This is a genomic window from Acidobacteriota bacterium (genome assembly GCA_018268895.1).
Classification (GTDB): Bacteria; Acidobacteriota; Terriglobia; order Terriglobales; family Acidobacteriaceae; genus Edaphobacter.
The window spans coordinates 286529-401871 of sequence record JAFDVP010000001.1; the positions used below are offsets into that span (position 1 = coordinate 286529).

At 59.8% G+C, this 115343-nt stretch carries 100 protein-coding genes and 2 tRNA genes (2 of these 102 running past the window's edge); 39 read left to right on the plus strand and 63 right to left on the minus strand.

Translation table 11 applies throughout. From position 1 onward, the window contains the following. The 3 genes from JSS95_01235 to JSS95_01245 all read right to left on the minus strand — a co-directional run. A protein-coding gene (locus JSS95_01235) for a 3-hydroxyacyl-CoA dehydrogenase (GenBank protein MBS1798427.1) crosses the window boundary here: on the minus strand, positions 1 to 187 show its start. It extends 767 nt beyond the left edge of the window; only the first 187 of its 954 coding nucleotides appear in the window; the start codon lies at positions 185 to 187; its stop codon lies beyond the left edge, outside the window. A gap of 129 nt (positions 188 to 316) precedes the next feature. After that, positions 317 to 3016: a pyruvate, phosphate dikinase gene (locus tag JSS95_01240; GenBank protein MBS1798428.1), complete on the minus strand. Its 2700-nt coding sequence runs from the start codon at positions 3014 to 3016 to the stop codon at positions 317 to 319. Then, entirely contained in the window at positions 3006 to 3638 is a 633-nt protein-coding gene (locus tag JSS95_01245; GenBank protein MBS1798429.1) for a hypothetical protein, read from the minus strand. The genes JSS95_01240 and JSS95_01245 overlap by 11 nt, the downstream gene beginning before the upstream one ends. Before the next feature lie 363 nt (positions 3639 to 4001). Between JSS95_01245 and JSS95_01250 the strand changes: the two genes are divergently transcribed. From JSS95_01250 to JSS95_01260, 3 genes are all read left to right on the plus strand, one after another. Continuing rightward, positions 4002 to 5570: a hypothetical protein gene (locus JSS95_01250; GenBank protein MBS1798430.1), complete on the plus strand. Its 1569-nt coding sequence runs from the start codon at positions 4002 to 4004 to the stop codon at positions 5568 to 5570. A gap of 606 nt (positions 5571 to 6176) precedes the next feature. After that, positions 6177 to 6287: a hypothetical protein gene (locus JSS95_01255; GenBank protein MBS1798431.1), complete on the plus strand. Its 111-nt coding sequence runs from the start codon at positions 6177 to 6179 to the stop codon at positions 6285 to 6287. 12 nt (positions 6288 to 6299) lie between these two features. Beyond that, positions 6300 to 6374, plus strand: a tRNA-Gly gene (locus tag JSS95_01260). Positions 6375 to 6386: 12 nt separating this feature from the next. Here JSS95_01260 and JSS95_01265 read toward each other — a convergent pair. Together JSS95_01265 and JSS95_01270 are read right to left on the minus strand one after the other, a co-directional pair. Beyond that, positions 6387 to 7178, minus strand: a complete 792-nt coding sequence (locus tag JSS95_01265) for a YbaY family lipoprotein (GenBank protein MBS1798432.1) — start codon at positions 7176 to 7178, stop codon at positions 6387 to 6389. A gap of 99 nt (positions 7179 to 7277) precedes the next feature. Next, positions 7278 to 8900 carry a S41 family peptidase gene (locus tag JSS95_01270; GenBank protein MBS1798433.1) on the minus strand — a complete coding sequence of 541 codons (1623 nt, stop codon included), beginning with the start codon at positions 8898 to 8900 and terminating at the stop codon, positions 7278 to 7280. A gap of 293 nt (positions 8901 to 9193) precedes the next feature. Between JSS95_01270 and JSS95_01275 the strand changes: the two genes are divergently transcribed. From JSS95_01275 to JSS95_01305, 7 genes are all read left to right on the plus strand, one after another. Next, complete coding sequence (locus JSS95_01275) at positions 9194 to 11128, plus strand: peptidylprolyl isomerase (GenBank protein MBS1798434.1); 1935 nt, start codon at positions 9194 to 9196, stop codon at positions 11126 to 11128. A gap of 231 nt (positions 11129 to 11359) precedes the next feature. After that, a complete protein-coding gene (locus JSS95_01280) occupies positions 11360 to 12388 on the plus strand; it encodes an HD domain-containing protein (GenBank protein MBS1798435.1) in 1029 nt (342 codons plus the stop codon). 71 nt (positions 12389 to 12459) lie between these two features. Then, the gene (locus tag JSS95_01285) at positions 12460 to 13611 is read left to right on the plus strand and encodes a DUF2961 domain-containing protein (GenBank protein ID MBS1798436.1); all 1152 of its coding nucleotides are present in this window, start codon (positions 12460 to 12462) and stop codon (positions 13609 to 13611) included. Positions 13612 to 13767: 156 nt separating this feature from the next. After that, positions 13768 to 14943, plus strand: coding sequence for a chorismate synthase (aroC, locus tag JSS95_01290; GenBank protein ID MBS1798437.1), 1176 nt, complete (start codon positions 13768 to 13770; stop codon positions 14941 to 14943). Between the two features lie 13 nt (positions 14944 to 14956). Continuing rightward, positions 14957 to 15469, plus strand: coding sequence for a peptide deformylase (gene def / locus JSS95_01295; protein ID MBS1798438.1), 513 nt, complete (start codon positions 14957 to 14959; stop codon positions 15467 to 15469). A 238-nt stretch (positions 15470 to 15707) separates the two neighbouring features. Continuing rightward, complete coding sequence (locus JSS95_01300; GenBank protein MBS1798439.1) at positions 15708 to 16643, plus strand: methionyl-tRNA formyltransferase; 936 nt, start codon at positions 15708 to 15710, stop codon at positions 16641 to 16643. Positions 16644 to 16646: 3 nt separating this feature from the next. Beyond that, on the plus strand, positions 16647 to 17921 hold the full coding sequence (locus JSS95_01305; protein ID MBS1798440.1) for a methyltransferase domain-containing protein: 1275 nt from the start codon (positions 16647 to 16649) through the stop codon (positions 17919 to 17921). A 98-nt stretch (positions 17922 to 18019) separates the two neighbouring features. Here JSS95_01305 and JSS95_01310 read toward each other — a convergent pair whose 3' ends face one another. From JSS95_01310 to aroB, 4 genes are all read right to left on the minus strand, one after another. After that, on the minus strand, positions 18020 to 18847 hold the full coding sequence (locus JSS95_01310; GenBank protein ID MBS1798441.1) for a PASTA domain-containing protein: 828 nt from the start codon (positions 18845 to 18847) through the stop codon (positions 18020 to 18022). Further along, positions 18844 to 20289: a cation diffusion facilitator family transporter gene (locus JSS95_01315; GenBank protein ID MBS1798442.1), complete on the minus strand. Its 1446-nt coding sequence runs from the start codon at positions 20287 to 20289 to the stop codon at positions 18844 to 18846. Before JSS95_01315 ends, JSS95_01310 begins: the two co-directional genes overlap by 4 nt. Positions 20290 to 20432: 143 nt before the next feature. Then, positions 20433 to 21212 carry a ubiquinone/menaquinone biosynthesis methyltransferase gene (locus JSS95_01320; GenBank protein MBS1798443.1) on the minus strand — a complete coding sequence of 260 codons (780 nt, stop codon included), beginning with the start codon at positions 21210 to 21212 and terminating at the stop codon, positions 20433 to 20435. Further along, complete coding sequence (gene aroB / locus JSS95_01325) at positions 21212 to 22354, minus strand: 3-dehydroquinate synthase (GenBank protein ID MBS1798444.1); 1143 nt, start codon at positions 22352 to 22354, stop codon at positions 21212 to 21214. The genes JSS95_01320 and aroB overlap by 1 nt, the downstream gene beginning before the upstream one ends. 77 nt (positions 22355 to 22431) lie before the next feature. On the opposite strand from aroB, the gene nadB reads away from it, so the two are divergent. Then, positions 22432 to 24021, plus strand: coding sequence for an L-aspartate oxidase (nadB, locus tag JSS95_01330; GenBank protein ID MBS1798445.1), 1590 nt, complete (start codon positions 22432 to 22434; stop codon positions 24019 to 24021). Here nadB and JSS95_01335 read toward each other — a convergent pair. Together JSS95_01335 and JSS95_01340 are read right to left on the minus strand one after the other, a co-directional pair. Continuing rightward, a complete protein-coding gene (locus tag JSS95_01335; GenBank protein MBS1798446.1) occupies positions 24012 to 24959 on the minus strand; it encodes a TerC/Alx family metal homeostasis membrane protein in 948 nt (315 codons plus the stop codon). The two genes, nadB and JSS95_01335, sit on opposite strands and share 10 nt — an antisense overlap. 432 nt (positions 24960 to 25391) lie before the next feature. Further along, complete coding sequence (locus JSS95_01340) at positions 25392 to 25607, minus strand: helix-turn-helix transcriptional regulator (GenBank protein MBS1798447.1); 216 nt, start codon at positions 25605 to 25607, stop codon at positions 25392 to 25394. 66 nt (positions 25608 to 25673) lie between these two features. Here JSS95_01340 and JSS95_01345 point away from each other — a divergent pair, with 66 nt between their 5' ends. Beyond that, positions 25674 to 26099 (plus strand): hypothetical protein, encoded by a 426-nt coding sequence (locus tag JSS95_01345; protein MBS1798448.1) that lies wholly within the window; start codon positions 25674 to 25676, stop codon positions 26097 to 26099. A gap of 7 nt (positions 26100 to 26106) precedes the next feature. Here JSS95_01345 and JSS95_01350 read toward each other — a convergent pair whose 3' ends face one another. The 4 genes from JSS95_01350 to JSS95_01365 all read right to left on the minus strand — a co-directional run bounded on the left by JSS95_01350 (position 26107) and on the right by JSS95_01365 (position 30047). Then, positions 26107 to 26364 (minus strand): hypothetical protein, encoded by a 258-nt coding sequence (locus JSS95_01350; GenBank protein MBS1798449.1) that lies wholly within the window; start codon positions 26362 to 26364, stop codon positions 26107 to 26109. A gap of 650 nt (positions 26365 to 27014) precedes the next feature. Next, on the minus strand, positions 27015 to 28166 hold the full coding sequence (locus JSS95_01355; GenBank protein MBS1798450.1) for a hypothetical protein: 1152 nt from the start codon (positions 28164 to 28166) through the stop codon (positions 27015 to 27017). A gap of 475 nt (positions 28167 to 28641) precedes the next feature. Then, positions 28642 to 29589, minus strand: a complete 948-nt coding sequence (locus JSS95_01360) for an IS1595 family transposase (GenBank protein MBS1798451.1) — start codon at positions 29587 to 29589, stop codon at positions 28642 to 28644. A gap of 257 nt (positions 29590 to 29846) precedes the next feature. Continuing rightward, the gene (locus JSS95_01365) at positions 29847 to 30047 is read right to left on the minus strand and encodes a hypothetical protein (GenBank protein MBS1798452.1); all 201 of its coding nucleotides are present in this window, start codon (positions 30045 to 30047) and stop codon (positions 29847 to 29849) included. Positions 30048 to 30346: 299 nt separating this feature from the next. On the opposite strand from JSS95_01365, the gene JSS95_01370 reads away from it, so the two are divergent. Further along, on the plus strand, positions 30347 to 30865 hold the full coding sequence (locus JSS95_01370; GenBank protein MBS1798453.1) for a DUF3761 domain-containing protein: 519 nt from the start codon (positions 30347 to 30349) through the stop codon (positions 30863 to 30865). 203 nt (positions 30866 to 31068) lie between these two features. On the opposite strand, the gene JSS95_01375 is transcribed toward JSS95_01370, so the two are convergent. From JSS95_01375 to JSS95_01390, 4 genes are all read right to left on the minus strand, one after another. Beyond that, entirely contained in the window at positions 31069 to 32220 is a 1152-nt protein-coding gene (locus JSS95_01375; protein MBS1798454.1) for a PLP-dependent transferase, read from the minus strand. A gap of 126 nt (positions 32221 to 32346) precedes the next feature. Further along, the gene (locus JSS95_01380) at positions 32347 to 33261 is read right to left on the minus strand and encodes a cysteine synthase family protein (protein MBS1798455.1); all 915 of its coding nucleotides are present in this window, start codon (positions 33259 to 33261) and stop codon (positions 32347 to 32349) included. A gap of 2 nt (positions 33262 to 33263) precedes the next feature. After that, positions 33264 to 34376 (minus strand): VWA domain-containing protein, encoded by a 1113-nt coding sequence (locus tag JSS95_01385; protein MBS1798456.1) that lies wholly within the window; start codon positions 34374 to 34376, stop codon positions 33264 to 33266. A 28-nt stretch (positions 34377 to 34404) separates the two neighbouring features. Further along, on the minus strand, positions 34405 to 35421 hold the full coding sequence (locus JSS95_01390; protein MBS1798457.1) for a VWA domain-containing protein: 1017 nt from the start codon (positions 35419 to 35421) through the stop codon (positions 34405 to 34407). A 369-nt stretch (positions 35422 to 35790) separates the two neighbouring features. Here JSS95_01390 and JSS95_01395 point away from each other — a divergent pair, with 369 nt between their 5' ends. The 5 genes from JSS95_01395 (at position 35791) to JSS95_01415 (ending at position 40004) form a co-directional block, all read left to right on the plus strand. Continuing rightward, positions 35791 to 37146 carry a DUF1015 domain-containing protein gene (locus JSS95_01395; GenBank protein ID MBS1798458.1) on the plus strand — a complete coding sequence of 452 codons (1356 nt, stop codon included), beginning with the start codon at positions 35791 to 35793 and terminating at the stop codon, positions 37144 to 37146. A 101-nt stretch (positions 37147 to 37247) separates the two neighbouring features. Next, positions 37248 to 38123 (plus strand): N-acetylmuramoyl-L-alanine amidase, encoded by an 876-nt coding sequence (locus JSS95_01400; GenBank protein ID MBS1798459.1) that lies wholly within the window; start codon positions 37248 to 37250, stop codon positions 38121 to 38123. Then, positions 38120 to 38749, plus strand: coding sequence for a GerMN domain-containing protein (locus JSS95_01405; GenBank protein ID MBS1798460.1), 630 nt, complete (start codon positions 38120 to 38122; stop codon positions 38747 to 38749). The genes JSS95_01400 and JSS95_01405 overlap by 4 nt, the downstream gene beginning before the upstream one ends. Next, on the plus strand, positions 38746 to 39564 hold the full coding sequence (gene murI / locus JSS95_01410; protein ID MBS1798461.1) for a glutamate racemase: 819 nt from the start codon (positions 38746 to 38748) through the stop codon (positions 39562 to 39564). Before JSS95_01405 ends, murI begins: the two co-directional genes overlap by 4 nt. Before the next feature lie 59 nt (positions 39565 to 39623). Next, positions 39624 to 40004, plus strand: coding sequence for an EVE domain-containing protein (locus JSS95_01415; protein MBS1798462.1), 381 nt, complete (start codon positions 39624 to 39626; stop codon positions 40002 to 40004). Positions 40005 to 40008: 4 nt separating this feature from the next. Here JSS95_01415 and JSS95_01420 read toward each other — a convergent pair whose 3' ends face one another. From JSS95_01420 to nadA, 3 genes are all read right to left on the minus strand, one after another. Further along, a complete protein-coding gene (locus JSS95_01420; protein MBS1798463.1) occupies positions 40009 to 40446 on the minus strand; it encodes a DUF2203 domain-containing protein in 438 nt (145 codons plus the stop codon). A 75-nt stretch (positions 40447 to 40521) separates the two neighbouring features. After that, a complete protein-coding gene (locus tag JSS95_01425) occupies positions 40522 to 41400 on the minus strand; it encodes an FkbM family methyltransferase (GenBank protein MBS1798464.1) in 879 nt (292 codons plus the stop codon). Positions 41401 to 41525: 125 nt separating this feature from the next. Next, positions 41526 to 42653 carry a quinolinate synthase NadA gene (nadA, locus tag JSS95_01430; protein MBS1798465.1) on the minus strand — a complete coding sequence of 376 codons (1128 nt, stop codon included), beginning with the start codon at positions 42651 to 42653 and terminating at the stop codon, positions 41526 to 41528. Between the two features lie 379 nt (positions 42654 to 43032). Between nadA and JSS95_01435 the strand changes: the two genes are divergently transcribed. The 3 genes from JSS95_01435 to JSS95_01445 are packed head-to-tail and all read left to right on the plus strand — an operon-like array spanning position 43033 to position 45291. Further along, on the plus strand, positions 43033 to 43572 hold the full coding sequence (locus JSS95_01435) for a twin-arginine translocase TatA/TatE family subunit (protein MBS1798466.1): 540 nt from the start codon (positions 43033 to 43035) through the stop codon (positions 43570 to 43572). Next, positions 43565 to 44347, plus strand: coding sequence for a twin-arginine translocase subunit TatC (gene tatC / locus JSS95_01440; protein MBS1798467.1), 783 nt, complete (start codon positions 43565 to 43567; stop codon positions 44345 to 44347). Before JSS95_01435 ends, tatC begins: the two co-directional genes overlap by 8 nt. Then, entirely contained in the window at positions 44344 to 45291 is a 948-nt protein-coding gene (locus JSS95_01445) for a M28 family peptidase (protein ID MBS1798468.1), read from the plus strand. Before tatC ends, JSS95_01445 begins: the two co-directional genes overlap by 4 nt. 69 nt (positions 45292 to 45360) lie before the next feature. On the opposite strand, the gene JSS95_01450 is transcribed toward JSS95_01445, so the two are convergent. From JSS95_01450 to JSS95_01460, 3 genes are read right to left on the minus strand one after another with little or no spacing between them, the layout of a single operon-like run. Next, the gene (locus JSS95_01450) at positions 45361 to 46050 is read right to left on the minus strand and encodes a heme exporter protein CcmB (protein MBS1798469.1); all 690 of its coding nucleotides are present in this window, start codon (positions 46048 to 46050) and stop codon (positions 45361 to 45363) included. Beyond that, the gene (ybaK, locus tag JSS95_01455) at positions 46047 to 46553 is read right to left on the minus strand and encodes a Cys-tRNA(Pro) deacylase (GenBank protein ID MBS1798470.1); all 507 of its coding nucleotides are present in this window, start codon (positions 46551 to 46553) and stop codon (positions 46047 to 46049) included. Before ybaK ends, JSS95_01450 begins: the two co-directional genes overlap by 4 nt. Further along, positions 46550 to 47248, minus strand: coding sequence for an ABC transporter ATP-binding protein (locus JSS95_01460; GenBank protein ID MBS1798471.1), 699 nt, complete (start codon positions 47246 to 47248; stop codon positions 46550 to 46552). The genes ybaK and JSS95_01460 overlap by 4 nt, the downstream gene beginning before the upstream one ends. Before the next feature lie 65 nt (positions 47249 to 47313). Between JSS95_01460 and JSS95_01465 the strand changes: the two genes are divergently transcribed. Continuing rightward, entirely contained in the window at positions 47314 to 48780 is a 1467-nt protein-coding gene (locus JSS95_01465; GenBank protein MBS1798472.1) for a M20/M25/M40 family metallo-hydrolase, read from the plus strand. A 3-nt stretch (positions 48781 to 48783) separates the two neighbouring features. Here the strand turns inward: JSS95_01465 and JSS95_01470 are convergent, their stop codons facing one another. Together JSS95_01470 and JSS95_01475 are read right to left on the minus strand one after the other, a co-directional pair. Continuing rightward, complete coding sequence (locus tag JSS95_01470) at positions 48784 to 49251, minus strand: cytochrome c maturation protein CcmE (GenBank protein MBS1798473.1); 468 nt, start codon at positions 49249 to 49251, stop codon at positions 48784 to 48786. Between the two features lie 98 nt (positions 49252 to 49349). Further along, on the minus strand, positions 49350 to 49574 hold the full coding sequence (locus JSS95_01475; protein ID MBS1798474.1) for a hypothetical protein: 225 nt from the start codon (positions 49572 to 49574) through the stop codon (positions 49350 to 49352). Between the two features lie 239 nt (positions 49575 to 49813). On the opposite strand from JSS95_01475, the gene JSS95_01480 reads away from it, so the two are divergent. The 3 genes from JSS95_01480 to thiC all read left to right on the plus strand — a co-directional run bounded on the left by JSS95_01480 (position 49814) and on the right by thiC (position 54382). Beyond that, positions 49814 to 50167, plus strand: a complete 354-nt coding sequence (locus JSS95_01480; protein ID MBS1798475.1) for a PadR family transcriptional regulator — start codon at positions 49814 to 49816, stop codon at positions 50165 to 50167. Between the two features lie 11 nt (positions 50168 to 50178). Then, positions 50179 to 52827 (plus strand): ABC transporter permease, encoded by a 2649-nt coding sequence (locus JSS95_01485; GenBank protein MBS1798476.1) that lies wholly within the window; start codon positions 50179 to 50181, stop codon positions 52825 to 52827. A gap of 85 nt (positions 52828 to 52912) precedes the next feature. Then, positions 52913 to 54382, plus strand: a complete 1470-nt coding sequence (thiC, locus tag JSS95_01490) for a phosphomethylpyrimidine synthase ThiC (protein ID MBS1798477.1) — start codon at positions 52913 to 52915, stop codon at positions 54380 to 54382. 352 nt (positions 54383 to 54734) lie between these two features. Here thiC and tadA read toward each other — a convergent pair whose 3' ends face one another. The 3 genes from tadA to JSS95_01505 form a co-directional block, all read right to left on the minus strand. Continuing rightward, positions 54735 to 55298 (minus strand): tRNA adenosine(34) deaminase TadA, encoded by a 564-nt coding sequence (tadA, locus tag JSS95_01495; GenBank protein ID MBS1798478.1) that lies wholly within the window; start codon positions 55296 to 55298, stop codon positions 54735 to 54737. Positions 55299 to 55315: 17 nt separating this feature from the next. Further along, complete coding sequence (locus JSS95_01500) at positions 55316 to 56671, minus strand: amidohydrolase family protein (GenBank protein ID MBS1798479.1); 1356 nt, start codon at positions 56669 to 56671, stop codon at positions 55316 to 55318. Between the two features lie 72 nt (positions 56672 to 56743). After that, positions 56744 to 57817, minus strand: a complete 1074-nt coding sequence (locus JSS95_01505; GenBank protein MBS1798480.1) for an agmatine deiminase family protein — start codon at positions 57815 to 57817, stop codon at positions 56744 to 56746. 277 nt (positions 57818 to 58094) lie between these two features. On the opposite strand from JSS95_01505, the gene JSS95_01510 reads away from it, so the two are divergent. Beyond that, the gene (locus JSS95_01510) at positions 58095 to 59417 is read left to right on the plus strand and encodes a sugar MFS transporter (protein ID MBS1798481.1); all 1323 of its coding nucleotides are present in this window, start codon (positions 58095 to 58097) and stop codon (positions 59415 to 59417) included. Between the two features lie 18 nt (positions 59418 to 59435). Here JSS95_01510 and JSS95_01515 read toward each other — a convergent pair whose 3' ends face one another. The 20 genes from JSS95_01515 to JSS95_01610 all read right to left on the minus strand — a co-directional run bounded on the left by JSS95_01515 (position 59436) and on the right by JSS95_01610 (position 81282). Continuing rightward, a complete protein-coding gene (locus tag JSS95_01515) occupies positions 59436 to 60260 on the minus strand; it encodes a fumarylacetoacetate hydrolase family protein (protein ID MBS1798482.1) in 825 nt (274 codons plus the stop codon). A 5-nt stretch (positions 60261 to 60265) separates the two neighbouring features. Beyond that, complete coding sequence (locus JSS95_01520; protein MBS1798483.1) at positions 60266 to 62269, minus strand: YjhG/YagF family D-xylonate dehydratase; 2004 nt, start codon at positions 62267 to 62269, stop codon at positions 60266 to 60268. Then, complete coding sequence (locus JSS95_01525; protein ID MBS1798484.1) at positions 62250 to 63593, minus strand: MFS transporter; 1344 nt, start codon at positions 63591 to 63593, stop codon at positions 62250 to 62252. Before JSS95_01525 ends, JSS95_01520 begins: the two co-directional genes overlap by 20 nt. 40 nt (positions 63594 to 63633) lie before the next feature. Next, entirely contained in the window at positions 63634 to 64371 is a 738-nt protein-coding gene (locus tag JSS95_01530; protein MBS1798485.1) for a 3-oxoacyl-ACP reductase FabG, read from the minus strand. 57 nt (positions 64372 to 64428) lie between these two features. Then, entirely contained in the window at positions 64429 to 65496 is a 1068-nt protein-coding gene (locus JSS95_01535) for an SMP-30/gluconolactonase/LRE family protein (protein MBS1798486.1), read from the minus strand. A 138-nt stretch (positions 65497 to 65634) separates the two neighbouring features. Beyond that, positions 65635 to 68688, minus strand: coding sequence for a translation initiation factor IF-2 (infB, locus tag JSS95_01540; protein ID MBS1798487.1), 3054 nt, complete (start codon positions 68686 to 68688; stop codon positions 65635 to 65637). 128 nt (positions 68689 to 68816) lie between these two features. Beyond that, entirely contained in the window at positions 68817 to 70397 is a 1581-nt protein-coding gene (gene nusA, locus JSS95_01545; protein ID MBS1798488.1) for a transcription termination/antitermination protein NusA, read from the minus strand. Between the two features lie 114 nt (positions 70398 to 70511). Then, entirely contained in the window at positions 70512 to 71102 is a 591-nt protein-coding gene (locus JSS95_01550) for a ribosome maturation factor RimP (GenBank protein MBS1798489.1), read from the minus strand. Between the two features lie 306 nt (positions 71103 to 71408). Beyond that, entirely contained in the window at positions 71409 to 72170 is a 762-nt protein-coding gene (sdhB, locus tag JSS95_01555) for a succinate dehydrogenase iron-sulfur subunit (GenBank protein MBS1798490.1), read from the minus strand. 23 nt (positions 72171 to 72193) lie between these two features. Then, a complete protein-coding gene (locus tag JSS95_01560) occupies positions 72194 to 73189 on the minus strand; it encodes an acyltransferase (GenBank protein MBS1798491.1) in 996 nt (331 codons plus the stop codon). A gap of 52 nt (positions 73190 to 73241) precedes the next feature. Next, the gene (locus JSS95_01565; protein ID MBS1798492.1) at positions 73242 to 73454 is read right to left on the minus strand and encodes a hypothetical protein; all 213 of its coding nucleotides are present in this window, start codon (positions 73452 to 73454) and stop codon (positions 73242 to 73244) included. A gap of 145 nt (positions 73455 to 73599) precedes the next feature. Continuing rightward, a complete protein-coding gene (gene sdhA / locus JSS95_01570) occupies positions 73600 to 75375 on the minus strand; it encodes a succinate dehydrogenase flavoprotein subunit (protein MBS1798493.1) in 1776 nt (591 codons plus the stop codon). Between the two features lie 37 nt (positions 75376 to 75412). Beyond that, a complete protein-coding gene (locus tag JSS95_01575; protein ID MBS1798494.1) occupies positions 75413 to 75706 on the minus strand; it encodes a hypothetical protein in 294 nt (97 codons plus the stop codon). A 101-nt stretch (positions 75707 to 75807) separates the two neighbouring features. After that, positions 75808 to 76617: a succinate dehydrogenase gene (locus tag JSS95_01580; GenBank protein ID MBS1798495.1), complete on the minus strand. Its 810-nt coding sequence runs from the start codon at positions 76615 to 76617 to the stop codon at positions 75808 to 75810. Positions 76618 to 76765: 148 nt separating this feature from the next. After that, positions 76766 to 77392: a non-canonical purine NTP pyrophosphatase gene (locus tag JSS95_01585; GenBank protein MBS1798496.1), complete on the minus strand. Its 627-nt coding sequence runs from the start codon at positions 77390 to 77392 to the stop codon at positions 76766 to 76768. A 106-nt stretch (positions 77393 to 77498) separates the two neighbouring features. Continuing rightward, on the minus strand, positions 77499 to 78767 hold the full coding sequence (locus JSS95_01590) for a hypothetical protein (GenBank protein MBS1798497.1): 1269 nt from the start codon (positions 78765 to 78767) through the stop codon (positions 77499 to 77501). A 238-nt stretch (positions 78768 to 79005) separates the two neighbouring features. After that, positions 79006 to 79374: a hypothetical protein gene (locus JSS95_01595; GenBank protein MBS1798498.1), complete on the minus strand. Its 369-nt coding sequence runs from the start codon at positions 79372 to 79374 to the stop codon at positions 79006 to 79008. A 64-nt stretch (positions 79375 to 79438) separates the two neighbouring features. After that, the gene (locus JSS95_01600) at positions 79439 to 80194 is read right to left on the minus strand and encodes an OmpA family protein (protein MBS1798499.1); all 756 of its coding nucleotides are present in this window, start codon (positions 80192 to 80194) and stop codon (positions 79439 to 79441) included. Continuing rightward, a complete protein-coding gene (locus tag JSS95_01605) occupies positions 80191 to 80970 on the minus strand; it encodes a flagellar motor protein (protein MBS1798500.1) in 780 nt (259 codons plus the stop codon). The genes JSS95_01600 and JSS95_01605 overlap by 4 nt, the downstream gene beginning before the upstream one ends. 33 nt (positions 80971 to 81003) lie before the next feature. Then, the gene (locus JSS95_01610) at positions 81004 to 81282 is read right to left on the minus strand and encodes a flagellar FlbD family protein (protein ID MBS1798501.1); all 279 of its coding nucleotides are present in this window, start codon (positions 81280 to 81282) and stop codon (positions 81004 to 81006) included. 241 nt (positions 81283 to 81523) lie between these two features. Here JSS95_01610 and JSS95_01615 point away from each other — a divergent pair, with 241 nt between their 5' ends. From JSS95_01615 to fliS, 3 genes are all read left to right on the plus strand, one after another. Further along, positions 81524 to 82372 carry a flagellin gene (locus JSS95_01615; GenBank protein MBS1798502.1) on the plus strand — a complete coding sequence of 283 codons (849 nt, stop codon included), beginning with the start codon at positions 81524 to 81526 and terminating at the stop codon, positions 82370 to 82372. A 162-nt stretch (positions 82373 to 82534) separates the two neighbouring features. Next, entirely contained in the window at positions 82535 to 83908 is a 1374-nt protein-coding gene (gene fliD, locus JSS95_01620) for a flagellar filament capping protein FliD (GenBank protein ID MBS1798503.1), read from the plus strand. 7 nt (positions 83909 to 83915) lie between these two features. Then, the gene (gene fliS, locus JSS95_01625) at positions 83916 to 84380 is read left to right on the plus strand and encodes a flagellar export chaperone FliS (protein ID MBS1798504.1); all 465 of its coding nucleotides are present in this window, start codon (positions 83916 to 83918) and stop codon (positions 84378 to 84380) included. Between the two features lie 6 nt (positions 84381 to 84386). Here the strand turns inward: fliS and JSS95_01630 are convergent, their stop codons facing one another. The 9 genes from JSS95_01630 to JSS95_01670 form a co-directional block, all read right to left on the minus strand. Beyond that, entirely contained in the window at positions 84387 to 86192 is a 1806-nt protein-coding gene (locus tag JSS95_01630; protein MBS1798505.1) for an ABC transporter ATP-binding protein, read from the minus strand. 90 nt (positions 86193 to 86282) lie between these two features. Further along, positions 86283 to 86966 carry an FKBP-type peptidyl-prolyl cis-trans isomerase gene (locus JSS95_01635; GenBank protein MBS1798506.1) on the minus strand — a complete coding sequence of 228 codons (684 nt, stop codon included), beginning with the start codon at positions 86964 to 86966 and terminating at the stop codon, positions 86283 to 86285. A 43-nt stretch (positions 86967 to 87009) separates the two neighbouring features. Further along, positions 87010 to 89379: an LPS export ABC transporter permease LptF gene (gene lptF, locus JSS95_01640; GenBank protein ID MBS1798507.1), complete on the minus strand. Its 2370-nt coding sequence runs from the start codon at positions 89377 to 89379 to the stop codon at positions 87010 to 87012. 72 nt (positions 89380 to 89451) lie between these two features. After that, the gene (locus JSS95_01645; GenBank protein ID MBS1798508.1) at positions 89452 to 92103 is read right to left on the minus strand and encodes an ABC transporter permease; all 2652 of its coding nucleotides are present in this window, start codon (positions 92101 to 92103) and stop codon (positions 89452 to 89454) included. Continuing rightward, positions 92100 to 92444 carry a PadR family transcriptional regulator gene (locus JSS95_01650; GenBank protein ID MBS1798509.1) on the minus strand — a complete coding sequence of 115 codons (345 nt, stop codon included), beginning with the start codon at positions 92442 to 92444 and terminating at the stop codon, positions 92100 to 92102. The genes JSS95_01645 and JSS95_01650 overlap by 4 nt, the downstream gene beginning before the upstream one ends. 88 nt (positions 92445 to 92532) lie before the next feature. Next, positions 92533 to 93267 (minus strand): response regulator transcription factor, encoded by a 735-nt coding sequence (locus tag JSS95_01655; GenBank protein MBS1798510.1) that lies wholly within the window; start codon positions 93265 to 93267, stop codon positions 92533 to 92535. Then, entirely contained in the window at positions 93264 to 94208 is a 945-nt protein-coding gene (locus tag JSS95_01660) for a HAMP domain-containing histidine kinase (protein ID MBS1798511.1), read from the minus strand. The genes JSS95_01655 and JSS95_01660 overlap by 4 nt, the downstream gene beginning before the upstream one ends. Before the next feature lie 143 nt (positions 94209 to 94351). Further along, positions 94352 to 95311, minus strand: a complete 960-nt coding sequence (locus JSS95_01665; GenBank protein MBS1798512.1) for a DUF3011 domain-containing protein — start codon at positions 95309 to 95311, stop codon at positions 94352 to 94354. Positions 95312 to 95531: 220 nt separating this feature from the next. Further along, on the minus strand, positions 95532 to 96527 hold the full coding sequence (locus JSS95_01670; GenBank protein ID MBS1798513.1) for a fatty acid desaturase: 996 nt from the start codon (positions 96525 to 96527) through the stop codon (positions 95532 to 95534). A gap of 714 nt (positions 96528 to 97241) precedes the next feature. On the opposite strand from JSS95_01670, the gene JSS95_01675 reads away from it, so the two are divergent. Both JSS95_01675 and JSS95_01680 read left to right on the plus strand, forming a co-directional pair. Next, positions 97242 to 100211 (plus strand): hypothetical protein, encoded by a 2970-nt coding sequence (locus tag JSS95_01675; protein MBS1798514.1) that lies wholly within the window; start codon positions 97242 to 97244, stop codon positions 100209 to 100211. Positions 100212 to 100228: 17 nt separating this feature from the next. Next, a complete protein-coding gene (locus tag JSS95_01680) occupies positions 100229 to 101269 on the plus strand; it encodes a VWA domain-containing protein (protein MBS1798515.1) in 1041 nt (346 codons plus the stop codon). Between the two features lie 13 nt (positions 101270 to 101282). Here JSS95_01680 and JSS95_01685 read toward each other — a convergent pair whose 3' ends face one another. Next, on the minus strand, positions 101283 to 101459 hold the full coding sequence (locus JSS95_01685) for a hypothetical protein (protein ID MBS1798516.1): 177 nt from the start codon (positions 101457 to 101459) through the stop codon (positions 101283 to 101285). Between the two features lie 480 nt (positions 101460 to 101939). On the opposite strand from JSS95_01685, the gene JSS95_01690 reads away from it, so the two are divergent. Then, positions 101940 to 102656: an alpha/beta hydrolase gene (locus JSS95_01690; GenBank protein ID MBS1798517.1), complete on the plus strand. Its 717-nt coding sequence runs from the start codon at positions 101940 to 101942 to the stop codon at positions 102654 to 102656. Here the strand turns inward: JSS95_01690 and JSS95_01695 are convergent. Beyond that, a complete protein-coding gene (locus JSS95_01695) occupies positions 102649 to 105201 on the minus strand; it encodes a glycoside hydrolase family 95 protein (GenBank protein ID MBS1798518.1) in 2553 nt (850 codons plus the stop codon). The genes JSS95_01690 and JSS95_01695 overlap by 8 nt on opposite strands. A 215-nt stretch (positions 105202 to 105416) precedes the next feature. Between JSS95_01695 and JSS95_01700 the strand changes: the two genes are divergently transcribed. Beyond that, positions 105417 to 105491, plus strand: a tRNA-Asn gene (locus JSS95_01700). A 42-nt stretch (positions 105492 to 105533) separates the two neighbouring features. Here JSS95_01700 and JSS95_01705 read toward each other — a convergent pair. Next, positions 105534 to 106415: a LysR family transcriptional regulator gene (locus JSS95_01705; protein ID MBS1798519.1), complete on the minus strand. Its 882-nt coding sequence runs from the start codon at positions 106413 to 106415 to the stop codon at positions 105534 to 105536. A gap of 136 nt (positions 106416 to 106551) precedes the next feature. Here JSS95_01705 and katG point away from each other — a divergent pair, with 136 nt between their 5' ends. Next, the gene (katG, locus tag JSS95_01710) at positions 106552 to 108750 is read left to right on the plus strand and encodes a catalase/peroxidase HPI (GenBank protein ID MBS1798520.1); all 2199 of its coding nucleotides are present in this window, start codon (positions 106552 to 106554) and stop codon (positions 108748 to 108750) included. Between the two features lie 121 nt (positions 108751 to 108871). Further along, positions 108872 to 110635, plus strand: coding sequence for a gamma-glutamyltransferase (gene ggt / locus JSS95_01715; GenBank protein ID MBS1798521.1), 1764 nt, complete (start codon positions 108872 to 108874; stop codon positions 110633 to 110635). Positions 110636 to 110654: 19 nt separating this feature from the next. Here the strand turns inward: ggt and JSS95_01720 are convergent, their stop codons facing one another. Continuing rightward, positions 110655 to 111632, minus strand: a complete 978-nt coding sequence (locus tag JSS95_01720; GenBank protein MBS1798522.1) for an oxidoreductase — start codon at positions 111630 to 111632, stop codon at positions 110655 to 110657. 138 nt (positions 111633 to 111770) lie between these two features. Here JSS95_01720 and JSS95_01725 point away from each other — a divergent pair, with 138 nt between their 5' ends. The 4 genes from JSS95_01725 to JSS95_01740 all read left to right on the plus strand — a co-directional run. Then, positions 111771 to 112133, plus strand: coding sequence for a hypothetical protein (locus JSS95_01725; GenBank protein ID MBS1798523.1), 363 nt, complete (start codon positions 111771 to 111773; stop codon positions 112131 to 112133). Positions 112134 to 112284: 151 nt separating this feature from the next. After that, positions 112285 to 112968, plus strand: coding sequence for an L-ribulose-5-phosphate 4-epimerase (locus tag JSS95_01730; GenBank protein MBS1798524.1), 684 nt, complete (start codon positions 112285 to 112287; stop codon positions 112966 to 112968). 12 nt (positions 112969 to 112980) lie between these two features. After that, entirely contained in the window at positions 112981 to 114567 is a 1587-nt protein-coding gene (locus JSS95_01735) for a ribulokinase (protein ID MBS1798525.1), read from the plus strand. A gap of 139 nt (positions 114568 to 114706) precedes the next feature. Then, positions 114707 to 115343 carry the 5' portion of an FAD-dependent oxidoreductase gene (locus JSS95_01740; GenBank protein ID MBS1798526.1) on the plus strand. 920 nt of this gene lie beyond the right edge of the window, so the window shows 637 of its 1557 coding nt (coding positions 1-637); the start codon lies at positions 114707 to 114709; the stop codon falls past the right edge of the window.

Sequence of the window (115343 nt, forward strand, 5' to 3'; positions counted from 1 at the left end):
CAAGCCCTATTTCCTCCAGTAACGTCCATGCGTTATCGATATACATACGCATCTTCTTCTCGGACTCTGTAACAGGATCGGTTGCATGTACAGCAAAACCTTTTGCGAGATAGTACGCCGCCCAACTCATCCCGATCAGCCCACAACCAACGATACCGATTGTTCTCACATTGAGATCATTTTTCATATTTCTTTGCCTGGAGGTACAAATGCACTTGCATTATTCAAATTAGCTCAACGGTAGGCTGTCAGCTTTGTGCACTGACTGCCAAATCATGTTGCAAATGTACATTGATTAGCGTGATCGATGGCAAGCTCAATTAGATCGGATCTGATGAAATCGTTCGGGCAGTGATAGCGGGTAGCCGCCATCACTGAGAGCGGTCTGAGCGACAGCAAGGCGCGCTGTTCGAATGCGAGCTGGTGAGCAAGAGACGTAGTCGATACCAAGTGTGGAGAAGAAATGTATAGATGCAGGATCTCCTCCGTGTTCTCCGCAAATGCCGATTTTGATCTCAGGATTTGCCTCGCGCAGCCCATTGATAGCGATACGGATAAGATTTCCAACACCTTCGCGATCGAGAGTGACGAAAGGATCGGATGGTAAGATGCCATGCTCAAGGTAGTGATTGAGGAAGACGCTGGAGTCGTCGCGGGAGAGGCCGAAGGTCATCTGCGTGAGATCATTTGTCCCGAAAGAAGCGAAGTCGACATACTGGGCGATGGTGTGAGCGCAGATGGCGGCCCGTGGCAGTTCAATCATGGTGCCGACAAGATAGGGAATAGAGATGCCTGCCTTAGCGAAGACTTCGGATGCAACATGGTCGATGCGCTTCCTAAGCCATGACATCTCTTCGGCACTGGCGATGAGGGGAACCATGATCTCTGGAACGGTTTGATAGCCTTCCTTGATCACGTTGATGGCTGCCTGCAGGATCGCCTTGACCTGCATCTCGAGTATCTCGGGATACGTGATGCTGAGGCGACATCCGCGGTGTCCCATCATCGGGTTTGTTTCGGTGAGCGCCTGAATGCGCTCGGTAAGTTGCTTGAACTTACGGACCTCCCGGTTAGTGATGGCCGCGTTCTCCAAATCTGCGCGAGCTTGATCTAGAGAAGGGAGGAATTCATGGAGTGGTGGGTCGAGGAGGCGGATGGTCACAGGCAACGGTGACATTTCACGGAAGAGCGCTTCGAAGTCGTGCTGCTGCATGGGGAGAAGTTGTTCAAGCGGAGCCTGACGATCTTCTTGATTGGATGCGAGAATCATGGCACGGACGTGCGGGAGCCGTTCGGGAGTGAAGAACATGTGCTCGGTCCTGCAAAGACCAATGCCACGCGCCCCTGCAACACGAGCCTGCACGGCGTCGAGTGGCGTATCGGCGTTTGCGCGAACGTCGAGTGCAGCAATGTTCTTCGTCCAGTCCAGCAGAGTTTGAAGGGATTCGTTTTTCTCGTCCGGTGCACGCAGAGGTAGTTGCCCGGAAAAGATGCGGCCTGTAGAGCCGTCGAGAGAGATCCAGTCACCTCTCTGGAGCGTTTGATCGCCGATGCGAAGTAGGGACGCAGCCTTGTCGGTGACGATCTCCTTTGCTCCAGTGATGCAGCATTTGCCCATTCCGCGCGCGACCACAGCGGCGTGGCTGGTTGCTCCGCCGTGCGCTGTAAGAAAGCCTGCGGCAAGTGCCATGCCGTGAATGTCGTCGGCCGTGGTTTCGTAGCTGATGAGGATGAGCGGATCGTGATCAGGCCGTTTTGCCATACGCACGACTTCGGCAGAAGAGAAGGCGATTCTTCCAACAGCAGATCCAGGTGATGCGGGTATTCCAGTTGTAAGCAGAGTTGGCGTTGAAGCGATGAAATCGAGCTGCGGCGCAAGAATCTCGCTGATGCTGGCAGGATCAACGCGTGCGATCGCTTCATCCCTGGTGATGAGGCCTTCGGCAACCATATCGACGGCGATACGAACAGCCGCGATCCCACTTCGTTTGGCCGAGCGTGTCTGCAGCAAGAAGAGCTTGCGATTCTCGACCGTGAATTCGAAGTCCTGTACATCGCGATAATGCTGTTCGAGTTCCATGACGATGGAGGAAAGTTCTTTATAAACGTCCGGCATACTGCGTTTGAGTGATGCGATGGACACAGGTGTGTGCGCACCGGAGACGATATCTTCTCCTTGTGCATTTACGAGAAACTCCCCGAAGATCTTCCTTTCTCCAGTGGAGGGGTCGCGAGTAAAGCCGACGCCCGTGCCGCTCTCTGTGCCGGCATTGCCCATCACCATGGCCTGCACGGTGACCGCAGTGCCGAGATCATCGGAGATGCCGTTAAGCCTGCGATAGAATCTGGCGCGCTCGTTACTCCATGACTCGATGACAGCCGTAATAGCAAGCTGCAGTTGTTGATTGCTGTTATCTGGGAACTCCCGGTCTGTAGAGCGCAAGACAATAGACTGAAGCTGATGAATTGCTTCGCGGAGAGAATCATCGGAGAGATGGTCGCTGCTGCTATGATCGGCGTAAACCGCAGTCATCACCTGATCAAGATCACTCTTCGGCACGCCGAGAACGACTGCGCTGAACATCTGAATAAGACGACGGTACGAGTCCAGAGCAAGTCGCATAGAGCCGCTCTGTGATGCGAATCCCTCAATGGACGCCTGCGAAAGGCCGACATTCAGAATTGTGTCCATCATGCCAGGCATGGAGACGACAGAGCCGGAGCGAACGCTGACCAGAAGGGGATTGCATGCGTTATTGAACTCGCGGCCCATCGTCTCTCCGAGCCAACGCATGGCTGCTTCGATCTCTTCAGCAAGAGACGGGGGAAGAGTTCCGTGCTTGAAATAGTAATGGCAGGCATTTGTGCCGATAACGAATCCTGGAGGCACCGGGATGGAGAGGCGCGACATCTGGACCAGGCCGGCACCTTTGTTGCCTAGAAGAGCGCGCATGGACGCATCGGCATCGGCAACGCCATTTCCGAAACGGTAGACATATCGTTCACTACGCACCATGATTCTGCTCCATGCCATTCTGGCTTTGAATTGAGTCGCTGAAGATGGCCCAGGTCCTCTCAGCGGGAAGATGCGGAAAGACGATGGAGCCAAATTGCGTGTAGAAATAATGGTCGAAACCTAGTAGCTTGACCTGACGCTCGCGTTCGGCATGGTCTGCTTCGCTGAATTGCTCGCCGAAGAGACGCGAAGAGTAGCAGAAGGCCAGCCGCTTTGTAGGGAACGCTGTACGAATTTCCATCGCAAATTTTCTAGCTTCAAGAGGGTTGAAGCCAGTGCTCTTGTAGCAGAGAACATCAGCAGTTGGTGCATACATTAGACACCGGGCGATTGCTGCATCGGTGCCTCCGCAGTATCCCTGGAGGTTCTCCTGCGTTGTGGCGCCGCTGAGATAGCGCTGGTCGCACGCGTCACCATTGCCATCGATCGCTACAGCTGTTTTGGCTTCCGTGCAGGCAAAGAGAGCGAGCTTGATGCCTAGAGAGGCCGCAGTTGCTTTTGCAGACTGTAGCTTCCGTAATACACACTCAATTGAGGTGAGCGCTGGACCAGATGGGCGCGACGGATGGCTCGTCTGGTGGCAATATTCCCCTAATCGTATCGCGATCGCACCTGCATTCATAAGGTGCTTTACAAGATGAAGAGAGTTGTCGAAATTAGGAGATCCTACGGGCCATGGTGTTGCCGTGGAGTGCAAGGTTGAGAGAGGCATTTGTTCGATCCTTTGTGTGATTCGAATGAGGGCCTGGCAAGGCAGCCCATTTCCTATGTCGCGACCATACAGATCGAGCGAGTATGGCATCAACCCTTGCTAGGACAAATCGGACGAGTGACCGGAAAGCTTTCCTGAATAGATGAATGGATATTTTTGCGATATGTATGAACTGTGCATATTGCTAATTAGATATGCGGTGGATGCGGTGGTCTGACCAGATAGACCGTAACGGAGCAAATCTACTAGACTCTGCGGATAATGGTTTTCTCAATGACAGTTCTCAACAAGCTCAACGATGCGCTCATTCATCGCAGAATTCAGGAGGGAAGCGAACTCCTCGAGAGAACTCATAAGAGCGCCAACAAGTTGTCTGCTTCAGACATGCATAGCGCAGCTTTTGCTTTCTGTGTGTCGCAGTGGATGGATATCGGATATGGAAGCCTGCAGGTGTTGGACGAGCTCCTGGCAAAGTTCACCAAGATCGATCGCGGTCGAATGAATTTTAAGGATTACATCCAGTTGAGGATGGCAGAGGCATACAGAGCGTTTGCAGTAGAGGATGCGCAAAAGACAATTGCAGATCTTGATTTTGTTCTGCAGATTGAGCCTGGTATCGTGGGGTTGCAGTTGATTGCACAAGCGCACTTCTGGAAGGGACGCGCCCACAGATCGCAGGGAGAATATGAACTGGCGTTGCTTCATATCTTGAAGGCGAAAGATGCAGCGTTGGAATTAAAGGCGCCTGAATTTGTTGCTTCGATGAAGATCCATGAAAGCTGGCTGCTGTTTCAAAAGGGCCAACGCCGAGATGCACTCAGATTGCTCGATGAAGCAGAGGTGGAACTCGCGACAACTGAGCACGATCTGGCTTTGGGCAATCTTGAATCTGCAAGAGGACGGTTTGTACGGCGGTCGGGAGAGTACGCGAAGGCGGTAGAGCATTTTGGGCGGTCGGTGGCGATCTACTCACGCCGTTTCTCCGATCATCCGAATCTGGCGCGTGCACTCGTCAATATGGCGTATGTCAAGCGAATGATCGCGCTCGATCTGCGCGAGAGGATTGGTGAAGCCCGTGCCACGGCTGCGCAGCACAATCGGTGCCGCGAAATATGCCAGGAAGGACTGGAGCTGTTGAAGTTGGCCGGTAGCATCTACTCACGGCGAAATCATATGACTGGGCAGGGATCGGTGTTTGTGAACGCCAGCTATCTCCACCTCGATTGCGGCGATATCGATCTGGCGGAAGACGAGGCAGAGAAGGCCTATCTATTAGGCGAGCAGAGGCAGGACCATATTCTCATGGCGCGAGCGCGGACGCTACAGTCGATTCTTCATCACGAACGTGCAGAAGAACAGATCGGCGACTCGACAGATACAGCAAAGCACGCAGCTCTTGCGAAGTCCTGCTCAGAGAACGCTATCGAGATCGCCAGGATGACGCAAAATAAGCGGCTTCTGGCTGGAGCTTATATCGCGCGCAGCAGAACGGCCGCGGGCGACTTTTTCCGGGACTGGGAGACGGCAAAACAGTTTGCGGCGCTAGCAGGCGAGTTGTTGAGCAAAGACGATCGAGACCATCTTTCAAAAGAGTTGAGTCATTTGAAGGGTGTGATTCTGCGGGCGACGGGAATACACGATCAGCTGCGCTCATGGTCTGAGGGGGTAATTCACGATAAGACCTTTCAACAGGTAGAGGAAGAGTTTGCGGAAATCGTAATTCCAAAGGTGTGGCAGCGCGAAGGCAGGAAGATCTCACGCGTCGCGCAGAAATTGTCGATCTCGCCTAAAAAGGTGAGGCGCGTGTTACGTAATGTCAACTTGCTTGAAGAGAGGGAGTAGAACTAAGTGCTATCGGTCTTGCGCGGCGAGATATCGTGTTTCTTGCGGATCTCGATCACAGAGGCTAACGCTTAGACAAACAGCTTAGACTCTTGATTGGATCGAACCGGAAAGCATGCTCGGCGGGCAGTTTTACTTTTCCAGGCACGTCGCGGCGCCCAACGAGGGGCCGGCTCGCCACTCTTCCGAAGTCCTAAACGTACAAGTCATCCGCTCAAAACTATTCCGTCATTCCGGCATTACCGTGGCCTTCAAGACCACGGTTGAGGTATTCACCAGGGCTGGCCCCGACAACTCGCTTGAACGTGCTGAGCCCCGGGCCGATCGCCACATCGAATCGCTAGTGGATGGCGCTTTATGGGATTAGATACAGTCCAACTAAATGGTCTTACCAGCGCTCTGAAGGGCATTGGATACAAGGAACCATCTTGGTCCGGGTTGCGAACGCAGTTCGCGGGTACCCTGAACGACCTAGGTTTGTTCAGTGATGAAGCGGCAGCTTTTCAATTTGCGGAAGCACGAGGGCTAGAGGTTCCGTTACACGCGCCGTTCGATGTCGTCGGGATCTTGGTTCACGATACAGCTGTCAGGTAGTGGTGCGCCACGATGACGGACGCGAGCGGCACGGCGAACTATACCTACGACAGTCTGGATCGGCTGACGGCGAAGGCGACTCCTGTCAACAGCCCCTTACCATGCCTCGCCAAGGCGTTATAATGGACAAAACGAGCGGGAGTAGCTCAATGGTAGAGTAGCGGCTTCCCAAGCCGTTGGTTGCGGGTTCGATCCCCGTCTCCCGCTCCATTTCTTCCAAAATTATTTCAGCGCGGTGGCCTCGAACTTTGCGAGCGTTCGTCCGCGCTTGCCATACATCTCCAGATGTTTTCCTGCGATCTTCCATGTCTTGACCCTGTTCAGGGCCACGACAAAAGCTTGTTCTGTATCCATGCCGTGCAGGCAGGCCATCATGGTGCTGGCGACACCGCTGAAGTGCATGGTGTTTCCTTCGACCGTATAGCCTCCCATCAGGCGATTGCAGCCGCCTGACCCCGAGACCCTTTTGTCCTCGGTGCGAAAAACGAGATGGGCCTCCTGTTGCCGATCGGCCGTGGCAACAGGTTTTCCGTTCAGTTCAATCAACTTCCAGTAAGTCTCGCGCAATGGCTCGTCGCCTGGCGCTGCCGTCTGCGCTGCATGTGCCGAGGTAGAGGACACTTGTTGCAGCAGCATCATGGAGATCTCACTGCCGTGGCCCTGCGTCAGCACTTGATAGCGTTGCGTGCTTGTAAATAGCAGTCGACCGTTTTCCGTGATGCGCGCTCTTACGGCGTAGGTGTGGCTGGTGATGATCTTCTCCGGTTCATAGGCGATGGAAAAGTGAAATGGCGGGTTGCCGGGGTTCTCGACTCGTGTTGTGCCAATGGCCTGTGCAGAGGCATCGGCGCGTGAGACGTCCTCCAGCGTCGCTTCGAAGACCGCGCCCGAGGGAAGCGCCATCCTTTCGCGATAGGTTGCGGTACCCGTAACCGTCAACGGAGCCTGGCCGAATGCCGTCAGCGTGAGGACCAGCAGGGAAACGGCGCCGATTGTTCCAAGTCTTCTCAACATCGCACCTCATCTGTACTACGATGCGTTATCTCTTGTGCAAAAGCGAAACGCCCGCGTTCTGTAGGACGAGGGCGTTTCGCTTTTCAGTCTCTACCGGACTCAGCGGCCGGCCGGGTTGTTCTTCTGCGCCAGCTTCAAGTGCTCCTGAAGCGTCTGGGCCTCAGGAATGAAGGTGATTGCCTTGGCAATCTGCGGGTCCCACTCGGCGCGGACCTTCAGGCCTTCCAGTTGGCCGAACTGCGAGGTAAACAGCTCGCTCTTGATGCTGGTCTTGATCCAGTCCTGGACGCCTGCGATGTCCTGGTCCGTATAGTCGATGTTCTGCGACTTCAGAAAGGCTTTGAACTCCTGCAACACGGCGTCGTCTACGACAAAGTCCTTCGGCACGGAGCCATGCGTCGCAAAGTAGTGCTTGCTGAAGTTGAAGAACGCATACTTGATCACCAGCGAGTCCTGAAAGCGGTTCGACTTCAGGTTGTCGATCTTCTCGTCGGGTGTGATGCCGCCGCCGCCGTAGACCGTGCGTCCGGAGTCGGTCAGCTTGACCTCGAGGTTGGACTTGTCCTTGGGCTGCGTCGCCGAATCGCGCACATAGTAGTAGTCGTACAGCGAAACGTTGTTGTAATTGCGCTGAATCAGACGGCCCGAGGGCGTGTAGTAGTGGTACGTCGTCAGGGCCAGGCCGGTGTTCTCGGTGATCTGGAAAACCGTCTGTACCAGTCCCTTGCCGAAGGTAGTCTCGCCGACGATCAGCGCGCGGTCATGGTCCTGCAATGCGCCGGAGACGATCTCCGCAGCCGAGGCCGTGTTACGGTTCACCAGTACCACGATCGGGTACTTCGTGTCGGAGCCATGCGACGCGCGATAGACCTGGTCGGGGAAGGCGCGTCCGCGCTGCGAGACGACGATCTGTCCCTTCTGCAAAAACTTGTCGGACATGTTGACGGCCTCGTTCAACAGGCCTCCCGGATTGCCACGGAGGTCGATCACCAATCCGTTGATGTCACCGAACTTCTCCAGCGCATCGCCCACTTCGCGGCTGGTCGTCTCCATAAAGCTCGAGACGTGCATGTAGCCGATGCCGGGCCTGATCAGGAAGGCCAGATCGACAGAGGGGCGCGAGACCTCGTCGCGCGTCAGGTCGAACTCCAGCGACTTCGCCGAACCTTCGCGGCCCATCGTCACCTGGACGTGCGTATTGCGGGGGCCTTTCAGCATCGATGCTACTGCGGCCGAATCCATGCCCTCAGTGCTCTTGCCGTCGACCGACAGGATCACATCGCCTGGCCGAACCCCAGCCTTGTAAGCGGGGGTCCCTTCAAACGGATACAGCACGACGATCTTGATTCCGCCCTTGGCCGTCGGGTCGGGTTGCGGTTGAATCGTCATGCCCACGCCGTAGTAGCGGCCATGCTGGTCCTCGCGCATCTGCGCATAGGCCTTGGGGTCGTAGAAGCTGGAGTGCGGATCGAGGACATGCAGCATCCCGGGAATCGCGCCGTCGTAGATGGCCTTGTCCGTCTTATCGGTGGTCATCTTGTCGGCGTAGTTCTGCTCGACCAGCGAGTACACATTGGTGAAGTTGTGAAGGCTGTCGCGCAGCGTCGATTCGTCGCTGGCCGACTGGGCCGCGACTCTCTGGTTGATGAAGGAGCCGGCAACGGCACAACTGGCCAGAAAGACGGTGACGGAGAAGAGTGCACGGCGTGTGCGGGGAGCCATCGATTCGCTTACCTCGAAGAAGCAGAACTGTAGCGCGTAAACCGCGCAGGACCGGCTGCGATCCGCGCCCTCTATTAACTATAGACGCGTCCTGCTTTTGGACGGAGTATAGCACCGGCAGGTAAGCCGGTTATCCGGGACCGAGGTGGGATTCGCATCCCGGCCTCAGGACATTTAGAATGTTGTGACGGATACCGTCCGCAGATGCGGCCGAGTCCAACCGGCAGGGTACGATTCAGGGTACGGCCCACGGCCGCCGGCAGCAGTGGAATCCTGTAAAGATACGAGTGACGATGACCTTTAGAATTTCGCAGTTCAGGGCAGTGCGCGGGCTTGGCCTGCTGGCATTGCCGGTAGCAGTTCTGGCGCAGGCCCCCCGGTACCAAAGCCCGCTGTCTGTCCCGAATGCCCCGCAGCAGCAACAAGTTAGCTTGCCTACACCGGCGGCGATCACGCCCAACGGGGTCGTGGTGGAAGACGTCATCGTGAGGGTCAACGATCAGATCATCAACCGCTCCGACCTCGAACGCTCGGTCCAGCAGCTTGCAGTGGAAAACCAGCAGAATCAGGCAACTCCGCAGGAGGCCGCGGATCGACAGAAGAACCTTCTGCGCGACATGATCGACCAGCAACTGCTGCTCTCGCGCGCCAAGGAGATGGGCCTGAATGGCGATGCGGAGGTGATCCGCCGCCTGGACGAGATTCGCAAGCAGAACCATCTCGAGTCGATGGAAGACCTCGAAAAGGCCGCCCGGCAGCAGGGCGTGTCGTTTGAAGACTTTAAAGCAAATATCAAAAACGGCATTCTGACGCAGCAGGTGGTGCGCGAAGAGGTTGGCCGCCATCTGCAACCAACCCGGGGGCAGGAGCAGGCATATTACGACGCGCACAAGCAGGAGTTCGCCCAACCCGAGCAGGTACATTTGAGCGAGATTCTTGTTCCCACTCCCGCCGACGCTACAGATGCAGTGGTTGCCCAGGCGCAGGCGAAGGCGGAAGATATCGCCGCCAAGCTCAAGGCCGGTGCAAAGTTCGACGATACGGCGAAGACCTATTCCGGCGGTCCGACGGCCTCGCAGGGTGGCGACCTCGGACTCTTCAAGCGCGGCGCTCTTGCCAAGGTTCTCGAAGACCAGACCTTCTCGCTCCCCGCCGGCGGAGTCACAGCGCCCATCCGCACCCGCCAGGGATTTGTCATCCTCAAGGTCACAGAGCATCAGGAGGCTGGCATTCCTGCTCTCAAGGACATCGAGCCGCAGATTCAGGAAGGTGTGTACATGCAGGCCATGCAGCCAGCTTTGCGCGCCTACCTGACCAAGCTGCGTGAAGAGGCTTACATCGACATCAAACCGGGGTATGTAGACTCGGGCGCAAGCCCACGTCAGACCAAACCGGTCTTCAGCGCCTATGCTCCTCCGACTCCGAAGAAGAAGGTTGTGCAGCAGAAGCAGCGCTTCGATCGTGGCGGCCGCTTCTCGTCCGTGAGCAAAAATGCCGGACCTGTGGCAGCCCCGGCAGCTTCAGCCGCGGCGCCTGCTGCTACAGCGGCCGCACCCGCTGACGTTGTATCGACGTCGCCGGCGGCTCAGACGGCGAAAAAGGTTTCTTCGTCGAAGCCGTCCAAACCGAAGAAGATCAAGCGTGAGAAGGTCCGCTTCGGACAGGCTCCGCGCAACGCGCTTCCTCCCGGCCCGCAGGAGACAGCCGTCGGCGCCGGTGCGGGCGAGGCATCTTCTACGCAGACCGCTATCGGCGACGCGGGCAGCGCCATCGCCCCCGGCACGGCGATGGCCCCGACGGAGAGCACGACGCAGGTTCTGGGAGCATCGATCGACGCCGATCCGCTGGCGCCCAAGCCCACCGTGACCGGCAAGACCCGCTTCAGCGATCGCGCGAAGACGATGGCAGCCGAGAAGACCGCGAAGAAGGAGGCCGTGGTCAAGCAGAAGGCCGCGTTCACGCCTGCTCCCGCCACGGCGCAGGAGAAGGCAGACCAGAGCGCCCAGGCTACGCCGCTCGGACTCAACGGCGACACGGCCACGAAGAAGAAGAAAAAGAGAGCGAAGGGCGCTCCCAAAGAGAGGCTGCAGGACAAACAGGCAGCTCCTCCCCCAGCCCCGGCTCCCGCTCCCGAGCCAACCGTAAACCCCTCGCTCGGCGCTACCCCGGCAGGCGTCACCCCCACGCCGATTCCTCCTTCACAAGCTCCCGCAGCGCAGCCGAAATAAGTAAGCAAGTTAGAGCGGTAACGAAGACGCGAGAGGAAAGTCTCTCGCGTCTTCGTTTTCCCTGAAGCTCAAGCCACCTAAAAACTCAATCACCACAGGCGTCATTCTTACCCTCGAGCGAAGCGAAGGGGAAGAATCCCCGTATTTGCATCCTCGTTCATAAATGCGGCGTGTTTTCATCGCCCGCAATGCGCCACGGTACGAACCCCCGCAGGAGTTATTCTTGTCCTGATGAAAGACTTCTTTATTGCGGATGCCGCGCGCTTCGACAACTGCGCCGTTACCTCGTACTTCGTTCTCTCCTCGTTCCAGCTACGCGAACGCCGTGACGGAGGCCAGTTCCTCAAGGCCGTACTCACCGACAAGACCGGCTCGCTGCCTGCCGTCATGTGGGAGGACTTCGCCGATTCGATCGCCTCATGCACCGAGGGCTGCTACGTCAAAGCGATGGGACAGGTCTCCCGCTACCAGAGCGGCTTCCAGATGTCGATCCAGAAGCTGCGACATGCCGCAGAGAGCGAGATCGATCCCGCCGACTATCTGCCAATAACCCACTTCGACATCGACGAGATGTGGGCCGAGCTGCGCGGCTACGTCTCGCGCTTTGCGAATGCCGATCTTCAGCGGCTCGTCTTCGCCTTTCTCGACGACCCCGGCATTGCCGCCGCCTACCGCGTCGCTCCCGCCGCCAAGATGCTGCACCACGCCTGGATCGGCGGTCTGCTGGAGCACGTCCTCACCCTCGTTCGCGTCTGCCTGGCCAACGCGCCGTTTTATCCCGAGGTAGACCCCGACCTGCTCGTTACGGGAGCGATCCTCCACGACATCGGCAAGATCCGCGAGCTGCACTGGAAGTCCAGCTTCGGTTACACGCTCGAAGGCCAACTCATCGGCCACATCTCAATTGCACAGGGCATGTTGACCGAGAAGGTCCGCACACTCGAGCCCTTCCCGGACAAACTGCGCATCCTGGTCGAGCACATGATCCTCTCGCACCACGGCAAGTACGAGTTCGGTTCGCCCAAGCTGCCCATGACGCCCGAGGCGCTGCTGCTCAACACGCTCGACGATCTTGAGGCCAAGATGCAGACCCTTCGCAACGCCTTCGCCGCTGCAGAGTCGCAGGGCAAAGGCCCCGGCGAGACTACCGACTGGGTCCGCTCGATGGAGCGCCCGCTCTTCAACTCGCGGGCCTACCTGAATGAGGGAAGCAGGGAAGAGGTCAAGCAGGAAGAGCCGCTCGACCTGTCGAGGTCATAGAGTTCTCCATTGCTATACTCCTCCGTGCAGTTTCAGGTGCAGTTCGTCACGAACTGGAAGAGGAGCGGCAAATGGAGATTCGGACCACCCTGGCAGTAGCATCGTTGTTGTTGAGCGCCGTCGTCGCGGGCGCGCAGATTCCCTCGTGGATGCCCGACCCGACCCAGCAGCAGACCTACACAATGCATCGCTCCTCGAGCCGCGAGTCCACCGGAGCCAACGCCGACTACCGCACGCTGACGCCCGGCCAGACGCTGCCCATCCTCGATGTCGACGGCCCCGGCTTGATCTCGCACATGTGGTTCACCATCAACGCTCCCGAGCCGTACCACCTCAAACGCATCGTCATGCGCATCTACTGGGACGGCGAGCAGTCTCCGAGCGTTGAAGCCCCCATCGGCGACTTCTTCGGCCTCGGCAACGGCGCGTACTTCGGCTGGCAGTCTGCGGTACTCAGCGCGGGGAACGACAGATCGCTCAACTGCTGGTTCCCCATGCCCTATGCGAAACACGCCCGCGTTACCATCACCAACGAAGGCAAGATGCCGGTCAACAGTCTCTACTGGAACATCGACTATCGCCAGGACACAAAGCCCCTGCCTGCGGGAACGCTCTACTTCCACGCCGACTACCGCCAGGCCTACCCCAACCACGGCTGGGCAAAGAACTTTTACTCCAACGGCGACCCCGAGGTGAACTACCGCCGCAACCTCGACGGCAAGGACAACTACGTCTGGTTCGAGGCCCAGGGCCACGGTCAGTTCGTCGGCGTCACCATGTCGGTCTTCCAGAACCAGGACGGATGGTGGGGCGAGGGCAACGACATGTTCTTCATCGACGGAGACACCGCGCCCACGACCGTCGGCACCGGCTCTGAGGACTACTTCCTCGGCGCGTGGGACTTCGGCGGTTCGGCCCAGTTCGCGCTGCACGGCTCGCCCGTCGTGGGGCAGGAGCTCGCCGGCTCGCGCTCCAGCGTCTACCGCTTCCACCTCGATTCGCCCATTCCCTTCAAGAAGTCCATGCGCGCCACCATCGAGCACGGTCACGCCAACTCGCGCTCCGACAACTATTCGTCCGTCGCCTACTGGTACCAGGTCGAGCCCCATCAGCCCTTCCCGGCGCTGCCCGAGATGAGCGACCGCATCCCTACACTCCAGTTCGTCGGCGGCCCCGGCAACTCCAAAGAACCCTACGTCCCCGGCGCCCCGCAGCCGCGTTAAGGCCCACCGGGGCGATCACCCCGTCATTCTGAGCCGTAGGCGAAGAATCCCTGTATTTTCTCGAAGCCGCACCGATCTTCGATCTCGGGAAGCGCTTCATCAAGGCAAAGCCATCATAGATGTGACCCGCGCTCAGGCATTAGAATTGAAAGAGACATGTTACGTTTTTCAACTGCAGGTGAGAGCCACGGCGAGAGCCTCGTCGCCCTGGTCAGCGGTCTTCCGGCCGGAGTTCCGGTCGATCAGGAGTTCATCAGCCGCGAGCTCTGGCGCCGCCAGAAGGGCTACGGCCGCGGCGGACGCATGCGCATCGAGCGCGACGCCGCGCACATCCTCTCCGGCGTGCGCCACGGCAAGACCATCGGCTCGCCCATTGCGATGACCATCGCCAACAACGACTGGAAGAACTGGACCGAGATCCTTCCCGTCGAAGAGGGCGACCCGGCCAAGCACAAGGCGGTCGCCTCGCCGCGCCCCGGCCACGCCGACCTTGCCGGGGCCCTGAAGTACAACTTCTCTGACGCGCGTTATGTGCTCGAAAGAGCCAGCGCCCGCGAGTCTGCGGCTCGCGTCGCCTCGGGTGCACTCGCGAAGTTGCTTCTCCGCGCCCTCGGCATCGAAGTTCTCTCGCACGTCATCCGCGTCGGCAAGGCCGAGCTCTCCCGTCCCGCGAAGTGGAATGAGATCGTCACCCTCGCGCAGAAGGACGAGGTCCTCCTCAACTGCGTCAACCCCGAGGACGAAGCCCGTATGAAGGCCGAGGTCGACGCCGTCCTGCGCACCGGCGACACCGTCGGCGGCGTCTTCGAGGTCGTCGTTCACGGCCTGCCTCCCGGCATCGGCACACACGTCAACTGGGACGAGCGCCTCGACGGCCTCCTCGCCCAGGCCGTCATGAGCCTCCAGGCGGTCAAGGCAGTCGAGATCGGCCGCGGAGTCACAGCCGCCGAATCCTTCGGCTCCACGGTTCACGATGCGATCGGCTACGAGGCGAGCGATGAGGCCTTCACGAAGTTCTCGCGCGAGCACAACAACGCCGGCGGCCTCGAGGGCGGCATCTCCAACGGTGAAGACGTTGTCGTTCGCGGCTACCTGAAGCCCATCTCGACCCTGCGCCGCCCGCTTGGCTCCGTCAGCTTCGAGACGCGCGAGCCGGTGAAGGCCGCCTACGAGCGCTCCGACGTCTGCGTGGTGCCCGCCGCAGGCGTTGCCGCAGAGGCGATGGTCGCGCTCTGCGTCGCACGTCTCGTGATCGAAAAGTTCGGCGGCGACTCGCTCACCGAACTCGAGCGCAACTACAAGGGCTATCTCGAACAGATAAGAGCATTCTGACGTGGCAAAGAAGATAAAGATTCATGAGATCGTGAAGTACCCCGACCCCGTGCTGGCAAAGCGCGGCGATCCGGTCACCGTCTTCGACGACAAGCTGAAGACGCTGGTCGAAGAGATGTTCGAGTCGATGTACGCGGCGCAGGGAATCGGCCTCGCCGCGCCGCAGATCGGCCTGTCGCAGCGCCTCACCGTCATCGACGTCAGCTTCAAGAAGAACCCCGAAGAGAAGATCGTCCTCATCAACCCGGAGGTCATCCACCGCGAAGGCGAGCAGTACGAAGAAGAGGGCTGCCTCTCGCTCCCCGACATTCGCGACAAGGTCAAACGCGCGGCCAGGGTCAGGGTCCGCGCGCAAAACGCCGACGGCGAGTGGTTCGAGATCGAAGGCGAAGAACTCCTCTCCCGCGCCTTTCAGCACGAGATCGACCACCTCGACGGAGTCCTTTTCATCGACCGCCTCAGCCGCCTCAAAAAAGACCTCACCATCCGCAAGATCAAAAAGCTGATCAAAAACGGTGAGTGGTAGACCCAAAACTCTTCCGGCGTCATTCCGGCCCTGAACGAAGCCGAAGAGGAAGAATCCCCGTATTTCACCAGTAGCGCCACAAATGTTCGGGTGTCCCATCCATGCCGCAGGCATGGGTGGGAATGAACCCCTGCACATAGCCGGGTGCCCATCTTCGCGACGGCCTTATCGTCGCAAAGGTGGGCGTTCGCGCGGAGGCGCGAACCCTCTTCCGGCAGACCGGCTACCATAAAGATGAATGAAACTTGTCTTCTGCGGAACTCCGCAATTCGCCGTCCCTACCCTCGATGCCGTCATCGCCGCCGGCCATCAGGTTGCGCTCGTGCTCACCCAGCCCGACCGCCCCGCCGGCCGTGATCAGAAGCTGCAAGCTCCTCCCGTGAAGCAGACCGCACTGGCGCACGCCATTCCAGTCATGCAGCCGGAGAAGATTAAGAACAACGCCGAGCTTCGCGCCGAGCTTGAGTCCATCGCGCCCGACGCCATCCTCGTCGTTGCCTACGGCCGCATCATCCCGCAGTGGATGCTCGACCTGCCGCGCCACGGCAACATCAACCTGCACGGCTCCCTTCTGCCGAAGTATCGCGGGGCCGCGCCCATCCAATGGGCGGTCGCCAATGGGGAGGCCATCACCGGCGTCACCACCATGCGCCTCGACGCCGGTCTCGACACCGGCCCCATGCTGCTCGCGCAAGTCGTTCCCGTTGGCGAAGAGGAGACCGCCGCCGACGTCTACGAGAACCTCGCCGAGGTTGGCGCGCCGCTGATGATCGAGACCCTTCGCCGCCTCGAAGCGGGCGAACTCTTCCCCGAGTCGCAGGACCACACCCTCGCCACCCACGCGCCCATCCTCACCCGCGACGACGGGCGTATCGACTTCGATCGCACCGCGCGCGAGATCCACAACCGCTGGCGTGGATTCCAGCCCTGGCCCGGAGCCTTCACCTCGCTGCGCGGCAAGAAGCTGATCGTCCACCGCCTGCATCCCGTCGAGCACCACGCGCCTCTCGCATCCGGCACAATCCATCTTCACGAAGGCCGCCTGCTCGTCGGTTGCGGCTCATCGAGCGTCATCGAACTCGACGAAGTGCAGCTTGAAGGCAAGCGCCGCATGTCGGTGGCGGAGTTGCTGCGCGGCTTCCAGATCAACTCCGGCGAGCGCCTAGGAGGCTAGACGATCTTGCCCAAGCCTGCTCACAAACCTGCTTCCACGGCAAAGCCAATCTCTCCCGCGCGCGTTGCCGCGTTCGAGATACTCACTCTCATCGCGGCCAACAAAGGCAACAGCGACGACCTGCTGCACTCAGCACATACCGCAAAGCTCTCCGCCGAAGACCGCAACCTCGCCACGACACTGGTGATGGGTGCGTTGCGCTGGCAGATCTCACTTGACGCCCGCATCCAGCCGCTTTTGCAGCGCCCCGACCAGCGCCTCGCCGAACCCGTCGCCATCGCGCTGCGTCTCGGCGCCTTCCAGCTTCTTCACCTCGACCGCATCCCCGCGCACGCTGCCCTCAACGAGAGCGTTGAGCTCACCCGCGCCAGCGGCAACCCCCACGCTGCCGGGATGGCCAACGCCATCCTTCGTAAGCTCTCTTCCGCGAAGCCACAAGGGAAACCGCTTCACGAATCGACGGCAGCCTTCGCGCAGCGCCTTGCTCATCCGCAGTGGCTCGTCGAGCGCTGGGTCGCGCACTACGGACGTTCCGTCGCAATCAAACTATGCGAAGCAGGCCAGGCCGAACCCGCCGCGCCGCCGCTCTTTACCGCAGAGTCTGCCGCATTGCCTCATATCGACGACGGCTCGCGCCTCGTCGCCGAGCTTGCCGTCGCTTCCTCTCCGCGCGCCGTCCGCGTTTGGGACGCCTGCGCCGCGCCCGGCGGCAAGACGCTCGTCCTCGCCCTCCGCCTCACCAACGCGCAGATTCTGGCAACCGACGTCAGTCCGCGTCGTCTCGCGGCCATGCAAGCGCGCTTCGAGCAGTCAGCCGCGAACATCCGTACCGAGCAGGCAGACGCCACGCAGCCTCCACCTGACCTCAACAATTTCGACCTCATCCTCTGCGACGTGCCCTGCACCGGAACCGGAACCCTTGCGCGCAATCCCGAGATCCGCCATCGCCTCACCCCCGCCGAGATCGCGCGCCAGGCCACTCGCCAGCAGAAGATCCTCCGCGCCGCACTCTCGCGTCTCGCCCCCGGAGGCCGCCTGCTCTACTCCACCTGCTCGCTTGAGCCTGAGGAGTGCGAACAGGTTGTCGAAGCCGTCGCCCCAAAGCACAAAGACATCCGCACGCTTCCTCTCGCGCCGCTCCTGAACGGACTCTACACCTCGGGCTTACTTACGCAGGCGCTGCCAAATGCAATCCGCGGCAACTATCTCCGCACACTGCCCGGCACACATCCCGGCGACGGATTCTTCGCCGCATTATTCGAACGACAGCGGAACTAACGGCACAGCGTCACAATCATGCCATCCTGAGTGAAGCGTAGCGAAGTCGAAGGACCTGTATTTCTGCGCGCGTCTCACAGGTGCATTCTGGGAGAAACTCAGTGCATCACGGAGAGCCGCACCTGGTCGCCGCGAAATACTTTGTGCCCCGCCAGCGGACTCTGCGCGGCCACAATGCCCGGGGTCAGTGGAGCCAATACGGCGGGCTTTGCGATTGAAGCAGGATTTGCTGCGGAAGCCGCGGCGGGCGCGGGCGATGCGGGCGTCGCTGCCGGAGTTACATCTTCCGCGCTCACAATCTTCAGGCCAGCCGCACCTGTGCGAGCAAACGCTCCAGCCACCGGCAAACCAACCAGCGACGGCATCACAAACGCCTCAGCCCCCGCGTCCTCCGGCTGGCTCAGCAACACGCTCACGCGCGGCCGGTCGATCCCCTGCGCATTCGGCGGAGGAGTCTGCGCAACCACAACGCCCGCCGGTCCCGGTGCCGCGATATGACCCACCGTGCCAAGCTCCAGCCCCAGTCGGCGCAGGTTGATCGCGACCGAGCGTTCGCCCTGTCCCGTCAGGTCGGGAATCGAAACCTGTTGCGCACCCAGGCTCTCCGTTATCCTCACAGGCCACTGCCTGCGAACCGTCGTGCCCGGAGCAGGGAACTGCGCCAGCACCTGTCCCGACGGCGTGTTGGGAGAGTAGAACTTGTTTTCGAGTTGCAACCGCAGACCCATCGAGCTTGCCTTGCGGCTGGCCTCCGAGATCGTCATGCGCGACAGATCGGGTACCTTCACCTCGCGCCCATGGATGGCCAGACGCATCGCAAGAAAAGCCGAGATCATCGCGACAGCGACCATCGCCATCGCTCCGAGCACCAGGTTGAAGAAGCGCCGCATCGCTCGCCACTTCACAATCCGTATACGTACCATCATCGCCTGTTGTCCGTCTCCGGCTCCGGATGGATCAGCAGGCGATCCACCTCCGGTGCTTCCAGCTTAAACGCTCCTTCGAGCGCCGTGATGACTTCGTGCACCTTCGCCATCGGCAGGTCGTCACGCATGGTGCAGTGGCAGCTTACCTTCAGGTGCGATCCAATGCGGGTTACCATCACATCGTGAGTATCGAGTATCTCCGGAAACGCCTCCGCAACCTTTCTCAGGCGAATCTCCAACTGACGGTCCTGTTCCTGCGACTCCGGCTCTTCGATCGTTCCCGGTTCGCTCTCGATATGCGTAAGAATCGACGCCACCTGCGGCACCTCGCGCTGAATCTCTCCCTCCAATCGCGTCGCCATCTCGTGCGCCTGCTTCAGGGGCATCGTCTCTTTCACCTCAAGATGCTGCTCCACATGCAGCCCCCCGCCAAACTGCTGCACGGTCACATCGTGAAGCGTCAGGTTCAGCCTTTGCGCTACCGCACGAATCTTGTCATGAATACTCTCGGTCATCGGAGCCATCGGCACCGAATGAATCACTACGTCAGCGCCGGGAAGGTGGCGCTTCACAATCGCCGTCGCCTCCGATGAGATCTGTTCTGTCCGTTGAAACGTCAGGTTGCGAGCCAGCCCAAGCGTCAGGTCGGCGAAGTAACTCGAACCCGATCGACGCGTACGCAGGCGGTTGACCGCAACAACTCCGTCGATCGTCGCCAGCTCGCGCATCAGCTCAATCCGTGTCGCCTCGCGTGTCTCCGCTGGCGAGGCGTCGAGCAGAGCGTCGATCGTCTTTCGACCCAGCCCCCACACCACCCTCAGGATGATCGCCGATACGACCAGTGCGGCAATAGGGTCGGCCAGCTCAAGTCCCTGGATACTCCAACGCTTGCCCGCATATGAGGCAGCCAGCCCCATAAACACCGCCAGCGACGACCATATGTCCGTGCTGAAGTGGATCGCATCGGCCTCCAGCGCAAGGCTGGCATGTTCCGCGGCGATGCGATGCAGCTTTCGCGAGCGCGTAAAATCGACCGCAATCGAAAGCAGCAGTACCGCAAACGGCCAGACTGAGTATGTGAGCGTCAGTCGTTCGCGGAACGCGATGCGCTCAATCGCTTCCGTGACGATCCACACGCACGAGCCCAGCATCAGCACAGCTTCGACAAACGCCGACAGACTCTCCACCTTGCCGTGGCCGTAGTTGTGCGTATCGTCCGCAGGCCGGTCCGAGACTTGCACGGAGAACAGCGTGATGGCCGCCGCTATCAGGTCGACCGTCGAATGCGCCGCCTCCGACAACATGCCCAGCGACCCCGTCAGGACGCCAGTAAGAAATTTGAGAGCCGTAATCCCCAACGCCGCCAGCATGGAAAACAACGCCGCCGAACGCTTTTCTGCATGCGTATGCGATGCACTCTCACTGGCGGCCGTATAGCTCATCGAGCCTCAATCCTACATGGTGGACATGGTCATTGCACCCCGCATTTTGCGTCAAGCACAGATGTAACAAGGGTCTCGCAAACCTCTAACATTGTGTCATTCCGACCGGAGCGAAGCGCAGTGGAGAATCTGCTTCTCTACCGCTATGGTTTCGTCGCACGATAAAGCCCGGCCGCACCAAACGTATAGTCAGTCCAGGTAGCGTCTTTAAACCCCGCCGCGCGAATCAGCTCCAGCATGCGTGGCGGGCGAGGGAAGCGCTCCACCGAGGCCGGCAGATAGCGATAAGCGTCAGCATCCCCCGAGATCATGCCGCCAATCTTCGGCAGCACCTTCTTGAAGTATAGGTTGTACATCGCGCCCCGCAGCCCGTCTGGCTGGTTGCACTCCAGTATTCCGATCTGGCCGCCGGGCCGAAGCACTCGGAACAACTCTGCCAGACCTTCTTCATAATTTGCCAGGTTGCGAAACCCGAAGGCCGACATCACCAGGTCGAGCGAGCCGTCGGCGATCGGCAGATGCAACGCATCGGCTTCGACGGCGACGATATTGTGCGGAGCAAACTTCCCGGCTCCACGCACCAGCATCTCGTGCGAAAAATCCACCGCCAGTAGTGGAGCCTCGCTTCCAGTCACGGGACGATACTTCATCAACGCCAGCGCCATATCGCCCGTGCCGCAGCACAGATCCAGCACGCAAGCCTCAGGGCGCAGAAGCACATCGCGAAAACTCCGTGCCGTGCGCGCCCACCACCAGCGGTCGAGGCCCACCGAAAGCAGATGATTCAGCAGGTCGTATTTCGGCGCAATCGAATCGAACATCTGCTGCACGTTCGCAGCGGCGCTCGCCTCGGTCGTCGCTCCCACCGGCCGCGCTCCCGTCGAGACCTCGTGCTCCCGCTGCTGTTCCTGCGCCACGGCCATCACGCTCTCTTTTTCTTCTTCGCAGGTCGAGCCGTCGAAGCCGCTTGCGACCGCATCATCGCCAGCATCCACTCCGCTGCCTGAAGCATCTCGTCCTTCGTCACGTCGCGAACGATCTCCACCACGCCGATCTTCTTTGCCAGCACAAAGCTCAACGACCCGCTGCGGTTCTTCTTGTCGTTCGCCGTCAGCGCAACCAGCTTCTCTGCCGTCGCGCGAAATCCGCTCAGCGGCCCATAACGCAGGATCAGCGTGACGATGCGCTCCGCCTCGCGCTCCGGGATCATTCCACGCATCCATCCCAGCCGTGTCGCCGCGATGCTTCCCCAGCCCACGGCTTCACCGTGCAGCAGTTGTTTGTAGCCGGTCGCAGCCTCGATTGCGTGGCCCAGCGTGTGTCCGTAGTTCAGAATCATCCGCAGCCCGGACTCGCGCTCGTCCTTCGCCACCACGTCGGCCTTGACGCGAACGCTCGCAGTCACCACATGCGTCAGCGCCTTCACGTCGCCCTTCAGCACGGCGTCCGCATTGCGCTCGAGATAGCTGAACAGCTTCGCGTCGTAGATCACGCCGGCCTTGATCGATTCCTGCAAGCCCGCGCGAAGCTCCGCCGCTGGCAGCGTCGCCAGAACATCCGAGTCCACCAGCACGGCCAGCGGATGATGAAAGCTCCCGATCAGGTTCTTTCCCGCCGCAAGGTTCGTCCCCGTCTTGCCGCCGATCGACGAGTCCACCTGCGCCAGCAGCGTCGTCGGCACCTGCACATACGGCACGCCGCGCATGTAGATCGCCGCCAGGAAGCCCGTCATGTCGCCGACCACGCCGCCGCCAAACGCCACCAGCAGAGCATCGCGGTCTGCGCCCGCCTCGGCAAGCTGTTCGGCCAGCGACTCGATCGTCCGCATCCGCTTGTACGACTCTCCTGCCGGAATGAAGAGCACGGTCGGCTGCTCGCCCTTGCCAAACGAGGCCAGCACCTGCTTCCCCCACAGCCCCCATATCTCCGGCGAGGTCACGATGAACGTGCGATAGGGCTTGCCGCCCTTGAGCTTCTTCAACCGTGGGGCGAGCGTCTTCAACAGTCCTGACGCGATTGTGATGTCGTAGCTGGCGCTGGGCGTCTTCAGAGGAATCACGGGCACAATACCTTCATCCTATCGTTAACAACCTCGTTCGCTCCCCGAACAGGTATCCTCAAGAGTGAGGAGTCGTTGTGCCGATAGCCGAAGCATCTCCAGATCATCACGCCAGTGATCCCACATCGCAGCAGGTTGATTTTCTTGTTATTGGCGCAGGAATCGCCGGTCTCAGCGCGGCCATCCGGCTCGCCCGCGCAGGCTCCGTGCTCGTCGTCACCAAGGAAGAGCTCGCCGAATCGAACACCGCCTACGCGCAGGGCGGCATCGCCGTCGCCATGGGCGGCGACGAAGACGTCGCGCTCCACTACGAAGACACCCTTGCCGCAGGCGACGGACTCGTCAATCCCGAGGCCGCACACATCCTCGTCGAGCAGGGCCCGAAGCGCGTCGAAGAGTTGCTGAGCTGGGGCACTGCCTTCGATCGCGAGCACGGGGAGCTGATGCTGACGCGCGAAGGAGCGCACTCGCGCTCGCGCATCCTGCACGCCAACGGCGACGCGACTGGCCGTGAGATTGCCGTCTCGCTCCTGCGCCACGTTCGAGCCATCCCCAGCATCCGCCTCATGGAGTGGGCCACAGGCATCGATCTCCTGCTGTCTGTGGGTCGCGTCACCGGCGCAACGCTGCTCGACGGCGAAGGCGGCATCCTCGCCATCCACGCGCGCGCCACGCTTCTCGCCAGCGGCGGAGCAGGCCAGGTCTACTCCGACACCACCAATCCCGCCGTCGCCACCGGAGACGGCATCGCCATGGCCTGGCGCGCCGGAGCTGCCATCTCCGACATGGAGTTCTACCAGTTCCACCCCACCGCCTTCTCACAACCCGGCGCTCCCCGCTTCCTCATGAGCGAGGCGCTGCGCGGCGAGGGCGCATACCTCGTCAATGCAACGGGCGAGCGCTTCATGCAGCGCTATCATCCTCTGCTCGAGCTTGCGCCGCGCGACGTCGTCGCCCGCGCCATCACCATGGAGAGCATCGACGGCCCCGTCTACCTCGACATGCGCCACGTCGCCAAGGACCTGCACGCGCGCTTTCCCGGCATCTCGCAGTTTCTGGCGAAGTATCGCCTCGAGCTCAATCGCGACCTCATCCCCGTGCGCCCCGCTGCGCACTACCTCATGGGAGGCATCCTCACCGACGTTCACGGCCGCACCACGCTCCCCGGCCTCTACGCCGCTGGCGAGGCCGCCTGCACCGGCGTCCACGGGGCCAACCGCCTCGCCTCCAACTCGCTCCTCGACGGCCTCGTCTTCGGCGCGCTCACCGCCGACGCCATGACCTCCGACTCCTCCCGCCTGCCTTCGCTCAAACAGGCGCACGTGGAGCCGCCCTCCACGCACATCGAAGGCACCACGCTCGACGCCAACACCGAGCGCTGGATCGACGACCTGCGCGCCAATATGTGGAAGCACGCGGGCCTGCTGCGCGACGCCGCCGGTCTCGATACGATGAAGCGCGCGCTAGCTGCCCTCGCGGACACCATGCCGCGCGGGCTCACCCGACGCGCCATCGAGGCACGCAACCTGCACGACATCGCCTCCATCATCACCACATCGGCGCTCGCACGCCGCGAGAGCCGCGGCGCGCACTTCCGCAACGATTTCCCGCAGCACGATGCTGAAGCGCGCCACTCCGTGATGCAGGCGAACGACCTCAGGTTTCAGCCCTGATGCTGCTGGCTGCCGGAAGGTCGTTTCAGCAACGAGACGGCCACGGTGATTCCCAGCAGCGCCACCACCACCGCCAGTGAGGTCATCGGTTTGATCTCGTAGAAGTGCGCCGTCAGCATCTTGACCGCCGCAAACCCCAGCACGGCGGCCAGCCCATAGTGCAGGTACTGCAACCGCATCAGCAGGTGCGCCAGCAGGAAGTACAGCGACCGCAGCCCCATCACAGCCATGATGTTCGAGGTATACGCCAGGAACGGATGCCGCGTGATCGAGAGCACCGCCGGAATCGAGTCGATCGCAAACACCAGGTCCGTTACTTCGATCGCGATCAGCGTCAGAAAGAGCACCGTCATCATGCGTTGGCCCGCTTCGACGACGAAGAAGCTGTCCTGCCGCAGACTCACCGGACGAAGACGCGATATCCACTTCAACCAGCCTGGAATCTCTTCCTTCTTGTTCTCGTCTTCGGGAATGACCAGCTTGATCGCCGCGACGAGCAGCACAACCGCGAAAATATAGCTCACCCACTCGAACCGCGTCAGCAGCCCGATACCCGCGGCGATGAACGCGCCGCGCATCACAATCGCTCCCGCCACGCCCCAGAAGAGCACTTTCGGCTGATTCGGAGCGTCAATGCGGAAGACCTTGAACAACAATAGGAAGACGAACAGATTGTCGACCGAAAGCGCCTCTTCGATCGCATAGCCGGCCAGGTACTGTGTCGCTGAATCGCCGCCCATCGCCCGCAGTACGAACAGCGCAAACGCCAGCGCCGCTCCTACCCACAGGCAGGTCGCCGCAACCGAGGTGGAGTGGACAACCTTGTCCGCCCCATGCTTCCTCTGCTGCCAGCGTATGTAAGCGAACTCCAACGCCATCAGTACGAAGACGAAGAGGTGAAATCCTACCCAGTAGCTCGCAGGCGTGAAGTGTTGCATCTCTCAGGATGCTATCGCAACGGCAACATGTCCCGCAGCGTGCTCCCGCCGTGATGCAGAATCTTTAGGGAGCCTCTGTAAGTCCAGTTTTGTTGGTAATAACATACTTGACTGAGTAAAGGCTAAGAGATGGCTAAATCGACTCACAAACTATTGGAGAGATGTCTCTTTTGGCTCCTCTCCAAACGGGGAGGTAACGGTAAATCCCAAGAATTTAAGCATCTCCAATGTCCTTTGTGCGGGGCCACAAAACAGAACATTGGGAGGCCGAGCGGTCCTGCACTCTATCTGGGCCACGCCTGCTTCCCCAGAGAAAATCAAGTCACACCCATCGAAGACGCAATTGATAAAGATGTGTCCGTCTAGGATTACGGTTTCCTTTGGACCGAATGTCTTATTTTCGATTCGTGGCAAATCCGCTTCTGTCATTGCCTAAATCCCTTCCAGTAGCTCCGACAGGCTTTTCTCCAGCGCATCCGCAATCCGTTTTAGCGCCTCCAGCCCAATTTCTCGTTTTCCAACTTCGATTTCACAAATGTGGGTTTTGCTGAGTTCGGCATGAGCCGCTAAATCAATCTGCCTCCATCCGCGTTTCCGTCGAAGCGTCCTGATTCGATTGCCCAGCTTGACGCGGAGAGTGGTTGCCATCTCTCCATCGTCCGGTTATTCTGAGTCGCAAAGTTCAGGCATGCCTGAATCAACGAGCAGGGAGCGATGATGGCGGATACGCCGGATTGGAAGAAAAAAGCTAAAGCCGAGTACGAAAACGAAGAGGAGCGTATTAGGACCGACGTAAAGGCAGGATTCTATTTACATCTCTTTATCTTTGTATTTCTCGGTGTGGTTTTCGGAGCAATCTATGTCATCCGGTGGATGATTGTCAGAGATAACTTTCTGCCATCCAGTCACGATGCCGCATGGATGATTGCTATCGCAATCGGGGCGGTACCGTTTATTTATTTTACGGACAGACACGACAGAATAAGGGAAGTTCGTGAGCAACGTCTCATTCGGCTTGAAATGAAAATTGATGCCATGCTGGCCGAACAAGATGCGCTGCTGGCTAGATATGAAGAGCTACTGAGAGATGTCCGGCGCACGATGAGCGACACGGAGCTGCATATACGCGGCATCCTCTAATCTATTTTTAGGAATCCTCCAGCGCGGTGAATTCACGCTCCCATTTATTCACCGCCAGCACCGCAGCCAATTTGAAAAAATCATAAGTAACGAGTCCTAGAGCCTCTGATTTTGTGAACTCAAAGTGGCCTATTCTGTTCATAAACTCTGATTGGTGCGATACAGTAAGTCGCCAAAGATAACGACCCTCAATGCTCTCATCTTGGAATCCCGCGACCAATGCATCGGAAATCACCTCGTAGTGCATTTTTCTCGAACGAAACATAGCCCATCTCCCTTGTGCCAGGGATAAAGTAATTGGTCTATCTCGTGTGTCAATGCTAAAAAGCGCTTCCACAGGCAACCGTTCTAAGCTCATCTATACGGAGGCTGTCATGGATAACCGATATGGTCTTGATGCCGCTCTTGATGGGCTGGAATACGAATTGCGCTGGACACCCATTTCCTGCAGACCTGAAAGACGCCGACTTATGGAATACATCGCTTCGTTCAAAGCACAATTCAAATCGCTGACAGGTATGGAGTGGAAGCCGAATATCCTCCGATAAGATTCGATTCTTCTCTTTTACGAATACGACTTGCTGCTTACGCGGGAAAAGATTAGCTTTAAAAGGGTAGGGCGGGATGAGCTTTAGGCTCAACCCGCCCCGTTCGGATAAAACTCCCACCATGTCCCTCGTCGCCGCCCTCCTTCCCAGAGATTAGCGACTTGGGACTTTTTGCTTGGTTCCCGCTGCCACGGTGGGTGCTGTGGTGGCGGCGGGTCTTACCCTCCTGACAGAGTGAGCAATCATGCTTCTATCTCCCTTCTAACTGTATGAAGGATAAGGCGATGTTGTCAGGGAGTGTCCAGCAGGGAGATTCTGAAGCATAATGGGGAAATATAGGGGAGGAATAGGGGAGAAATGAGGGAAGTCATGCATACTTCGTCGGTCGCGGCTTCCCCATGATGTCTTCGGGAGTCTTGCCGCTGGTCAGGACGTGCTTGAAGGAACGATCCGCCTTCAGACCGTCCTTGGCTTCGCCGCCGATCCAGCGCGTCCACTCCCTGCGCGTCTGCCGTGCAGCCCAAATGATGTCAGCGATCTTTACGTCTGGGAACGTCGCTCGGTATGAGTCACGCAGCGATTGCCGTATTGCTTTGCGGCTGGCCCTCACGTCTTCATCGGACTCGGTCGGAGCAGGTGGCGGTGCCGGAACTGACGGCGCGGGGGTAACTTCGGCCATCTTTGCTTGCATCGCCAAAAACTCTGGAGACTGTTCCCACACGTACTTGCCAACCAGTGCTGAAAGAGTTTCCCTCAGACCAGCGACCATCTCATCGTGCGTCAACCCGTGATACTTGAGGCTTTCCGTGCTGCTCCCCTTATCTACTTCGTACACAGCATTGACGACTCTCGCCACGATCCGATCTGCGAGCCGCTTCAGCCAAGTCTCATAGCGAGCATCTTTGCGGACGGAACCATACTGCTGCACCTCTCTCGTAAACAAAACACTGGCGTACCACTGTAGTTGGTTCAGCAACTGCGCTGGCATTTTCGGAGGACGCGGTTTACCTGCTGGCGTCTCATGGGGAACCTGCATCCCGGATAGATTCCGGTAATGCTCCTGATCGACCTTGTACAGCATCAGGTCGATCTGATCGCACACAATTCGAGGTAGTGGAGGTCGCTCCCCGATTTCATCGGCCTCCTGTAGTCTGCACGCAGCAGCCGCTGCCATAATCAGCAGAGGTGACCCGGAAGTTATGTCGATTCCAGCAGCAGCGCGGGTGCTCTCTTTACTGATAGCCGCCAGTTTGCGCTCATGCTCCAGTTCTTCCTCTCGCTTCTGTCTGCGGAGAGCGGAGTCGCCAGAAATCTTGTCCTTGAGAAGAGCGTCCATTGGCTCAGGCCAATCTTGACTGCGCTGCTCATCGCTGGAATGCGGCACGATTACAGAGCCAATCAGCGTGAGGTCGGTGGTTTCCTGAATGCTTTCGATCGTCGGCATGAGGTGATAGCCAATGCCATCCCACGCTACATGCCATTTACCTGGCGATACGTTGATAATGGTTGTTGGCGGCAAGACGACTGCGATTGGTCCTTTCTTCGACGTCGCGCTGGTTCCCGGCCCGCCAAGACCATGCACATGTACCCTGCCGATACCGTCGGAGGTGCTTGCGGTAACAGACGCATAGATGGCAGCGCCCGGCGGGATGATCTGATCTGGCCGGGCGTTCCTTTGCTTTCTTGGAGTCTGCCTGCGCACACACACCCTTACTGCGGCGCTCCGAAGGGCATACGATGTGGATATCCAGCCACACGTCGAATGCCTCGGCCATGCGCCGGGCTTTCATTTTAGGTGAGCCAATTCTACGGGTTTACAATCGTGGAATGACAGTACCTTCCAAGAAGGCGTGGACTGATCCGGCCAAGAGGCCACCCAAAGCGGAGACGATGAACACGCCGGGGAACTTTGACCAGTTCAGGGAAGCAATGAGGACTTTGCTCAAGGCAAAGCCCGCAAAGAAGCCCGCTTCCCCCGGCCCGACTTCGGCTTCTTAGTTGTGCCTTTGCCGCGCCGTCAGTTCGGCATACATGAGACGCTTCCCGGTGATTTGGGACATTACTTGAATGAACCGTCCAGCATCGTTTGAGTCATCACGGTGGTTGAAGCGAAACACCTGCTCCGCAACATAGGAGTTGAGGTGTGCTGCATCCACGCTGACATATGTGCCGTGCAATCCTCGCTTGAGCAAGCTCCAAAAATTCTCGATTCCATTTGTGTGAACATGGCCGCGAACATACTCGTCTGCATGAACAATCACGTCATGGAGATAGTCTTGTTCCTTTGCGACAATGGTGTAGTTGGTGTGCTCATCGGTGATGAGGTGCGAACCGGCCATCACATTGTCCGCAAGCATCGGACGCATGTTGTGTAGTTTGCGATCCTCAATGACTCCAGCGCGCACCTTACCGCCGCGCTCCAGCATTCCCATGACGATGGACTTGTTGCCACCGCCCTGATACGACGCAGACTGTTTACGCTTGCTGCGGTGCATGTTCTTGACCTTGCCGCCCACAAACGTCTCGTCGGCCTCTACCGGCGCATTGATGCCGAGCTTTAAGCCCGTGTCCGTCATCGCGTGACGGATGCGGTGCAGGACGTGCCACGCTGCCTTTTGGGTGATTCCTAACGCCCTCGCTAGTTCGTAGCTGCTGATACCGTTCTTGCAATTCACCAAGAGCCATGCAGCGGGAAGCCACTTATCGAGTCCGATAGGGGAATCCTCAAAGATGGTTCCCACTTTGAGAGAGAACTTCCGCTTGGGATGTTTAGTGTTGCAGTTGTAGAGGTTCGCCTTTTCAAGGAACGTCACCTTCTCAGACCCGCAATAAGGGCAGCGGACAATTCCGTCATCCCAACGAACAGCGATCATAAACTCGCGGCAGTTCTTGGGATCGGAAAAGTGCTTGATGGCTTCGAGTAGTGTCTGAGGCATGTCCATACCTGTAAGATACACATCTGAGTTAGCTCAGTCAAGTATGTTATTACCGTTTTGTTAGGGGCACCCGTTCGACTGCGCTCAGGGCAGGCTCTTCAGCCGTGCCGCAAGTGGCTTGTCTGCAATGCGGCTTTAGCCGCTGAGGGAATGTTCGGATACTTATTCAGAACCTTCCATAGATTTTGAAGGGGCCCGTCAGACTTTGTGTGTGCCAGCCATCGGTTTGTTAGCCACAGACCATGCACCCGTATGCCAGAAGATTAGCGTGCGCCAAGCACCATCGAATACACGGCATAGACGCCCACAGCCAGCAATCCCCACAGGACCGACGAGAAGACCACTCCGCGAAGGATCTCCGCCACCTGATGTTTCTCCACAAAGCTCTCCTTGCGGTTCCACGAGAACTCGGGCTTTACCTCGTTGCTCCTGCTGCGCCAGCTCAACAATGTTGATGTCTGCATTCGACTTTGCCTCCAGTTATCCACAGCCTAGGCATGTCACTTCCACACTGCTATCCCACAAAAGAGGAACCCAGAGCTGATTGGATCGGCCCTGCCCTGACTTTGCCTTGTCATGCCGCAGCGTAGCTGAGGAACCTGTTTCTCCCTGAACCGTACCTGCACTATGTCCCTCTCTCATCGGCCACCCGGTACTTAACATGAGGCTCATCAGGTGTTTTTCGGTGACACATGGCCCGGCTCGGCGTAGCATATGGCCGCAACACAAGCTCTATTTTTGCGAAATGCCGAAAGGATGTCTCATGAAAACAATGCTTCGTCTCCTGGCAGTTGCCACCTCCCTGTCGTTCGCCCACGCCGCTCTGGCGCAGGCCCCGGCGGGCTCAACCGGACAATGTAAGGACGGATCCTATACCTCTTCGGCGAGCAAGAGCGGCGCCTGCCGCGGCCATCAGGGCGTCAAGGAATGGTACGCAGCCTCGGCTGCCAAGTCTGCGGCCGCCGCTCCCGCCGCTCCCGCAGCCAAGCCCGCTCCTGCACCGGCGCCCAAGGCGGCCACGGCTCCAGCAGTAACTCCCGCTCCCGCTGTAGCGGCCGCTCCCGCTGCCTCGGGCAAGATGTCGCCCTCGGCTCGCGCAGCTTCCATGACGCAGGCCCCCGGCGGTGGCGCTGGAATGGTCTGGGTCAACACCGAGTCCAAGGTCTATCACTGCCCAGGAACGACCTTCTACGGCAAGACCAAGCAGGGCAAGTACATGTCTGAAGCCGACGCCAAGGCCATGGGAGCCCACGCCGACCACAACCATCCCTGCACTAAATAGCTGTCAAGCCCTGAAATGGTGTAAGTATCGGATATCAATAGATTTATAAAGTGCCGATTCGATAACTGCCGCTTGATATCATTGAAAATGAGGCAGAGAAAGGCTTCCGGCTACCGGAGGCCTTTCTCCTTTGGCACTTGAAATGCCGCGGAAGTCCACCCATAACACGAATGGATAGAATACTTTGCGCAAGAATACGGGGGCTATCCCCCGAGCGCCTGGTCCAGGTCTGCGACAATGTCCTCCACGTCCTCGATGCCGACCGAGATTCTCATTAGTCCGTCGGTGATCCCCAGCTTCGCGCGTCCCTCGGCACCTACTGCCGCATGTGTCATCGTTGCCGGATGGCAGATGAGCGTCTCCACGCCGCCCAGCGACTCGGCCAGAAACCCAAGCTTGAGGCGTTTGGCAAAGGCGTTCGCCTTTGCCAGCGAGCCAAGCTCGATCGAGATCATCGACCCGAACCCGCTCTGCTGACGCTTTGCCAGCTCGTGCTGTGGGTGCTCCGCGAGTCCCGGATAGAAGACCTTCTTCACCGCCTTGTGGCCCTTGAGAAAGTCGGCGACGGCACGTCCGTTGGCATCGTGCTGCTTCATCCGCACCGCCAGCGTCTTCACGCCGCGCAGCAGCAGATAGCTTTCAAACGGAGACAGGATCCCGCCCGTGCACTTCTGCACAAACCGGAACCTCTCCGCCTGCTCCGGCCTCGTGCAGATCAAAACGCCGCCCAGCCCGTCCGAGTGGCCGTTGAGGAACTTCGTCGTCGAGTGCATCACAATGTCCGCGCCCAGCGCGATCGGCTGCTGCAGGTACGGCGACAGAAACGTGTTGTCGACGCTCAGCTCGACGCCCTTCGCGCGGCAGATATCGGCGACGGCGCGGATGTCGGTGATCGCCATCATCGGGTTGGTCGGCGTCTCGATGTGGACCAGCTTCGTCGCCGGTGTGATCGCCGCGGCCACGTTCGCGGCCACGCTGGTGTCCACGTAGGTGAACTTCAGGCCGTAGTTCGCCAGCACCTTGTCGAAGACGCGCTGCGTGCCGCCGTACACGTTGTCCGAGCAGACGACGTGATCGCCCGACTTCATCATCGTGCACATCGCCGTGATCGCCGCCATGCCCGAGCCGAAGACATGCGCGCTGGTCCCGCCCTCGAGCGAGCACAGGCTCTCCTCGAGCGCGTCGCGCGTCGGGTTCGTCAGCCGCGCGTACTCGTGACCCTTGTTCTTGCCGATCTCCTCCTGCTGATAGGTGGAGGTCAGAAAGATCGGCACGTTCACCGCCCCCGTCAGCCCCTCCGGGGCCTGGCCATCGTGAATCGCCCGCGTCGCAAAGCCTTTTTTCTTGTCCGTCATGAGGTCTCTCTTGGTATTTAGTTTGTCATTCCGAGCGAAGTCGAGGAACCTGCATTTCGCATCCCAGCCACAAAAGTTCGAGTGCCCCACCCTTCGCAATATGCGAAGGGTGGGAGTGAATACGACTCAATCCAGCAACCCCTTCGATAAATACCGCTCCGCCGAATCCGGAATCACCGTCACGACTCGCTTTCCCTGACCAAGCTCAGAGGCAATCTCAACCGCAGCGCAAACCACGGCTCCGGCGCTCGACCCCGCAAAGACGCCTGTCTCGGCAGCCAGCCGTTTTACCATCTCGAATGCGGGCGGATCCATCACGCGAATGATCCTGTCGCAGACGCTTGCGTCGAAGGTCGCCGGAATGAACGAGACGCCGATGCCTTCCACCTTGTGCGGCCCCGGCTCGCCCCCTTGCAGGATGCTGCCCTGGGGTTCGACGGCTACTGCGACGATGTCCGCGCGCTGCTTCTTGAGAAACCGTGCAACGCCGGTAAATGTTCCCGCCGACCCTACGCCGGAGACCCAGGCGTCGACGCGGCCTTCCATCTGCTCCCATAGCTCGACGGCGGTCGTCTGCTCGTGAAAATCCGGGTTAGCGGGGTTCTCAAACTGCAAGGCAGCAAAGGCCCCTTCAGTCTGCTCCTCGAAGGCAAGCGCGCGCCGGATCGCGCCCGACATTCCTTCGGCCTCCGGCGTGCGGACCACAGTCGCGCCGAGTCCACGCATCAGGATGCACTTCTCCTCGGCGAACCCCTCCGGCACGTAAAGCATGACCTTGTAGCCGCGGTTGACGCCGATCAACGCCAGCCCCACGCCGGTGTTTCCCGCCGTCGCCTCGACAATCGTCGAGCCGGGTTTGAGTTCGCCCCGCCGCTCGGCATCGAGAACGATCCCCAGCGCGGCGCGGTCCTTCACGCTTCCGCCGGGATTGAGATATTCGAGCTTCGCCCATATCTCCGCGCCGCCCTCGGGCTCCAGCGCCTTCAGGCGAAGTATCGGCGTCTGTCCTACAAGATCAAGAACTGTTTCAGACTTGCGCATCTTCAGGGCCTGCCACCCGCAGAGCCTGTGGGTTTGATGTTCGCCGCCGCATCTCCGTTCGCCGGGTTGTTGGCGATCTTCGGGTAGTAGCCGGTTCGCGTCCTTACCGAGAGCTTGCCCATGCTCTTTGCCTTGGCGTCGACGTGGATCTGGCGATAGCCGCCAAGCGTGGGCGACTTGGTCGAGTGATACGCGATGGTGTACTGCGTGCGGATGTCGCGGGCCACCTCGGCTGCGATCGGATCGACTTCCTTGAGCGACCTGGGGAAGTATGCTGCTCCGCCGGTCTGCTCGCTCAGCGTCTCCAATACGCGGCGGGCATGGCGGGCCTCACGCTTGTCCGTGTCCTGGCCGAAGAGCAGGCCAACGCAGTAGATCACGGGCCCATCGAGGTCCTGAATCCTGCGGATCGCCTGTTCAAGCGACGCGGTCGAGGCATTGTCCTCGCCATCGGTCACAATCAATAGCACCTGCTTGGGATGTCTTGCGTTTTTTGACAGGTAATCTGCTGAGGCGACGAGAGCATCGTAGATGGCTGTGCCGCCGCTGGATTTCACATAGCTCAGCCCCTGCCGCAGCTTGTCGATATCGTTGGTGAAGTCCTGGTCAATGAACGCTTCCCATGAGAAGTCAACGACGAAGGCCTCATCCTCCTTGTTCGACAGCTTGACTAGATCAAGCGCGGCCTGCTCCACGGCGGCTCGCTTGTCGTACATCGAGCCGGAGCTGTCGATCAGGATGCCCAGCGAGACCGGCAGGTCCTCGTGGCGGAACGAGGCAATCGTCTGCGGGACGCCATCCTCATAGACCCGGAAGTCATCCTTGCCGAGCGTCAGGATCGACTTGCCGTTTGAGTCGAGCACGGTCGCATTCAGTCGCACCTCGTAGGCGTCGGTGCGAAGCGTGTACTTGCCGTGCTCGCGTTCGATCACACCTGGCCGGTCAGGTTCTTCCGTGCCAGTCGTGCGCGACGCCGGAGTATCCGGATCGGGCGAAGCGATAGGATCGCGATCCACTGTCAGCGATGGCTGTGACACAGAGCCAGCCTGTTGCACGGCCGGCGACTGCCCCAGCAGAGCTAACTCGCCTGCGCGCACAGGTTGCGTTAAGATCATCGCTGCCCCAGCCAACAGCGGCAGGGCTCTACTCCGAAGGCGCATAGTACCCCTGGCGATTGTGCACCGTCAGCGGAGGCAGCCCCGGCGGCGGCACAAGTCGTATCTTCAATTTACGCCAGTTGCCGTCCTTCTTCATGTCGGATGGCCTGTAGCCGAGCACGTATTCGTTGCGCAGCTCGGCGCTGATGCGCGTCGCGATATCGCTCAGGTCGGCGATGTCGCCTACGCGGAACAGCCGGCCGCCGGTCATCTCGCAGATATCGCTCAGCAGCACCGGCCCCATCTGCTCCTCCTGCGTGGGAGCGTACTGGTCGAAGATGCCGATGGAATAGATCTGCACGTCGCTTTCGCGTACCGCGCGGCGCAGCTCGCCTTCGGTGTAGCGGCTGCGGTTGTCGCCGCCGTCCGAGATGATGAGCAGCGCCTTGCGCTCGTACTTTGCATCGCGCAGCTTGTTCATGCCCAGGTAGACGGCGTCGATCAGCGCGGTGCGGTTCTCGGGCTTCAGCATCACCATGCGCGCTTCCACGTCGTCCACGTCGGAGGTGTAGTCGACGATCACCGCCGGACGGTCGTTGAAGCCGACGACGAAGAACTCGTCCAGCGGGTTCGAGGTGCGGAGGAACTCGCTGAGCGCCTTGCGCGCCCGCATGAATTTGGAACCCATGCTTCCGCTAAGGTCGAAGACGATGCCGATGGTGACCGGTGCATCTTCGGTGGAGAAGCTCTTGATCGACTGGCCGACGTTGTTGTCGTAGACCTCGAAGTTCTCCTTCTCAAGCCCGGTGACCAGGCGATTGAGAGGGTCGGTGACCGTAGCGGGAACAAGAACAAGATTGACGTCTACGCGAATTCTCGAGTCGCGACGGTGCGCCGTAGCCCCAGCGGCAACGGCATCCGGCCCTTCAAGGACTGGCTTTGACTCTTCAGGCGTCTTGGGTGGAGGGGGCGGGGTTGGGGTATGCACCTCGCCGAGAGGGTTTTCCTGCGCGACCGCGCATGGCGTCACCACGCCCGGCACCGCCGCCATGAAGATCCACATGGCTGCGCCAACTAACCAGCGGGGGGACGGCCGCTTCCTGTAACCGAAAACTCTTCTTACATCCTGCATGGCCTTGGTCATCTCCGCGACCTGAGCTGCGTACTGGCCGGCTATCTGAAAGCCCTCTCGTTGGTTTACCGGTAGAGAAACAGTGTTTCCGAATCGAACTCCGTCCGCAGACTATACACCGAAATCCTGCGGTCCGTTATGCCTGTTCTTTAAGATAGACGTTGCCTGCAATGAGGTTGTCATCCTTTTGCAAACATCCCAACGCGCGAACAGCTAAACCAGCACCAATCCAGTCCTGATTGGACGGCAAAACCCGTACAATCGATACATATCCTTCGATTTGGAGACTCTAAGACCAGCATGGCCCGCATCTATCCCTTTCGCGCCCTCCGGTACGATCCCGCCCGCGTCAACATGGAAGACGTTGTCACCCAGCCCTACGACAAGATCTCGCCGGCCATGCAGGATCGCTACTACGCGGCTAGCCCCTACAACCTGATCCGCGTCATTCTGGGCAAGCATCTGCCCGGCGACACCGAAGAAGAGAACGTCTACACCCGCGCAGCCGCGACGCTCAAGGAGTGGCGCAAAGACCACATCCTGGCCGAAGAGGCGGAGCCTGCGCTCTACGGCTACTCGCAAACCTACACCGTGCCTCACACCGACGAGGTGCGCGAGCGCCGCGGCTTCATCGCCCTCGGCCATCTCTACGACTACGCAGACAAGGTCGTCTACCGCCACGAGCAGACCTTCCCAAAGCACAAGAGCGACCGCATGAGTCTGTTCAAGGCCACGCGCGCCTACTGCGAGCAGATTTACATGCTTTACTCCGACCCGGCGTTCACGGCGGAGAAGCTGATCTTCGGAGCCAAAGGGCCGAATGGGTTCGACGACAACCCCGCCGACCTGGCCATCACCGATGAGTACGGCGTCGTGCACAAGGTATGGAAGCTCACCGACCCCAGTCTGATCAACCTGATCGTGACGGCCATGGCCGACAAGAAGCTGATTATCGCCGACGGCCATCATCGCTACGAGACATCCGTGGCCTATGCCAAGGAGCGCTCGGCGCAGTTGAAGCTGCCGCTGAACCAGCCCCGCGACGAGGACGAGAAGCTCTCGACCGGCAACCTGCCCGTCCCGGCTTTTCCAGAGGCGGCGATGATGATGACCTTCGTCAACATGGAGGCCCCGGGGATCACGATCCTTCCCACGCATCGCGTTGTGCACGGCCTTGAGGGTTTCTCTTCGCCCGACTTTATTACGAAGGCCAGCGGCTACTTCACGATCAAGGAGATTCCGTCGCCTGACATCTCTCTGCTGAAGGACACGAAGGGCACTGCGTTTATCGCCGCCACCGGCGATGGCAACTACCTGCTGACGGCAAAGCCCGAGGCGATGGAGGAGGCCCTCAAGGACCTGCCCGCGCGCCAGCGCCAGCTCGATGTCGTGCAACTGCATCGCATCGTGCTCGACAAGCTGCTGGGGCTGGATCAGGAGACGATTACCCGCCTGGGCAATGTGCAGTATCTGCGCGAGGCCGACGAGGCGGCGGCGCTGGTGACGAACGGCGAGGCAAACATCGCCTTCCTGATCAAGCCGATTACGCTGGACCAGTTGAAGGATGTCTCGCTGGCGGGCGATGTGATGCCGCAGAAGTCGACGGACTTCTACCCCAAGCTGCTGAGCGGCCTCGCCATCTACGCACTGGACTAAACTCACGGGCGCGGCCCGCTCGACTCCTGGGCCGCGCTCTTGCAACAGCAATACGGAACGCCACGACTGCCGGTACAATCGAAGCGCACTCCCCACGAGCCGTGACCAATACCCGCCTCTCCATCCTCAAAGCCGCGACCGCGTTGGTCCTGTGCTCCGTCGCCGGCATCTCGCAGACGCCTGACGCGCCGCAGCCTGCGGTTCCGTCTCCGCCGAAGCCTCTACCTTCGTTCTACCGCAACGTTGTCGTTATAGATCCTGCGCATGGTGGCCCGGACAATGGGGCACAGTTGCCGGACGATGTTCTCGAAAGGAATGTGACGCTGGCGTTTGCCCAGAAGCTGCGTCCTTTGCTTGCGGCACAGGGATTTGCCGTTACCGCTACGCGCGACTCCGATCCAACGGAGATGTTGACGGCCGACCAGCGTGCCGGAATGGCCAACCACTCCCGTCCGCTGGCGTGCCTTCTTCTGCACGCGACATCGAGCGGCACCGGCATCCACGTGGCATCTTCTTCGCTGAGCGCTACGGACGATATGCAGCCGCGTGCGCTGCGCTGGGATGCGGCGCAGGCGGGTTCCGCGGCGATGAGCCTACGGCTGGCGAACGAGGTCGGTCTCGCCCTCTCGAACGCGCATCTGCCTGTGGTCCTGCTGCGGGCTTCGGTCCCGCCGATCGATAACCTGACCTGTCCGGCGATCATCGTCGAGATTGCGCCGCTGGTTCCCGCAGGAGGCAGCCGCTCTCCTGTAACTGACGCCACCTACCAACAGCATGTGGCGGAGGCGATCGCGCTCGGGCTTGCGAGCTTCCGCACGCACAACGCGCCTGCGCCGGCAGCACCGTCTCCAACGCCGCGACCGGCAACGTCAGAGGCATCGCCTGCTCCCAAACCGGCATCGCCTGCTCCCGCCGCCAAACCCGAAGCAAAGCCGCCTGTCACTGCGCCTGCCGCAAATCCAGGAGCGCCGCGATGATCCCTCGTTATCAACGCATTTTGTTCTGGAGCCTGGTGGGGAGCATCCTGCTGATGATGGCGTTTCTTCTGCGCGGCTGCCAGCAGGCGCACAAGCGGCTGACAGCGCTCAACAATGCAACCCCCATCGCCGCGCCCTCATCCGCTGCGCTGGAGGACGTCACCCTGTACATGGCAAGCGATGCCGATGCCACGATCACGGCGACAAGCGGCAAAGTAGCGCTGCCGCAGGAGCCTTCGCAGCGTGCGCGGGCACTGCTTGAATACCTGCTGGCGCAGTATGCTCAGACGGACTCGGCGCATCCTCTGCAAAGCGGGGCGTCAGTCGACGATGTGTTCCTTCTAGCCGATCACTCATCGAGAGAGAAGGGGCAGGTTGCCGTCATCAACCTGCGAGGGGCCTTCGTCGACGGTCATCCATCCGGCGTCGAGGTGGAAGACCTGACCATCAAGTCCATTGTCGGCACGCTTCATGGAGCGTTTCCTCAGATCACAAAGATCCGCTTTCTGGTCGACGGTCAGCCGCATGACACGCTGGCGGGACATGCCGATCTTGGCCGCGACTATCCGGCGATCGATACAACCGCGCGGCCAACCGCGCCAAGCGAGGCAGCGACCCAGCCATGAGCTCTCCGCGCCCCACCATTGGAGTCTTCGATTCGGGATTTGGCGGACTTACCGTCCTTCGAGCACTGCTGTCGCTTGTGCCCTTGGCCCGTTATGTCTACCTCGGCGACACGGCGCGGTTGCCTTATGGATCCAAGTCGCGGGAGACGATCGCTCGCTATGCTCTTTCGAGCGCACAGTTTTTGCGGGAGCAAGGAGCCGACCTGCTGGTGGTCGCCTGCAACACGGCTACGGCTTTAGCTCTGGAAGAGATTCAGTCCGCCATGCCGGTCCCGGTTGTTGGCGTGATCGATCCGGGGGCGTGTGCTGCCGCTGAGCAGCAGAGTTCGGATGTGCTCGTCCTTGCGACGGCTGCGACGACGCAGTCGAGAGCCTACACTCGCGCCCTGCATGCCCTCGGACTCAAGGCCACGGAGAAGGCCTGCCCTCTGCTGGTCCCGCTGGTGGAAGAGGGATGGCTCGATCAGCCGGTGTACAAATCGGTGACCCTTGAGGTGCTGCGTATCTACCTGATCGAAGCGCTCGCAGAAGCTCCGTCTGCTGGAACGCTGCTTCTCGGTTGCACGCACTATCCCTTGCTGAAGCCGCTGATCGAGACCGAACTCCAGACGCTGCGCCATCCCATGAAAGTTATAGACTCGGCAGACGCAACGGCGCAGGCGGTTGCCGCACTGCTGCCCGCTGCAACCGCGGCGGCTGCTTCACAGCTCTGCGAGTTCTACGCTACCGATTCGGTAGAAAAGTTCCAGCGCCTCGGCTCCGTGTTTCTCGGGCAGCCACTCGATGAGGTGAAGCTGCTCGATCTGGGTGGCTGACCTAGAGAGCAGGGAAGAAAAGACTACCCCCTACCCCCTGCTCCTTATACCCTGTCTTCATGCCTTATCTGCTCAAAACCGAACCGAACAAATACTCCTACGACGACCTGGTGCGCGATGGTGAGACGACGTGGGACGGCATCTCCAACAACCAGGCTTTGCTTACGCTGCGCAACATGAAGAAGGGCGAGAAGCTCGTCATCTATCACTCGAACATCGGCAAGGCGGCCATTGGTACGGCAAAGGTGGTCTCGGTCGATGCGGCGGACCCGAAGAACCCCATCGTTCGTATCGCTCCAGTCAAGAAGCTCAAGCGCGAAAAGCCGCTGGCGGAGATTCGCGAAGCAGGCGTCTTCAAAGGCTCGATCATGTTCCGCCAGTTTCGTCTTTCGGTTGTTCCGCTGACGGAAGAGCAGTACGACTGGCTCGTCGCTCCTTGACGAGTTAGTTGGGACGGTCGCGTTCAGGTTTTCCGAAACGTGCGTCGAGCGGCTTGCGTCCGGCAAAACCGTCTTCGGTCGAGTGCCAGAAGGCGATCGTCTCCTCGCCCTGCTTCCAGCACAGCAAGACGGTCTTTCCGTCGATGACGCAGGGAAAGTCCAACAGGCCTTTTTCGAGGTCCTTCACCTGCACGCCGATCGCTTCAATCTCTGCCAGCGCATCCTTTGTGTCCTGGAGAGCCTTGTCGCGCTCGGCACGGCGGCGCGCCGCCGTAGAGACATCAATGTTCATGCCGCCGGCAAGAGCAATCTCCTGACGAAGCTGTTCAAGCTCGACCTCGAGTTCGGCACAGCGCCGTCCCTGGGTCTGCGCCCGGCGCAGCAGGGTCTCAAGTACCGGCAGCAGCGCCTGTGCTTCGTCGAGAGTGAAGGTCTTGCTCAAGCCCGGGCCTCAGATGCAAGTCGAACATCTCGCGGAAATGTTCCGCTCGATTGAGAGTATATTCCGCGCAACGGATTAATGTATTTTCGATGTTCTTGTTGCCGATGCCATGGAAGGCAGCAACGGAAATGCAGCCGGAGAGCATGCTCTAAAGATCGCCTGATCGTCACGGATTTCGTCGAATTCGAAACACCAATCGTAGTCTTCGAAGAGCTTCCGTAGTTGAGGGCCCCTCATCGATACGTCATGTAACTCCCCCACAACGTAGACAGGACGGTTTTCGCAAGGGATCAACGCGCCAAGGGCCTCAACCTCCATGCCCTCGATGTCGAGTTTGATCAGAATGCGTTCAGCGCCGGGGGCTTTGTCGATCGCATCCTTCAACGTATGCACCGGTATGTCGATGACCTTGTCATACGGTTTGGACGGATCAAAGCTGCTGTTGATCGCCTCGCGGCAATAGAAAGGAATCGAGCGATGAGTTCCGCCCAGGCAGGCGCGTACCATTTCGGCGTCGACATGATTGATCTGCAGGTGTCTCTCGCACTGTTCACAGTTATGAGGCAGGGGCTCGTAGATCACGAACTTCGGCGGCCGTCCGGTGGAGGCTTCGATCCCTGCGGCGCGCAATGTGAACAGTCCGATATTTCCGCCGCCATCGATGACAAGATCGGGATGGAAAGACTCATCAATGCGGTACATGTCGCTTGCGCAAAGCTCAAGCGCGCTCAGGAAGTCGCTCTCTAGCTCGCCGACGCGAATCGCCATTCGTTGATAGCGGCTGACACACCAGTAGCGGATCTCAATCTCATCCTTGTGAACGAACATTTTGATGAGCGTTTGCCAGATTGGACGGAACCGGGGTCGGGAGAAATTTGCGGCCACGCACAACAGCTTGAAACTGCTCAACGGAGAACGAATGCTTGTGAGGGTTCTTACGTTATTGAAGGCCAATTACAGTCACCTGGGGAGGAGAGATGGCTAGTACCTTGGCATCAGCATAGATTCATTCAGGAAATAAGGCCAGCCCCCCAAAGGTGGCAACCCTCGCGGCTGGCCTTATTTATTAGTGTTTCGGGTCATCGGACTTCAAGCATCCGGTCCAAGGCTACCTTCGCCCAGTGCTTCACATCGTCGTCCACCTTGATGCGGTTGACGACATTGCCCTGCACAAGGTTCTCAAGCGCCCACGCCAGGTGTTGTGGGGAGATGCGGTACATCGTCGTGCACAGGCAGCCGGAGTCGTCGAGTGTAATGACCTTCTTGCCCAGTGAAGCAAAGCGCTTCGCCAGCCGGTTGACCAGGTGAATCTCTGTGCCCACGGCAAAGCTCGCGCCCTCGGGGGCCTTCTCGATGACCTCGATGATGCGCTCGGTCGAGCCGATGGCGTCCGCCTTCTGGCAGACCTCCCAGCGGCACTCCGGGTGAACGATCACCTGCATCTCCGGATAGGTGGTGCGGATGCGGTCGACGTGCTCCGGAAGAAAGCGCTGGTGCACCGAGCAGTGTCCTTTCCACAGGATGACCTTTGCGGCCTTCAGGCGATCGGGCGAGAGACCGCCGTTGATCTGGTACGGGTCCCAAACCGCCATCTCGCTCAGCGGGATTCCCATGGCGAAGGCCGTGTTGCGGCCAAGGTGCTGGTCGGGAAGAAAGAGGATCTTCGGCTTGCGTGCGAAGGCCCAGTCGAAGGCCCCGCGAGCGTTCGACGAGGTGCAGACAAGTCCGCCGCGCTCACCGCAGAAAGCCTTGATGGCTGCGGCAGAGTTCATGTAAGTCAGCGGAACCAGATCGGCTGTGATGCCTGCACGCTCGAGCGAGTCCCAGCAGTCCTCCACCTGACCGATTTCGGCCATATCCGCCATGGAGCAACCGGCGTTCAGATCGGGCAGGATGACTTGCTGCCACGGCTTCGCCAGCACATCCGCCGTCTCCGCCATGAAGTGCACGCCGCAGAAGAGCATGTACTTCGCGTTCGTCTGCGAGGCGATCTTCGAGAGCTTGTAACTGTCGCCGGTGTAGTCGGCAAACCGGATCACCTCGTCGCGCTGGTAGTGGTGACCCAGCAGAACGACATCGGTTCCCAGCGTGGCGCGCGCCGCGGCAATGCGGGCGTCCATGGTGTGGTCCGGCTGCGCAAGGTAGTTATCGAGGGAACAGGAATCCTGAACAGCAACTGTCGCGGGTACGGCCGCGACCTCTTCCATCAGAACGCTCAATTGACTCCGCCTTCAGTCTCACGGAAGCGTCGGGTGCCGTATAACGAGAAGCAAGGCGCCGTCATTTGCCTCTGAGACGGGGATGTTGAAAGCACATGCACTGCGCGGTTGCAGTGGACTCGCTGTGCCGGCTCGCTCTTGCGAACCATCACCCAGCCACGGGGATGTTGCAACCAGTTACTTACCTCAAACTCGGCTCTATTCCGCCATACAGCATTGGACGAACAGCAGACCGGAACGATACAGATTCTTTTCGATCCGGCGCTCTGTCAGCCGAGCGTCTCTACACCATTGATTTTACAACAGCGTGAAGACCGTCCCGAGGCATTTGTTTGTGTCGCGGCAAGGCCGTATCATAAAGGTACTTATGCCGAGCTTCGGCGATAGCGCCTTTATCTTCATCCTCGCCCTGATCCTCTTCGGCCCGAAGAAGCTGCCCGAGCTTGCGCGTCAACTGGGCAAGCTGATGGGCGAGTTCCGCCGTGCCTCCAACGAGTTCCGCATGCAGATGGACGAAGAGCTGCGCATTGCCGAACAGGAAGAACAGCAGAAGAAGATCGCCGCGATGGAGGCCGCCGCACCGGCCGCACCGGCGCTCGAAGCTGCCGCTGAAAATACGATAGCTGCTCCGGAGTCTGAAGCGAGCGAGCCGGTAGACTTTTCCGAGGTAACCGCTGAGATGCAACATCACGATCCGCTGCCGATTGCGACCTCTGGCGAACTGAATCTGATGCCGCCTTCCACCGGGCTTCCGGTAGCGAATAGCTTTTCGGTATCTCATGCCTTCGACTCTGTGCCGTTGGCGGAGGAACCGGAGGTTGCAGCGAACCATGCCACCGATCCGTCTAACGGGCATACACCGGATGCTCCGGACCACATTGTAAGCGAGGCCCAACTGCATGGCTGATCTTGTCGACCGCGCTCGCGCTGCTGTAACCGACCGCGCTGAGCTGCCAGGCATGAGCCTGATGGAGCACCTCGCCGAACTGCGTACGCGCATCATCCACGCAGTCGCCTATCTGCTGATAGGCTTTGCCGTCGCCTATGCCTTTCACGAAAAGCTGTACGGCATCGTGCAGGCCCCCTTGGACCAGTTGCACATCCCGTTGAACTTTACGCATCCGACGGACGGTCTGAACCTGTATCTGAAGACTTCGCTGGTGGCTGGAGCGATCCTCGCGTCGCCGTTCATCCTTTATCAGGTGTGGCTGTTCATTTCGCCGGGCATGTATGCGAACGAGAAGAAGTACGTCTGGCCGTTCATGGCGACAACGATCGCCCTCTTTCTCACAGGCGCATACTTCGGCTACAGGATTCTCCCTGGAATCATCAAGGTGCTGGTGATGGACTTCGGCAAGCAATTTCATCCGATCCTGACCATCGAGGACTATACCGGCTTCTTCATGGCCGTCATCCTCGGTCTGGGGATCTGTTTTGAGCTGCCGATTCTGATCTTCTTCCTCTCGATTCTTGGCCTGGTGGACGCGAAGTTTCTGATCAAGCACATCCGCTATGCGATCCTGGTCATCTTCATCATCGCGGCCATCATCTGCCCGATGCCCGATCCGGTGAGCATGTGCCTGTTCGCCTCACCCATGCTCGTGCTCTATATGTTTGGCGTAGGCGTAGCGTGGTTCTTCAACCCGAAACGCCGCAAGGAGAAAGAGGCGAAGGCCGCGTGAAGCTCATAGCCTCCATCGGTCTTGCGCTCAGCCTCGTGGTAACTGCCTCTGCGCAGAAGCCCCAGACAAAGCCTGCGACGACCAGACCCTCTGCGAAGTTCAGCGGGCAGGCTGCCTATGAGTTGACGAAGCAGTTCCTTGCTGCCGCTCCTCACCGCTGGATTGGTTCACCCGACCACGCGAAGGCCGAGGAGTTCATCAAGTCGCACTTCACAGCCGAGGCGGCGAAGGGCAACTTCGAGACGGACAGCTTCTCCGCGTCCACGCCTGCCGGACAGCTTGCGATGAAGAACTTCATCGTGCGTTATCCCGGGAAAAAGGACGGCGTAATCGTCCTCGCCAGCCACTACGAGACGAACTACCCCCTGCGCGATACCGGCTTTGTGGGGGCGAACGACGGCGCATCGACAACTGCGTTCCTGATCGAGCTGGGCAACTATCTTCGCGCGCATCCGCCCGAGGGATACAGCGTCTGGCTGGTCTTCGACGATGGCGAAGAGGCCATCCAGTCGTGGAGCGACCGGGATTCTCTCTACGGCACACGCCATCTGGCGGCGAAGTGGTCGCAGGAGGGAACGCTCAAGAAGATCAAGGCCTTCATCGTCGTCGACATGATCGCCGACAAGGACCTGAACATCGACCGCGACCAGAACTCCACCCCGTGGCTTCTGGACCTCCTGGCGACGGCTGCTAAGAACACGGGACACTCGTCCTACGTCTTCGCGAAGGAAAACGCTCTGCAGGATGACCATCTGCCGTTCCGCCAGCGCGGAGTCCCGGTGCTCGACATCATCGACATCGACTACGGGACGCCAACACGGGAGAACCCCGAGGGCTATCACCACACCCCACTCGACACGCTGGACAAGATCAGCGCGCACTCGCTGCAAGTGACGGGCGACCTCGTTGTCGAGTTGATACGCCTGATCAACCAGCGCGGCTAATCTTTACGCGGACGCCATTCTTCTACGCCTCTTTTCATAGAAGAATGACGACGTCTGATGCAAGCAGAATTACTCCGCGTTGAGCACGGTCTCAAAGAACAGGATGCAGACGGTCGTATAAATGATGTCGAAACCTGCTAGCTGCGTGATCCAGGTGCGAATCTGGATGGGATCGAGGTCGCCGGTTAGGACGCCGCTGGTCGCCTGCACCATCATCAGCACCGCAGGCAGCGACAGCGGTAGCAGAATCAACGGCAACAGGAGTTCGCGGTTGCGTGCCCGCAGGCCCAACGCGGCGAAGAAGGTTCCGTTGACGACGAGCGCCCATGTCCCCAGGGGGAGGATGAGAGCCAGCAGCCAGGCGTTCCCCAGCACATGCAGGTTGAAGAAGATGACAAAGATCGGTCCGAGCACGAGCTCGACGATCAGTACGAAGATCATGTTGGCCAGTGCCTTGCCGATGAAGAGCGCTGATGCGGGCGACGGCGCCATGCGCTGGGCTTCGAGCACCTGGTTGCGCTGCTCGCGTGTCCACGACTGGTTGAGCGCGGTCATGGAGGCGAACAGCAGCCCCACCCAGAGAATGCCTCCTGAAATCTGTCGAGCCACTGTAGGGTAGCCCGCCGGGTCAAAGGCGATGGCGAAGACGACGACCACCAGCAGAACAAAGAAGAGCATTCCGTTGATCGAGTCGCGGGACCGCCATTCCAGGCGCAGATCCTTCTTGAGGTGATCGAGAACGTAGCGGGCGTACTTCAACGTGTCTCTCCGGTATGCGCCCTGGTGAGGTCGGCGAGCGTTGCAGCGGAAGCGCGAAGGTAGTCGGCAGGCGAGAGAATCACCTGCAACCCGCGCAGCCCTGCCGAGACGCTGATCACGTCGAACAGCTCGATCGTCTCGTCGACAAAGGCAGGAAAGGGCTTGCGCGCTCCCATGACGGTGACTCCGCCGCGGATGTATCCGGTCAGTGGCTCGACGTCTTTCAGCGATGCCAGCTCGGCCTTCTTGACCCCGGCGGCGTGGGCCAGCTTCTTCAGGTCAAGTTCAGAGTCGCCGGGAATGACGGCAAACAGATGCTCGCCGCCGTTGGTGTGCGAGAGCAACGTCTTGAAGACCTGCTCTGCGGGAAGTCCGATCTTGCGCGCGACCGAGATCGCCGTCAGGTCTTCGGGGTCGACCTCGTAGGCGCGCAGCTCATACGTGATTCCAAGTGAATCGAGAAGCCGCGCCGCGTTCGTCTTTGCTGGGGCCGAAGATTTCATGCAGGCTGCCTGACCACCGTATCGACGATCTGGCCCTGGCGCATGACGATGGTGCGATCGGCGATCGGTTCGGCGAGCGACGCCTGGTGCGTTGTGAGGATGATGGTGCGTGCTCCTCCGCCCGCAACCGGCCATGTGCGGAAGTCGGCGAGCAGCTCAACCATGTGCAGCGAGCTTTTCGCATCGAGATTTGAAAACGGCTCATCCAGCAGCAGCAGCTCCGGGTCGGTCTGCAATACGCGCGCAAGCGAGGCGCGTTGACGCATGCCCTGCGAGTACTGGCCGACAGGCCGCGTGAGTGTGGGGTCAAGCCCGACCGCGCGCAGCGCCATCTCCGGCGAACCGACGCAGTCGCACCCTTCGCCGCGATGTAGCCTGGCGAAGTAGCGCAGGTTCTCCATGGCGGTCAACTCGTCGTAGAGCATAGGGGCGTGACTCATGTAAGCCACGCGGCGACGCTGCTTGTGCGGCAGCTCGCCGAAGACGGTTGCCGTCCCTCGGCTCGGCGTGATCAGGCCGGCGACGATGCGCAGCAGGGTCGATTTGCCGGCGCCGTTCTCTCCCAGGATGACGGTGCAGGTGCCCATGGGAAATGTTGCAGTTGCATTGCGAAGCGCGGCGAAGGTGCCGTAGATCTTCGATGCCGAGTCGAGCGAGGCAGCCGGACTGCTACGGATTGTGTCGGTCGTCGACATGCGTGCGGAGGTGGAAGCTCCCTATGCGAGTATATGGCTAGACCCCTGTAGGTTGCAGAAGAGGGATGGAGGTTCGTGACGTGAGACATATAACGAATGCGCTCTATGCAGGTTTTGGCGCGATACTGCTCGCCGGTTCCTTGAGCGCACAGACGATGCCATTGGATGCGGCATCGCGTGAGCTGGCTCGCGACCTGTTCAAGCAGCTGATCGAGACTGACACGACGGATTCCGCAGGCAGCGTTACTGCGGCGGCGGAGGCGATGCGCAAGCGCCTGCTCGATGCAGGCTTTCCCGAAGCCGACGTCGTGGTGCTCGGTCCGAACGCGCGCAAGGGAAATATGGTCGCACGCTACAGGGGCCGCGCCGGAAGCACGAAGAAGCCGGTCCTGATCATCGGGCACATCGACGTTGTCGAGGCGAAGCGCGAAGACTGGACGACCGATCCCTTCGTCTTCACGGAGAAGGACGGCTACTTTTACGGGCGCGGCACACAGGACATGAAGGACTCCGCCGCGGCTCTGATGGCGAGCTTCATTCGCATGAAGCGTGAGGGCTATGTCCCCGACCGTGACATCATCCTCGCGCTGACAGCCGATGAAGAGGGCGGAGCGTCCAACGGCGTGAGCTGGCTGCTCAAGAACCATCGCGAGCTGATCGACGCTGCGTTTGCGCTGAACCCCGACGCTGGCGGCCTGAACACAGTCAAGGGCAAGCCGGAGAGTCTGGGAGTTGAGGCTACCGAGAAGCTGTATGCTGACTTTCGTCTGACGGTGACGAATCCCGGCGGCCACAGCTCGCTGCCGAAGAAAGACAATGCGATCTACCGGTTGGCTGCTGCGCTGGAGCGGCTTGAGGCCTATCGTTTTCCCACAGAGCTGAACACGGTGACGCGCGGCTATTTTGAGGCGACGGAGAAGACCCAGCAGGGGCAGGTGAGGGAAGACATGCTTGGCGCGCTGAAGTCGCCGCCGGACGAGGCTGCGGTCGCACGGCTCTCCGAGGATCCGTTGTATAACGCAACGCTGCGGACGACCTGTGTTGCCACGATGCTGGAAGCGGGACACGCTCCCAATGCTCTACCGCAGCGGGCGCAGGCAAATGTGAATTGCAGAATCTTCCCTGGGCATACGCCGGCGGAGATACGTTCAAAGTTGATCGAGGTCGTTGCCGATCCAAAGATTGAGGTTCAGTTGCTCGACAGCGCGGGTAAGCCGAGCGATGACAGATTGAACGAGTTGTCGGTCACGCCGCCGCCGTTGAACGAGGAGGTCTTTGGAGCGCTGCGCAAGGTCGTTGCTGAGACCTGGCCTGGGCTGCCGATTGTTCCCGAGATGGAGACCGGAGCGACTGACAGCAAGTACACGATGGCCGCGGGGATTCCGTCGTATGGCTTCTGCGGCATGGGGATCGACGAAGACGACTCCCGCGCTCATGGACGCGACGAGAGGCTCGGGGTCGAGTCGTACTACACGGGGGTGGAGTTCCAGTATCGCTACCTGAAGGCGCTTACCGGAGGAGCAGGAGAATAAAGCCTAACGGCTGGCAGCAGGCATCGCCGCCGCGGCGGTCGTTGTCGCTGGCTGGTTGGCAGCCGGGGCATACTTCGAGGCGCACTTGGCCTGAAGCTGGGTAGCGTGGAAGACGCCATCCTTTCCGAAGGTTCCAATGGCCAGAGCCTGCGCGTCGTCTTTGAAGGTGTCCGGCGGCGGTTCAGAGCCTTTGTAGGCCACACGGAGCGTCTTGCCCTGCTCGAGCAGCGTAAATGTTGCATTGGTGCCCGAACGCTCAATGCTGCCCGGCGCAACATTGCCTGCTACGCGCAGATGGCGGACGTAGGCTTTGTCGCCCATACCCTGCAACTCGCTGATGGTGACGTAGTAGCTCTTGTTGTCGCGCACACCTGTAAAGGCCAGGTAGGCCACGGTCGCCAGAATGATGACAGTGGCGGCAATGATCTTGATTGGGTTTTTCTGATCGGGTCGCTGATCTGGGGTCGCCATAATTCTGTTCTTATTCTACGCGCAGCTTTATTCCATGCCTGGCGCAGGAGGCGCAAGGACCACAAACAGGGCGAATATCGAATTGTTTTGCCTGGCAGTCAGGCTGCCACTGAGTTGCACAACAGGTCTGCCAGTCGCGAGATGTAGCGCTCAGTCTGCTGAATGCTTTTCCTGAAGTCGGTCGTAAGCTGACTGTCGATGGAGCGGTCCCGGCGGGGAGGGACGATCTCGGCGATCCTGCGTTCCATTTCGAGAGCGGCGCGTAGCTGATCTACATCAGCAGGCGATAGAGGAGCTTGTGTCTTCGGGGAGAACATCTTCATGTGGGCGCTCCATGCGCAGGAGGTTCATCCTGTGCGGTACTGCGGCCTTGGGGAGGGCAGTTGCTAATTATGACGTTCAGTGAAGGCGAAAGGTTGACCGGTGCCCGTTTTCTATTGATAGGGCTTGACTTACGTCAAGGCGAGGACCTCAAAGAAAGCCCGATTTTTTCAGGGAACTTCCGACCTTCCTGTGGCGTATCCACATATGTAAATGTGGGAATGCCACAGGAGAGAGACCGATGGGAGACGCGAAGCTCGATCTTTTACAGGGAACGCTGGATCTGATGGTTCTACAGACTTTAGCTGCCATGGGCGATATGCACGGATACGGCATTGCACGGCGCATTGAGCAAGTGAGTGGGGATGAGGTGCTGCTGAACCAGGGGACGATCTATGCGGCGCTGGTTCGTTTGCAGCAGCGCGGCTGGATCGCGGCGGAGTGGGGATCGTCAGAGAACAACCGCAAGGCCAAGTTCTACTCCATTACGAAGCGGGGAAGAAAACAGTTAGCGGAGGACACTGCTTACTGGGTGCGCCTCTCCGGCGTGATGGGCCGCGTGCTGGCGATGACGGAAGACGGAGGCAAGCAATGAAGGTATCGATGATGGATTCGCTGCGACGCGGCCTGCACAGATTGTTTTCGCTCTTCCGCAAAGAGCCGTTGGATCGTGATCTGGATGCGGAGATGAAGACGCATCTCGAGCTCGCCGTGGAAGAGAATATGAGCAAGGGAATGCCATGGCAGGAGGCGAGGCGTCAGGCGCTGATCCGTTTCGGTGGTGTAGAGCAGGCCAAGGAACGGCAGCGCGAGTCCCGCAGCCTGTTTGGGCTTGAAACGCTATTGCAGGACCTGCGCTACACGATGCGCACCCTGGCGCGCGATCGCGGCTTTGCGACGGTCGCGATACTGATTCTGGCCCTGGGAATAGGGGCCAACGTTGTCGTCTTCAGCGTGGTGAACACGATCCTGTTGCGGCCGCTGCCGTTCTATCAACCCGACCGGCTGGTGTGGATCGCTCCCCCGGACGCAAAGGGACTTTCGGCTTCGACGTATTCGGTGGATGCGTATGAAGACCTGCGGTCGATGAACAAGTCGTATGAAGATGTGACGGGCTACTTTGCCTTCTCGACCGAGGACAACTACAAGCTCACCGGGCATGGAGTTCCGCAGCCGGTGACCGGCATCATGGTCGCGGCAAACTTCTTTCATGTACTGGGCGTCGAGCCGTTCCTTGGACGCCAGTTCACGCCCGAGGAGTCGATGAAGGGAGGGCCGGCTGCGGCGCTGCTCTCATACGCCTACTGGCAGAGGCAGTTTGGTGGGGACAGATCGCTCATTGGTAAATCTATTGAGCTGGATAAAAAGCCGGCGACTGTCGTTGGGGTGCTGCCAGAGAGCTTTGACTTTGGGGCGGCATTTTCACCCGGCGCGAAGGTGGACATCCTGACGCCGGTGGTGATGGACGATATCCGCTACGAGGGAAACACCCTGGCGATGATAGGTAGGCTGAAGCCGGGAGTGACGATCGAACAGGCGCGCGCAGAGGCGCGGACCCTGTTTCCTCAGTTCTACTGGGGCAAGAAGTATCCCGATTCGAAGGGAAGCTATGGGCCGGCGCATCCGGTCTTTCTGAAGGAGTATGTGAGCGGCAAGCTGCGGCGTTCGCTGATTGTGCTGTGGAGCGCGGTGGGGATGATCCTGCTGATCGTCTGCGTCAATCTTTCGAACCTGCTGCTGGCGCGCGCCGCAGCACGAAGCAAAGAATTTGCTCTGCGCAGCGCCCTGGGTGCGGGACGCGGCCGGCTGATTCGGCAGCTTTTGACAGAGAGCCTCGTATTGGCTGGTGCAGGAGCCGCACTTGGTCTGGGGATGGCATACGCGGCACTTTCCTATCTGGCGCATCAGGGGTCGATTGCGCTGCCCTTGTTGAGCAGCGTGCGTCTGGACGGAGCTGCGCTTGGGTGGACGTTGTTGATAACCATCTCGACCGCGGTTTTGTTTGGCCTGATGCCGGGGATCAAGGCATCGCGCGCGAATGTGCAGGAGGCCTTGAAGGACGGCGGCCACGGCACGACCGAAGGCCGCAAGCATGAGACGATGCGGACGGCGCTGGTGATCTCGGAGGTGGCGCTGGCCTGTGTGCTGCTGGTGGGCGCGGGACTCCTACTGCGGAGCTTTCTGCGAGTGCTCGATGTCGACCTCGGGTTCCAGCCCAGCACGGCAGCGGCGGTCCGCATCGACTACGACGACGGCGGCAAGGCTGGTAAGCGTACGGCGATTCTCGAAAATATCGCGCAGCGTGTAGGCGGGCTTTCAGGAGTGGATGCAGTCGGATTTACGGACAATCTTCCGCTGGACCGGAACCGGTCCTGGGGTGCTCCGACGGTGAAGGGGAAGATATACAAGAAGGGCGAGTTGCAATCGCCATTTGTGTACATCACCGCGCCCGGTTACTTCAAAGCGATGGGAATGCGGCTGCGTGGCAGGGACTTCACATGGCAGGACGACGACAAAGGCGGAGGCGTAATCATACTGAACGAAGCCGCCGCCCATGGCCTGTGGCCGGGAGAAGATGCGCTCGGGAAGATCGCAGTGATGGGTAAGAGGGATGTTCGAGTAATTGGCATCATCGCGGATGTTCGCGATACCAATGTGGAAGGGAAGCCGAGTTGGCAGATGTATCTGCCAATGATGCAGAGCGACTGGGGCCCGGATGGAGCGACGCTGGTTGTCCGGACGAAGCTGCCTCCGCAGCAGTTGGCGGGAAGCGTGATGAGGACGCTGCGAGAGATCAATCCCAACCAGCCGGCGGTAGAGTTTCGACCGATGCAGCGGCTGGTGGAGCACGCTGTATCGCCGCGGCAGTTCTTCATGATGCTGGTGGCTGCGTTTGCGGGGCTTGGATTGCTGCTGGCGTCGCTGGGAATCTATGGCGTGATCTCGTACTCGGTGACACGGCGCACGCAGGAGATCGGGGTGCGTATGGCGCTGGGAGCATCGCCGGGTAATGTGCAGCGCGGCGTGCTGTCGAAGACCTTGCACATGGCGGCGGTAGGAATCGCAGTCGGCGCGGTGTTTTCGATTGCGATGGCGCACCTGATTGCCTCACTGTTATTCGGCACAACGCCTACCGATCCTGCAACGTTTGTGGCGATGGGCATTCTGCTTGCCGCAGTGGCTTTGCTGGCAGGCTATCTACCGGCAAGAAGGGCCTCGCGCATCAACCCGATGGTGGCGCTCAGGAACGAGTAGTTGCCTGGGCGTCGAAGATCGCCCAGCTTCGCAGCGGCGTATACTAACTCGATAACGTCGCCAGTGGGAGCGAGGAAAAGAACAGATGAGCAGCGAAAAGTCACAGCAGGGAAATGGCCACAACGGCTACAAGGTGCCGGCCGGCCGCGCGGAGTGGATCGTCAAGCGTAAGGTCGAGGCCGAACGGACGGGCGACTGGAACATGTCGCAGATGCACTTCGCCCGCAAGGGACTGATTACCGAGGAGATGGCCTTCGTCGCCCAGCGCGAGAAGATCTCCCCGGAGCTAATTCGTGGCGAAGTCGCCAAGGGCACGATGATCATCCCGGCCAACATCAACCATGTTGAGTTGGAGCCGATGGCGATCGGCGTCGAGTCGCTGTGCAAGATCAACGCGAACATCGGCAACTCGGCACTTTCGTCCAACGTCGACGAAGAGCTGCGCAAGCTGCACACGGCTGTGCACTTCGGCGCCGACACCGTGATGGACCTCTCGACCGGCGGCGACATTCCCGCGATCCGCGAGGCCATCCTGCGCCACTCGCCCGTTCCCATCGGCACGGTGCCGTTGTATGAGGCGCTCTCCCGCGTGAAGAAGCTCGAAGACCTGAACATCGATCTCTATCTTGAGGTGATCGAGGAGCAGGCGCAGCAGGGTGTCGACTACTTCACGATCCACGCCGGCGTCCTGATCCAGTACGTGCCGATGGTGGCAAAGCGTATCACCGGCATCGTCTCCCGCGGCGGGGCCATCATGGCGCAGTGGATGACGCATCACCACAAGCAGAACTTCCTCTACGAGAACTTCGACCGCATCACGAAGATCATGGCGAAGTACGACGTCAGCTACTCCCTCGGCGATGGCCTCCGTCCAGGCTGCGTCGCCGACGCCTCCGACGAGGCGCAGTTCGCCGAGTTGAAGACGCTAGGCGAGCTCACCCGCGTGGCATGGAAGTCCGACGTGCAGGTGATGATCGAAGGCCCCGGTCACGTGCCGATGGACAAGATCAAGGAGCAGGTGGACAAGGAGGTCGAGCTTTGCGACGGCGCACCGTTCTACGTCCTCGGGCCACTGGTTACTGACATTGCTCCCGGCTACGACCACATCACCTCGGCCATCGGCGCGGCCATGATCGGCTGGCACGGCGCGGCGATGCTCTGCTACGTCACGCCCAAGGAGCACCTGGGTCTGCCCAACGAGAAGGATGTCAAGGACGGCATCATCGCCTACAAGATCGCCGCCCACGCTGCCGACATCGCGCGTCACCGCCCCGGTGCCCGCGACCGCGACGACGCAATCTCACACGCGCGTTACACCTTCGACTGGGACAAGCAGTTCGCGCTCTCGCTCGACCCGGACACCGCGCGTGGGATGCACGACGAGACGCTGCCGGACGACTACTACAAGGAAGCGGCGTTCTGCTCGATGTGTGGGCCGAAGTTCTGCTCCATGAACTGGTCGAGCAAGGTGGATCAGTTCAACGAGCGCGAGCACGGCCTGAAGAAGCCCGACCTGACGCAGATCGTCACGGAACAGATGGCGTTGCGCAGCTAGGCAGGTTTCATCGCATCAAAGTAAAAGCCGCATCCGGAAGCCGGATGCGGCTTTTGACTTTCGCTGGGCGGACAAGCGTCGTATCACTGTCCGCTGTCAATCAACAAAGCGTTGATTACAGGGCGTCCTTTTCCTCTTTGGAGCGGATGGCGAGGAGTGCAGGGGCAATGATCATACCGAGAAAGATCAAGGCGAGAACCAAGTCGTGAACCATGGGAATGTCTCCTTGGACAGGGGCGGCTTTCTGCCGTCTCATGAAGATGATGCGGCTATTGGCGAACTGAGAACATCCCCCGTAGGGCCATGGCACATAACCCATTGGTGGTAGGCCGGTCTTCGTGAATTGGTCTGTCTATTGCTTGGCGTTGTCGCTTTCGCAAAGGGCGTCCTGCGCATCCATCGGGTGCGGGTCGAGCGGGCGCTTTCCGCGCCGGACGAGGAAAAAGTTGCTGAGTATCCGGCTGCACTCCTCGGCCAGCACACCCTTGCTGACCTCGGCGCGATGATTGAGCTGCGGATGGTTCATCACTTCCAGCACGCTGCCGCAGGCGCCTGCCTTTGGGTCGTCGGCCGCGTAGACAAGGCGCGCAATACGCGCGTGAAGGATGGCGCTGGCACACATGGCGCAAGGCTCGAGCGTGACATAGAGCGTGCAGCCCTCGCCTTCTGCCGTGAGCAGCCGGTAGTTGCCAAGCGTGCGTCCGGCCTCGCGCAAGGCGACGATCTCGGCGTGGGCGGTTGGGTCACTGTCGCGCAAAACGCGGTTCTGTCCGCGCCCCAGCACCGTCTCGCCGTCGTGTGCGATGACGACCGCACCGACCGGAACCTCACCTGAGGCTTCTGCCGCGCGGGCCTCAGCGATTGCGAGGCGTATCATGCGGATGTCGTACTCGGCCTGTTGCTCTTGCGGTGTCATGAAGACAGTGTAGCGAGTCAGTTCTGCGGCGGCGGGTTGGGAACCGGCACGCCATGATGGTAGACAGCTTCAATGCGCCGCGTGTTGCGAATGTCCATCAGCGGATCGGCGGAGAGAATGATGAGGTCGGCCTGGTAGTCCGACTTGATGAGACCCACGCTGAGGTGCGGGTTCAGCTCATGAATGAGGCGGCCGTTTTCGCCTGTTGCGATAGCGATGGCCTGCAATGGAGTGAGTCCAGCGGCGACGAGGTCTTCGAGTTCGCGGTGTTCGCTGAAGCCGGGGATTCGGCCCATAACTGCACCAGAGTCGGTGCCGAAGGCGATGGAGACGCCAGCGTCGAAGAGTGCTTTGAAGTTCTTCACAGCGATCTCGTGGTCCTTCTTTGCCTGCTCGGTCTGGGCTGAAGCGATGGTCTTTTCCGCATAGTCGGATGCCGTGAGCTTCGCCAGCAGTTGTGTTCCGGCCGCCTGTTTGAAGAAGTTGGATTGCATCGCTTCGGGGTTTGTGGCGTAGAGATAAAAAGCCTCGTCGAGGGCCAGAGTTGGGATGTACCAGATCTTGTGTTGGATCAGCGATTGAGCAAACGCAGCGTCGACAGGTTGATCGCGCACGGAGTGGGCGAGGATGTCGATGTTGGCGTTCACCAGGCTGCGCGCGTCGGCTAGAGCGTAGACATGCGACGCGACCTTCAGGCGATGCTTGTGCGCCTCTTCGATGATGGCGGTGTAGATGGCAGGCTGCATGGCCGGAATCTTGCCGCGGCCACTGTCGAGCCACATTTTGACGAGATCGGCGTGGTGTCCGGCCAACTCATCGACGTCCTTGCGAGCTTCTTCGGGAGTTGCGGGGCGATAGATCTGGTCGGGGGCTACGTTGAGCCCCGGCGCGCCGTTGGGGACGCCTATGCCGCGACCCGCGGTGAGGACGGTCGCTCCGCCCAGCTTGCCTTCACGCTGCCTGTCGCGAAGCTCGTAGACGAGATCGCGATTGAGGCCAAGGCTGACGATGGTGGTTACGCCATAACGCTCAAACTGGTTGAGCGCGGCGGTAACGTTCTCTTCCGTATACGCATCGGGCGATGAGTCCGCATTGTTCAGAAGAATGCCGAGGTGCGAGTGCGTGCTGATAAGGGCAGGGATGACGGTCTTGCCGGTGCAATCGACGATCTCAATATCTTTAGGCGCTTTTTTGAAGGCTGGTCTGACGCTTTCGACATATCCCTTGTGCAGAGTGATATCGACGTGTTGTTGAGCGGCTGAGCCTGTACCGTCGACAAGCGAGGCGTTGTGGAGGATGACGGTTTTTTGCTGGGCGTAGGCGCTGGCTGCAACAAAGGCAGAGAGTGTGAAGGCACAAGCGAAGGTTCGCATCGGGTCTCCGATTGAGTTTGTCTTACGAAACGCGACCGCAGGTTCTTCTGATGCTTTATTTCAGCGCCCGGTTTACGCAGGCTCCTGTTGCGTCATGCAGTGTAGCGCGCCCAGCCCCCAGATGAAGTCGGTGCAATGAATTCCTGTGATCTTACGGTCAGGAAAGCAGCCGGCGATGATGTTCAAAGCGTGCCGGTCGTTGGGATCGTTGAAGGTGGGAACAAGCACCAGGTCGTTGGCGATGTAGAAGTTCGCGTAGCTGGCCGGCAGGCGCTGGCCGTCGAAGACGACGGGTGCGGGCATCGGCAGTTCGACGATCTTGAACGGCTTTTCTTCCAGGTTGCGGGCAGAGCGCAGGCGGTCGAGGTTCTCGGCCAGCGGAAGGTGGTTTTCGTCGTGGATCGTAGGTTCGACGCAGGTGAGGATGGTGTTCTCGTCCACGAAGCGGCTGATGTCGTCGACGTGGCCGTGGGTGTCGTCGCCGGCGGCGCCGCGATGGAGCCAGATGGTCTGATCGATGCCGAGGTAGTCGTGAAAGGCCCGTTCCAGTTGCTCCTTGGAGACGCCGGGATTGCGCTGTTGCACATCGGAGAGCAGGCACTCTTCCGTGGTGAGCAGGATACCCGCGCCATTGGTGTCGATAGATCCGCCTTCGAGGACGAGGCGGTGCGGTTTGCCGTCAACTTCAACCTTGGGCTGAAACTCGGTCATACCGTAGAGCTTTGCGACGTGGCGGGGAATCTGGTCGTCGCGCTGGTAGTTGTCGTATTTGGCCCAGGCATTGAAGCGCCAGTTGGTGATGGCAAGGTCACCCCTGGGGTTCTTGACGAAGATAGGCCCTGAGTCGCGCAGCCATACGCGATCAGTCTGCCAGGCGTGAAAGTGAAGCCGCGCCATGTTGGCGCCTGCACGAAGAAGGGTGTGCCGCGCGCGCTTTTCGGCAGTGTCGTTGTTGACGAGGATGTGGACGTCTTCGCAGCAGGAGAGATGACGAACGATCTCGGCGTAGACCCAGGGGATGGGCTGGAACTTTCCGGGCCAGTCTTCGGCATTGTGCGGCCAGGCGATCCAGGTGCCGGAGTGGGGGGCCCACTCGGCGGGCATACGGAAGTTCTGGTCGCGTGGTGTCGTGTCGCTGGCGGTCATCTGCTCTTTCAACCTTCTCGTTAGAGGCCCTGACTCATATCCAAAAGACCTTTATCTTCCTGGATATTTGAGCTTGTTCCGGATATTTTCAAAAGCCAAAGAATACCGTTCTTATGCTCAGTATAGCTGTACAAAATATGCCAGCCCGGTAAACGGTCCGCCGGACAGGTCTCAGAGTATGGCGCGAAAAAGCAGCGATGGGAAGAGAAGAGTGTAGGATGAGTGGAGTTTGAACGTGCAGGCTTAAACGCTCATGGGAAGGCCGTAGACCAGCAATATGGCGATTGGAGTTTCGACCACCACCGGCACCACGCATACTGGGCCGCAGAAGACAGATATTCGCGCAATGAGCATCGCCACGATGCTCTTCTTCATGTGGGGCTTTCTCACCTGCCTGAACGACATCCTGATCCCGCACCTGAAGAGCATCTTCGAGCTGAACTACGCGCAGGCGATGCTGGTGCAGTTCTGCTTCTTCTCTTCGTACTTCATCTTTGCCGTGCCTTCAGGAAAGCTGGTGGAGTGGCGCGGGTATAAGGGAACGATGGTGATCGGCCTGCTGGTGATGGCCGTTGGAGCATTTCTGTTTCTTCCGGCCTCTGCCGCCGCTTCGTTCGGGCTGTTTCTCTCGGCGCTCATTATTCTTGCTGCTGGTATTACCAGTCTGCAGGTAGCTGCAAACCCTTATGTGGCCCACCTTGGTCCTCCGGAGACCGGAGCGGCGAGACTGAATCTTTCGCAGGCGTTCAACTCTCTGGGGACGGCTGTTGCACCGATCTTCGGTGGCGCGTTGATCCTGAGCACGACGCAGGTTACGCCTGAGAAGCTGAAGTCATTTTCTGCAACCGCTCTGCAGGCTTATCGGGCAGAGCAAGCCTCTTCCGTCAGGCTGCCTTACGTTGGGATCGGCCTGACGCTGGTGCTGCTGGCGATTGCTCTGGCGCTGGTGAAGCTGCCGCCGATGGATTTCACGCGCGACATTCGCCCCGGCGAGTTGGATTCGAGCGCGGGCGGCGATTCCATCTGGAAGCATCCCATCTTGCTGGCGGCCGCTGTGGGGATCTTTGTTTATGTCGGTGCCGAGGTCTCGATCGGCAGTTTTCTGGTGAACTACTTTGGCCTGCCCGATATCGGCGCACTGCCGGAGCAGGCCGCTGCAAAGTATGTTGCCGTGTACTGGACCGGCGCCATGATCGGGCGATTTATCGGATCGGCGCTGCTCACAAAGCTCAGAACGAGTACCGTGCTGGGTTCGGCGGCGGTCGTTGCCTTTCTGCTGGTGGTCACCTCGATCCTGACGCATGGACACACTGCCATGTGGTCGATCCTTGCGGTGGGGCTGTTCAACTCGGTCATGTTCCCAAGCATCTTCACTGTTGGCCTGACGGGGCTGGGACAGTTGACGAGCAAAGGCTCCAGCCTGATGGTTGCGGCAATCGTCGGCGGCGCGCTGATTCCGCTGGCGGAAGGCCATTTGGCCGATGCAATAGGAGTGCAGCACGCATTTGTGATTCCCGCCGTCTGCTATATCTACATCGCGTTGTTCGGCTACTTCGGCGGACGCAGGGCAGAACAGGAAGTGGAAGCAGGTGCCGTCTGAGTTTAACGGAGAACCTTGTCAGGTCACCGGATTCTCAAGTGTTCCGATTCCGTCGATGCTTATCTTTACGAGGTCGCCAACAACAAGCGTGAAGTCATCGCCGGGAACGATGCCGGTGCCCGTCATCAGGAACGCTCCCGCAGGAAAGCTATTTTCGCGGAAGAGATATTCGGCGAGCAGCTTCGGTTCGCGCTTCAACTCGGCAAGAGAGGTGTCTCCGCTGAAGGCTGTTTTCCCGCTGCGAACGATCTCGATCTGAATGCCGGTCGAGCGCGGAAGAGGCTCGGAGCTTAGCAGGATCGCCGGGCCAATCGCGCAACTTCCGTCGTAGACCTTCGCTTGTGGCAGATAGAGCGGGTTCTCGCCTTCGATATCGCGCGAGCTCATGTCGTTGCCGATGGTGTAGCCGGTGATGACTCCTGTCGAACTTATGAATAGCGTCAACTCTGGTTCAGGGACGGACCACGTTGCATCCTTGCGGATGCGTACATTTGCTCCAGGGCCAACGACGCGATTGCCGCTGGACTTGTAGAAGAGCTCGGGCCTGTCAGCGACGTAGACGCGATCGTAGAAGGTGCCCCCACCTGCGTCTTTTGACTCCTCCATGCGCGCATTGCGGCTTCTGTAATAGGTCACTCCAGCGGCCCACACCTCCTGGCTGCCGACAGGCGCGAGGATCGCAGTTCCGGCGGGCTGTTGCACGGCTTTACCGGCAAGCGCAGACTGCGCGCGTTGGTAGATATCGGGGCTGGAGATCAGCTCGTCCCAGTCCGCCGCTTCGAGCAGAAAGTAGTTGCCTTTGTCCTCGACGATAGAGCCGGATGTCGTGCGGTAGAGTCGCATTCGTTTTACTTGTCCTCGATAGTTGCCTGTTGCGGTTGGTTCTGCTGAAGACGGCTCACGATGGCATCGGTGTCGTAGACGCACCCGCCCCAAACTCCGCCGCTGGCTTGAACCAGCGCAGCCCACAAACGAGTTGCGGCGGGGAGCTCAGGGTGCGGCGCCAGATCGCCCCGCGCCGAGCGCGCTGCAAGAAGCCGCGCTCCTTCTTCTGCGGTGAAGCGCCGATTACCTTCGCCGATGAGATTGACGGAGCCGAGAAGCGCGCCGCGGTCGATGGCGATCTCAATCACATCACCATCGAGCAAGCGGCCGACCGGTCCTCCCGCCAGCGCCTCGGGCGAGATGTGCCCGAGGCAGGCCCCGGTGGAAACGCCGCTGAACCGCGCATCGGTAAGCACCGCGACATGCTTGCAGTGCGGAAGGCTCTTCAACGCAGAGGTGACCTGATAGATCTCCTGCATACCCGCGCCTGCCGGGCCTCCGCAGATAAGGACGATCACATCGCCCTTGCCGATCTCGCCGCGTTTAATGGCATTGATTGCGGACGCCTCCGAGATGAAGACCTTTGCAGGGCCGATGTGGCGATAGGTGTTCGTCTCGTCGACGAGCGATGGATCAATCGCCGTGCTCTTGATGACCGAGCCTTCAGGCGCAAGGTTGCCGGAAGGGAAGCAGACCGTGGCGGTGAGTCCGCGTTGCCGCGCACTGTCCGGCGACATGATGACATCGTCGGCATCAATGCTGTCGAGATCGAGCAACCGCTTTTTCATGATGCGGCGGCGCTCGCTCTGCTCCCACCAGTTCAGATTTTCGCCGAGCGTCCCGCCGGTGACCGTCTTCGCAGTTGTATCGAGCAGTCCAGCGCGCCGCAGGTGCAGCATCACCTCTGGAACTCCTCCTGCGAGGAAGACCTGTACCGTCGCAAAATTCCTGGGGCCGTTGGGCAGAGCATCGACCAGCCGTGGCACCTCACGATTGATGGAAGTCCAGTCGTCTACAGATGGCCGTCGCCTGCCTGCGGCGTGAGCAATTGCCGGAATGTGAATCAGGAGATTGGTAGAGCCTCCAAAGGCTGCATGAAGAACCATCGCATTGCGAATCGCTGCATCGGTCAATACATCCTGTGTGCCAATCCCGAGCTGCATCATGCGGATCATTGCGCGCGCCGACCTTGCAGCGGCGTCGAGCCACACCGGCTGACCCGATGGAGCAAGCGCTGTGTGCGGCAGCGACAGACCAAGCGCCTCGGCAACCACCTGTGATGTTGCAGCGGTGCCAAGAAACTGACAGCCTCCACCGGGGCTTGCACACGCTCGGCATCCCACCTCAGCGGCGTAATCGAGAGTGATCTGGTTCTGCGCATAGCGCGCGCCGATGGTCTGCACCTTGCCCGCGTCCTCGCCCTCATCGGGCAGAAGCGTGACGCCGCCGGGAACGAGGATGCTGGGAAGAGGGCCAGAGGTAGCAAGGGCCATCATCATCGCGGGAAGCCCCTTGTCGCAGGTTGCAACGCCGAGGACGCCGCTGCGATTCGGCAGCGATCGCATCAGGCGTCCCAGCACCATCGCCGCATCATTGCGGTAGGGAAGCGAGTCGAGCATGCCGGCCGTTCCCTGCGTGCGTCCGTCGCAGGGATCGGTGCAGGCTCCGGCGAACGGAGTTGCATGCAGGTTGCGAAACTCGCGCGCAGCCTCAGCGACGAGCAACCCAACCTCCCAGTGGCCGGTATGAAAGCCCAGTGCGATCGGCGTTCCATCTTGTGCGCGTACGCCGCCGTGCGTGCTGAGGATCAGAAACTCCGGATCGCGCAGCCGCGATGGCTCCCACCCCATGCCTGCGTTCTGGCTCAGGCCGAACAGGTTGCCGGAAGGTTGCGTCAACAGCATCTCTGGCGTGATGGGAAGAACGCCTTCAGGGCCGGGGGCATGGGTCTTGACGCCTTCGTACTGCGAAGTGTCGCCTTCGAGAACATCGGTTACAGTTATCGAGCTATGCGATGACGGGTTCATTGGCTCCGGAGTGCGCGGGCTTAGGTTTAGGCAATAGAAGTATCAGCAGGGAAGAGAATATCAATGAAGAAGACATAAGCAGAAAGCCTGCGCGTGAGCTTCCGGTAACCGCCTGCAAGAGCCCGACAAGATAGCTCCCGGCAAAGCCGCCCAGCGCGCCGAAGCTATTGATCACGGCGAGAACTTCAGCCGTGACATTGCGCGGCAGACGCTCCGGAACGATAGCCCAGAAGGGGCCATAAGGCGCATACATGCAGCCCCCGGAGATGACGAGACACACAAAGGCGGCAATAAAGCTGTTGTCTGCAAACAGAAATGAGCCAAGCATCCCCAGACCGGAGGCAAGAAGGAACGGCCATACCAGGGGCTCCCTACGCAGCGTTTTATCCGAAATGTAGGAGACGGCCATCATCAAGATAATGGCGACGACATAGGGAATCGCGGCAAGCAGGCCCGTCTGCCCCATGGTCATCGAGCCGCCACTCCGGATGATTGTCGGCAGCCAGAGCACAAAGCCATAAAGTCCCAGGCTCCAGCAGAAATACTGGATCGATAGCAGAATGACGTCTCCGCGGATCAGCGCCTTTCGCATCGACTTTACCGGCTCCATCGCAGCCTGTTCGCGCGTGAGCACTTCTTCGAGCGCCTCAGCCGCCGATGCGCTGAGCCATCGAGCCTCGGACGGCCGGTCGCGAACCGTGGCGATCCACACCGGGGCCCACAGCACCGTTGGAATCCCCTCGAGGATGAACGTCATCTGCCAGCCGTAAGCCTGAATGAGATAGCCGGTGATGGCCGACATCCAAAGCACTGTGATCGGGTTGCCAAGGATGAAGACCGAGTTGGCGCGGGAGCGTTCCTCGCGCGTAAACCAGCGCGTAAGCAGGACCAGCATTGTCGGAAAGATGACACTCTCCGCAACGCCGAGGAGAAACCTGTCCAGCGCGAGCAGCCAGAACTCGCGGATGACTCCTGTCAGGGCCGCCAGCGATCCCCACGTAACAAGCGCAAAGAAGATGAGCCAGCGTGCGCTGCCTCTTCCTGCGATTCTCGCGCCCGGTATCTGAAACGTGAAGTAGCCGAGGAAGAAGAGCGCACCCAGCAGTGAAGTCTGCGCGCCGGTGATGTGGAGTGTAGCGGCCAACCCCGCCGCAGCCCCGAAGCCATAGTTGGCGCGATCGAGATATGCCAGGCTGTAGGTGATGAAGACAGCGGGTATCAGGTAGAACCAGCGCCGCCTCAGGTTCCGCGCAATGTCCTGCTCAGCGTCCGAGGAGAGAGCCTCGTGTGAGAGTGCATCGGGATTGCGCGAAGTAACCTTCATTGGGAGTGCCATTCCTGGTGGAAACCTGTTTGTGCGTCTATCAACTCATGTACCATCCACCGTTCAGATTGATCGTCTGACCGGTGACGTACCCGGTTGTGGCCAGGAAAACCGCCGCGCGCGCGATCTCGTCCACTTCGCCGAAGCGTCCTACCGGAATCATCTCGGGACGAATGGACTTTTTCCCGCGAATCATGTCCGTCTCGACCAGCGCCGGTGCGATCGCGTTCGACGTAATGCCTTCCTTTGCAAGCAGGCTCGCATAGCTGTGCATCAGCCCCAGCATTCCTGCCTTGCTTGCGGCATAGTGTGGGCCGATCACGCCGCCGGTCTGCGCCGCAACCGATGACAGAAAGATCAGCCGCCCCCATCGCCGTTCGCGCATTCCCGGCACTGCAGCCTGTGAAACGAGAAACGCTGAGGTAAGGTTCGTCTGGATCGTCTCGTTCCAGTCCGCCAGGCTGAGTTCAGTGAGCGGCTTGCCAGGATTGATTCCAGCATTGTTGACCAGAAGATCGACGGGGCCAAGCTCGTGCGTGACCGCGTCGAGCAGGCGCGCGACCTCTTCTTCGCGGGAGACGTCAGCCTGCACCGCCATGGCCCGTCCATCGCCTTGGCGGATTGCGTCGACGATGGCCGCTGCCTCATCTTTGGCATGGAGAAAGTTGACGGCGACCGAGCATCCTTTGGAGGCAAACGCCAGCGCCATGGCCCGGCCAATGCCACGCGACCCTCCAGTGATCAGCGCCGTCTTTCCCCTGAGAGACACTTCAGCCATCCACTTCTCCTATGCGATGAAAATTATTTGGCGTGTTGCATCGGCGAGTACAGGCAATCAGGGGCGAAATCCCGGAACCTTCAAGCGAATGCTATAGACCGAATCGGTAACGGTTGCGTAGAGAGTCATCGCATCATCGCCTCCCCACGCGACATTCGAGGCGTTCTTCGGCGTGAGGATCGTTCCAAGGTGCTTGCCCTCGGGCGAGATGATCCAGATACCGCCCGGTCCCGAAGAGTAGAGATTGCCGTGGATGTCCACCTTCATGCCATCGGGGCCGCCGGGACGATGGTCGCCCGATGCGTCAAGAAATAGTGTGCCGGCCTCGAGTGTTCCGTCTTTTTTGACGGTATAGCGCATCCACTTCTTCGCTCCCGAGTCGGCAATATAAAGCCATTTGTAATCTGGTGAGAACGCAATACCGTTGGGGCGCGGCAGGTCGCTAATGACCAGTTGCAGCTTACTCCGCTCGGGGGCGGCCCCCGGCTTTACATTGACGGCGCCGGGAATGCGATAGACGCCGTTGACCTTCAGCTTCTTCTCCGGGTCGGTATCCGATTGTGTCCGCAGGCCATACGGAGGATCGGTGAAGTATAGCGAGCCGTCGCGCCCGTAGACGAGATCGTTCGGGCTGTTCAGCGGTTTGCCCTGGTAGCTGTCGGCCAGAATTGTCACCGCGCCGTGCGGGTCCATCGTCTCAAACCGCATGATGTTTCGCGCGGCGTGCCCTGCGACCGTCAGCCGGCCCTTGCTGTCGAGCGTCATGCCGTTCGTTCCCGGCTCCTTGCCGCCGTAAGGCTCGGTTCCGCGATACCCGCTGGGTTGCAGCCATAGGCTGACCTTGCCGTCGGCGCCCACCTCTCGGATGCTGTTGCTTGGAATGTCGGCAAACATCAGCGTGCCAGGAGCGATCCAGACAGGGCCTTCCACCCACGTAAAGCCGTTCGCTATAAGGTGCCATGTGCTGTTGCTGTCGATCAAAGCGTCCAGCGATGGGTCCAGCCGTTCGATCTGAGAGACATGTGCAGGCGAGATTGGCGTTTCAGTCTGCGCAGGTCGTTTACACCCTGTTGATAGAGCGAGAAGACAAAAGACACCTGCTGCAACTGCATTGCCTGTACGCATCACAAATCCTCCGAAAGCTACAACGCAAGTTATAGGCGATTTCGCGTCAGATGCAGTGTAGTGTGTTTTAAGGATTATTTTCTGTCAAAAACTAATACCCTGCTCTCAAGGAGAGAGCAGGGTATTAGTTTCACTGTTTTATACGTTGACTGATTCGTTCGAGGCTTTCTCGGCCTTTCGCTGTGCCGCCGTCTGGCCGAGTTCTGCGGCCAGCTTCTCGGTGGTAAAGGCTTCGATGAAGTCGCCAACCTGGATGTCCTTGAAGTTGCCGAGATCGATACCGCACTCGACACCCTGCCGGACCTCGGACGCATCGTCCTTGAAGCGCTTGAGCGAGGCAATCTTGCCCTTCCATATCTCATCGCCATTGCGCATCACCTTCACCTGCGCGTCGCGCCGGATCAGGCCATCGCGCACGATGCAGCCCGCAATCTGACCGACCTTGGTGATCTTGAAGACGTTGAGCACCTCGGCGCGTCCAAGGTAGTTCTCCTTGAACACCGGCTCCAGCAGCCCGTACATCGCCTTGGTGATCTCGTCCTGCAGCTCGTAGATGATCGAGTGCAGCCGGATCTCGACGTTCTCGCGCTCGGCGATCTCCGCGGCCTTGCGATCGGGGCGAACGTTGAAGCCGATGACGACGGCGTTCGAGGCCGAAGCAAGCAGCACGTCGGACTCGGTGATGGTTCCGACGCCCGCGCGAAGCACGCGTACGCGGACCTTCTCCGTCGACATCTTCTCGAGCGAGTCGGCCAGCACTTCGACCGAACCCTGCACGTCGCCCTTCAGGATCAGGTTCAGGTCCTTCATTCCGGCCTGCTTGATCTGCTCGGCGAGTCCCTCGAGCGAGACGCGCGAGCTCTTGGCCAGCTGCGCCTCGCGTTCCTTCATGGAGCGGTAGCGAGCAATCTCCTTGGCACGGTCGCGATCGGCCATGGCAAGGAAGGTGTCGCCAGCATCCGGGATGGCCTCGAGGCCGAGGATCTCGACCGGGGTCGAGGGACCGGCTTCGGCGATCGAGCGGCCGCGGTCGTCGAACATGGCACGAACCTTGCCGAAGGTGTTGCCGACGATGTAGCTGTCGCCCGTGCGAAGCGTGCCGTTCTGCACCAGGATCGACGCCACCGCACCGCGTCCGCGGTCCAGCTTGGCCTCGATCACGGTTCCGACCGCTGGGCGATCGGGTTGCGCCTTCTGCTCGTTCACATCGGCCACCAGGCAGATCATCTCTTCGAGCTTGTCGAGGTTCATGCGCTTCTTGGCCGAGACTTCGACGAACTCGACCTCGCCGCCCCAGCCAACGAGCTGCAATCCGCGCTCTGCGAGCTGCTGCTTGATGCGGTCCGGGTTGGCTTCCGGCTTGTCGATCTTGTTGATCGCCACAATCATCTTTACGTTGGCGGCCTTGGCGTGGTCGATCGCCTCGAGCGTCTGCGGCATCACACCATCGTCGGCTGCGACAACGATAACGACGATGTCGGTGACCTTTGCGCCGCGTGCGCGCATGCGGGTGAAGGCCTCGTGGCCCGGCGTGTCGAGGAAGACGATCTCGCGTCCAAAGGCCGGTGAGTCCGGCTTCGAGACGTGGACCTTGTAGGCGCCGATGTGCTGCGTGATACCGCCCGCCTCGCCTGCGGCAACATCCGTCTGGCGGATCGCGTCGAGCAGCGAAGTCTTACCGTGATCGACATGGCCCATGACCGTAACGACAGGCGAGCGCACGATCTCGGTCATGCCGGTCGTGTCTTCCAGGAAGCCTTCGATCGCCTCATTCTCAAGCTGCTCTTCGACCGAGATGATGGTCGCGTCCGCGCCAAACTGGCGAGCCACGTCCTTCACCAGCTCGCCGTCGAGCGACTGGTTCACCGTAACGAAGACGCCCCGCATCAGCAGCGTCGCGATGAGATCCTTGCCGCGAATATCCAGCTTCTCGGCGAGATCCTTCACGCTGATGCCTTCGGTCACGGTGATGGTGCGGGTGATCGGCAAAGGCTCATGCGGAATCTGCGCTCCGCCAAAACGTGGCGGAGGCGCAAAGCCCTTCATCGGGCCTTCTTTGGACTTCTCGTAGCGCTGTCCGCCGCCGCGGCGTTGTGCTGGACGGCCCACAGGACGTCCAGCCGGAGCATCGCCTGATCCCGGAGGAAGAAGGCCAGGAGCACCCGGGCGCGGTCCACCAAATCCAGGACGTGCGCCAAAACCGGGCCGGGGCCCGCCAGGACCGCCAAAGCCGGGGCGCCCACCGGGGCCGCCAGGGCCTCCCGGGAAGGTGCGCGTCGGGTGCATCGGCCGCCGGGCTCCAGGAGACAATGGGGGACGGCTTCCCGGAGCACCGGGAGCCTGCGGACGTGGCCGCTCAAAGATAGGACGGTTGCGCGGAGGCGCTCCCGGCGCAGGTGCCGGGGCCGTGTAGATAGGGCGCGGTCCCGTCTGCGGCATAATCACGCGGCGTGCCGGAGGTGCGGGCGCGGCGGGAGCCGTTGGGGCTTCAAGCGCAGCGGCGGCAGGTACGGCCGGAGTCTCCGCAGTGGGAGCTTCAGGCGTTGGCGTCGCGGCTACAGGAACCTCAGGTGCGGCAGGTGCAGGTTTCGGCGCAGCGGCTGGAGGCACTACGAGCGCAGGGCGCTCATGTGCAGCAGGGGCCGCAACAGCCGGTGGAACAACAGCCACGGGAGGACGCGCGATGACCGGGCCGGCCGGAGGCCTGCTCGCGATCGCCGGGGGGGGGGCTGGCTGAACGATGATATTCGCCTGTGGACGTGGCTGCGGAACGATCTTGCGTGGGCCCTGCGGGGCCACAGGCGGCACAGCAGCTACCACAGGAGTTCCAGGCGCAGTTGGCTTAGGCGCAGCCACTACAGGAGGAGCCACAACCGCCGGACGCGGAGCCACAGGAGGAGCGGCCTTTGCCGCCGTCTCTGCCTGTTTCCGTTCGAGAATAGCCTTTAGAGCATCGCCTGGTTTTGACGCCTTTGAGAGATCGAACTTCAGCTTTGTCTCGGCTGGCTTCGGTGCACTGGCCGTGCGGCTTCCGCCCGACAGGTACGCACGAACCTTCTCCGCTTCATCGACCTCGATCGAGCTCGAGTGGGTCTTCTTTTCTGTGACGCCAACCGCCGTCAGCGCGTCCAGAATGGACTTGCTCTTTACTTCCAGTTCGCGTGCCAGATCGTTGATTCGAACTTTGCTCATCCGTTCCTTTTTTGCTTCCCTAGCGCCCTTAGCTGCTCATATCAGCCTCTTCGAGGTAGGAATTGTGGGTGCTTCTATTATTACCGACTTTGCTGCATCCGCGATGCAGCGCGGAGAAACGACTGCGGCTAGCCACGGTCGTTTCCGTCGTCAATACCTTCGTCCGAGACCTCCTGGGCTTCATCGACCAGGGTGTCTACTGTATCGTTGTCCTGCTCAATCTGCTCTTCGCGCGCATCCGCTTCGCTCAAGGCATCGGAGCCGGATGCCCTGTTCTCGGCATCTGCGATGTCCTCTGTCGAGAAGGAGTTGACCTCTTTGGCGCGGCCTTTGCCAGCCTCACCCGCAAGAATCTCTTCAGGGGTCTTCTCCAGCGAGGTCTCTTCCGCTACCGCGCCTGAAGCTTCTGCCGCAGCCGGACGCTCTTCGCCCTCTTCGTACTGGCCGAAGTAGTGGCGCACGGCGACCGAGATCTTCTCGACTGTCTTTTCGCCGATGCCCGGGACTTCCTCCAGTTGCTCCGGCGTCATGTCCGCCAACGCTTCGACCGTCGTGATTCCGGCAGCGATCAGCTTCTCCAGGATCGATTCGCCAAGCTCCGTCACCTGCTCGATCGGAGTCGAAGGTCCGCCGCCCATGGCCTGCATCTGCTGCTCGACCTCCTGGCGCTTCTCCTCCTCGCTCTTGATGTCGATCTTCCATTGCAGCAGCTTCGCCGCCAGCCGGACGTTCTGTCCCTTCTTGCCGATCGCCAGCGAAAGCTGCGTGTCGTCGACGATCACCTCGAGCTGCTTCTCGCCCAGGTCGGTGATCGAGACGCGGCTCACCTTCGCCGGTTGCAGCGCCTTCTCGGCAAAGGTCGTGATCTCGTCCGAGTACTCGATGATGTCGATCTTCTCGCCGCGAAGCTCGCGGATGATCGACTGCACACGCATGCCCTTCATGCCCACGCACGCGCCCACCGGGTCAACGTCCTTGTCGCGCGACTGCACCGCGATCTTGGTACGCTCGCCTGCCTCACGCGCAATAGCCTTGATGCTCACCGTGTTGTCGTATATCTCCGGAACTTCGCTCTGGAACAGGTTCTGCACCAGCACCGGTGAGGCCCGCGAGACGATCACCTGCGGCCCCTTGGCCGCGCGGTCCACGCGCAGCAACACAACGCGCACGCGCTCGCCCACGGCAAACTGCTCCAGCCGCGACTGCTCGCGCTTCGGCATCCTAGCCTCGGCCTTGCCGATGTCGAAGATCACGTCCATCGGCTCCAGCCGCTTCACCGTCGCCGTCAGCACCTCGCCCGCGCGGTGGTTGTACTCGTTGTAGACCGTGTCGCGCTCTGCCTCGCGCACCTTCTGGAAGATGACCTGCTTGGCCATCTGTGCGGCGATGCGGCCCAGCGGAGTCGTGTCCTTGTAGAAGCGCAGCTCTCCGCCCACCTCGACCTCGGGCGCAAGCTCGCGCGCCTGCTCGAGTGTAAGCTGGTTCACCTCGTCTTCGACCAACTCCGGGCTCTCGACCACCGTCTTGAAGACATAGGCGCGGATCTCGCCGGACTCGCGGTCCATCTCGGCGCGCATGTTCTCCTGTGTCTTGTAGTACTTGCGCGTCGCCAGCGCGATCGCGTCTTCTACGGCGCCTACGACTACACCGGGGTCGATGCCCTTGTCCCGGCTCAAGATCTCAATCGACTGATACAAAGCACTTGCCATGTCATTCGTCCTTCTACTGCGTGTTTCGATATCTCGTTGTCTTGTCCTGAAAGGCTCTGTTCACCCTTCCAGGCCTGAATCTCTTTCTTGAATCTCTCTGATGCAGCGCCGAGGCTAGAACTCCGCCACCAGGTGCGCCTTTTCTACATTCGCCAGCGGAATCTCCACCACCGGCACCGTAATGGCCTTCTTCGCCTTGCCCTTCTGCTTCACCGCCGAAAGGTCCAGCGTCAAGACATTCCCCGCAAAACTGGTCAACCGCCCCTGCCACTGCCGGTTGTTGTTTACCGGCGAGAAGGTCTGCACCTTCACCAGGCTCCCGGTAAACCGCGTATAGTCCTCCGGCTTCTGCAGCTTCCGCTCAAGCCCTGGTGAAGAAACCTCAAGCGTGTACTCCGCCCCTGGCATCAGGTCTTCAACGTCCAGTACCGTTCCAAAATCATGCGCAAACGTTGCGCAATCCTCGTGGGTCACACCCGAGAGCATCTCCACGGGAACGCCCTTGGGCAGGGAAGTGGCCTCTTCCTCTCCTTCGGCAGTGGCTTTCGCAGCCAGTTTGGCCCGCTCCTCGGCATTCTTCTCAATGAAGATGCGCAGCGTGCGAAACTTCGCCCCGCCCGAAAACTCAAGGTCCACCACGTCCAGGTGGTGCGAGGCGGCCACGCGGTCCGCCGTTGCCCGTATTGTGTCCAGATTCAGCGCCATAACTCTACTTCTTGTTGTCTGCGTTGCGCCTCAAACGACGTAGTTTGAGGCCTGTTTTCAGAGCAAATAAAAAGTGGGCTGTGGCCCACTCATCTCTTCCGTCCTTTTGCCGGTGCGGTCACGGCCTTACCTGGACAACGGAAAAAACGCTGCAATCCGTATGATACATCCACTTTGCAGGCATTACAAATGCCCGGCCAATCGCTCATGGTTCAGGTGGCGTAGATCTCAGACTGGCGTGGATGGAGTACGGGGAAGGCCCAGCCGCAATGGCTGGGCCTTAGTTTCTTGGGCTCGACGATCTCCCTACCGCGTAAAGAGGTCTTTGACCTGCTGAATGAAGACGTCGCGGCCCATATCGCTGATGGCCTCGGTCAGGGGGAGTTCCTTGGGGCAGGTCATTACGCAGTTCTGGGCGAAGCTGCACTCCTGGATGCCGCCGTCTCCGGAGAGCGCTCGCAGGCGTTCTTCCTTGAGCACGGAGCCGGAGGGGTCGATGTTGAAGAGCTTGGCCTGGGCGATGGTAGCCGCTCCGACGAAGCTGGTGGAGAGGTTGAACTGCGGGCAGACCTCCATGCAGCAGCAGCAGGAGATGCAGTTGGAGAGCGGGTAGCGCTGCTCCTGAATCTGAGGGGCCTGGCGGGGGCCGGAGCCGAGGTCATACGAACCGTCGATGGGCACCCAGGCCTTGACCTTCTTGAGGTTCTCGAAGAGGACGGAACGGTCGACGGCGAGGTCGCGGACAATGGGGAACTTCGAGAGCGGCGCCAGCGTGATGGCTTGGTCCTTGTTGGGGCCGGTGAGCTTGTCGACCAGGGCGGAGCAGGCCATGCTGGCCTTGCCGTTGATGAGCATGGCGCAGGAGCCGCAGATCTCTTCCAGGCAGTTCGAGTCGTAGGTCACCGGCGTCGTCTGCTTTCCGGTGACATCGACCGGGTTGAGCGCGATCTCGCCAAGCAGCGAGGTGATGTTCATGCCGGGGCGATAGGGGATCTCGAACTTCTCGGTGACAGGGGCAGCGTCGGGGCTGGACTGGCGCTTGATCTCGACTTTGATTGTGCTTGGCATGGTCGTTTTTCCTTGGCTACAGCTTAACTGGGTGTGACGGCGGGATAGGGTGTCTTGATCCGCCTTGAATGTGCGAGTGCGAGCGATGGCTTTTCTACGATGAACCACGAGAGGGCGGCTCCGACGGCGACGGCCAGCAGAGTAACAAGCATGGCCGCCCAGGGGCGTGTGGCGTAGAGGCCGGTGGCGACGACGATCTGGATGATGGGCCAGTGCAGGACGTAGGTGCCGTAGGAGAAGTCGCCCCAGCGCGTTGGGCCTTTGACGACGGGCAGTAGAAGCGATGCGCTGAGCGTGAGCGTAGCGACGGCTGCCGGGCGCAGAATGAACCATCCGGTGATGCTGTGCGCGACAAACATGAGGGCGGCTGCGGCGGTGATCCATTTGCCGTTCGCCTCAAACCACTTGAGGTGGTAGTGGATGAGCGCGCCGATCATGAAGAAGGAGAGCTGGCCGGGTAGCTGCACGGCCAGCGTCTCGTGGTTGGCCATGGCGACGCGATAGATGATCGAGAGCGCGAAGAGCGTCCACAGCACGGCGTCGCGATTGAGCCGGCGGCAGAGCCAGACGATCGCCGGGACGGCGATGTAGAACATGACTTCGATCTTGATGGTCCAGAGCGCGCCGTTGAGAACTGGTGTGGGGTTGTTGGGGAAGACGCCGGGTATGGTGCCGCTGAGGAAGGTGGCGAAGGTCAGGTTCGCGAAGAGGAAGCGGGCAACGTGAAAGCTGCCGTAAGAAAACGCTATAGCGAGGCAGAGCGCGGTGGCGACCCAGTAACCCGGCAGGATGCGGGCGGCGCGTTTGATGATGTAGTCGCGCAGGGACGAGGCGCGCTCCCAACTGGCGAAGATGAGGAAACCGGAGATGGCGAAGAAGCCTTCGACGGCGAGGTGTCCGCTGAAGTAGCGGGGCAGAGGATCGAAGATCGGCGCTCCGCTGACGTGGCCGATGTGGAAGAAGACCACAACCGCGGCGAGCAGCAGCCGGATGATGTCGAAGTTGTTCTCACGTCTCATCGAGCAGGCATCTCCCACGGCTCGGGCGAGAGACTGTTCTCGCCGGCGAGAGTTAGAAGATGCTTCCCGTCTTCCCGGCCCGCTCGTTCTCCAGCGTTACGGCAGAGATGCCGGCCTCTTCGCTGGTCAGGTGACGGCCAGGTCCGGCGATCTGCTGGATTCTCTTCTTCACGTTGCGGTTGTACAGGAAGACATACCCCCAGATCGCAAGGAAGATCAACGGAAGCACGACGAAGACGAAGATGTTCGATGTCGCGTACGTCATACGCTGTATGACGGCGGCTGCGGGTTGTGAGGATACTCAGCGGCATCGAATTTCTTCCGGATTCAGGCTAAAAGCAGATTCAGGCTAAAAGCAGATTCCTTCGCTTCGCTACGGAATGACAAAACGGGTTATGCCGTAACAAGGGTTATGCCGTGGCGTCGTAACGGCGTGGGCGCGGCTTGATGTGGCTGATGTCCACGTCCTCGAACTCGAACTTCGGCTGGTCGTTGACGAAGCTGGCCTTGGTGGTCTTGAGGAACTTCTCGTCGTTGCGCTCGGGGAAGTCCGGCTTGAAGTGGGCGCCGCGGCTCTCGTCGCGCAGACGCGCGCCTTGCACGATGACGCGGGCGAGCTCGAGCATGTTGTAGAGCTGGCGGGCGAAGGCGAAGCTGGTATTGGCCCACTGGCTCTTGTCCGAGAGGTTGATGTTGCGATAACGCTGTTGCAACTCGACGATCTTGGCGTCGGCCTCTGCGAGCCCGGCGTTGTAGCGGATGATCGTCGCGTGCTTGGTCATGGTGTCGCCAAGCTCGCGCCAGATGCGGAACGGGTTCTCCGTGCCGGGGTTGTTGAGGAGGATGTTGTTGGCCTCCTTCTGGCGCTGGAGCTCGGCTGCGTGGCCGCCGTCGCCCTCGGGTGCAGGAAGGGCCTTGGCGTACTGCAGGGCCTGCGGGCCGGCAACGAAGCCGCCGTAGATGCAGGAGAGGAGCGAGTTGGCTCCGAGACGGTTGGCGCCATGAATCGAATAATCTGCTTCTCCGGCTGCGAAGACGCCGGGGATGTTGGTCTGCTGGTTGAAGTCCACCCAGAGTCCACCCATGGTGTAGTGCATGCCGGGGAAGATCTTCATCGGCACCTTGCGGGGGTCGTCGCCGACGAACTTCTCGTAGATCTCGAGGATGCCTTCGAGCTTGTGCTGGCGCTCCGGCGGCAGGTGCGAGACGTCGAGGTAGACCTGCGGCTGACCGTCGATGCCCATGCCGTGCTCGTAGACCACCTTGAAGATAGCGCGGGTGGCGACGTCGCGGGGAACGAGGTTGCCGTACTTGGGGTACCACTCCTCGAGGAAGTACCAGCGGTCGGACTCGGGGATGGACTCGGGGGCGCGCTTGTCGTTCTTGTCCTTGGGCACCCAGACGCGACCGCCTTCGCCGCGGGCTGATTCGGACATGAGGCGCAACTTGTCTTCACCGGGGATGGCGGTGGGGTGAACCTGGATGAACTCGCCGTTGGCGTAGTAGGCGCCCTGCTGATAGAGCGCGGACTGCGCGGAGCCGGTGCAGACGACGGAGTTGGTGGATTTGCCGAAGATGGCTCCGTTGCCGCCGGTGCAGACGATGATGGCGTCGGCGGGGAAGGTGCGGACCTCCATGGTGCGGAGGTCCATGGCGCAGATGCCGCGGCACTCGCCTTTGGAGCCGAGCACGGCGGAGAGGAACTCCCAGCCCTCGTACTTGGTCACCTTGCCCTCGGACTCGAAGCGGCGCACCTGTTCGTCGAGCGCGTAGAGAAGCTGCTGGCCGGTGGTGGCTCCGGCGAAGGCCGTGCGGTGGAACAGCGTTCCACCAAAGCGCCGGAAGTCAAGCAGGCCCTCGGGGGTGCGGTTAAAGGGCACGCCCATGCGGTCGAGCAGGTCGATGATGGCGGGGCCCTGCTCGCACATCTGCTTGACGGGGGTCTGGTTGGCGAGGAAGTCGCCGCCGTAGACGGTGTCGTCGAAGTGCGCCCAGGCGCTGTCGCCCTCGCCCTTCAGGTTCTTGGCGGAGTTGATGCCGCCCTGCGCGCAGACGGAGTGCGAACGCTTGACCGGGACGATGGAGAAGAGGTCGACCTTGCCGCCGGCTTCGGCGATCTTGATGACGGCCGAGAGGCCGGCGAGGCCTCCGCCTACGACGATGATTCTGGGAGTTGCTGCTGCCATTGAGTTCTTCCCTTTTACTTAGCGGGTTAGGTAAATTTCACAGCAATGCGCTGCCGATCATCAACACGATGCCGATTCCTAAGGTGTAATAGCCAATAACGAGATTGCGATAAAACGGTCCGTCGGGATAAGCCGCACGATACATGTCGATTACACTTTGTCCGACAAACTGAATTGCGTCATGCCAGCGAAGTTGATCTCCCGGTGTTCTATTGCTGTTGAGAACACCACGCATCTTCTGCACTGCTAGATTTGTAATGATGACGCTGCAAAAGCATAAAACCATTCCCAGCCCAAAGCAGGTTATCCAGATTTTGTCGAGTATGGTCATCGTCTCGTTGATCTGACTTACGGCTGGTTGGGAAATTCAGGAGTAGGCCCGGAATTTCTGTGAAGTCTAGCGGCACGGCTGAAGCCGTGCCCTTAACAAAACTATTTCGAATATGCGACGGTGGCGACTGCCGGTACGGGTGCAGGCGCGGAGGCCGCAGGAGCTGACATCGTCGTTTCAGGCATTACGTCTTCTGGCGCGTTCTTGTACTTGTCCATGCCGACGAAGGCGTACATGCTGGCGAGTCCCATCAGGCAGAGCGCGATTCCGACGACGGCGCAGACGTAGCCGAAGGTCTTGCGGGCTTTCTCGCCGGGGGTGATGCCCCACTTGGCGGCGAAGAGCCAGACGCCGTAGCTGAAGTGCCAGGTGGTGGCGATCATGGCGATGACGTAGATGGCGAGCATCCAGGGGTTCGAGAGTTCGTGCTGGACTTTGGCGAAGGCCGCGCCGGGGTGCTCGGGGAGCATGACTCCGGTGAAGCGCTGCCGGTAGAGGTGCTGGACTATATAGAGGAGCGCGATGATTCCGGTGACGCGCTGCGAGAGATACATCCAGTTTCCGGCCCACGGGTAGACGTTGACGTTGTTGCGTCCGCGGACGGCGATGAAGACGCCGTAGAGGGCGTGATAGGCCAGCGGGATGAAGATCAGTCCCCACTCCAGAACACGCACTAAAGGCAGGCTGTTGAGGAACTTGACCTGCTGCGCGTAGGCGAGCGGGCCGTTGAGGGCCTCGAAGTTGGAGACGATGTGCTCGATCAGGAAGGCGCCGATGGGCACGATGCCGGTGAGCGAATGCAGCTTACGCCAGAAATATGAATGCCCCTGGCCTGCCCGGAGCGGCTGCACGCCCCCTTTGATTCCCAGGGGCGTGGGGGCGGGGGGGGATGGCGGCGCGGCAGTTGCCATGGGTAACTCCTTCGAGGATCGGTGGAAGTGCGTGGTGCGGGAATTCCGCAGCAGGCTGATTATTCCGCCCCGCAGATGCCAGCGTCAAGAAATCAACGGTGTTATGTGCGGTTATCGCTGGACTTGTGCGAATTTCTGCGTTTTCGATTTACGACTGAATCAGGCCGAGTTTGTTGAGAGCGTCGATCAACTCGCGGAAAGCGCGCCCGCGATGGCTGAGGGTGAGTTTTGTGGCTGCGTCGATCTCGGCCATGGTTTTGTCGAGGGCGGGCAGGTAGAAGAGGGGATCGTAGCCGAAGCCGCCGGCTCCGCGTGGTGAGGCGAGGATGAGTCCTTCGACAGAGCCGTCGCCCTCGGCGATGACCTCGCCGTTGCGTGCTGCCGAGAGGACGCAACGGTATCGGCCAGTGCGATCGGGCCGCGGCATTTTGATGAGAGCTTGCAGCAGGCAGAGGTTGTTGCGCTCGTCGAGAGGGAGATCGCTTCCGGTTTGAACGCCGAGGTCGTCGGCGTAACGGGCGGAGCGGACGCCTGGAGCGCCATGAAGCGCGTCGGCCTCGAGTCCGGAGTCGTCGGCGATGACGATGGCATCGGGAGCGAGCCGCGAGTAGTAGATGGCCTTGCAGCGGGCGTTGCCTGCGAAGCTGGGCTCGTCCTCGGGCGGAGGGGCGATGCTGGCGAGGTTCGGCAGAGACTCGATGGGGATGTGATGGGTGTTGGCGGCGGCGAAGTCGCGCAGCTTGCCGGGGTTGGAGGTTGCTATGTAGAGAGTCATGGTTCCCCTTAGGGTAAAGCGGTTCGCGCTTTGCGCGAATGCCCACTCATGCCGCGATAAAACTGCGCCATGAATGGGGCACCCGGTTTTGCACTGAGAGTGCACTTCATTTGGCGATGCGGAAGCGGACGAAGGCGGCGACTCCCCAGGGGTGGTTGCCGTAGGCGGGTTTGAGCGCCTGCGGGGTGACGTAGGTTGTGAACTGTGCTCCGGGGGCGGCGGCGATGTGGCGGCCGAGGTGGAAGTCGCGGTCGTAGCCGAAGCTGAAGGATGCGGCGTGCCCGATGGGTTCTTCTTCAAAGCCCGGAGGCGGCGTGGTGCCGGGGGTGAGCAGAAGTTCGCTGGAGCGCGCGGCGTTTTCGATGCGCGTCCACACGTAGTTCTTGCTCGAGAACTTGAGCAGCGACTCGGCGAGGTAGCTGTTCATCCTGCCGTGAGATTTGGTGCGTCCCCAGATGAGCGTGTTCGACCAGTTGCCGGAGGAAAAGCCATCGGCGTCGCGAGGGCCGAAGGGCCGGTTGTACATGATTGAGGCTGTCTGACGCTGCTGGTCGTCGTGCCCGAGCGCCTCGGGGCTTGTGATGTGCGCGATGGAGTACTGCGCGCTCCAGTTTGCGGTTGGAGCGAAGGTCACGCGCGTGGAGTAGCTGTCGATAGCGAGGCCGTTGGCCAAGGGCTGGAACTGCCAGCGGGCCTCTCCCGGTTCGCCGCCGTGGAAGCCCGAGCCTTCGACGCGGAGCCCTCGCCATGTGAGGCCGGCGGTGAGCACGCTATAGGCGATGTGCGTGGAGTCTTCCTGATGATGGCCAATGGCTGCGAGCGGATTTTCAGACGCCGACATGCGATGCGGAAACGCGGCCGGTCCGATCGCGGGGTCGCCGATGGGGGCGACGTAGAAGCTCAGCAGCGTGCGCTCGCTCAGCTTGATGTCGTAGAGCGCGGCGACCTCCATAAAGAAGTTGTGCGGGTGCTGGCCGTCGATGATGGGGGTGCCGAATGCGGTCTCGCCCTGCTGGAAGAGCAGAGGGTACTGGCGGCCGGTGACCGTCGCGGGCTCGAGCGAGAACATGGTGCGCAGGGTGAGTTGGCCGGGGCCGAGGCGGCGCATGGCCATGGGCATGATCCAGTTGGTGGAGAAGAGTTTGTCTCCGCCGCGTTCGCCCTGAGGGGTGGAGGCGGCCTTCTGCTGGATGTCGGTGACGAAGGCCTCGCCGTGCAGCATCCACATCCATGCGCCGTGGTGGCCCATCATCATGTACATCGGGGTGGATGCGGGCTCGGAGCTGGTGCCGGAGGTGAGGTGGTTGAGCTGCGATTCGATGAGGTTGGTAGGCTGGCGCATCATCATCATGCCCGGCTTCGACTCCATGTTCATGGAGCTGTGGTCGTGCTGCATCGAGGACATGTCCATACCGGCCATGTCGTGATTGTGCTGCTGCTGGCCTTGCGCGAAGCTGCTGAGGAAGAGGCAAAGTACGGGCAGGGCAAGACGATTGAATCGACTGCGGGGTATCACTTGAGAATTCTCCTGAAGCTGAGGGAAAAGATGTGCCGATTTCGACACGTGACGATGCACATGCGAAGGCAAGCGGGTCTTCAGCGAAGGAGAGTGATCAGATTCGGAGTTTGGTAGCGGGACGCCGTAGCGGAGGCCCGGTCTTGCCGTTGGAAGGCGGAGCAACTGCCGCACCGGCGAGGTGAATCTCCGGAAGGACAGCAGGGCTCACATCGAGGGAAGTGTCCAGAGAAGTAGCAGCGGTTGCGATGACGGACTGATGATGTACCGTGCAGCACGAGATGGATGTGTGCATCCCGCTGTCACCCTTAGTGGGGCAGCACTCATGTTCAGGCGTAGTGATTGTGTGCGCGGCCACAGACGCTGCCATGGCCTGCATCACAGGCAGATCGAGACACGCCGCTGAACCGACAAACAGGGCCAGCAGGCAGACCGTCGCAACGAAGGTGGAGAGTGTCCGTCTCATCGTCTCTCAACAGTGTAATCCTTTTGGGGACTTGAAAGCGATTACTGGCAGCGATCGAAGCGCGTCATTGTGAAGGTGCTCGGTCTCGCAAAAGGATGATGTCGACGCGGCGGTTCCTGCTGCGGCCGTCTTCGGTGGTGTTTGAGGCCACGGGGTGAAACTCGGCGTAGCCTGCGGCTGCGAGGTTCGCGGGCGTGATGCTGCCGCGCTCCAGTAGAAGCCGCGCGATGGCGCTGGCGCGAGCGGTCGATAGCTCCCAGTTGGTGGCGTACTGCGAGGTGTGAATGGGCACGTTGTCGGTGTGCCCCTCGACACGAAGGGGAGCGTCGGGCAGCAATGCTGCGAGCGCGGAGAGCGTAGCGATGGCCGCGGGGCGCACCTCGGCGGAGCCGGAGGCGAAGAAGCCTATTTCATGCAGAGAGATGACGAGGCCTTCCGGCGTTATGCGCGTGGTGACGCTGCCGGGCGGGATACCTCCGCCGGCGGTCTGCGCGCGAAGCAGGTTGTCGATGCGGGCCTGCGTCTCTTCCAGATGCGTGCTTCCGGCGGGTGGAAAGGGAAGGGGCATTGCCGCCGGTTTTGTGACGGCTTGTGGTGTGCTTCTGTCGGCGATCGGAGGGGTCTTCGAGTGCGACTCGAAGCTGCCAAGCGGCGTGAAGGCGCTCTGCATAGCGGCTGCAACCTGGCTTTGCTTCTTCTTGTCAGCCTGGCTTGAGGCGAAGAGGACGACGAAGAAGGCGAAGAGCAGTGTGATGAAGTCGGCATAAGAGACGAGCCATCGCTCGTGGTTGACGTGCTCGTGCTTTTTCTTTCGACTCACGCTGCGGCCTCCGCTGTGCTGCTTGCTGGTTTGTCTTCAAAGAGGAAGGTCCTCAGCTTGGTCTCCATCATGCGCGGGTTCATTCCCTCGAGGATGGAGACGACGCCTTCTAGCATCATTTCTTTGATCATCTGATCTTCGCGGTGGCGAATCTTGAGCTTGCCCGCGGCCGGGAGAAAGACGAGGTTTGCGAGGGCGACGCCGTAGATGGTGGCGACGAAGGCGACGGCAATGCCGCGGCCAACCTCGGTGATGTTGTCGAGATGCTGCATCACCTGGATGAGGCCGAGGACGGCTCCGATGATCCCGACTGTTGGTGAATAGCCGCCGGCGGCTTCGAAGACTTGTGGAATCTTCTCTTCCATCTCGGTCTTGTTGTCGATCTCCATCTGCATGATCTTGCGGACCTCGGTGGGTTCGGTTCCGTCGACAGCGAGCATCAGCGCCTGCTTGAGAAAAGGGTCATCGATGGAGGCGAGGTCCTGGTCGAGCGAGACGATACCGCTCTTGCGTGCTTTATTGGCGAACTGGACGAGCTGTTTGAGTACAGCCTCACCGTCGGAGGTTCCCGAAAAGAAGACCTTGGCAATGCGCTGCAGTGCAGCCAGGAAGATATTCAGCGGGAATTGCAGCATGACGGCGCCCATGGTTCCGCCGACGACGATCAGCGCGGCCGTGGGCTGCGTGATCTGCGAGATGCTGCCGCCTTCGATCATCATGCCGGCGAGAATGCCGAGGATGGCGACGATGATGCCACCGATGCTGGCGATGTCCATATAACGTCCTCTATGTAAAACGAATGAGAAAAGCTAAACGTTGGTGGCCAGTTGATTCTGGCTGGAGATGGTTTCCTGCGCCTCACGCGCTGCACAGGCGCTGAGGGCCGACGCTGCCTCAGGCCAGGCAGTGCGCAGGATTTGGGCGCGGTAGTCGAGGGTGCGGCGCAGAACTTCGCTTCGCGGCTCGAGTACGACCAGTTTTTCGCCGGTGACCAACGTGAGCACTGTGTCGGGCGCCGACTCGGCGTGCTTGATGAGATCGCAATTGATGCTGAGCCTGCTGCCGTTCAGGCGCGTGAGTTCGATCATGAAATGTACCTCTCATGGCTTTCATCGACACAATTGAGGTGCAGCAATAGAGGAAGGGCTCTTGGTCCCGAGGTAATGCGAAGAAATGCAGACGCGCTCAAGTCGCCGCGTGGAGGGCCGATGAGGTTGGAGAACGCAACGCCTTTCGCGAGGCCGGACGGACCGAGGGGCAACCAAGGTCTGGATCGCTAGGGACAGGCAGTGCGGTAACTCAAATCGAGTGATAGAGGAGCGTTCCCCAATGTCCTTGGGTGTATTGAACAACATCTCAGCAATCTACGCGCAGACCAACCTGAATCAGACACAGGCGAGTCTGCAGAACACACTTACGCAGCTCTCCTCCGGTTCGCGCATCAATAGCGGCGCGGATGATGCTGCTGGCCTGGCTCTGGCCGACGGTCTTCACGCCAACGTCGCTGCATTGACGCAGTCATCGCAGAACGCCAGCGCCGGTGTCGGCCTGCTGCAGACCGCCGATGGCGCCCTGTCGCAGGTGACCAACCTGCTCAACCGCGCCATTACGCTGGCGACGGAAGCAGCCAACGGCACGCTGAACACCAACCAGGTCAGCTCGGCCGACCAGGAGTACCAGAACATTCTGACCGAGATCGCGAATATCGGATCGACGACGAACTACAACGGCCAGAGCGTATTTACCGCGACTCCGGTAACGGTGTTCGTCAGCGATGGAACCGCTTCGGGCGCCAGCACATTCAGCGAGAAGATTGGCGTGCTGACCAAGGCGAGCGTCGGAACCACATCCGCCGGCGCAGGTGCCGATCTGACAACCAACGCAGCACTCACCTCCGCCACAGCCACAGCCATTCTGACCACTCTGACCTCGGCGGTTCAGAATGTCGCGTACCAGCGCGGCACAATCGGAGCCAATATCAACCAGCTCAACGCAGCTTCGAATGTGGCGAACTCACAGTCGGTAAACCTCCAGTCGGCGGAGAACAACATCCGCGCGACGAACTTCGGCCAGGCGACCAGCGACATGGCCAAGTACAAGGTGCTCAGCCAGACCGGTATCGCGGCGCTCTCGCAGGCCAATGCCGTTCAGCAGGACGTTCTCAAGCTGCTTCAGTAGTCTGCCGTTGATATAGGGAGAATGGCTGCGAGCGAGGGTCACTTCGTTCGCAGCCCGTTCCCGTTAGCTCCAGGTTTGAGTTAAGAGATGTCTCATCTTTGTATCGCTGGATTTGGCGATGCAGTTGCATTCGCAGGATTGCAGGCTTCAGGGAGGTTGTAGATGAGCACTGTCGGGTTGAACTTTGGGTCGATCACCAGTGGACAAGGCATCGATGTTGCTTCGACAGTCTCTCAAATTATTGCCATCGAGCAGGCGGTGGAGACGCCCTGGAAGAACCAACTGACCGCACTTAAGGCGCAGGACACAGCGCTGAGCACACTGGGAACAGACCTCTCGACGCTGTCATCTTCTCTCCAGTCGCTGACCGACTTTAGTGGCATCTTTGCCTCGAAACAAGGGTCCAGTTCGGACACGAATGTTGTCGCACTTAGCTCGGCTACACCGGTTGCGAGTGCCGGGAGCCACTCGATCATTGTCAATTCTCTTGCGCAGACGTCTTCCACGTACTCGGGGGCAATTGCCAACCCGGGCGATACGCTGAGCGGAACTCTGACGATTCAGGTTGGTAGCGGAGCTTCGCAAAGCATTACCGTCGATAGCGGCAGCAATACGCTGGCATCGCTTGCCGCTGCAATCAATGGGGCGTCACTGGGAGTTCGCGCAAGTGTTATCAAAGACACCAGCGGCTCGCGCCTTTCACTGGTGAGTGCAACCAGCGGCGCCGCGGGACAGATTACGCTTGCCTCGTCGCTGTCGGATACGACGGCGGGGAATGCCGTTTCGTTTCAGCAAGGGCAGCCAGGCAAGGACGCGAGCCTGAATGTGGATGGACTCGATGTGACGACTGCATCCAATACGGTCTCCGATGTTATCCCCGGCGTCACGTTCCAGCTGCTTGCGGCCTCTGGAGCGTCGCAGCCAGTACAGGTCCAGATTACGAATGACAACAACTCCATCGCGCAGGCGATGAACTCGTTTGTAACGGCGTATAACGCGGTCGTAACCGATATCAAGACTCAAGAAGGCAAGGACGCCAACGGAAACGCGCAGCCTCTCTATGGCGATCCGACGTTAGCGCTGATTCAGAACCAGTTGACATCGGCCCTGCTTGGCGGTGCTGCGAGCGGAGCAATCAACAACCTGTCACAGTTGGGCCTGTCGGTCGGCCAGGATGGAAAGCTGACATTGAATACCGGCAACCTGGAGGCATCGCTCAACTCGAATTTTTCAGACGTTGAAGGGTTTCTGCAAAACGTTGGCAGCTTTGGCCAGACCATGACGAAAGCGCTCAACGGGCTGAGCAGCACGTTCACATCCGGGGCGATCTATCTTGCGTTGCAGCAAAACTCGGCGCAGGAGACGGCATTGAACAACAGCATCGCCAACCAGGAGACGCGAATTGCTACCGATAAGGCACGCCTGACGACGCAGCTCGATGCGGCTAACCAGATTTTGCAATCGCTTCCCGATCAACTGAACCAGATCGACCAGATGTACAACGCTGTGACGGGCTATAGCAAATCGAACGGATAAGGGTGACATGACGAACTACCAGGAGCAATCGCTGGCGGGAGCAACGGGTATCGAGCTGGTTCTGGCGCTGTACAACGGGCTGGTCCGCTTTCTATATCAGTCCCTGGCCTGTATCGACGAAGGCGACGTGAGCGGACGGCGCATCTCGGTGAAAAAGGCACTGGATATTGTGATGTACCTCCAGGCGCGATTGCGGATCGACCTTGGCGGAGAGACGGCAGCTTCGCTGAACGATTTTTACGCGGCAGTCTTTACGATGACGTTGGAAGCATCGCATTCCAATTCGCACCAGAAGATGGAAGAGGTAATTCAGTGCGTGCGCAGCGTTCGCGAGGCCTGGGTAATTGCGGCGCGCGACCCTGAAGCGGGTCGCGTGCTGCCCAGGGAGTTGCGGACACGCGAAGAGCGTTTTGTCGCGCCTGCTGCTATGGAAGCCGTGGCCGAGCGAACGCCGGCAGTGTGGTCAGCGTAGCAATTGTCAGGTGGCGACGGAGAGTTCTTCTTCAAGCCGCTGTTTCTCAAACAGGCTGGTGTAGTAGCCATTCCGCGCAATCAACTCGTCGTGCGTACCAAGTTCTGCGATGCGGCCCTGCACGAGCACTGCGATCTGGTTGGCGTTACGAGCGGTTGAGATGCGGTGCGAGATGAAGATCGTCGTGCGTCCTTCCATCACGCTCGCCAGGCCGGAGAGGATGCGTTCCTCCGTGTAGGTATCGACTGAGGCCAGTGCATCGTCGAGGATGAGGATGCGAGGGTCGCGGACGACGGCGCGGGCAATTGCGGTGCGCTGTTTCTGGCCGCCCGAGAGAGTTACGCCGCGCTCGCCTACCATCGTGTCGAAGCCGCGTGGGAATTCGAGGATCTCCGTGCGGATGTGCGCGATGGCTGCCGCGTCTTCGATCTGCTCGCCGGTTGCTTCGGGGACGCCGAAGCTGATGTTGTGGCGAATCGTGTCGGAGAAGAGGAACGTCTCCTGCGGCACGAACCCGATGCTGGAGCGTAGCTCAGCAAGAGGGAACGAGCGGATGGGTTCGCCATCGATGAGTACCATGTCCGGCGCAGCGTCCAGAAGACGCGGGATCAGCGAGACCAGCGTAGATTTTCCGGATCCAGTGGGGCCTACGATAGCGAGCGATGTTCCTGCCGGGATGTGAAGATTGATATTGTGAAGGACGGTTGGTCCTTCTGGATATGCGAAGCTGAGGTTGTGAAGCTCGATGCTGCCCTGAATGCTACAGGAAGGAAGTGCGGAAGCGTCGTACTCGAAGTCAAGGTGGGAAGAGCTACGTTGGGGACGACAGGCCAGCAGAGCGGGATCGTCGGCGATCGATGGCTTTTGCTTGAGAAGTTCGTCGATGCGAACCACCGATGCGGTGCCTCGTTGAAAGAGGTTGACGACCCAGCCGACAGCGATGATCGGCCAGATGAGCTGCACCATGTAGACGTTGAAGCTCGCGAATTCGCCGAGCGAGATGCGATGTTGCACAACCTCGTGGCCGCCAACCCACAGCGTGATCATCAGCGATAGCCCGAGCACAAATTCGAGTGTGGGCCAGAGCATCGCCATTAGTCGGACGAGATGGAGGCTGCGGCGGATGTACTCCTTGTTTGCCTCTTCAAAGGAGGCGATCTCTGCTTCTTCCTGCGCGAAGGCGCGGATCAGGCGGGCGCCGGAGAAGTTTTCCTGCGCCTTGGCCGAGATGTCGGAGAACATTGCCTGTATACGCTCGAACCGGCGATGGATGCGGTTGCCGAAGTACTGCACGAGTACCGATGCCGCTGGCATGGGAACAAACGCAAAGAACGTCAGCTTGGGACTGATGCGATACATGAAGGGAAGCGCGGCGCAGGCGAAAACCAGCGTGTTGGCGCTGTACATGATGGCTGGCCCCAGGAGTTGACGGACCGCGTTGAGGTCGTTGGTTGTGCGGGCCATGATGTCGCCGGTGCGGTGCGTGTGGTAGAACTCCGGCGACTGGCGTTCAAGGTTGCTGAACAGGTCGTTGCGAAGGTCGAACTCGATCTCCCGCGAAGCACCGATGATGACCTGGCGGGTGATGTAGAGAAAGACCGCCGAGGATCCAGCGACGAGGAGCACGCGAAGCGCGTGGAAGAGGATCTTCTGTTCGCTGACGCCGTGTCGCATGTCGTCTACGGCGTGGCCGATGACGATGGGCAGCAGCACCTTGATGACGTTGTACAGGATGACGGCCACGCCGCCCCACGCGAGAGATTTCCAGTATCGACGCAGATAGGGATTAAGGGGTTTTAGGCGATCCATCATGTCAATAGTTTAAATCTGCTTGCAGATGAGATACACCAGCCGTGGCAAAGGTGCCGGGTGCCACGGTTGGCGTTCCGATTATTGGTCAGGCTACTGCGGCTTAGGAGGGGCCTGCGGTTTCGGCGCAGTTTCGGGCTGAGCCGGTGCGGGTGCGGCTTTTGGCTGAGAACCGGCTGGAAGACCTTCGGAATGCCCGGTCTGTGAGGAGTCCTGAGCAGGTTCAGCCGCAGCGGGAGCCGGCTTCGATTGAGGGGGCGTGTCCGACTGCGCGACGAGTTCGATATCGAAGATAAGATCGGCCTTGGCGGGGATCACTGGCGGACGTCCGCTTTCGCCATAGGCAAGCTGATAGGGGATAAAGAGCCTGCGCTTGCCGCCGACGTGCATTCCCTCAAAGCCTGTGTCCCATCCGGGAATGACTCTGCGTGCACCGTAGGGGAAGACGATCGGCTCGCCGCCAGGGTGGTCGTGCGAAGAGTCGAACTTTGTGCCGTCGGTGAGCCAACCTGTGTAGTGAACGGTATAGAACTTGCGGCTCTCGGCCAGCGGGCCGGCGCCTACCTCGGTATCGATATAGCGGAGCGCGTACAGGTTCTGTGGCGTGCCTGCTACTTTGGGCACATTCGGTGGATTGTCGGCGGGGTTGGCGGCAGGTGCTGCGGTTTTGGTGGCGGTCGTGTGCCGCGCCGTCGTCCTGCGAGGCACCGTGGAGGTTGTCTGCGCGGCTGCGGTGGCGGCAAGCATGACTGTTGCGAAAAGAAATCGGTGTCTCATCGTGGCTTATAGTGTACGTCCACGCGCGGTTGGTTGTGTTTGTCTACGTGGGGGTGCGAAGCAACAGATAGGTGCCTGCAATGCCAAAGAGCAGGTCAGGCGTCCACGCGGCCAGCAGTGCTGGAAGCGTGTTGACGTTCCCCATGGCTTGAAAGAGCCCGTCAACCACCCAGTACGCGATGGCCAGGCCGATGGCTGTCGCAATCCCCGCAAGCGAGCCTCGTTTGCCCATCGACAGCGCGAAGGGAATCGCGAGCATCGCCATCACAAGAGTTATCAACGGATAGGCGAGTTTGCGATTGAGTTGCACGCTAAGCCGTTTGGTGTCGAAGCCGGATTGATTGAGGTCGGAGATGTAACGTGAGAGCTCGTTGTAGCTCATCTCCTGCGCTGGGCGGTCTTCTTTGACGAAGTAGGACGGCTGCTCGTGGATCTCGGGAAATGTCGTAATCATAAACGGCTGGTATGAGGCGATGGTCTCGCCCTGGAAGGTGCGTTGCCAGCCGTTCTCGAGCACCCACTGGTTCACGCGATCGTTCCAATGGGCCGATGCGGCGAAGATGCGCCTTTGCAGGGTGAAGTTGGTGGGGTCGAACTCGAAGACAGTCAGGTTGGCGAAGACGTTCTTTGCCGGGTCGAAGAACTGATAGTAGAAGACGCGCGACGGCGAACCGGAGGTTTGTGCCTGCCCTGAGATCCATTTGCGGTCGGGGCGCAGGAAGGTCTGCGCGGGCTTGTTCTTGATGATGGAGCGTAACGCCTCCTGGCGGCGATTGGCGGCGGGCAGATAGAAATCGTCGAAGGCAAATAGCCCTGCTGCGATCAATATAGTGGTGATAAGCACTGGCGTAACAATGCGATAAAGACTGGTGCCTGTAGCCTTCATCGCTGTCAGCTCGGACGACCGGCTGAGTGCGCCGAAGGTGACCAGCACGGCGACAAGACAGCAGAGCGGAGTGACGTTGTAGATGATGTACGGAATCAGGTTGATGAGGTAGTCGCCCACGGTGACCAGCGGGGTGCGGTTGCGAATGATGTCGCCGATCAACTCGAAGAAGGTAAAGATGATGAACAGCATTGAGAACGACACGAGCACCAATGCAAAGTTCGTCACGTACTCGCGCATCACGTAGTCATCAAGCAGCAGTGGAAACTGCAATCGGAAGGTGCTGCGGAAACGACGCAGGATGGTGGCAATATCGAGGTTGCTGTTCGCGGCGATCTTTTGGTTATGGGTGAAGCGGGTGAGGAGCTTGTTGAGCCGGACGCCGATGGAAGAGATGAGGCCGAGGGCGATCCCTCCGCGGGACATCTGGTAGAGCAGGACGGTACCGGCTGCCGCAAAGAGAAGGTTGGCGCCCCAGACTCCGAGGACGGGGGAGAGCTTTCCGTTTCTTGCAAATGCGATGCCGATCTGTGAGAGGAAGTAGTAGATGAAAACGAGAACGATGGTGAGAACGAAGCCTGTGGATTTTCCCCCGCGCTTGGAGGAGATGCCGAGCGGGACGCCAATGAGCATGAGGACGAGGCAGGCGAAAGGATAGGAGAAGCGCCGGTTGAACTCGATGCGGTAGAGGCGCGCAGGCTGGCCCGGGATGTCGCTTGAAGGTGAGTTGCCGCGGCGCCAGAGTTCGGAGAGTGGAAGGGCCAGGAGTGGAGTATCAGAGCGGCCTAGACGAGGCTCTTCCTGAAAGCCAGTTTGAATCGGAAGATCGGTTGAGGTGAAGGTAGAGATGTTGTACTGATTTGGATCGTTGGGTGAGGTCTGGTGCTGACCGCCGTTGAGTAAGTGAAGGCGTATCGTCTGCGAATTGTCGTTGACGACGACAGCCTGGTCGGCCGTGGTGATGTTCGGGCTGGCTGGTTGGCTAAGATCGGCGAGGAAGACGTGGTGCCACAGCGCAGCGCCTGCAGCAGGGCGAACGTCCTGAATGTAGAGGACGTAGTTGCGGAAGTCCTCATAGAAGACTCGGGGTTGGACTTCAAATGAAGCCTGACTGCTAATGAGCGACTGCCGCAGCGCAAGAGTAGCAGCGGCGGAGCGTGGTGCAAGGTAGAGGGAGTTGAAGAGTCCGACCAGGACTCCGGCTCCAGCAACGATGGAGATGATACGAACGAAGTCGAACGCACCCATGCCGGAGGCGCGCATGGCGGTGATTTCAGAGTCGGCGGCAAGGCGGGAGAGGCCGAGCAGAATTCCGACGAGTACGGCCATCGGGATGGTGATGATGAGGAAGCTGGGAAGAAGATAGGCGAAGATGCGAAGCACGTCCGTGACGGAAGCCGAGCCGCGGACGACCAGCGTGACGATATCGCCCAGATCGCGCATGAAGAGCACAAAGGTGAAGAGGACTCCGCCGAGCAGGGCGTGGGAGGTGACTTCGCGGAGGATGTAGCGGGTGATGATGCGCATGAGGGTGGTTCGTGCTCTACGTTGAGTGTAAAGCAGTTGGCGGCGACATGCGCTCCTGCGGCGGATTCGCCGCTATTCAGCCCGAAGCGCCTCAACGGGGTTGATGGAGGCCGCGCGCCGGGCGGGAATGAAGCTGGCAAGAAGTGCTGCGACTCCGAGAACGATGGCGACAAAAGCAAGAGTGGAGATGTCCCAGATGTGGATGTGGAAGAGAAGTCCCCGGATGAGTGTTGAAGCGAGCATGGCGCAGACGATACCCGCAGCGATGCCAAGCGCAGTCAGGGTACTGGCCTCACGCAGAATGAGCCGGTAAACCGTGGCCCGTTGCGCGCCCAGTGCCATACGCACGCCTATCTCGCGGGTGCGCTGGGAGACGGAGTAGGCGATCACCCCATAGAGGCCAATGACGCCGAGAAGCAGAGCGAGAGCGGCGAAGCCCCCGACAAGCCAAGCCGCGGACCGGTGAAGATAAGCAGCCTGCGTACTGCTGATGCGCTGCTCCATGGTTTGGGGATCGCGGGTCCCCACGCTGGGGTCGACTTCGTGGATTGCAGCGACGAGTGCAGGTAGAAGGGCCTTGTCGTCGCCAGAGGCGCGAACGATGAGGCCGTAGCGACTGTCCGGGTCCTGGTTGTATGCCTTGTATTCAGCGGGCCAGACATCCTCGTCGAGAGAGCTTTCGCGGATATTGTCGACGACGCCGATGATCTCGCTGATGGAATCGGGGCTAAGGTCGCCGTTGCCGTACTTCTTTCCAATCGGGTCTTCGCCGGGGAAGTATTTGTCCGCGAACGCCTGGTTGATGACGGCGACACGGGGCCGCGTGCCGTCTTCCTGCTCAGTAAAAATGCGGCCGCGCAGAAGCTGCGCCTGAATGGTCTTGAAGTATTGTGAGCTAACCTCGCGTTCGTTGACCTCATTATGTTCGCCGTGGAATGGATGGCCGACAACGCGAATCCAGTTTGTATTGCCGTTGCCGCTGACAGGCAGAACGCTGGTTATGGCGACGGAGGTTACACCAGGCAGCGACGAGACGCGATCGATGATCTTATGAGTCACAACTACGATCTCTTCGTTCTTCTGGTAGATGTTTCCGGGGATTGAGATGTAGAGCGTTGCGAGGTTCGAGGGTTCAAAGGCGAGATCGACATGCAGCAGGCGATAGAAGCTCTTACCCAGTAGACCTGCTCCCACAAGAAGCACGACTGCGACCGTAAGCTCGAGCACAACGAGATTCGCCCCCAGACGCCGCCAGAGTGTGCCGGCAGAGCCGCGGTCGCCATCGTTGAGAGATTCGCGGATCGCTGCGGTGGGTAGGCGAAGCACAGGAGTCAGCGAAAAGACGGCGGTAGCCAGCATGGCAATAATTGCCGTAAATGCCATGACATGTGAATTGAAGCCGAGTTGTCCCAGATAAGGCATGCTGGCCAGCATGTCCTTTGAGATGAGGCCGAACAACAGGCGTATGGCGATGTAGCCTGCGGCAAGCCCGGCTAAACTTCCTGCTGCGGCAAGAACGACACCCTCAGTAATGAATTGGCGGATGAGGCGGGCCGGTGAAGCGCCCAGTGCTCCGCGCACAGCGAACTCGCGCCGTCGACTCTCGGAGCGAACAAGCAGAAGGCTGGCGATATTCGAGCAGGCGATGACGAGCAGAAGACAGGCACCGGCGAGAAGCACAAGCAGGATGGGCCGAATCTGCCGGACGATGAGTTCCGAAAGCGGGCCGACATGCGCTCCCTGGTCACGGTTCGAGCCGGGGTACTGTATCTCGAGTTGCTTTGCGATTGCGGACATCTCCGTCTGCGCGGCTTCGAAGCTTATTCCGTCTTTGAGGCGTCCGATTGCAAAGAGATTGTGGCAACTGCGGCGCTTTTCGCAGTTGGACATCTCGTGGAGAGTCATCCAGAACTCGACGCCTCCGAAAGGAGCGAACTGAAACTCCTCAGGCAGTACCCCGATGATCGTCGTTGGCATTCCGTTGAAGATGGCGGTCTGCCCGATGACATTGCTGCGTCCCCCAAAGCGCCTCTGCCATGTTGCGTAGGGAATGATTGAGGTCGCAGGAGCGTTCGGCTGATCTTCCCCGGAGTAGAAGTCGCGGCCCAGCATCGGTCTGACGCCCAGAGTGCGGAAGAATCCGTCGCTCACCCGCGCGGCAGCAACCGGCTCAACGCCCGAGGGCGTTGTGAGCAGATAGCCGCCGCCGGTGTAGGCGTCAAGCGAAGAGAAGACCTTGTTCATGCGCTGCCAGTCGCGAAAGTCCATGTAGGAGAGGTTCGAGCGGTGGCGGAAGGCTGTGCCGCGCTCTGTGACGTCGGCCAGGCGGGTTGAGTCGGCATAAGGCAGTGGCTTAAGAAGCGCAGCATCAACAAACCCAAAGATTGCGACGCTGGCACCGATGCCGAGCGACAGCATCAACACAGCAGTGATCGTAAAGCCGGGGCTGCGGCGAAGTTGACGCAGAGCATAGTGGAGATCCTGCAGCAACGCTTCGAGGAAGGGAACCGTGCGGCCTTCGCGATGAGTTTGCTTGGTATGTTCCATGCCGCCGAGCTTGAGATGAGCTTCGCGGCGTGCCTGCCCTGGGGACATCCCTGCGCGCAGGTTGTCCTCGATGTGCATTTGAATGTGGCTGGCCAGCTCGTCGGAGAAGTCCTGCTCCTGCCGCTGTCGGGGAACGACGCCGGTGACTCTGAGAAACCATGCGCGAATGCGTTTCATGACGGCTCCTCCGTGGTTGAGAGAAAGCGCGCGACGATGGCTGTGGTCTGCTCCCAGCTACGCGTCTCCTGATGAAGCTGACGGCGGCCCGCGCGGGTGAGCGAGTAGAACTTCGCCTTCCGGTTGTTGTCGGAGACACCCCACTCCGATGCAATGGAGCCTTCCTGCTCGAGGCGGAGGAGGGCGGGGTAGAGCGTTCCATAGTTGAGCGAAAGCAGGTCGCCGCTGGTCTGCTCGATGCGCCGCGCGATGCCGTAGCCGTGAAGCGGGCCCAAGGTCTCAAGGGTCTTGAGGACCATCAGCGCCAGGGTTCCTTGCCAGACATCGGTTTTATCGCCCATGCGAGGTCTCCTATTGGTTGGCAATAGAAGCCTGACATGACTTCCTATGGGATTGCAATAGGAGATTGATCTTTTGTGACGAATAGCGTCAGGGATTGGCGATAAAGCGGTAGCCAATTCCCCGCACGGTAACGAGGTGCTGAGGATTCGCAGGATCGTCTTCGATATAACGGCGCAGGCGGACGATGAAGTTGTCGATGGCGCGCGTGTCGGTGTCCTCGTGCACCCGCCAGACCTGCTCAAGAATCTCCTTACGCGAGACAATCTGGCCTTCGCGTTCGGTGAGGTAGCGGAGCAGGTCGGCTTCCATCACAGTCAGGTTGGTCGTGCGGTTTGGGGCAATCAACTCCAGTGCGTCGAAACGGATGGTGCGATGGTTGAATGCGTACTCGTCGGCGAGCACGGGCTGTCCCGGGGCGCTGGTCTGGGCCGTTGTGCGGTGCCAGGCCGTGCGCCGCAGCAACGATTTCACGCGCATCAGCAGGATGCCAAGGTCGAACGGCTTCGGCAGATAGTCGTCGGCGCCGGCATCAAGCCCTTCCAGAATGTCCTCCGGACGGGACCGCGCTGTCAGCATCAGCACCGGCGTATAACGCTTGGCCTCGCGCAGGGCGCGCACAATGGTAAAGCCATCCGCTCCAGGAAGCATACAATCCAGCACGATGGCATCGATTGCATCGGTGGTGTGGAGCAGATATTCAAGCGCTGCATCTCCATCCGCTTCAAGATGGGTACGATATCCCTCGGCCTGGAGATTGAAGATCAACCCCTGTGCCAGATGCTCTTCGTCCTCGACAACTGCGATCAAAGCGGAGTCGTTCATGCGTTTTCCGTGGCCGCCTCTATTACCGGCGCATCGTTCGACGGGGCAAGAGGAAGTGTGAGAGTGATGGTAGTGCCCTGGTTCAAACCTGGGCTTGTCGCGATAGCATCGCCGCCATGCTGCCGCAGGATGTTCCTGACCAGAAACAGCCCCAGGCCAGTGCCCTTGATGCGCTGCATGGTGCGTCCGGGAACGCGATAAAAGCGGCGAAAGATGCGCTTGTGCTGGTCTGGCGGCAGGCCTATCCCGGTGTCGGTGATCTCGAGCGTGGCCCAGGTGTAATGCGTAATCAGCAGCGAGCAGCGGACGTGGACGCCATCGGGAGAGTATTTGACAGCGTTATCGAGCACATTCAGGATCGCAGCGCGCAGGTCCTCGGCGATCCCCATCACGCGCAGCCGCACGCCTCCCGGTACGGGAGCCAGCACGATGGCATCCTGCTCCAGATGATGACGTTGCAGGGTGATCGTCACGCACTCGGCGACAAGCGCGCCAAGATCGATCACCGTGCGGTTCTGCTGACGATGCTTCTGGCCCAGTTGACCGGCTTTAAGTACCTGCTCCACGGTTGTTAGCAGGCGGTCGGAGTCGGCCAGCATGCTGCTATAAAACTGCTGCCGCTGCATCTCATCCATGGGACGGCGCTGCAGCGTCTCGAGGTAGAGCCGGATGCTGGCAATGGGAGTTTTCAGCTCATGGGTGACGGCGTTCAGAAAGGAGTCCTGGCGCTCGTTGCGGCGGACCTCGCGAACCAGAAAGATTGTATTGAGGACGACACCGGCGACGAGGATCGCAAAAAAGATGATGCCCAGAATGAGAAGCGCGAGATGGCCCTCATTGTGCATGATCCATGTGATGTTGAGGAAGACGGTGACACCGGTGAGCAATACGCCAAGCGTTGTAAAGACTGCAATCGTTCCTCGGCGTCGGGTAATGTTCATGAGGGGGCGAACGCTCTTCCGTTATTGAAAAGTATATCGGGCGTTCTTGTTTTGTTTTCTTGACGGTAAAAAGTACTCCGGATCGCTTATTGCGATCCGGAGCAGCGTGAAATGTCATTTAAGAGGTGTTCGATTCTCTTATTTCATCGGTTTGTGCGAAATTCCGCGCGGCACCCACGATCAACCCATACTCCTCGACCGTCTGCACCCCAGGTCTGTCCCTGAACGCAGGGCGATCCGCTGATTTGCCTGCTCATCGTGACCGAGGCAGGGTTGGCTCCGTTGGGAATCGAGCAGTAGTTGCGACGGCCATCGTCGGAAGAGCAGTTGAAGGTTGCTCCCGCATTGCCACCCCAACCTCCGCCGTTCCCGTTGCCTCTGCCAGTCACAAACTCGGCGCGGCAACCTTTGTCGACCCAGACCTGATTGTTGTTCCATCCCCAGGTCTGTCCCTGGGTGCAGGGCGATCCGCTGATCTGGCGAGTAAGTTGGACGCCTCCCCGTGTATTGGCGTTGCAGAAGTTGCGCCGTCCATTGTCGGAGGAACAGGTGATGGTGCTGCCATTATTTCCACCCCAGCCTCCGCCGTTACCCCAGCCATTGCCTCTTCCAGTGGCAAATTCGGCGCGGCAGCCTTTGTCGACCCAGATCTGATTGTTGTTCCATCCCCAGGTCTGTCCCTGGGTGCAGGGCGATCCGCTGATCTGGCGGGTAAGCTGGACGCCCCCTCGTGTATTGGCGTTGCAAAAGTTGCGGCGGCCATCGTCAGAGGAACAGGTGATGGTGCCGCCGTTGCCTCCGCCCCATCCCCCGCCGTTGCCGTTGCCAGCGCGAAACTCGGCGCGGCAACCTTTGTCGACCCAGATCTGATTGTTGTTCCACCCCCAGGTCTGCCCCTGAATGCAGGGCGATCCGCTGATCTGGCGGGTAAGCTGGACTCCCCCTCGGGTATCGGCGTTGCAGAAATTGCGACGGCCATTGTCGGACGAGCAGGTAATTGTGTTTCCATATCCCTGCGCATGGGCGGGTTTAGCGGTTGTGATGAAGCCGAGCAAGGCCAGAACGAAGCCGAAGACTGGCAGAAGATTTCGTTTCGAACACATAGAGCCTCTTTTCATAGTCGTGTCAGAAGTTCAGGGAGCCCGCTTGCAGTAGGTACCGGCCAAGCGAAGCAAACATACGCCTTGCCAGGCCGGCTGTCGAATAGGATGTGAGTTTTCGACGGGAGGTATATATCGGCAGGCGTTGGATTTATTCTTTTGGCGGTTAAAAGACGAAGGGCGTGGATCTCTCCACGCCCCTGCTGTGAACGAAGTGAATTGATTACATGCCAGCCGGCTTTGGATTGGCCGGGTCGAACTTGGCGATTTGAACCTTTTTGGCGAGACCGAGCTTCGACATGACCCAGATGCCGTAGTAGTTGACGTCGAACTCGTACCACGCGAGGCCGTGACGCGCGCTTACCGGGTGAGCATGGTGGTTGTTGTGCCAGCCCTCGCCGCCGGTGAGCAGGGCGACCCACCAGCTATTGCGCGAGTCGTCGTGTGTCTCGAAGCGGCGCTTGCCCCAGAGGTGCGTAGCCGAGTTGACCAGCCAGGTGGCGTGCAGGCCGAGGGTGGTGCGCAGGAACGTCCCCCACAGAACCATGCCGAGGGCACCAACGATGCGGTGGCCGGGGGCGGCGAGCGCCGCGCCGAGGGCGATCTGCAGGAAGCCGGCGACGGTCAAGGGCAGCCAGTGGTACTTCGACAGCCAGACGTGGACGGGGTCGCGGGTAAGGTCGGGGGCATAACGGCCAAGCAGGGCGGTCTCCGAATGCAGGGCGCGGCCAGAGATGATCCAGCCGGCGTGGGCCCACCAGGTGCCGTCGTGCGGGGTATGTGGGTCGCCTTCGTGATCGGAGTTCTGATGATGCACGCGGTGCGTGGCCACCCAGAAGATCGGTCCACCCTCAAGGGCCATCGTGCCGCAGGTCGTCAGGAAGTACTCCATCCAGCGGGGTGTTCTGTAGCCGCGATGCGTCAGCAGACGGTGATAGCACATGCCGATACCGACATTGATGGCGAAGAAGTACATGACCATGGCGACGGCAAGGTTCGTCCACGAAAAGAAGAACAGGGCGGCGATGGCGCCGATGTGGAAGATCGTCATGGCGATTGCGGTGATCCAGTTGATGCGGCCTTCCTGGTGCTCGCGCCCCATGCGCAGGTCTTCGCGAACCTTGCGCGCAGCCTTTACGGCGACGTTAGCGGAAGGCAGTGAGGTCTCCGCTGAGGGGGACTGGGCGATCTCTTCGGGAGTGATGATGGAGGAACTCATGGTCTTGTTTGCATCCTTGTAACTTCTATCTCAGAAGCTAACAGGGCGAAGGAGGGAGTGGGTGTAAGACTTTTGTAATGGTGGGTTTTGGGTGGTTGGGAGGCGGGGCAAAGTACAAGGTGGCCGGTCGGCAACTCGTCAAACGGCACCGTTGGGGAGTATGCTTCTTCACCGCCGGATTCGTTATCGAGGCTGGGATGCCAACTGGAATAGAAGGCGTCGTCTGAATGGGGCCTTATGTTGCGTTGGGCGAGTTGGCGATTTCAAGGAAAGATGTTTTTACATTTTGTTGACATTTAGCCGGGAAAACCGCTGGTACTGCCCCGGCGTTCTATATATAGTTGTCCGACGAAAGCAAACCAAAGAGACGTGATCACGGGTTGCAGCTAAAGCTGGAGCGCAGTGTCTTCCTCTTCTGAGCATAACTCCAGCCTGTCTTTGAACGTGAGATGGAAGACCATTCCGTATCGGGTATGGGCTGGCCGCAGGTCTCAGGGTTCTGACGAGGCATTAGCGATGAAAGTCCTTCTTCGTTCTCTCGCAGTCCTTTTAGCAGGCACGATAGGCATATCTGGCTGGGTGCCTGTCTCACAGGCGCAGGCCATAGACTCCTCCACCTCGGCGCGGCGTGTTTCGACGGGTCCTGCGGGAAGATCGATCTCTCTTTCTGGTGATGTCGTTACTATTCCAGGCCCGTTGCGATCATTTTTGCGGATGGCGGGAATCAGCCAGAAGATTGCGTCCGACGATGTCATGCCTCTGCTGGCTCGCAACGTTTATATGGAAGGTTATAGCCGCGGCCATCCGACGGAGTTTCTGTCGCTGCTGGACAGGTATGTGCAACAGGCGCGCGAACTGCAGATTCTGGCAGGATCGTCGAATACCATCCATGTCAATAACTGCGAGGACGCAGGCACTCTGATTCAGATCCTCGGTTACCGGATAGCGGGCAACTGCAAGGACAAGAACCTTACGCTGGCAACCTCCAATCCTGACCGCGCTTTTCTGACGATCGATTCGGGGTTCCCTCTGGTAACGCTTGAGGAGGCGCTGCAAAAGGGAGTTGCGTTCGACTATTCCTACCCCTCGACGCGAGTTCCCGTGCTGTTGCATGAGGTGGACTGGCTTTCGATCAGCAGGAAGCGGACATCCAGCAATCTGGTCGATCTTCTGATACGCGAGCCGGATGTGGCCCGCCTATATTGGGCACTGGGCCGCAGCGATTACGAGACAGTCGTGGCTCTTCAGCGATCGCCAGGACTCTGGAAGCTATCGAATGTTGCGCCGGTCTTCGATTTTTACGGCAACCAGATAACCATCCGGTCGGGCCATGTTGCCGTTCCGGGCGGGGCGGCTGCAGAAGGAGCATGGAGGGACCTGGTTGGCGCAAGCCCCGATTCCCCGGCGGACTTTGTCTATAAGTTGCTTGCAAAGGACAACGGATGGCTCGCCGCATATTTTGATGCGCTCTCGCGGGTGGATCAGTCCCAGCAGGCGCATCTGACGGAACCGGCCCGTATGAAGCGGGTTTACGAGGCATTCCGCTCGCCCGATGCGGACCCATCTGCAACATCGAGTGTCTTTCGCAAGGCGCCGGGGCTGCTGGTGCTGTTTACGAGGGTGGACTGGGATGCCGATGGCCAGCCTCACGTGCCCGGCGGCGTGGCTGTGTGGAAGGACATCCTGAACGAAAAGAGCGATTTCAAGCTGGTAAAAACCTGGGGGAAGAAATCGCGCAACTGGACGAGCGGCGACCAACTGCTGGAGGCCATGGCGTCGCTTTCGCGTCTTGAGTCGGACACGGGGCCTCTACAGAGTTATCTGACACTGTCGGAGATCGACGCTGGAAGGCCTTCGAATCGAAAGCTCTCTCCAGAGACGGCGAGGTTGCTGGCCGCACGCTTTCAGCGCTTTGGAAGCTGGTACATGCTCTTCTCGGAGTTCCCCGAGCTGACGGATGAATCGATTGCGCGATTCATGAATGTGGCAGATGCGATCGGGGGCATCTCGAACCAGACGTTGCGTGGCAACGCAATCGGCGCATTCCAGGCGAACATTGGGCTCTGGCAGATTCTTGCGCGACAGGGTGAGATTCCCCGCGCAGAGTTAAACAACTCCTGGCTGAGTATGGTTGGCCCCTTCTCGAAGATAGGCTCACCGCCGGAGCTGTTCGATGTTACCCGTCTATCGCTCAGCAATATGCTGGTGGCTGCTGCGGGTAAGCCCAACGTCACGCAGGACGAGCTGGTTGAGATGCTGGCCGGACCGCAGCAGCAGGGGAGCGAGGCCCAGCGAGCTCATCAGGAGATCGCCGGTCGTATTCGCAATGTGCTGGAGGATCAGCGGCTGGTCTCGCTGGATACATTGTTCGCTCTTGGCGATGGATTGAATGCCATGGGGCAGGGATCGACCGCTCCGTCGAATATGCTTTCGCTTGCCGGAGAACTGCGCGAGTTTGAGATGCCCCGGCCCATCTTCACGAACAACGAAAAGATCACGTGGGCGCCGGGGGTGTACAGCACGCATCATGCAGAGCTGCAGATCAAGACCGACCTGACAAAGATCATCAAGAGTTCGGGGAGCAAGGCGCAGTTGGATACGGCACGAGGCCAGTTGACACCGTTCCTTCGGGATACGCTGGTTGGCCTGAACTACGCCTACTATGAGCCGCCGGGTGCGCAGGTGCTGCATAACAATTCGCTGTTTGTGCGCTCGCACGACTTCTCGGGAATTTCGGTGGTGGCGACGGAGAGGTACTGGCAGTCGCCGGAGCTGATGGGAGTGGGTACGCCGGCGGGCGGCGGCGCCTATCTGATGGGTTCGCTGGCCGACCTGCCGTACGCGCTTGCATCGACGGAGCAGGACTTCATCGCTCCGGAGAACGTCCAGGCGCTTATCTGGAAGGAATTGGTTCCCGATCTGCTGGTCGGCGCGACGGTGCCGAGATGGTGGAACATCACTCCTGCGGAGCTACATGCGGTCGCGCTTTACCAGAAGTCCGGCGAGGAGCTGTTGACGGCGGCATCGTCAAATGCCGATCTGCGCGGCAAGGTGATCTATATCCTTGCCAACCGGATGTCCCCCCAGCGGCTTGAAGGACTGGACAAGTCGCTGGCCAACGGGGAGGATGCGATTGCCGTACTGGCACAGACAATGCCGGCTGATACCTTCTATCTTTCGGCTGAATTCAGGCGTCGCTACCCCGACCAGGCAGCTTCGTATGGCGCGGCGAGCCAGCAGCTCGATGCGCTTCGAAAGCAAAGCCCGGCTGACACTGCCGCGGAGAAGCTCTCGCGAGACTTCGGCGTGCCGCATCCCGTACTGGCGCGGAGCTATGCTCCGGGACTGCTCTATGTCAAACCGTTTCCGTCGTTTGGAGGCGAGTCGAGCCGCTTGTTCGGCGAGTCGTGGGAGTCAAACAACCTTTACTGGGCGCGACTGGTGGATGAGAAGGGGTATGCTCCTGCCACCCTCAATCATCTGGTTCCGGAGCTGACGCGCCGCATGTCGGCAAAGATATTTGCTACGGATCTGGAAGACTGGTCGGCCTTGAATCGAGCGATGAAGGAGGCGGGAGACGAGTTTCTCCAGGGCAAGATCGGTCTGCCGCCTGTTGCAACCAATACGTCATTACGCACCCCCGACGAAACGCGGCCTGAGCCGGGGATTGGAGGAGTACGGTGAAGAAACCCCTTTTCTCTATTCTTTTGCTGTCATCGCTAGTGTTGCTGAGCGATACACGCCGCACATCGGCACAGGACGACTCGCGGATCAGGGTCGATGTTGTGCTGGTTCAACTGAACGTTGCCGTAACCGACCGCAAGGGCAACTACGTGACCGGCCTCAAGCCTGAGGATTTCGTCATTACCGAGGACAAGATCCCGGAAAAGATATCGACGTTTGAAGAGGGCAACGAGCCGACGAAGCGCCTGGTACTGAGCGGTTCCGACGGAAAGATGGTCTCTCAGGCGGTTGTTCCGGAGTCAGTGAGCGCAGGACAGGATGGGATAGCGAAGCCGGGCGTGCAGTCCGCGACGGGTGCAAATGTCTTCATCCTCTTCGATACAAGCAACTATATGTACAGGGGTTTCGTCTTCGCGCAGGACTCGATCACCGACTTCATCCGTTCGCTGGAGGGCGTCGGGCGAGTGGCCTTTTACTCGTACAGCCGCGATCTTTCGCGCGCCGTGCCGCTGACGTCAGAGCGTCCGACTGTATTGCGAGGCGTCCGAAGCACCGTTGCGGGTGATGATGCGGCTCTCTACAACAGCCTGCTGCTGACCGTGAAAGATGCTGCCCGGCTTACGGGCAGGAAGGCGATTGTCGTCTTTTCCAACGGGCCGGACAACGCCAGCCTGGTTCCACCGGAAGACGTTGCCGAGCTTGCGCAGTCCACCGGGACGATCATTTACATGATCAGCACGCGCGATGCGCAGGCGGAGCCGATCTCGACCGCGGTCTTTGAGCGTATGAGCAAGGCGACCGGGGGAAAGGCCTACTTCTCGAAGAGCTGGAAGGACGAGAAAGATGCGTTTGCGTCGATCCGCGACGACCTGGCGCACCTCTACTCGTTGAGCTACTACCCGCAGCCGAACCCGAACCACGGATGGCGGAGCATCTCGGTGAAGCTGGTCGGCGAGGCGGCGCAGAAGTATCGCATACGCACTCGCGACGGCTATCGTGTGCTGAAGCAGCCACAGATGGCATCGGCGACGGCTTCAGCAGAGGCACCGGCACAGTAAGGAAGATGGCCGCTCAGTCTCCTTCGGTGAAGTAGCAGCGCAGCATTCCGCAGACGACAGCGATGATGGCACCGACGAGCATCAGCGTCGTCGCGATGGACGCCCTGCCTACGAAGTAGGGGAGCAGAAAGACCACAACTCCGCCGTACATCAGAATCGTCAGCAGCGCTCTTGCGGTTTGTCTATGCACGATTGAGCCATCCTCTTCTTCCACGGAACGCCAAAGGCGGAATCGTGTAAAGTGACACTGAGAAATGGAAAACTCTGCCCGGACATATATACCCGCCCGTCGGCCATATCGCAAGATGGCATCGCGGCCTTGTCGATGTCGATAGAGTAGCTTCGTCAAATTCGCACAAATACTACCCCTTCAAGGCGGCCAGTGTACGCCGCGTAAAGCCGGTCTGGCCGTGGCGCCTGGCACCGGTTTCTGCACCGCCACCTTTGGGGACACATCGAATCGACGATGCAAAAGAAAGGGATTCCTATGGGGCGCTTCACATTTCTTCGGATAGTCAGTCTTTTTGCTCTGCTCTTTGTTGTTCCAGGGACCGATCTCTCCCTTCAAGCCCAATCAGTTGCAAAAGACGATCGCATCGTATCGCAGGACATCACGCTAAAGAACGGCATAACCCTGAACTACGTGGTCCAGGGTGCTCCTAAAGGATCGGTGGTTGTTCTTTTGCATGGGGCGGGGGATTCGTGGCATTCCTATGAGCGGGTGCTGCCTCTGCTCCCGGCGAACTATCGCGTGTATGCGGTGACTCTTCGCGGTCATGGGCTCTCCGATCATCCCGATGCCGGTTACTCCCGCGCCGATTTTGCGGAGGACATCCTCGACTTTATGGACCAGCTCAAACTGGAGCACGTCACTCTTGTGGGCCACTCGCTTGGCAGCCTGGTAGCGCAAAAGGTGGCCGAGCAGGACCCAGGTCATCTGGATCGCCTTGTGTTGATTGGTTCGGGGCCGGGGACGCGCAAGGCTGGATCGTCGCGGCAGGCTGTAACAAGCCCATTTGCAAAGCTCAAGGACCCGATCCCCTACACGTTTGCAAGGGACTTTCAGGCGAGCACGATCCATCGCCCGGTGCCTGCATGGTTCTTCGAGACGATGGTGGCGGAGTCGCAGCGCGTTCCGGCAGCAACCTGGCATGGCATCGGCTCAAACCTCAACGCCGCCGGATCGCTGGACGACCTGAAGAAGATCAAGGTCCCGACGCTATTGTTCTGGGGAGACCAGGATTCGATCTTTCATCGCGACGACCAGCAAGTATTGCTGGATACGATCCCGCACGCGACGCTAAAGGTCTATACCGGAACGGGGCACGCTTTGCACTGGGAGGAACCTGAGCGATTTACCCGTGATCTATTGGCGTTTATCAGGTAAATCGAATGGTGAAGGTATCGCCCGCCTGCACGGGCAGGATTAGTTCGCCTAAGTTCTCGCTTGGAATCGTCTGGGCCGGTGTTGGCGAGATCGAAGCAAAACGTTGACCGCTGGGAGCCAGGATGCGGTGGGTCAGCTCAAGTTTTGCGTGGAGCGTGGCGACAGTGGCCTTCCCGTTCTGCCATTCGAGGTCGATCTCCAGTCCACCGCGGGCGCGCAGTCCGCGATAAGAGCCCGTGGGCCACGCTTTGGGGAGCGCCGGCAACAGCCGAATCACGTTGGTGATGGCCTCAACGCCGCGCTGCCTGGGGTCGCCGGTGCCGCCAGCGTGCGATTGCAGCAGCATTTCGACCATGCCTGTGGGGCCGCCGAGGTTGCCATCCATCTGAAACGGCGAGTTGTCCTTGGTGCCGCAGAGATCGAAGAGATTGCCGCGGGTCGATTCGCCGAGCAGCTTCAGCAGGCTTGTGTAAGCGGCGTCGCCGTCTTCAAGACGGGCCAGGCAACAGATGACCCATGCTCTGGACCAGCCAGTGCTTCCTCCGCCTGCGGCCAGCCTGCGGTCGAGCGTGACGCGCGCGGCCTTTGCCAGCTCTGGCGTTCGATGCGGCGTGATCTGGTCTTCGGGAAAGAGCGCGAACAGATGTGAGATATGCCGGTGCCCGGGCTCAGCATCGGCGTAGTCCGCCTGCCACTCCTGAAGATTTCCCGCTTTGCCGATCTGGAACGGCGGTAGTTTGATCAGTGCCAGCCTCGCGCGGTTGTGCAACTCGGCGTCGGCGGTGGCGTCCCACTCCGGCGTGGACGCGAGGACAGATGCGGATTGCAACAGGCGGGTCAGAACGGCGCGCACGATCTCGATGTCCATCGTAGGAGCCATGCAGATGTTGTGCGCAGTGCCATCGGGCAGCTTGTATTTGTTCTCTGGCGAGCAGGAAGGACCCGTGACGAAGTGCTGCGTTGCGGGATCGGTAATGAGGTAGTCGAGAAGGAAGAGCGCGTTCTCGCGCAACCGGGGGTAGCCTCGATCGCGCAGGAAAGAGACGTCGCCGGTGTAGTCGTAGTGGTCCCACATGTGCAGAGCCAGCCACGCAGCACCCATCGGCCACACTCCGCCGCCGAGGCCGTCAACGGGAACGGCGTCGCCCCACACATCGGTGTTGTGATGTACGACCATTCCACGTGCATTGTAGTAACGCTCCGCAGTCACACGGCCTGGTCCGCGAGTCCGATCGATCAGATCGAAGAGCGGGAGGTGCAGCTCCGACAGGTTCGCCCGTTCCGCCAGCCAATAGATCATCTGGATGTTGATGTTGATGGTGTATTTGGATCCCCACGGTGGATCGATGGACTCATTCCAGATTCCCTGCAGGTTGGCTGCGAATGTTCCTGCTCGCGAGCTTCCGATCAGGAGATAGCGCCCGTACTGGAAGTAGATGTTGAGTAGGCCCAGGTCTTCTCCGCCAGCCTTAATTTTTGCGAGCCTTTTGTCGGTTGCCACGTCTGCATTTGGATCTGCACTGCCCGGCGTGTTTCCAAGAGTGATTGCGGCGCGGCGGAAGAGCCGGCGATGATCGACGATGTGCCGTGTACGCAGGTCGGCATAAGGTCTGGCTGCTGCACGCAGCAGATTGTTATCGACTGCCTGCTGCATGGCGGCTGCGCCTGCGGAGTAGCGCAGATTGGTTGCGCAATCGATGAACAACGTGACCGCCGTAGCGTTTGCCACTGTCAGGGCGCTTTCGCGTGTCGAGGTGGTTCCGTCGGTCGAAATAGCGAGGAGCTCGGCGTAGTACTTTACGCCGACCTGGCGTTCTTTAACCGGGAGACCGGGATTGTCGTTGACCGGGAGCGCTTCGCCGAAGAGCGTCAGACGGTTCTGTGCAATGGCTTCGGTTTTGAAGTTCGCCGGGCGATCCAGCACAGCTTTGAAGCTGATCTTTCCTGGATGGCTTGCCGTTAGGCGGATAACGATAGCCTGGTCCGGCTGCGAGCTAAAGACCTCTCGTCGATAGTTGACGCCCTGATGCGTGAAGGTGGTGCTGACGATGGCGGTATCGAGGTTCAACTCGAGCCGGTAGTTGGTGGCTCCCTGCATGTCGCCAAAATCGAGATGGAGGTCGCCGAGGGTCTGATAACAAGGCATCCTTCTGGGAATAGCGAGGAAGTCATTGAGGACCAGGGCCTCAGCCTCGGAGACGTGGCCGGCAAAAAGTAGCTGCCGCATCTTCTGCACGGTTTCGTTGGCAAGAGGGTTGTTGCGATCACGAACTTCGCCATCCCAGATGGACTCTTCGTTGAGCTGGATATGTTCTTTGCCGGGCTGACCGTAGACACATGCTCCGAGCCGGCCATTGCCGACGGGAAGAGAATCGGGCCATGCGGACGCGGGCTGGCCGAAGAAGAGCTTATAGGGAGTAGGCTCGTCGGAGTCTGCGCTGTCGTGCGCAGTCTGCATCGCCCAACCAAGTGCACGCTGCTGCGAGACGGCAGCCGCGGCGGCAGACGTCGCCAGAAACCGGCGGCGGGAAGGGGAGTTTGACATCGACTTGTGTTCCGTTTTGATTCGTCAAGGTTAAATGACGTTATCTATGTGAGCTAATTTGTTTCTTCGCGAATGTTCCAACGATCTGGCATCCGGATCATTTTAGGCCGAATGGAGAGTAGCGGCAGGCGGGAGGCAGGGCTTTGACCGTACAGCCCGCATTTGCTATAACTGAATGCAGTGCAGCGCGTTCTTCACGTGCTCCAACAAGGCATTCCTGAGTAGCTCAATGGCAGAGCATTCGGCTGTTAACCGAAGGGTTGTAGGTTCGAGTCCTACCTCAGGAGCCATTTCTCTTTAAGTGCCAGGCTTCTCTTGATCCGGTTTGGCGGCTAGGGCCTCTGTGTGCGCCTTTGAACTCCTGCCAGAAAGGCCTGCTGGACTCGGTTGAAGCTGCGACCTCGCAGAACCGCGGCGACGATGGTGCGTGTGGCGCTGGTATCCGTGAGGCGCACATAACGGCAAGCGGCGTTGCGGTCGATGGCCATCTCGGGGACGAGCGAGATGCCGACACCCGCGGCAACCATTCCCAGGAGGCTGCTGAACTGTCCACTTTCAAAGGCGATGTTGGGCGTAATGCGAGCATGAGTGCAAGCGGCGATACTGTGGTCGCGGAAACAGTGGCCATCGCGCAGCACAACAAAGGACTCGCCGCGAAGTTCCTTGAGGGCAAGCGACTCGGCGGAAGAGCGCGGGTGGTTCTTTGGCAGCACAGCAAAGAGCGGTTCCGTGCGGAGCGGGAACAACTCCAGGTCTTTGTGTCGCAGCGGAAGCGCGAGGATCGCGAGGTCAATGGACAGGTCGCGCAGGCTATCAATCAAGACCGGCGTTGTATCTTCAACGATGCGAAGTTTTGCATCGGGATACCTTTTTGTAAAAGCCGTCGTATAGCGCGGCATCATGTAAGGCGCGATGGTGGGAATAACGCCAACGGCAACGCTGCCGTGAAGGTCGGTGTTCTTGTCGGCTACGCTTGAGCGTGCCGCGTCTATCTGCTTGAGGATTGAGCGCGCATGAGGAAGAAAGGCGCGGCCGGGCTCAGTAAGGCGGACACTCCGGCCGAGGCGGTCGAATAGTCTTGCTCCGAGGTTCTCTTCCAGCTTGAGGACCTGTTGCGAGAGAGAAGGTTGGGCGACCTTGCATCTTTCTGCGGCGCGGCTGAAGCTGCCCGTTTCTGCGATCGCGCAGACATAGCGGAGCTGATGAATTTCCATAGGACAAAACTATACCGAAAATGGGAATTATGTATTGGAACTATAGTGCCGCGAAGTGCTACAGTCGGTTCGTTCGATTGATGCTGGGTTTACGTGTATCCAGTAGCGAACTGAGCAACGAGAAGGAGAAAATGTGATGTCAAGCGAAGCGAAGTGCCCCTTCCATCAAGGCAGCGGCGCAGGTACAACGAATAGTGAGTGGTGGCCGAACCAGCTCAACCTGAATCTGCTGCATCAGCACTCGTCTTTGTCCGATCCCATGGGCGAGGAATTCAACTACGCAGAGGAGTTTAAGAGCCTTGACTACGCGGCCCTGAAGAAGGACCTGGTAGCGCTGATGACCGACTCGCAGGACTGGTGGCCCGCGGACTTTGGGCACTATGGCCCGCTGTTTATCCGCATGTCGTGGCACAGCGCAGGCACTTATCGTATCTCTGACGGTCGCGGCGGCGCTGGCAGGGGGCAGCAGCGTTTTGCGCCTCTCAATAGCTGGCCCGACAATGTGAACCTCGATCGCGCTCGCCGGCTGCTGTGGCCGATCAAGCAGAAGTATGGCAAGAAGATCTCGTGGGCAGACCTGCTGATTCTTGCAGGCAACGTTGCACTGGAGTCGATGGGCTTCAAGACCTTTGGCTTTGCCGGTGGGCGCGCCGATGTCTGGGAGCCGGACATGGATGTCAACTGGGGGCTGGAGACCACATGGCTGGGGACGGACAAGCGTTTCTCTGGCGACCGCGATCTTGTCAGTCCTTACGGCGCCACGCATATGGGCTTGATCTACGTCAATCCTGAAGGCCCGGACGGCATTCCCGATCCCATCAAAGCCGCGAAGGACATTCGTGAGACCTTCAGGCGCATGGCGATGAACGATGAAGAGACGGTGGCGCTGATTGCAGGCGGCCATACCTTCGGCAAGACACACGGCGCGGCCCCGGCCCCTCAGCATGTTGGCCGGGAGCCCGAAGGCGCTCCGATCGAAGAGCAGGGGCTCGGTTGGTCGAACGCATATAAATCCGGCATAGCCGGCGATGCGATCGGCAGCGGTCTTGAAGTTACATGGAGCGGCAAGCCGACGCAGTGGAGTAATGAGTTCTTCGATAATCTCTTCAAGTATGAGTGGGAACTGACGAAAAGCCCCGGCGGCGCACACCAGTGGAAGCCGAAGGGCGACGCGGGTGCAGGCACGGTGCCGGACGCTCACGATGCGTCGAAGCGTCATGCGCCGGCGATGCTGACCACTGACCTCTCGCTGCGATTGGATCCAATCTACGAGAAGATATCTCGTCGCTTCTATGAGCATCCGGAGGAGTTTGCCGACGCCTTCGCCCGCGCGTGGTTCAAGCTGGTCCACCGCGATATGGGACCGCGCTCACGTTATCTTGGCCCGGAGGTTCCCAGGGAAGAACTGATCTGGCAAGACCCCATTCCGGCAGTGGATCATGCCCTGGTAAACGATCAGGATATCGCCGCGCTCAAGAGCAAGGTGCTTGCAGCGGGACTGACGGTTTCGCAACTTGTCTCTACGGCGTGGGCCTCGGCGTCTACCTTCCGTGGTTCGGACAAGCGCGGAGGCGCAAACGGCGCGCGCATCCGGCTTGCTCCGCAGAAGGACTGGAAGGCCAACCAGCCGGAGCAACTGGCGAAGGTACTGAAGACTCTCGAAGAGATTCAGAAGTCCTTCAACAACTCGCAGAGTGGAGGCAAGAAGATATCGCTTGCCGATCTGATTGTTCTTGCCGGTTGCGCCGGTGTGGAGCAGGCAGCGAAGAATGCGGGCATCAATGTGACGGTTCCTTTCACCCCCGGCCGCATGGATGCTTCGCAGGAGCAGACGGATGTCGAGTCGTTCTCTGTGCTTGAACCCGTTGAGGACGGCTTCCGCTCATACAGTAATGGAAGTGATGGTGGTCATGCTGAGCTCTCTCTGCTGGACAAGGCACAGTTATTGACCCTGACTGCGCCTGAATTGGCTGTCCTGGTTGGCGGCTTACGCGTGCTGAATACCAACGTCGGGCAGAGCAAATACGGCGTCTTTACCAAGAGGCCGGAGGCACTGACAAACGACTTCTTCGTCAACCTGCTCGATATGAGAACGGCGTGGAAGGCGGTCTCGAACGGCAAAGAGACGTTCGAGGGAAGGGACCGCACGACGGGAGAGGTGAAGTGGACGGCAACGCGCGCCGACTTGATCTTCGGCTCGAACGCTCAGCTTCGAGCCCTGTCGGAGGTCTACGGAAGCACGGATGCGCATAAAAAGTTTGTGAATGATTTCGTCGGGGTCTGGAACAAGGTGATGAACCTTGATCGGTTTGATCTCGCGGCATCGCACAAATAGTCTTATGGCATTCGGCGCTCACCTCGATCTGGTTTGACTTGATCGGGTGAGCGCCGTCTTATGCTCGTAAGCTGGAAAGCGCTTTTACTTTAGGATTCTGGGTCATTGGGAGAATGGGTCGATGCTATTCCGCAACATACCGCTCTGTCTGGTTGCTGGTTTGAGTGTTTGTTCGATTGCGAATGCGCAGTTTAGCGCTGTGCCTGATTCAGGAAGCAACGCATCGGGTGGCTTTGTGCGGGACGTTCGTTCACATCCGCGAGAGCCTTCTCGCGACAACGCCTTTTCAATGACGATCAACAAGTATGGGATTGCCGCTACGCTCCAGACGCTGGCTTCTCAGGTTGGCGCCTCCATTCTTGCTAAAGGAGGGAATGCGGTCGACGCTGCCATTGCATCCAATGCGGCTGTCGGAGTGATTGAGCCGATGATGAACGGGATCGGCGGCGACCTGTTTGCCATTGTTTGGGATCCAAAGACAAAGAAGCTTTATGCACTGAACGCCAGCGGATGGTCGCCGAAGGCGGAGACGATCGAGGCGATGAAGGCAAAGGGTGTGACGAAGATGAGCAGCCGCAGCATCTATTCGGTTACAGTGCCCGGTGCAGTGGCGGGGTGGGAGGCGCTGCATAAAAGATTTGGAAAGCTGCCGCTGTCCGTCGACCTGGCTCCAGCGATCGCACTCGCCCGCGAGGGATTTCCGGTTACAGAGACAGACTCCGCCAACTGGAAGCAGTATGGGTTGCCGTACAAGGATCGGGCGGCCTTCGCTTCCGTCTTTCTGCCAAACGGCAGCTATCCAACGGTTGGACAGATATTCAGGAACACTGACATTGCCAACAGCCTTCACCTGATCGGAGAGAAGGGCGCCGACGCCTTCTATCGCGGGCCGATTGCCGATGCGATTGTCAAAATTTCCGACGAGAACAATGGCTTTATGACCAAGGCCGACCTCGCCGACTACAAGCCTGAGTGGGTAGAGCCGGTTTCAACGACCTATCACGGCTGGAGAGTCTATGAGACGCCGCCAAACACGCAGGGCATTGCTGCTCTATCGATGCTCAATGTGATGGAACTCTATCCACTGCGCCAGTGGGGTCACGATTCGGCCAGGACATTGCATATCGAACTCGAGGCAAAAGCGCTCGCGTACTCCGACATGCTGCACTACGTCGGCGACCCACGCGTCGAGGACATTCCTACGAAAAAGCTGATATCGAAGGAGCTTGCAAAACAGCGCGCGCAAGGTATCACAGACAAAGCCAACTGCAATGTTCTGCCATCGGACCGCAAGGAACAGCTAGATAAGCTACAGAGTGACACGACTTATCTGGCCACGGTTGACCGCGATGGCATGGTGGTCTCGCTGATTCAATCGAACGCCGGCAACTTTGGCTCGGGGCTGGTGCCGCAGCATACAGGCTTCGTTCTGCAGAATCGCGGCAGCGGCTTCTACATGCAGCCAGGACAGCCAAACTCGCTGGCTGGGCACAAGCGTCCTCTGCATACGATCATTCCCGCCATGATGCAGAAGGACGGTGCGACGATTGCGTTCGGCATCATGTCGGGTTTCAATCAGGCACAGGCCCACGCGCAATTTGTTGCCAACGTAGTGGACTTCGATATGAATATCCAGGCTGCCATGGATGCGGCACGCTTCAATAAAGGGAACTCCGGCTGCGGCGTGAGCATCGAAGACGGTTACCCGAAGGAAGTGTTCGAGCAGCTTGCGGCCCAGGGGCACCAGATCGATGTTGTTCCGCGCTACTCGCAGGTGATGGGGCGCGGGAACGCGACGATGCACGACGATGCGCTGGGGGTGAACTTCGGAGCTTCGGATCCGAGAGCAGATGGTCAGGCGGTCCCTGAGATGCCGCCGTACTGAAGCCTTGAGTTAGCCGGCTTCATCTCGCGACCGGTTGAACCTCAGTCAAGGCGCCGTTGTGTTCCATGCTGAGTTGGGCCGCCTGCATGACTGCGAACTCTTCGAGCGTTGCCGCAGCGGAGACCGGCGGTGTTCCCGTGCGAACGAAGTCGACGATGGCCTGGAGCTGTGGCCGATAGTTGACTGGGAATGCCTCCACATCCGAAAGTTTGCCTGAAGCAAGCTGAAAGACTGTGCTGAATGGCGCGGTAGGCCGTACCAGGTGCACCGTTCCGTACCGCCCGTCGCGCCAGACTGCGGTGATCGTGTCGCTATCAGGTGTGTGAATGCGAGCAACCCGAGCGATGCCCGACCCCATCGCTGCATAAAGCAGCTCGATCGAATGGATGCCGTACCACGCAAGATCCAGGTCGTATCCTTCGTCCAATTTACCGAGTGCACCCGGGCCCCAGATATTGGCGGAGACAATATCTTCCGGAAGCGGACTTGCGGGGAAGCGAAGTGCAGATGCGCTGAACCATGGAATATGGTTCAGCGTGGCGTATTGATCGATCTCCATTGCTTCTTTGAGCGCGCCTGCAAGGGGTTTGTCGATGAAGATTGGTTTGCGGCAGGTTGCGGCCTCTTTGAACTCGTGAAGGCGCGCGGCAGGATCGACGCTGAGAATGAGAAGTCCATCGACTTGCGGGCAGAGTTCGCCGATGGACGCCACGAAGGGAATCTTCCACTGGTTCTTCAGTTGCGATGTGAACTTTTCGATGCGATCGCGGCTGAGTGGCAAGGACGGATTGCCGCCGCGGAATGCGACAACAATGGTTGCTCCCGCTACATGGTCCTTCGAGGTGGCATCATTGAGAAGTCGCGCGAACTCGACTGAGTGTGAAGAGTCGGTGCCGATGATGCCGAGACGCAGGTCAGCCGCGTAGCCGAGCGGCGCGGCCAACATCAGGCAAAGCAGTGTCCATCGCCGCAATGAATTGTGGTCGTATCGCTTCATGCCGTATTCCTTTCGTAGAGGAAAAGCGTATCGGTCGTCAATCGTTGATAGATAGTTGAACCGTTTTCATTCAGAAGCGCAAACCGGAACATCTCCGGCAGGATGTCATCGATCTTCACCCGGCTGTGGTCCTCATTCTTGCCGGGACGAACGATTTCGCCGGAAACCTCGGCCCATCCTCTGTCCAGACGGTCACCGGCGGCGGAGCTTGCGCGCGCAAATGGAATCCGCGTCGTTCTGTGCAGCGTCCTTCCTGCCGCGGGCTATCGCTGGAGACCGGACGCTCATCCCGTCGAGCCAACCCGTGAACTGAACCGATGGCTTCAGAGCTATGCGCAAGCGCAAAATATAGTGTACGTCGACTACTATTCAGCGCTGGCCAATAAAGACGGCGGCATGAAAGACAGGCTCTCCTGGGATGGAGTTCACCCCACGGCTGAAGGTTATCGCATCATGGCGCCTCTCGCCGAGGCAGGAATACAGGCGGCACTCCGCCACTGATTTCGTGCTTTGTCTTGCCGGGAAAGTTCAGCGCCAGATACGTGCACCGCCGTTGAAGCTCGCCGCTACGTTCATCCTGCCTTGTGGGACGGTAGAAGAGAAACGTATACTTCATCTGCTTGCCCGGGGTGGAAAACCAAAGCCGAATATGTTGCAGACACTCAAAGAGCAGACTCTTGAAGCCAATCTTGAGCTGGTACGGCGCGGACTCGTCCTGTACACCTTTGGCAATGCCAGCGGTATCGATCGTGAGCTGGGGTTGGTTGTCATCAAGCCCAGCGGCATCGGCTACGACAAACTTAGGCCCGAACACATGGTGGTAACCGATCTCGAAGGGAAGATCGTCGAAGGCGATCTGCGTCCGTCCAGCGACCTGAAGACCCACCTCGTACTCTACAAGGCATTCGAAACTATAGGCGCCGTCGTGCATACGCATTCCGAGAATGCGACAGCGTGGGCGCAGGCATGCCGCGACATTCCAGCGCTGGGTACAACGCACGCCGATTATTTTCATGGCGCAGTGCCTTGCACGCGGGAGCTTACCGATGAGGAGATCAACGGTGACTACGTTCTGAACACCGGCATCGCCATCGTCGAGCGATTTGCCGGGATCGATCCCCTTGCCATCCCCGGAGTTCTCGTTGCCGGTCATGCGCCGTTCGCCTGGGGAAAAACTCCTCATGATGCCGCGCACACTGCCGTGGTGCTTGAGACTGTAGCGAAGATGGCTTTTATGACAGTGATGCTCAATCCGGATTGCGGCGTCTCCAGGGCGCTGCTTGACCGGCACTACTACCGCAAACATGGCCCGAATGCTACATACGGGCAAAAGTAAGGGAGAAGATGAATGGCTGTTGTAGCCGGAGCTGATTTCGGAACGCTAAGCGTGCGTGTAACCTTGCTCGATTCGGAGAAAGGCAGGCTGGCTACGGCGTCGGCGGAGTATCCGCTGCACCGCCGGCGCGACGATCCCGACTTTGCAACGCAGTCGCACGAAGACCAGATGCAGGCGCTGGTCAAGGCGACGCGCGATGTCCTCGCACAGGCGGGTATCCGGGGCGAAGAAGTCATCTCGCTGGCGATCGACACCACAGGTTCGAGCGTCGTGGTTGTGGACAAGGACCTGCAACCGCTCGACGACTACTATCTCTGGTGCGACCATCGCGCACTGCACGAAGCGCAGGAGATCACTCGCAAGGCGCACGAGACAAAGCTCGAGGCCATCGAATGGTGCGGCGGCGTCTACTCGCACGAGTGGGGATGGGCGAAGCTGCTGCATTGGCTGCGCCATGCAAGCGAAGAAAAGCGCGCCCGGTTCGCTACCGCCCTTGAACACTGCGACATGGTCGCAGCTACCCTTACCGGTGTCAAAGATCCGTCGGGGATCAAGCGCTCCGTCTGTGCCATGGGGCACAAGTGGATGTGGAATCCCAGGTGGGGAGGCCTGCCGTCACAGGAGTTTCTCACGTCAGTCGATCCGTTGTTGCGCGGCGTCCGCGAAAAGATCGGCGGTGAGTATCTGGCGTCAGATCGCATCTACGGCAATCTCTCCCCGGAATGGGCGCAGAAGATGGGCCTGCCTGCTGGAATTCCCATCCCAGTCGGCGCATTCGACGCGCATTGGGACGCGCTTGGCGCGGGGTGCAGGCCGGGCGACGTCGTGAACGTCGTCGGCACATCGACCTGCATCATTGCCACGGCAGAGAAGACCGAGCTGGTGCCGGGTGTCTGCGGCATCGTTCCCGGCAGCGTCGACCCCACGCTTACGGGAATCGAAGCGGGCCTTTCAGCGGTAGGCGATATCTTCGACGCCATCGCGCGCCGCGCCGGAATGAAAGTGAAAGACCTGGCCAAAGGGTTAGAGGAATACAGGCCAGGCCAGACCGGCCTCCTGCGTTTCAGTTGGGACAACGGAGACCGCACCGTCCTCGTGAATCCCGAACTGGGCGGCATGACGCTTGGCTGGAACCTCGTTCACACAGCCCAGGACGAACTGTACGCGGCCATCGAAGGCACGGCATTTCACACGCGCATCATTCTTGAACGGATGGCCGGGCATGGTGTCCCCGTCGAGCGCGTCATCAACGGCGGAGGCATCCCACAGAACAACACGGTGCTGAACCAGATCTACGCGAACGTCCTGAACAAGCCTGTGCTGGTGCCAGACGGAACCCCCACGAGCCTGGGTTCCGGCATCGTAGCGTTGGCCGTGGCTGGCGTCTTCCCATCCATCGCCGCGGCACAGCAGAAACTCTGCCTGCCCTTCAAGACCTATCTGCCTGACTCAGGCGCAGTTGCGATCTACGAGCAGCTCTACCAGCTCTATCGCAAGATTTACTTCGCATTCGGAACAAGAGACGCCGCCGCCGTTCCACTCGGAGAGATTTTGCCGGAACTGAGGCGCATCGCTACGCTTGCCCGCAAGGCATACTGAAGTTCTGTTTGCTTAAGGGCATGGCTTCAGCGGTGCCACGGCATTGCCTGGCGAAGAGATATTCTTTCCAGCCAGAGTTTCTGCGGTAGAGTGGGCATGACGGCCGGGCCCCTACTCCTTTAAGCACGAGGTCTCGTTCATGGGAATCAGCAGGCGCCAATTTCTAACGCGTGTCGGGCAGGCGGGCGGATACAGCGCTGTCTTCACAACCATGCAGTCGCTCGGGCTGATGCCGATGAAGGCCGAGCCTGTCGCCGCAATCGCTGCTGCGTCTGGAATTGGCAAAGGGATAAAGCTTGTGGTCCTGGGAGGCGGAGTTGCTGGGCTGGTCACCGCTTACGAGGCGAAGAAGCTTGGCTACGAAGTCACCCTGCTCGAAGCGCGCCACAGACCCGGCGGGCGCGCATGGAGCGCGCGCAACGGCGATGTCGTCGAGTTCATCGACGGTACCACGCAACACGTCACATGGAGCGATGGCCTTTATCAGAACATGGGGCCGGCCAGGCTTCCGTCAATTCACGACACGATGCTGGGTTATTGCCGCGAGCTCAAAGTGCCCCTTGAAGTTGAGGTCAACACCACGCGCTCGTCGCTCCTGCAGAACGACAAGGTCAACGGCGGCAAGCCGATCCTGCAGCGCAAGGTCGTCAACGATACCCGCGGTCAGGTCAGCGAACTGCTGTCGAAGGCAATCGCCGGTGGAGCGCTCGATCAGGACCTCTCCGCCGAAGATAAACAGCGCATGATCGAGGCCCTGAAGGTCTACGGTCCGTTGG

Coding starts and splice junctions, on each gene's coding strand:
- JSS95_01240 (MBS1798428.1), bottom strand. CDS start 3,016: ATGGTGCGTAGTGAACGATATGTCTACCGTTTCGGAAATGGCGTTGCC.
- JSS95_01245 (MBS1798429.1), bottom strand. CDS start 3,638: ATGAATGCAGGTGCGATCGCGATACGATTAGGGGAATATTGCCACCAG.
- JSS95_01250 (MBS1798430.1), top strand. CDS start 4,002: ATGACAGTTCTCAACAAGCTCAACGATGCGCTCATTCATCGCAGAATT.
- JSS95_01255 (MBS1798431.1), top strand. CDS start 6,177: ATGACGGACGCGAGCGGCACGGCGAACTATACCTACGACAGTCTGGAT.
- JSS95_01265 (MBS1798432.1), bottom strand. CDS start 7,178: ATGTTGAGAAGACTTGGAACAATCGGCGCCGTTTCCCTGCTGGTCCTC.
- JSS95_01270 (MBS1798433.1), bottom strand. CDS start 8,900: ATGGCTCCCCGCACACGCCGTGCACTCTTCTCCGTCACCGTCTTTCTG.
- JSS95_01275 (MBS1798434.1), top strand. CDS start 9,194: ATGACCTTTAGAATTTCGCAGTTCAGGGCAGTGCGCGGGCTTGGCCTG.
- JSS95_01280 (MBS1798435.1), top strand. CDS start 11,360: ATGAAAGACTTCTTTATTGCGGATGCCGCGCGCTTCGACAACTGCGCC.
- JSS95_01285 (MBS1798436.1), top strand. CDS start 12,460: ATGGAGATTCGGACCACCCTGGCAGTAGCATCGTTGTTGTTGAGCGCC.
- aroC (MBS1798437.1), top strand. CDS start 13,768: ATGTTACGTTTTTCAACTGCAGGTGAGAGCCACGGCGAGAGCCTCGTC.
- JSS95_01300 (MBS1798439.1), top strand. CDS start 15,708: ATGAAACTTGTCTTCTGCGGAACTCCGCAATTCGCCGTCCCTACCCTC.
- JSS95_01310 (MBS1798441.1), bottom strand. CDS start 18,847: ATGATGGTACGTATACGGATTGTGAAGTGGCGAGCGATGCGGCGCTTC.
- JSS95_01315 (MBS1798442.1), bottom strand. CDS start 20,289: ATGAGCTATACGGCCGCCAGTGAGAGTGCATCGCATACGCATGCAGAA.
- JSS95_01320 (MBS1798443.1), bottom strand. CDS start 21,212: ATGGCCGTGGCGCAGGAACAGCAGCGGGAGCACGAGGTCTCGACGGGA.
- JSS95_01335 (MBS1798446.1), bottom strand. CDS start 24,959: ATGCAACACTTCACGCCTGCGAGCTACTGGGTAGGATTTCACCTCTTC.
- JSS95_01340 (MBS1798447.1), bottom strand. CDS start 25,607: ATGGCAACCACTCTCCGCGTCAAGCTGGGCAATCGAATCAGGACGCTT.
- JSS95_01345 (MBS1798448.1), top strand. CDS start 25,674: ATGATGGCGGATACGCCGGATTGGAAGAAAAAAGCTAAAGCCGAGTAC.
- JSS95_01350 (MBS1798449.1), bottom strand. CDS start 26,364: ATGTTTCGTTCGAGAAAAATGCACTACGAGGTGATTTCCGATGCATTG.
- JSS95_01360 (MBS1798451.1), bottom strand. CDS start 29,589: ATGGACATGCCTCAGACACTACTCGAAGCCATCAAGCACTTTTCCGAT.
- JSS95_01365 (MBS1798452.1), bottom strand. CDS start 30,047: ATGCAGACATCAACATTGTTGAGCTGGCGCAGCAGGAGCAACGAGGTA.
- JSS95_01370 (MBS1798453.1), top strand. CDS start 30,347: ATGAAAACAATGCTTCGTCTCCTGGCAGTTGCCACCTCCCTGTCGTTC.
- JSS95_01375 (MBS1798454.1), bottom strand. CDS start 32,220: ATGACGGACAAGAAAAAAGGCTTTGCGACGCGGGCGATTCACGATGGC.
- JSS95_01380 (MBS1798455.1), bottom strand. CDS start 33,261: ATGCGCAAGTCTGAAACAGTTCTTGATCTTGTAGGACAGACGCCGATA.
- JSS95_01385 (MBS1798456.1), bottom strand. CDS start 34,376: ATGATCTTAACGCAACCTGTGCGCGCAGGCGAGTTAGCTCTGCTGGGG.
- JSS95_01390 (MBS1798457.1), bottom strand. CDS start 35,421: ATGTGGATCTTCATGGCGGCGGTGCCGGGCGTGGTGACGCCATGCGCG.
- JSS95_01395 (MBS1798458.1), top strand. CDS start 35,791: ATGGCCCGCATCTATCCCTTTCGCGCCCTCCGGTACGATCCCGCCCGC.
- JSS95_01405 (MBS1798460.1), top strand. CDS start 38,120: ATGATCCCTCGTTATCAACGCATTTTGTTCTGGAGCCTGGTGGGGAGC.
- murI (MBS1798461.1), top strand. CDS start 38,746: ATGAGCTCTCCGCGCCCCACCATTGGAGTCTTCGATTCGGGATTTGGC.
- JSS95_01415 (MBS1798462.1), top strand. CDS start 39,624: ATGCCTTATCTGCTCAAAACCGAACCGAACAAATACTCCTACGACGAC.
- nadA (MBS1798465.1), bottom strand. CDS start 42,653: ATGGAAGAGGTCGCGGCCGTACCCGCGACAGTTGCTGTTCAGGATTCC.
- JSS95_01435 (MBS1798466.1), top strand. CDS start 43,033: ATGCCGAGCTTCGGCGATAGCGCCTTTATCTTCATCCTCGCCCTGATC.
- tatC (MBS1798467.1), top strand. CDS start 43,565: ATGGCTGATCTTGTCGACCGCGCTCGCGCTGCTGTAACCGACCGCGCT.
- ybaK (MBS1798470.1), bottom strand. CDS start 46,553: ATGAAATCTTCGGCCCCAGCAAAGACGAACGCGGCGCGGCTTCTCGAT.
- JSS95_01460 (MBS1798471.1), bottom strand. CDS start 47,248: ATGTCGACGACCGACACAATCCGTAGCAGTCCGGCTGCCTCGCTCGAC.
- JSS95_01465 (MBS1798472.1), top strand. CDS start 47,314: ATGGAGGTTCGTGACGTGAGACATATAACGAATGCGCTCTATGCAGGT.
- JSS95_01470 (MBS1798473.1), bottom strand. CDS start 49,251: ATGGCGACCCCAGATCAGCGACCCGATCAGAAAAACCCAATCAAGATC.
- JSS95_01475 (MBS1798474.1), bottom strand. CDS start 49,574: ATGAAGATGTTCTCCCCGAAGACACAAGCTCCTCTATCGCCTGCTGAT.
- JSS95_01480 (MBS1798475.1), top strand. CDS start 49,814: ATGGGAGACGCGAAGCTCGATCTTTTACAGGGAACGCTGGATCTGATG.
- JSS95_01485 (MBS1798476.1), top strand. CDS start 50,179: ATGGATTCGCTGCGACGCGGCCTGCACAGATTGTTTTCGCTCTTCCGC.
- thiC (MBS1798477.1), top strand. CDS start 52,913: ATGAGCAGCGAAAAGTCACAGCAGGGAAATGGCCACAACGGCTACAAG.
- tadA (MBS1798478.1), bottom strand. CDS start 55,298: ATGACACCGCAAGAGCAACAGGCCGAGTACGACATCCGCATGATACGC.
- JSS95_01500 (MBS1798479.1), bottom strand. CDS start 56,671: ATGCGAACCTTCGCTTGTGCCTTCACACTCTCTGCCTTTGTTGCAGCC.
- JSS95_01505 (MBS1798480.1), bottom strand. CDS start 57,817: ATGACCGCCAGCGACACGACACCACGCGACCAGAACTTCCGTATGCCC.
- JSS95_01510 (MBS1798481.1), top strand. CDS start 58,095: ATGGCGATTGGAGTTTCGACCACCACCGGCACCACGCATACTGGGCCG.
- JSS95_01515 (MBS1798482.1), bottom strand. CDS start 60,260: ATGCGACTCTACCGCACGACATCCGGCTCTATCGTCGAGGACAAAGGC.
- JSS95_01520 (MBS1798483.1), bottom strand. CDS start 62,269: ATGAACCCGTCATCGCATAGCTCGATAACTGTAACCGATGTTCTCGAA.
- JSS95_01525 (MBS1798484.1), bottom strand. CDS start 63,593: ATGAAGGTTACTTCGCGCAATCCCGATGCACTCTCACACGAGGCTCTC.
- JSS95_01530 (MBS1798485.1), bottom strand. CDS start 64,371: ATGGCTGAAGTGTCTCTCAGGGGAAAGACGGCGCTGATCACTGGAGGG.
- JSS95_01535 (MBS1798486.1), bottom strand. CDS start 65,496: ATGCGTACAGGCAATGCAGTTGCAGCAGGTGTCTTTTGTCTTCTCGCT.
- infB (MBS1798487.1), bottom strand. CDS start 68,688: ATGAGCAAAGTTCGAATCAACGATCTGGCACGCGAACTGGAAGTAAAG.
- nusA (MBS1798488.1), bottom strand. CDS start 70,397: ATGGCAAGTGCTTTGTATCAGTCGATTGAGATCTTGAGCCGGGACAAG.
- JSS95_01550 (MBS1798489.1), bottom strand. CDS start 71,102: ATGGCGCTGAATCTGGACACAATACGGGCAACGGCGGACCGCGTGGCC.
- sdhB (MBS1798490.1), bottom strand. CDS start 72,170: ATGCCAAGCACAATCAAAGTCGAGATCAAGCGCCAGTCCAGCCCCGAC.
- JSS95_01560 (MBS1798491.1), bottom strand. CDS start 73,189: ATGAGACGTGAGAACAACTTCGACATCATCCGGCTGCTGCTCGCCGCG.
- JSS95_01565 (MBS1798492.1), bottom strand. CDS start 73,454: ATGACGTACGCGACATCGAACATCTTCGTCTTCGTCGTGCTTCCGTTG.
- sdhA (MBS1798493.1), bottom strand. CDS start 75,375: ATGGCAGCAGCAACTCCCAGAATCATCGTCGTAGGCGGAGGCCTCGCC.
- JSS95_01575 (MBS1798494.1), bottom strand. CDS start 75,706: ATGACCATACTCGACAAAATCTGGATAACCTGCTTTGGGCTGGGAATG.
- JSS95_01580 (MBS1798495.1), bottom strand. CDS start 76,617: ATGGCAACTGCCGCGCCGCCATCCCCCCCCGCCCCCACGCCCCTGGGA.
- JSS95_01585 (MBS1798496.1), bottom strand. CDS start 77,392: ATGACTCTCTACATAGCAACCTCCAACCCCGGCAAGCTGCGCGACTTC.
- JSS95_01590 (MBS1798497.1), bottom strand. CDS start 78,767: ATGAACATGGAGTCGAAGCCGGGCATGATGATGATGCGCCAGCCTACC.
- JSS95_01595 (MBS1798498.1), bottom strand. CDS start 79,374: ATGAGACGGACACTCTCCACCTTCGTTGCGACGGTCTGCCTGCTGGCC.
- JSS95_01605 (MBS1798500.1), bottom strand. CDS start 80,970: ATGGACATCGCCAGCATCGGTGGCATCATCGTCGCCATCCTCGGCATT.
- JSS95_01610 (MBS1798501.1), bottom strand. CDS start 81,282: ATGATCGAACTCACGCGCCTGAACGGCAGCAGGCTCAGCATCAATTGC.
- JSS95_01615 (MBS1798502.1), top strand. CDS start 81,524: ATGTCCTTGGGTGTATTGAACAACATCTCAGCAATCTACGCGCAGACC.
- fliD (MBS1798503.1), top strand. CDS start 82,535: ATGAGCACTGTCGGGTTGAACTTTGGGTCGATCACCAGTGGACAAGGC.
- fliS (MBS1798504.1), top strand. CDS start 83,916: ATGACGAACTACCAGGAGCAATCGCTGGCGGGAGCAACGGGTATCGAG.
- JSS95_01630 (MBS1798505.1), bottom strand. CDS start 86,192: ATGATGGATCGCCTAAAACCCCTTAATCCCTATCTGCGTCGATACTGG.
- JSS95_01635 (MBS1798506.1), bottom strand. CDS start 86,966: ATGAGACACCGATTTCTTTTCGCAACAGTCATGCTTGCCGCCACCGCA.
- lptF (MBS1798507.1), bottom strand. CDS start 89,379: ATGCGCATCATCACCCGCTACATCCTCCGCGAAGTCACCTCCCACGCC.
- JSS95_01645 (MBS1798508.1), bottom strand. CDS start 92,103: ATGAAACGCATTCGCGCATGGTTTCTCAGAGTCACCGGCGTCGTTCCC.
- JSS95_01650 (MBS1798509.1), bottom strand. CDS start 92,444: ATGGGCGATAAAACCGATGTCTGGCAAGGAACCCTGGCGCTGATGGTC.
- JSS95_01655 (MBS1798510.1), bottom strand. CDS start 93,267: ATGAACGACTCCGCTTTGATCGCAGTTGTCGAGGACGAAGAGCATCTG.
- JSS95_01660 (MBS1798511.1), bottom strand. CDS start 94,208: ATGAACATTACCCGACGCCGAGGAACGATTGCAGTCTTTACAACGCTT.
- JSS95_01665 (MBS1798512.1), bottom strand. CDS start 95,311: ATGTGTTCGAAACGAAATCTTCTGCCAGTCTTCGGCTTCGTTCTGGCC.
- JSS95_01670 (MBS1798513.1), bottom strand. CDS start 96,527: ATGAGTTCCTCCATCATCACTCCCGAAGAGATCGCCCAGTCCCCCTCA.
- JSS95_01675 (MBS1798514.1), top strand. CDS start 97,242: ATGGCGGGAATCAGCCAGAAGATTGCGTCCGACGATGTCATGCCTCTG.
- JSS95_01695 (MBS1798518.1), bottom strand. CDS start 105,201: ATGTCAAACTCCCCTTCCCGCCGCCGGTTTCTGGCGACGTCTGCCGCC.
- JSS95_01705 (MBS1798519.1), bottom strand. CDS start 106,415: ATGGAAATTCATCAGCTCCGCTATGTCTGCGCGATCGCAGAAACGGGC.
- katG (MBS1798520.1), top strand. CDS start 106,552: ATGTCAAGCGAAGCGAAGTGCCCCTTCCATCAAGGCAGCGGCGCAGGT.
- ggt (MBS1798521.1), top strand. CDS start 108,872: ATGCTATTCCGCAACATACCGCTCTGTCTGGTTGCTGGTTTGAGTGTT.
- JSS95_01720 (MBS1798522.1), bottom strand. CDS start 111,632: ATGAAGCGATACGACCACAATTCATTGCGGCGATGGACACTGCTTTGC.
- JSS95_01735 (MBS1798525.1), top strand. CDS start 112,981: ATGGCTGTTGTAGCCGGAGCTGATTTCGGAACGCTAAGCGTGCGTGTA.